At 70.3% G+C, this 115,343-nt stretch carries 90 protein-coding genes and 1 tRNA gene (1 of these 91 running past the window's edge); 58 read left to right on the plus strand and 33 right to left on the minus strand.

The window, feature by feature from the left end:
• Nucleotides 1–116: 116 nt before the first annotated feature.
• Nucleotides 117–782: a DegT/DnrJ/EryC1/StrS family aminotransferase gene (locus tag ACYSUO_RS28045; RefSeq protein WP_461779103.1), complete on the plus strand. Its 666-nt coding sequence runs from the start codon at nt 117–119 to the stop codon at nt 780–782.
• A gap of 85 nt (nt 783–867) precedes the next feature.
• Nucleotides 868–940, plus strand: a tRNA-Thr gene (locus tag ACYSUO_RS28050).
• Between the two features lie 63 nt (nt 941–1,003).
• On the opposite strand, the gene ACYSUO_RS28055 is transcribed toward ACYSUO_RS28050, so the two are convergent.
• Nucleotides 1,004–3,625, minus strand: coding sequence for a SpoIIE family protein phosphatase (locus ACYSUO_RS28055; RefSeq protein ID WP_461779027.1), 2,622 nt, complete (start codon nt 3,623–3,625; stop codon nt 1,004–1,006).
• Nucleotides 3,626–4,004: 379 nt separating this feature from the next.
• Between ACYSUO_RS28055 and ACYSUO_RS28060 the strand changes: the two genes are divergently transcribed.
• The 9 genes from ACYSUO_RS28060 to ACYSUO_RS28100 all read left to right on the plus strand — a co-directional run bounded on the left by ACYSUO_RS28060 (nt 4,005) and on the right by ACYSUO_RS28100 (nt 18,451).
• A complete protein-coding gene (locus ACYSUO_RS28060; RefSeq protein WP_461779028.1) occupies nt 4,005–9,566 on the plus strand; it encodes a HAMP domain-containing protein in 5,562 nt (1,853 codons plus the stop codon).
• 274 nt (nt 9,567–9,840) lie between these two features.
• Entirely contained in the window at nt 9,841–10,521 is a 681-nt protein-coding gene (locus ACYSUO_RS28065) for a response regulator (protein ID WP_326014117.1), read from the plus strand.
• Between the two features lie 156 nt (nt 10,522–10,677).
• A complete protein-coding gene (locus tag ACYSUO_RS28070) occupies nt 10,678–13,449 on the plus strand; it encodes a DNA translocase FtsK (protein ID WP_461779029.1) in 2,772 nt (923 codons plus the stop codon).
• Nucleotides 13,450–13,666: 217 nt separating this feature from the next.
• Complete coding sequence (locus ACYSUO_RS28075; RefSeq protein ID WP_461779030.1) at nt 13,667–14,521, plus strand: helix-turn-helix domain-containing protein; 855 nt, start codon at nt 13,667–13,669, stop codon at nt 14,519–14,521.
• 65 nt (nt 14,522–14,586) lie between these two features.
• Complete coding sequence (gene rimO, locus ACYSUO_RS28080) at nt 14,587–16,047, plus strand: 30S ribosomal protein S12 methylthiotransferase RimO (protein WP_461779031.1); 1,461 nt, start codon at nt 14,587–14,589, stop codon at nt 16,045–16,047.
• On the plus strand, nt 16,044–16,724 hold the full coding sequence (pgsA, locus tag ACYSUO_RS28085; RefSeq protein ID WP_461779032.1) for a CDP-diacylglycerol--glycerol-3-phosphate 3-phosphatidyltransferase: 681 nt from the start codon (nt 16,044–16,046) through the stop codon (nt 16,722–16,724). Before rimO ends, pgsA begins: the two co-directional genes overlap by 4 nt.
• Nucleotides 16,721–17,290, plus strand: coding sequence for a CinA family protein (locus tag ACYSUO_RS28090; RefSeq protein ID WP_461779033.1), 570 nt, complete (start codon nt 16,721–16,723; stop codon nt 17,288–17,290). The genes pgsA and ACYSUO_RS28090 overlap by 4 nt, the downstream gene beginning before the upstream one ends.
• 109 nt (nt 17,291–17,399) lie before the next feature.
• Nucleotides 17,400–17,780 carry a helix-turn-helix domain-containing protein gene (locus ACYSUO_RS28095; RefSeq protein WP_188336490.1) on the plus strand — a complete coding sequence of 127 codons (381 nt, stop codon included), beginning with the start codon at nt 17,400–17,402 and terminating at the stop codon, nt 17,778–17,780.
• A gap of 197 nt (nt 17,781–17,977) precedes the next feature.
• Nucleotides 17,978–18,451, plus strand: coding sequence for a Dps family protein (locus ACYSUO_RS28100; RefSeq protein ID WP_266714908.1), 474 nt, complete (start codon nt 17,978–17,980; stop codon nt 18,449–18,451).
• 415 nt (nt 18,452–18,866) lie between these two features.
• On the opposite strand, the gene ACYSUO_RS28105 is transcribed toward ACYSUO_RS28100, so the two are convergent.
• The 3 genes from ACYSUO_RS28105 to ACYSUO_RS28115 all read right to left on the minus strand — a co-directional run bounded on the left by ACYSUO_RS28105 (nt 18,867) and on the right by ACYSUO_RS28115 (nt 25,515).
• Entirely contained in the window at nt 18,867–19,643 is a 777-nt protein-coding gene (locus ACYSUO_RS28105) for an SDR family NAD(P)-dependent oxidoreductase (RefSeq protein ID WP_461779034.1), read from the minus strand.
• 88 nt (nt 19,644–19,731) lie between these two features.
• On the minus strand, nt 19,732–20,538 hold the full coding sequence (locus tag ACYSUO_RS28110) for an Fpg/Nei family DNA glycosylase (RefSeq protein ID WP_461779035.1): 807 nt from the start codon (nt 20,536–20,538) through the stop codon (nt 19,732–19,734).
• A gap of 144 nt (nt 20,539–20,682) precedes the next feature.
• On the minus strand, nt 20,683–25,515 hold the full coding sequence (locus tag ACYSUO_RS28115; RefSeq protein WP_461779036.1) for an ATP-dependent helicase: 4,833 nt from the start codon (nt 25,513–25,515) through the stop codon (nt 20,683–20,685).
• Nucleotides 25,516–25,624: 109 nt separating this feature from the next.
• On the opposite strand from ACYSUO_RS28115, the gene ACYSUO_RS28120 reads away from it, so the two are divergent.
• From ACYSUO_RS28120 to ACYSUO_RS28130, 3 genes are read left to right on the plus strand one after another with little or no spacing between them, the layout of a single operon-like run.
• Nucleotides 25,625–26,575, plus strand: coding sequence for an AraC family ligand binding domain-containing protein (locus ACYSUO_RS28120; RefSeq protein WP_461779037.1), 951 nt, complete (start codon nt 25,625–25,627; stop codon nt 26,573–26,575).
• Nucleotides 26,524–27,276: an AzlC family ABC transporter permease gene (locus ACYSUO_RS28125; protein WP_461779104.1), complete on the plus strand. Its 753-nt coding sequence runs from the start codon at nt 26,524–26,526 to the stop codon at nt 27,274–27,276. The genes ACYSUO_RS28120 and ACYSUO_RS28125 overlap by 52 nt, the downstream gene beginning before the upstream one ends.
• Nucleotides 27,273–27,581, plus strand: coding sequence for an AzlD domain-containing protein (locus tag ACYSUO_RS28130; RefSeq protein WP_426900125.1), 309 nt, complete (start codon nt 27,273–27,275; stop codon nt 27,579–27,581). Before ACYSUO_RS28125 ends, ACYSUO_RS28130 begins: the two co-directional genes overlap by 4 nt.
• Here the strand turns inward: ACYSUO_RS28130 and ACYSUO_RS28135 are convergent.
• Together ACYSUO_RS28135 and ACYSUO_RS28140 are read right to left on the minus strand one after the other, a co-directional pair.
• Nucleotides 27,571–28,869 (minus strand): MFS transporter, encoded by a 1,299-nt coding sequence (locus tag ACYSUO_RS28135; protein WP_461779038.1) that lies wholly within the window; start codon nt 28,867–28,869, stop codon nt 27,571–27,573. The genes ACYSUO_RS28130 and ACYSUO_RS28135 overlap by 11 nt on opposite strands.
• Entirely contained in the window at nt 28,860–30,263 is a 1,404-nt protein-coding gene (locus ACYSUO_RS28140) for an alkyl sulfatase dimerization domain-containing protein (protein WP_461779039.1), read from the minus strand. Before ACYSUO_RS28140 ends, ACYSUO_RS28135 begins: the two co-directional genes overlap by 10 nt.
• Nucleotides 30,264–30,420: 157 nt before the next feature.
• Here ACYSUO_RS28140 and ACYSUO_RS28145 point away from each other — a divergent pair, with 157 nt between their 5' ends.
• Nucleotides 30,421–31,599 (plus strand): PucR family transcriptional regulator, encoded by a 1,179-nt coding sequence (locus ACYSUO_RS28145; protein WP_461779040.1) that lies wholly within the window; start codon nt 30,421–30,423, stop codon nt 31,597–31,599.
• 58 nt (nt 31,600–31,657) lie between these two features.
• On the opposite strand, the gene ACYSUO_RS28150 is transcribed toward ACYSUO_RS28145, so the two are convergent.
• A complete protein-coding gene (locus tag ACYSUO_RS28150; RefSeq protein ID WP_461779041.1) occupies nt 31,658–32,608 on the minus strand; it encodes a hypothetical protein in 951 nt (316 codons plus the stop codon).
• Between the two features lie 79 nt (nt 32,609–32,687).
• Between ACYSUO_RS28150 and ACYSUO_RS28155 the strand changes: the two genes are divergently transcribed.
• Complete coding sequence (locus tag ACYSUO_RS28155) at nt 32,688–32,882, plus strand: DUF3046 domain-containing protein (RefSeq protein WP_327661199.1); 195 nt, start codon at nt 32,688–32,690, stop codon at nt 32,880–32,882.
• An 87-nt stretch (nt 32,883–32,969) separates the two neighbouring features.
• Entirely contained in the window at nt 32,970–34,169 is a 1,200-nt protein-coding gene (locus tag ACYSUO_RS28160) for an AI-2E family transporter (protein ID WP_461779105.1), read from the plus strand.
• 6 nt (nt 34,170–34,175) lie between these two features.
• On the opposite strand, the gene ACYSUO_RS28165 is transcribed toward ACYSUO_RS28160, so the two are convergent.
• Nucleotides 34,176–35,093, minus strand: coding sequence for an aminoglycoside phosphotransferase family protein (locus tag ACYSUO_RS28165; protein WP_461779042.1), 918 nt, complete (start codon nt 35,091–35,093; stop codon nt 34,176–34,178).
• Between the two features lie 243 nt (nt 35,094–35,336).
• On the opposite strand from ACYSUO_RS28165, the gene recA reads away from it, so the two are divergent.
• Together recA and recX are read left to right on the plus strand one after the other, a co-directional pair.
• Nucleotides 35,337–36,458: a recombinase RecA gene (gene recA / locus ACYSUO_RS28170; RefSeq protein ID WP_461779043.1), complete on the plus strand. Its 1,122-nt coding sequence runs from the start codon at nt 35,337–35,339 to the stop codon at nt 36,456–36,458.
• A gap of 6 nt (nt 36,459–36,464) precedes the next feature.
• Nucleotides 36,465–37,247 (plus strand): recombination regulator RecX, encoded by a 783-nt coding sequence (gene recX / locus ACYSUO_RS28175; protein WP_461779044.1) that lies wholly within the window; start codon nt 36,465–36,467, stop codon nt 37,245–37,247.
• Between the two features lie 130 nt (nt 37,248–37,377).
• Here recX and ACYSUO_RS28180 read toward each other — a convergent pair whose 3' ends face one another.
• From ACYSUO_RS28180 to ACYSUO_RS28215, 8 genes are all read right to left on the minus strand, one after another.
• Nucleotides 37,378–37,776: a rhodanese-like domain-containing protein gene (locus ACYSUO_RS28180; RefSeq protein ID WP_461779045.1), complete on the minus strand. Its 399-nt coding sequence runs from the start codon at nt 37,774–37,776 to the stop codon at nt 37,378–37,380.
• The gene (locus ACYSUO_RS28185; RefSeq protein WP_461779046.1) at nt 37,773–38,339 is read right to left on the minus strand and encodes a cupin domain-containing protein; all 567 of its coding nucleotides are present in this window, start codon (nt 38,337–38,339) and stop codon (nt 37,773–37,775) included. The genes ACYSUO_RS28180 and ACYSUO_RS28185 overlap by 4 nt, the downstream gene beginning before the upstream one ends.
• 81 nt (nt 38,340–38,420) lie before the next feature.
• Nucleotides 38,421–38,510 (minus strand): putative leader peptide, encoded by a 90-nt coding sequence (locus ACYSUO_RS28190; RefSeq protein WP_323187227.1) that lies wholly within the window; start codon nt 38,508–38,510, stop codon nt 38,421–38,423.
• Nucleotides 38,511–38,570: 60 nt separating this feature from the next.
• Nucleotides 38,571–40,256 carry an FAD-dependent monooxygenase gene (locus tag ACYSUO_RS28195; protein WP_461779047.1) on the minus strand — a complete coding sequence of 562 codons (1,686 nt, stop codon included), beginning with the start codon at nt 40,254–40,256 and terminating at the stop codon, nt 38,571–38,573.
• 212 nt (nt 40,257–40,468) lie between these two features.
• Nucleotides 40,469–41,464, minus strand: a complete 996-nt coding sequence (locus tag ACYSUO_RS28200) for an amino acid ABC transporter permease (protein ID WP_461779048.1) — start codon at nt 41,462–41,464, stop codon at nt 40,469–40,471.
• On the minus strand, nt 41,461–42,108 hold the full coding sequence (locus ACYSUO_RS28205; protein WP_426900102.1) for an amino acid ABC transporter permease: 648 nt from the start codon (nt 42,106–42,108) through the stop codon (nt 41,461–41,463). Before ACYSUO_RS28205 ends, ACYSUO_RS28200 begins: the two co-directional genes overlap by 4 nt.
• A 164-nt stretch (nt 42,109–42,272) precedes the next feature.
• On the minus strand, nt 42,273–43,193 hold the full coding sequence (locus ACYSUO_RS28210) for a glutamate ABC transporter substrate-binding protein (protein ID WP_461779049.1): 921 nt from the start codon (nt 43,191–43,193) through the stop codon (nt 42,273–42,275).
• 94 nt (nt 43,194–43,287) lie between these two features.
• Nucleotides 43,288–44,067 carry an amino acid ABC transporter ATP-binding protein gene (locus tag ACYSUO_RS28215; RefSeq protein ID WP_426900098.1) on the minus strand — a complete coding sequence of 260 codons (780 nt, stop codon included), beginning with the start codon at nt 44,065–44,067 and terminating at the stop codon, nt 43,288–43,290.
• Between the two features lie 247 nt (nt 44,068–44,314).
• Here ACYSUO_RS28215 and ACYSUO_RS28220 point away from each other — a divergent pair, with 247 nt between their 5' ends.
• Both ACYSUO_RS28220 and ACYSUO_RS28225 read left to right on the plus strand, forming a co-directional pair.
• A complete protein-coding gene (locus ACYSUO_RS28220) occupies nt 44,315–45,001 on the plus strand; it encodes a response regulator transcription factor (protein WP_461779050.1) in 687 nt (228 codons plus the stop codon).
• 21 nt (nt 45,002–45,022) lie between these two features.
• Complete coding sequence (locus ACYSUO_RS28225) at nt 45,023–46,540, plus strand: sensor histidine kinase (protein ID WP_461779051.1); 1,518 nt, start codon at nt 45,023–45,025, stop codon at nt 46,538–46,540.
• Here ACYSUO_RS28225 and ACYSUO_RS28230 read toward each other — a convergent pair.
• Nucleotides 46,519–47,514 (minus strand): TAXI family TRAP transporter solute-binding subunit, encoded by a 996-nt coding sequence (locus tag ACYSUO_RS28230; protein ID WP_461779052.1) that lies wholly within the window; start codon nt 47,512–47,514, stop codon nt 46,519–46,521. The two genes, ACYSUO_RS28225 and ACYSUO_RS28230, sit on opposite strands and share 22 nt — an antisense overlap.
• Before the next feature lie 145 nt (nt 47,515–47,659).
• Here ACYSUO_RS28230 and miaB point away from each other — a divergent pair, with 145 nt between their 5' ends.
• On the plus strand, nt 47,660–49,192 hold the full coding sequence (miaB, locus tag ACYSUO_RS28235) for a tRNA (N6-isopentenyl adenosine(37)-C2)-methylthiotransferase MiaB (protein ID WP_461779053.1): 1,533 nt from the start codon (nt 47,660–47,662) through the stop codon (nt 49,190–49,192).
• A gap of 90 nt (nt 49,193–49,282) precedes the next feature.
• Nucleotides 49,283–49,999: a class III extradiol dioxygenase subunit B-like domain-containing protein gene (locus tag ACYSUO_RS28240; protein WP_461779054.1), complete on the plus strand. Its 717-nt coding sequence runs from the start codon at nt 49,283–49,285 to the stop codon at nt 49,997–49,999.
• 104 nt (nt 50,000–50,103) lie between these two features.
• Here ACYSUO_RS28240 and ACYSUO_RS28245 read toward each other — a convergent pair whose 3' ends face one another.
• Nucleotides 50,104–50,388: an antitoxin gene (locus ACYSUO_RS28245; RefSeq protein ID WP_461779055.1), complete on the minus strand. Its 285-nt coding sequence runs from the start codon at nt 50,386–50,388 to the stop codon at nt 50,104–50,106.
• A gap of 32 nt (nt 50,389–50,420) precedes the next feature.
• On the minus strand, nt 50,421–50,603 hold the full coding sequence (locus ACYSUO_RS28250; protein ID WP_461779056.1) for a gliding motility protein: 183 nt from the start codon (nt 50,601–50,603) through the stop codon (nt 50,421–50,423).
• Between the two features lie 278 nt (nt 50,604–50,881).
• Here ACYSUO_RS28250 and miaA point away from each other — a divergent pair, with 278 nt between their 5' ends.
• The 6 genes from miaA (at nt 50,882) to hflX (ending at nt 58,813) form a co-directional block, all read left to right on the plus strand.
• Nucleotides 50,882–51,820, plus strand: a complete 939-nt coding sequence (gene miaA / locus ACYSUO_RS28255) for a tRNA (adenosine(37)-N6)-dimethylallyltransferase MiaA (RefSeq protein WP_461779057.1) — start codon at nt 50,882–50,884, stop codon at nt 51,818–51,820.
• A gap of 107 nt (nt 51,821–51,927) precedes the next feature.
• Nucleotides 51,928–52,395 carry a hypothetical protein gene (locus ACYSUO_RS28260; protein WP_426906784.1) on the plus strand — a complete coding sequence of 156 codons (468 nt, stop codon included), beginning with the start codon at nt 51,928–51,930 and terminating at the stop codon, nt 52,393–52,395.
• Between the two features lie 67 nt (nt 52,396–52,462).
• Nucleotides 52,463–53,332, plus strand: a complete 870-nt coding sequence (dapF, locus tag ACYSUO_RS28265) for a diaminopimelate epimerase (protein ID WP_461779058.1) — start codon at nt 52,463–52,465, stop codon at nt 53,330–53,332.
• A 139-nt stretch (nt 53,333–53,471) separates the two neighbouring features.
• Nucleotides 53,472–55,595, plus strand: a complete 2,124-nt coding sequence (locus ACYSUO_RS28270; RefSeq protein ID WP_461779059.1) for a RelA/SpoT family protein — start codon at nt 53,472–53,474, stop codon at nt 55,593–55,595.
• Between the two features lie 78 nt (nt 55,596–55,673).
• Nucleotides 55,674–57,128 (plus strand): M1 family metallopeptidase, encoded by a 1,455-nt coding sequence (locus ACYSUO_RS28275; RefSeq protein WP_461779060.1) that lies wholly within the window; start codon nt 55,674–55,676, stop codon nt 57,126–57,128.
• Between the two features lie 176 nt (nt 57,129–57,304).
• Entirely contained in the window at nt 57,305–58,813 is a 1,509-nt protein-coding gene (hflX, locus tag ACYSUO_RS28280) for a GTPase HflX (RefSeq protein ID WP_461779061.1), read from the plus strand.
• 169 nt (nt 58,814–58,982) lie between these two features.
• Here the strand turns inward: hflX and ACYSUO_RS28285 are convergent, their stop codons facing one another.
• On the minus strand, nt 58,983–60,206 hold the full coding sequence (locus ACYSUO_RS28285) for a trypsin-like serine peptidase (RefSeq protein WP_461779062.1): 1,224 nt from the start codon (nt 60,204–60,206) through the stop codon (nt 58,983–58,985).
• A 461-nt stretch (nt 60,207–60,667) separates the two neighbouring features.
• On the opposite strand from ACYSUO_RS28285, the gene ACYSUO_RS28290 reads away from it, so the two are divergent.
• The 5 genes from ACYSUO_RS28290 to ACYSUO_RS28310 all read left to right on the plus strand — a co-directional run bounded on the left by ACYSUO_RS28290 (nt 60,668) and on the right by ACYSUO_RS28310 (nt 69,084).
• Nucleotides 60,668–62,083 (plus strand): diaminobutyrate--2-oxoglutarate transaminase family protein, encoded by a 1,416-nt coding sequence (locus ACYSUO_RS28290; protein ID WP_461779106.1) that lies wholly within the window; start codon nt 60,668–60,670, stop codon nt 62,081–62,083.
• A 99-nt stretch (nt 62,084–62,182) separates the two neighbouring features.
• Nucleotides 62,183–64,198: an IucA/IucC family protein gene (locus tag ACYSUO_RS28295; RefSeq protein WP_461779063.1), complete on the plus strand. Its 2,016-nt coding sequence runs from the start codon at nt 62,183–62,185 to the stop codon at nt 64,196–64,198.
• A gap of 15 nt (nt 64,199–64,213) precedes the next feature.
• Nucleotides 64,214–65,068: a GNAT family N-acetyltransferase gene (locus ACYSUO_RS28300; RefSeq protein ID WP_461779064.1), complete on the plus strand. Its 855-nt coding sequence runs from the start codon at nt 64,214–64,216 to the stop codon at nt 65,066–65,068.
• 40 nt (nt 65,069–65,108) lie between these two features.
• The gene (locus tag ACYSUO_RS28305) at nt 65,109–67,037 is read left to right on the plus strand and encodes an IucA/IucC family protein (protein ID WP_461779065.1); all 1,929 of its coding nucleotides are present in this window, start codon (nt 65,109–65,111) and stop codon (nt 67,035–67,037) included.
• Nucleotides 67,038–67,077: 40 nt separating this feature from the next.
• Nucleotides 67,078–69,084: an ATP-dependent DNA helicase gene (locus ACYSUO_RS28310; RefSeq protein WP_461779066.1), complete on the plus strand. Its 2,007-nt coding sequence runs from the start codon at nt 67,078–67,080 to the stop codon at nt 69,082–69,084.
• Between the two features lie 102 nt (nt 69,085–69,186).
• Here ACYSUO_RS28310 and lexA read toward each other — a convergent pair whose 3' ends face one another.
• The gene (lexA, locus tag ACYSUO_RS28315; RefSeq protein ID WP_426900062.1) at nt 69,187–69,972 is read right to left on the minus strand and encodes a transcriptional repressor LexA; all 786 of its coding nucleotides are present in this window, start codon (nt 69,970–69,972) and stop codon (nt 69,187–69,189) included.
• Nucleotides 69,973–70,492: 520 nt separating this feature from the next.
• Between lexA and nrdR the strand changes: the two genes are divergently transcribed.
• Nucleotides 70,493–71,038: a transcriptional regulator NrdR gene (gene nrdR, locus ACYSUO_RS28320; RefSeq protein WP_426906782.1), complete on the plus strand. Its 546-nt coding sequence runs from the start codon at nt 70,493–70,495 to the stop codon at nt 71,036–71,038.
• A 139-nt stretch (nt 71,039–71,177) separates the two neighbouring features.
• The gene (locus ACYSUO_RS28325; RefSeq protein WP_461779067.1) at nt 71,178–74,072 is read left to right on the plus strand and encodes a vitamin B12-dependent ribonucleotide reductase; all 2,895 of its coding nucleotides are present in this window, start codon (nt 71,178–71,180) and stop codon (nt 74,070–74,072) included.
• Between the two features lie 116 nt (nt 74,073–74,188).
• Here ACYSUO_RS28325 and ACYSUO_RS28330 read toward each other — a convergent pair whose 3' ends face one another.
• Nucleotides 74,189–74,728, minus strand: coding sequence for a TerD family protein (locus tag ACYSUO_RS28330; protein ID WP_461779068.1), 540 nt, complete (start codon nt 74,726–74,728; stop codon nt 74,189–74,191).
• Between the two features lie 147 nt (nt 74,729–74,875).
• On the opposite strand from ACYSUO_RS28330, the gene ACYSUO_RS28335 reads away from it, so the two are divergent.
• The 3 genes from ACYSUO_RS28335 to ACYSUO_RS28345 all read left to right on the plus strand — a co-directional run bounded on the left by ACYSUO_RS28335 (nt 74,876) and on the right by ACYSUO_RS28345 (nt 77,166).
• On the plus strand, nt 74,876–75,481 hold the full coding sequence (locus ACYSUO_RS28335) for a YdbC family protein (protein ID WP_461779069.1): 606 nt from the start codon (nt 74,876–74,878) through the stop codon (nt 75,479–75,481).
• A gap of 110 nt (nt 75,482–75,591) precedes the next feature.
• The gene (locus ACYSUO_RS28340; protein WP_461779070.1) at nt 75,592–76,251 is read left to right on the plus strand and encodes a histidine phosphatase family protein; all 660 of its coding nucleotides are present in this window, start codon (nt 75,592–75,594) and stop codon (nt 76,249–76,251) included.
• A 12-nt stretch (nt 76,252–76,263) separates the two neighbouring features.
• Nucleotides 76,264–77,166, plus strand: coding sequence for an ADP-ribosylglycohydrolase family protein (locus ACYSUO_RS28345; RefSeq protein WP_461779071.1), 903 nt, complete (start codon nt 76,264–76,266; stop codon nt 77,164–77,166).
• Nucleotides 77,167–77,196: 30 nt separating this feature from the next.
• Here ACYSUO_RS28345 and ACYSUO_RS28350 read toward each other — a convergent pair whose 3' ends face one another.
• The gene (locus ACYSUO_RS28350; RefSeq protein ID WP_461779072.1) at nt 77,197–78,753 is read right to left on the minus strand and encodes an MFS transporter; all 1,557 of its coding nucleotides are present in this window, start codon (nt 78,751–78,753) and stop codon (nt 77,197–77,199) included.
• A gap of 256 nt (nt 78,754–79,009) precedes the next feature.
• Here ACYSUO_RS28350 and ACYSUO_RS28355 point away from each other — a divergent pair, with 256 nt between their 5' ends.
• The 3 genes from ACYSUO_RS28355 to ACYSUO_RS28365 all read left to right on the plus strand — a co-directional run bounded on the left by ACYSUO_RS28355 (nt 79,010) and on the right by ACYSUO_RS28365 (nt 81,094).
• A complete protein-coding gene (locus tag ACYSUO_RS28355; protein ID WP_461779073.1) occupies nt 79,010–79,636 on the plus strand; it encodes a TetR/AcrR family transcriptional regulator in 627 nt (208 codons plus the stop codon).
• A gap of 52 nt (nt 79,637–79,688) precedes the next feature.
• Nucleotides 79,689–80,390, plus strand: coding sequence for a ribonuclease HII (locus ACYSUO_RS28360; RefSeq protein ID WP_426900049.1), 702 nt, complete (start codon nt 79,689–79,691; stop codon nt 80,388–80,390).
• Nucleotides 80,391–80,458: 68 nt separating this feature from the next.
• Nucleotides 80,459–81,094: a hypothetical protein gene (locus ACYSUO_RS28365; RefSeq protein WP_461779074.1), complete on the plus strand. Its 636-nt coding sequence runs from the start codon at nt 80,459–80,461 to the stop codon at nt 81,092–81,094.
• A gap of 81 nt (nt 81,095–81,175) precedes the next feature.
• On the opposite strand, the gene ACYSUO_RS28370 is transcribed toward ACYSUO_RS28365, so the two are convergent.
• Nucleotides 81,176–81,814, minus strand: coding sequence for a hypothetical protein (locus ACYSUO_RS28370; protein WP_461779075.1), 639 nt, complete (start codon nt 81,812–81,814; stop codon nt 81,176–81,178).
• A gap of 223 nt (nt 81,815–82,037) precedes the next feature.
• Nucleotides 82,038–84,200, minus strand: a complete 2,163-nt coding sequence (locus ACYSUO_RS28375; RefSeq protein ID WP_461779076.1) for a RecQ family ATP-dependent DNA helicase — start codon at nt 84,198–84,200, stop codon at nt 82,038–82,040.
• Nucleotides 84,201–84,332: 132 nt separating this feature from the next.
• Here ACYSUO_RS28375 and ACYSUO_RS28380 point away from each other — a divergent pair, with 132 nt between their 5' ends.
• The 7 genes from ACYSUO_RS28380 (at nt 84,333) to ACYSUO_RS28410 (ending at nt 95,358) form a co-directional block, all read left to right on the plus strand.
• Complete coding sequence (locus ACYSUO_RS28380; RefSeq protein ID WP_461779077.1) at nt 84,333–85,835, plus strand: DUF4192 domain-containing protein; 1,503 nt, start codon at nt 84,333–84,335, stop codon at nt 85,833–85,835.
• A gap of 263 nt (nt 85,836–86,098) precedes the next feature.
• Nucleotides 86,099–88,201 (plus strand): glycogen debranching N-terminal domain-containing protein, encoded by a 2,103-nt coding sequence (locus ACYSUO_RS28385; protein WP_461779107.1) that lies wholly within the window; start codon nt 86,099–86,101, stop codon nt 88,199–88,201.
• Between the two features lie 107 nt (nt 88,202–88,308).
• A complete protein-coding gene (locus tag ACYSUO_RS28390) occupies nt 88,309–89,070 on the plus strand; it encodes an NUDIX hydrolase (protein ID WP_266714958.1) in 762 nt (253 codons plus the stop codon).
• Nucleotides 89,071–89,295: 225 nt separating this feature from the next.
• Nucleotides 89,296–91,305 (plus strand): ABC transporter ATP-binding protein, encoded by a 2,010-nt coding sequence (locus ACYSUO_RS28395; RefSeq protein WP_461779078.1) that lies wholly within the window; start codon nt 89,296–89,298, stop codon nt 91,303–91,305.
• A gap of 163 nt (nt 91,306–91,468) precedes the next feature.
• Nucleotides 91,469–92,353 (plus strand): FadR/GntR family transcriptional regulator, encoded by an 885-nt coding sequence (locus tag ACYSUO_RS28400; RefSeq protein ID WP_461779079.1) that lies wholly within the window; start codon nt 91,469–91,471, stop codon nt 92,351–92,353.
• A gap of 464 nt (nt 92,354–92,817) precedes the next feature.
• The gene (locus ACYSUO_RS28405) at nt 92,818–94,362 is read left to right on the plus strand and encodes an RNA polymerase sigma factor (protein ID WP_461779080.1); all 1,545 of its coding nucleotides are present in this window, start codon (nt 92,818–92,820) and stop codon (nt 94,360–94,362) included.
• Nucleotides 94,363–94,524: 162 nt separating this feature from the next.
• Entirely contained in the window at nt 94,525–95,358 is an 834-nt protein-coding gene (locus ACYSUO_RS28410; protein ID WP_461779081.1) for a serine protease, read from the plus strand.
• 102 nt (nt 95,359–95,460) lie between these two features.
• On the opposite strand, the gene ACYSUO_RS28415 is transcribed toward ACYSUO_RS28410, so the two are convergent.
• Nucleotides 95,461–95,691: a DUF7455 domain-containing protein gene (locus ACYSUO_RS28415; RefSeq protein WP_266714963.1), complete on the minus strand. Its 231-nt coding sequence runs from the start codon at nt 95,689–95,691 to the stop codon at nt 95,461–95,463.
• A gap of 440 nt (nt 95,692–96,131) precedes the next feature.
• Here ACYSUO_RS28415 and ACYSUO_RS28420 point away from each other — a divergent pair, with 440 nt between their 5' ends.
• From ACYSUO_RS28420 to ACYSUO_RS28445, 6 genes are all read left to right on the plus strand, one after another.
• The gene (locus tag ACYSUO_RS28420; protein WP_461779082.1) at nt 96,132–98,255 is read left to right on the plus strand and encodes a DNA gyrase/topoisomerase IV subunit B; all 2,124 of its coding nucleotides are present in this window, start codon (nt 96,132–96,134) and stop codon (nt 98,253–98,255) included.
• Nucleotides 98,256–98,439: 184 nt separating this feature from the next.
• The gene (locus tag ACYSUO_RS28425; protein WP_461779083.1) at nt 98,440–98,946 is read left to right on the plus strand and encodes a DUF1453 domain-containing protein; all 507 of its coding nucleotides are present in this window, start codon (nt 98,440–98,442) and stop codon (nt 98,944–98,946) included.
• A complete protein-coding gene (locus tag ACYSUO_RS28430; RefSeq protein ID WP_461779084.1) occupies nt 98,943–100,100 on the plus strand; it encodes a sensor histidine kinase in 1,158 nt (385 codons plus the stop codon). Before ACYSUO_RS28425 ends, ACYSUO_RS28430 begins: the two co-directional genes overlap by 4 nt.
• Entirely contained in the window at nt 100,097–100,804 is a 708-nt protein-coding gene (locus tag ACYSUO_RS28435; RefSeq protein WP_461779085.1) for a response regulator, read from the plus strand. Before ACYSUO_RS28430 ends, ACYSUO_RS28435 begins: the two co-directional genes overlap by 4 nt.
• Nucleotides 100,805–100,897: 93 nt before the next feature.
• Complete coding sequence (locus tag ACYSUO_RS28440) at nt 100,898–101,431, plus strand: DUF485 domain-containing protein (protein WP_461779086.1); 534 nt, start codon at nt 100,898–100,900, stop codon at nt 101,429–101,431.
• Nucleotides 101,428–103,038 carry a solute symporter family protein gene (locus tag ACYSUO_RS28445; RefSeq protein WP_461779087.1) on the plus strand — a complete coding sequence of 537 codons (1,611 nt, stop codon included), beginning with the start codon at nt 101,428–101,430 and terminating at the stop codon, nt 103,036–103,038. The genes ACYSUO_RS28440 and ACYSUO_RS28445 overlap by 4 nt, the downstream gene beginning before the upstream one ends.
• A gap of 43 nt (nt 103,039–103,081) precedes the next feature.
• Here ACYSUO_RS28445 and ACYSUO_RS28450 read toward each other — a convergent pair whose 3' ends face one another.
• The 4 genes from ACYSUO_RS28450 to ACYSUO_RS28465 all read right to left on the minus strand — a co-directional run bounded on the left by ACYSUO_RS28450 (nt 103,082) and on the right by ACYSUO_RS28465 (nt 107,769).
• A complete protein-coding gene (locus tag ACYSUO_RS28450; RefSeq protein ID WP_461779088.1) occupies nt 103,082–103,759 on the minus strand; it encodes a response regulator in 678 nt (225 codons plus the stop codon).
• The gene (locus ACYSUO_RS28455; RefSeq protein WP_461779089.1) at nt 103,756–105,432 is read right to left on the minus strand and encodes a sensor histidine kinase; all 1,677 of its coding nucleotides are present in this window, start codon (nt 105,430–105,432) and stop codon (nt 103,756–103,758) included. The genes ACYSUO_RS28450 and ACYSUO_RS28455 overlap by 4 nt, the downstream gene beginning before the upstream one ends.
• Nucleotides 105,433–105,519: 87 nt before the next feature.
• Entirely contained in the window at nt 105,520–106,476 is a 957-nt protein-coding gene (locus tag ACYSUO_RS28460) for a sucrase ferredoxin (RefSeq protein ID WP_461779090.1), read from the minus strand.
• Nucleotides 106,477–106,500: 24 nt separating this feature from the next.
• Nucleotides 106,501–107,769 (minus strand): citrate synthase family protein, encoded by a 1,269-nt coding sequence (locus tag ACYSUO_RS28465; RefSeq protein ID WP_461779091.1) that lies wholly within the window; start codon nt 107,767–107,769, stop codon nt 106,501–106,503.
• Nucleotides 107,770–107,866: 97 nt separating this feature from the next.
• Between ACYSUO_RS28465 and ACYSUO_RS28470 the strand changes: the two genes are divergently transcribed.
• Complete coding sequence (locus tag ACYSUO_RS28470; protein WP_461779092.1) at nt 107,867–109,036, plus strand: citrate synthase/methylcitrate synthase; 1,170 nt, start codon at nt 107,867–107,869, stop codon at nt 109,034–109,036.
• A 74-nt stretch (nt 109,037–109,110) separates the two neighbouring features.
• On the opposite strand, the gene ACYSUO_RS28475 is transcribed toward ACYSUO_RS28470, so the two are convergent.
• On the minus strand, nt 109,111–109,347 hold the full coding sequence (locus ACYSUO_RS28475) for a hypothetical protein (protein WP_461779093.1): 237 nt from the start codon (nt 109,345–109,347) through the stop codon (nt 109,111–109,113).
• Nucleotides 109,348–109,509: 162 nt separating this feature from the next.
• Complete coding sequence (locus ACYSUO_RS28480) at nt 109,510–110,040, minus strand: DUF6082 family protein (RefSeq protein WP_461779094.1); 531 nt, start codon at nt 110,038–110,040, stop codon at nt 109,510–109,512.
• Between the two features lie 341 nt (nt 110,041–110,381).
• Here ACYSUO_RS28480 and ACYSUO_RS28485 point away from each other — a divergent pair, with 341 nt between their 5' ends.
• Nucleotides 110,382–111,554 (plus strand): CobW family GTP-binding protein, encoded by a 1,173-nt coding sequence (locus tag ACYSUO_RS28485; RefSeq protein ID WP_461779095.1) that lies wholly within the window; start codon nt 110,382–110,384, stop codon nt 111,552–111,554.
• On the opposite strand, the gene ACYSUO_RS28490 is transcribed toward ACYSUO_RS28485, so the two are convergent.
• A complete protein-coding gene (locus tag ACYSUO_RS28490; protein WP_461779096.1) occupies nt 111,551–114,007 on the minus strand; it encodes a DNA gyrase/topoisomerase IV subunit A in 2,457 nt (818 codons plus the stop codon). The two genes, ACYSUO_RS28485 and ACYSUO_RS28490, sit on opposite strands and share 4 nt — an antisense overlap.
• Before the next feature lie 320 nt (nt 114,008–114,327).
• Here ACYSUO_RS28490 and ACYSUO_RS28495 point away from each other — a divergent pair, with 320 nt between their 5' ends.
• Nucleotides 114,328–115,343, plus strand: partial view of a M16 family metallopeptidase gene (locus ACYSUO_RS28495; protein WP_461779108.1) — the 5' portion only. Its footprint extends 328 nt past the window's final position; the window shows 1,016 of its 1,344 coding nt (coding positions 1–1,016); it begins with the start codon at nt 114,328–114,330; its stop codon lies beyond the right edge, outside the window.

The raw sequence follows: 115,343 nt of genomic DNA on the forward strand, positions 1-115,343 counted from the left end.
ATTTTATAAAAGAGCTGGTCCCCGAACCTTTTGGTTCGGGGACTAGCTCTTTTTTGTTGCGCTTCACCCGTCGTTCACGTCGCCTGGGCACGATCCGAGGCATGGGCACAGTTGAAATGCTGCGAGCCGCAGGTGTCGGTACCGGGGACGAAGTCATCGTGCCGGCCTTCGGGAACACCGAGGTGGCGGAGGACGTCGTGCGGGCGGGGGCCGTGCCGGTCTTCGCCGACATTCACCCGGAGACGTACTGCATCGATCCCACCCACGTAGCCGCAGGCGTGAGCGCACGCACCGCCGCGGTCGTCGCCGTGCACCGCTTTGGGCACCGGGCGGATCTCGCCCGGCTGCGGGAGCTGGGCCGGCGGCACGGCCTGCTCGTGCTGGAGGAGCCGGGCGAGTCTGAGAAGTCGTACGACGAGGTGGCTCAACGCCGCGTGCACGCCGCCTATTTGAGCGCGCGGCTCACCGGCGTACGGACGCCTGTCGGGCAGGAAGGGCACACGTATCAGCAGTACGTGGTGCGGGTGCCCGGTAATGGGCGGCCGGATCGGGACGCTTTCGCCCGGGTGTTGCGCGGGAAGGGCGTCGAGTGCCGGGTGCCGGTGAAGACGCCGGTGCACCGACTGCCGGGTTTCCGGTTCGACATCACGCTGCCGGAAACCGAGCTGGCCGCCGACGAGACGCTTGCTCTGCCGGTCGAAGCCACCATGTCCCGGCGGCAGTTGCAGCGGGTCGTGCAGGCCTGCAACGCATTGGGTGGACTGCTGCAGCCGGCGTTCTAGCGACGCCCTGGTGGGTGGTTCAGAGAGGTCTCAACATCAGGTAAGCTTTATGTCGTTGCCGAGCGGGAAACCGCGAAAGCGACAGGCCCCTATAGCTCAGTCGGTAGAGCGTCTCCATGGTAAGGAGAAGGTCAGCGGTTCGATTCCGCTTGGGGGCTCGTTTAATTAAGGCCTCCGCCCAATGGGCGGAGGCCTTTTTCGTTTCCCCCGCCCCGGGGGCCTCAGTCGTGGTGCAGGCCCGGCACGCGCATCGCGAGGATCGCCATGTCGTCCGACGGGGCGTCAGCGGCGAAGCGCTCCACCGCGCGCATGATGCGGGCGGCAACGGCCCCCGCGGTAAGGCCCGTACAGGTGGAGAGGACATCCGCGAGGCCGTCGTCGCCGAGCATGCGGCTGCCCTCGCGGCGCTCCGTGATGCCGTCCGTGACGCAGAGCAGGACGTCGCCCGGGTCGAGCGTCAGCGTCTGCTCGTACAGCTCCAGATCGTCCATGACGCCGAGGAGCGGCTGGGGCTCCGCGTACGGGGCGACGGTGCCGTCCTGGCGCAGGCGGAGAGGGAGGGGGTGGCCCGCGCAGACCATCTTCAGGATTGCCGAGCCGTCCTCCTGCGGCCACAACTCCCCGTAGAGCAGGGTCAGGAAGCGGCTGCGGGCGCCCTCGTCGAGGATCGCCGCGTTCAGGCGCTCCAGGACCGCAGGGCCGCCGAAGCCCTCGCGGGCGAGCAGGCGCAGGGCGTGGCGGGCCAGGCCGGTGACGGCCGCCGCCTCCGGGCCCGTGCCGCAGACGTCGCCGATGGCGAAGCCGTACGCGCCGTCCCGGATGGGGAACAGGTCGTAGAAGTCGCCGCCCACCTCGTTGCCCTCGCCGGCCGCGCGGTAGATGACCTCCACCTCGACGCCGGGGACGTCGGGGAGCTCCGGGGGCAGGAGGCTGCGCTGGAGGGACTGGCTGATCGCCATGCGCTCCGAGTACAGGCGCGCGTTGTCGAGGGCCAGGGCGGCCCTGCGGCTCAAGTCCTCGGCCAGCTCCAGGATTTCCTGGCGGAAGTGTTCGTCCGTCGGCTTGCCGAGGGTCAGCATGCCGATGACGCGGTTGCGTGCCACCAGGGGGAGCACGACGGTCTCGCCGCCGACCGCGGAAGCCGTCTGGAGCGTGGTGCCGATGCCGGAGCTGACGCTGGCCGGTTCGCCGAGTCCCAGGCTTCTCATGGACGTACGGAGAGCCGCCTGGTGGGCCGCTTCGGCGGGGGCCGCCCAGACGCGGGCGCCAGGAGTCGGGACCGGGTCCGGTGGGGCGATCTTCGAGAGGAGCGCCTTCAGACCGTCGATGCGCTCCTCGTCCTCGTGCAGCACATAGGAGAGGTACGGCTCCGAGGCCTGGTCGGCGATCGTGTAGACCGCGCACCACGTGGCGAGGGTCGGGACCGTCATCTGGGCCATGAGCGCCAGGGTTTGGTCCCTGTCGAGCGTGCCCGCCAGGAGGTCGGAGGCTTCGACGAGGAAGCTGAGCGAGCCGCGGCGGAGCTTTTCGAGTTCGCCGAGGCGGGCCGACTCGACGGCCAGCGCGATGCGGTCGGCGGCGAACTGCAGGCGTAGCGCCTCTTCGTTCGAGTAGCGGTCCGGCGCCTCGGCCGCGACGCCCAGGGAGCCCGTGAGGCGGCCCTCGACCTTGAGGGGGACCGTGACGACCGAGCGCATGCCCGTGCCGTTCAAGAGCGGGACCGCGCCGGGGACTTGAGTCAGGTCCTCGTGGACGGCGGGCATACGGGCCGAGCCGTAGCGGTTGGGGCCGACTTCGACGGGCACGCGCGCGAAGCGCTGCCGTGCGGAGGGCAGGCCGGTCGAGGCGCGGACCTCCAGCTCCGTCTCGTCGTCCGTGGCGAGCAGCAGGAACGCGGAGTCGCCGTCGAGCATGTCGCGGGCGCGCTCGACGGTGCGCTGGAGCAGCCCGTCGAGGTCGTCGGGCGCCGGCGAGCCGATGAAGACCTCGAACGGGTCCGAGCCCTGGCTGTCGGAGTGCGTCGCCGAGTCGGGCGAGGGGAGGCGCAGCGGGGTCTGGAGGATGGCCCGCTCGTGATCGCGTACCAGGAGGCACACGGTCGACGGGTCGCCGTCGGTGTCGCGTACGCGCAGATGCGAGGCGTACACGGGCGTCACGCGGCCGTTGACGGTGCGGATGCCGTAGCTGCCCTCCCAGCGGGAGAGTTGCAGCGCGTCGACGATGCCGGTGCTGGTGCCGGGCGTGTGCGGCCATGCCGCGAAGTCCGTGAGGGGCTTGCCGGTGACCTGCTCGGCCGCGTAGCCGAAGAGCTCCTCCGCGTCCTCGTTCCACCCGGTGATCGCGCCGACCCGGTCGATCTGGACGACGGCCACGCGGACCCGCTCGTCCGCGAGGGGGAGGAGGTCGGTGGGGAGGTTGGGGCCCGCGGCGCGGGTGCCCACCGAGCGCTCGGGCAGGTCGAGTTGGAACCAGACCCGCTTGTGGGTGGCCGAATAGTCGACGCCCCAGCGGCCGGCGAGCGCGGCGCAGAGCTGGAGGCCGCGGCCGCCCTCGCGGTCGGGGCTGCCCATGTTCATGGCGGACGACTGCAGCGGAATCTCGCGCTCCGGGTAGCGGTCGGAGACCTCGATCCGGACGTGATCCTCACTCCGTAGACACAGAACCTCCGCGGATGTGCCCGCGTGGACTACGGCATTTGTCACGAGTTCGCTGGTCAGAACGACGGCGTCGTCGATGATGTCGGCATGGCCCCACCCTTGGAGGGTGTCGCGTACGAAGGAGCGGGCGGTCGCGACGGATCGCCCGACCGGTTCGAAAGTGGCAGCCGCGCGCGCGGTGATCACAGAACTCCCTGTACGAGTTGTACTCGTTGTCCGAGTGTCGAGGCCCAGGTCTCCCGTACCCATGTCTCGGCCGCCCCTCCGATGCCCGCTCGTTTTCCGCCACCGCCCAGGCCGGGCAGACCGGGGTGGGTGGACAGCCGCATGCAAGGTTACTTACCTTCGCGGTCCATGCGGATGCCGGTCGTCTGTGTTTCCCGCCCGGAGGGTGTGCGGGCGGTGTGCGAAGCTGCCGAACTGTTATGGCCTGGTTCAGCCATGGTGAAACACTGGGCAAGCTTCCATAGAAGAACGCATTGAAGTGCCGATGCGGCGGTAGAAGCGAATCCGAGAAACCCGAGCTACCCGAGCAGTACAGGTCGACCCCTGCGGGAGGGACACAGTGGAGTCTGGCGCAGCGACGCGGAGCAAGAAGACGCGCGCAGAAGACGGACAGTCCCTGGCAAAACAGCGCAAATCGCGCGGTGGCAGTGGCACGACGACGGTGGATACCGCGGCGCTGAACAGGCTGCTCGCAGGTCTTGTCGCGATGAGAGACGGCAATTTCCGCAAGCGCCTGACCGTCAGCGGCGACGGCGTGATGTCGGAGATCGCGGCGGTCTTCAATGAGGTGGCCGACCGAAATCTGCACCTGACGGGTGAGATGTCGCGCGTGCGCCGCATGGTCGGGCGTGAGGGCAAGCTCACCGAGCGGCTCGAGACGGGCGCCTGCGAGGGCTCTTGGGCCACCGCGATCAATGCGTCCAATGCGCTCGTGGACGACCTCGTACGACCCGTCTCCGAGGTCGGGAGGGTGCTCTCTGCGGTCGCGGACGGCGACCTGTCGCCCCGTATGGAGCTGCGGGCCCAGGTGCCGGAAGGGAAGCCCGAGGGGCACGGGCATCCGCTGCGCGGCGAGTTCCTGAAGGTCGGCCGGACCGTCAACAACCTGGTCGATCAGCTCTCCACGTTCACCGACGAGGTCACGCGCGTGGCCAGTGAGGTGGGCACCGAGGGCAAGCTCGGTGGGCAGGCGCGCGTACGCGGAATGTCCGGTTCGTGGAAGGATCTCACGGATTCGGTCAACACGATGGCGTACCGGCTGACCGCACAGGTACGTGACATTGCTCTCGTCACCACCGCCGTGGCCAAGGGTGACTTGTCCCGGAAGGTCACGGTTCACGTCGCGGGCGAGATGCTCGAGCTCAAGAACACCGTGAACACGATGGTGGACCAGCTGTCGTCGTTCTCCTCCGAGGTCACGCGTGTGGCCCGCGAAGTGGGCACGGAGGGTGAACTCGGCGGCCAGGCGCAGGTGCCCGGTGTGGCCGGAGTGTGGAAGGACCTCACCGATTCGGTGAACCTCATGGCCGGCAACCTGACCGCGCAGGTGCGTGGAATCGCTCAGGTCACGACGGCCGTGGCCAACGGTGATCTGTCGCAGAAGGTCACGGTGTCGGCGCGCGGCGAGGTCGCCCAGCTGGCCGAGACCATCAACCAGATGACGGAGACCCTGCGTACCTTCGCGGACGAGGTCACGCGTGTGGCGAACGAGGTCGGCGCCGAGGGGCAGCTCGGCGGCCAGGCCAATGTGCCGGGAGCCGCGGGCACGTGGAAGGACCTCACCGATTCGGTGAACACGGTTTTCCGGAACCTCACAACTCAGGTGCGGGACATCGCGACCGTCACGACGGCGGTGGCGAACGGTGATCTGTCGCAGAAGGTCACCGTCGACGTCGCGGGCGAGATGCTCGAGCTGAAGAACACCGTGAACACGATGGTGGACCAGCTCTCCGCCTTCGGTTCCGAAGTCACGCGGGTGGCCCGGGAGATCGGTGTCGAGGGTGAGCTCGGCGGCCAGGCCCTCGTGCCGGGCGCGGCCGGTACGTGGAAGGACCTGACCGACTCCGTCAACACCGCGTTCCGGAACCTCACCGGACAGGTGCGCAACATCGCCCAGGTGACGACGGCGGTGGCGAACGGTGATCTGTCGCAGAAGGTCACCGTCGACGTATCCGGCGAGATGCTCCAGCTGAAGAACACCGTGAACACGATGGTGGACCAGCTGTCGAGCTTCGCCGACCAGGTGACGCGGATGGCGCGTGACGTGGGCACGGAGGGCCGCCTCGGCGGTCAGGCCCGCGTGGACGGCGTGAGCGGCACGTGGAAGGAACTGACCGACTCCGTCAACTTCATGGCCGGAAACCTGACTTCACAGGTACGGCAGATCGCTCAGGTCACGACGGCGGTGGCGCGTGGTGACCTGTCGCAGAAGATCGACGTGGACGCGCGCGGCGAGATCCTGGAGCTGAAGAACACCATCAACACGATGGTCGACCAGCTGTCCGCCTTCGCGGACCAGGTGACCCGGGTGGCCCGTGAGGTGGGCACAGAGGGCCGCCTGGGCGGCCAGGCGCAGGTGCCCGGCGTCGCCGGCGTGTGGCGCGATCTGACGGATTCCGTGAACGGCATGGCCGGCAACCTCACGGCCCAGGTGCGCAACATCGCCCAGGTCGCCACGGCGGTGGCGCGTGGTGACCTGTCGCAGAAGATCGACGTGGACGCGCGCGGCGAGATCCTGGAGCTGAAGAACACCCTCAACACGATGGTGGACCAGCTGTCCGCCTTCGCCGAGCAGGTCACGCGGGTCTCCCGCGAGGTGGGTACGGACGGCATCCTCGGCGGCCAGGCCGAGGTGCAGGGTGTGTCGGGTACGTGGAAGGACCTGACGCAGTCCGTGAACGGCATGGCCAACAACCTGACGCTTCAGGTGCGCAACATCGCCGAGGTCACGACGGCCGTGGCGCGCGGCGACCTGTCCAAGAAGATCACCGTCGACGCCAAGGGCGAGATCCTCGAACTCGTCACCACGGTGAACACGATGGTGGACCAGCTGTCGTCGTTCGCGGAGCAGGTGACCCGGGTGGCCCGTGAGGTGGGCACCGAGGGGCAACTGGGCGGTCAGGCAAGGGTTCCGGGTGTCACGGGCATCTGGAAGGACCTGAGCGACAACGTGAACCTGATGGCCAACAACCTGACCATGCAGGTGCGCAACATCTCCCAGGTCGCCAACGCGGTGGCCAACGGTGACCTGACCCGTCAGGTCACCATCGAGGCGCGCGGCGAGGTCGCACAGCTCGCCGACACGTTCAACACGATGGTGCGGACCCTGAGTTCGTTCGCCGACCAGGTCACCAAGGTGGCCCGCGAGGTGGGCACGGACGGCATCCTCGGCGGCCAGGCCCGCGTACCCGGAGTCTCCGGTACGTGGAAGGACCTGACCGAGTCCGTGAACGGCATGGCGTCGAACCTGACCGGACAGGTGCGCAACATCGCGATGGTCACGACCGCCATCGCCAAGGGCGACCTGACCAAGAAGATCGACATCGACGCGCGCGGCGAGATCCTCGAGCTGAAGACCACGATCAACACGATGGTCGACCAGCTGTCGTCGTTCGCCGAGCAGGTGACCAGGGTGGCCCGTGAGGTGGGCACCGAGGGCCAGCTGGGCGGCCAGGCGCGGGTGCGCGACGTGGACGGCACGTGGCGCGATCTGACCGAGTCGGTGAACGAGATGGCCGGGAACCTGACCCGTCAGGTGCGCGCCATCGCGGCCGTCGCCACCGCGGTGACCCGCGGCGACCTCAACCTCAAGATCGATGTCGATGCCGCGGGCGAGATCCAGGTCCTGCAGGACAACATCAACAAGATGATCTCGAACCTGCGCGACACCACGATCGCCAACGAGGAGCAGGACTGGCTCAAGGGCAACCTGGCCCGTATCTCGGGTCTGATGCAGGGCCGCCGCGACCTCGACGACGTGGCCGGGCTCATCATGAGCGAGCTGACGCCGGTGGTGTCGGCGCAGCACGGCGCGTTCTTCCTGGCGCTGCCGCTGGACGACAGCGCCGACGCGGCGGTCGCGGACGAGGACGCGTACGAGCTGCGCATGTGCGGGAGCTACGGCTACTCCATGGGCTCCATGCCGACGGCCTTCCGGCCCGGCGAGACGCTCATCGGGACGGCCGCGCAGGAGCGGCGCACGATCCTTGTGGACAACGCGCCCAGCGGCTACCTGAAGATCGCCTCCGGGCTCGGTGAGGCGCCTCCGGCGCAGGTCATCGTGATCCCCGTGCTGTTCGAGGACACGGTGCTCGGTGTGATCGAGCTGGCGTCGTTCACGCCGTTCACGCAGATCCAGAAGGACTTCCTGAACCAGATCGCCGAGATGATCGCGACGAGCGTCAACACGATCTCCGTCAATACGAAGACGGAGGTCCTGCTGAGGCAGTCGCAGGAGTTGACCGAGCAGCTCCGTGAGCGCTCCGCCGAGCTGGAGAACCGGCAGAAGGCCCTCCAGGCGTCCAACGCCGAGCTGGAGGAGAAGGCCGAACTGCTCGCCCAGCAGAACCGCGACATCGAGGTGAAGAACACCGAGATCGAGGACGCGCGGCAGGTCCTGGAGGAGCGCGCCGAGCAGCTCGCCGTCTCGATGCGCTACAAGAGCGAGTTCCTCGCCAACATGTCGCACGAGCTGCGCACGCCGCTCAACTCGCTGCTCATCCTTGCCAAGTTGCTGGCGGACAACGCCGACGCGAACCTCACCCCGAAGCAGGTCGAGTTCGCCGAGACGATCCACGGAGCGGGCTCCGACCTGCTCCAGCTGATCAACGACATCCTGGACCTGTCGAAGGTCGAGGCGGGCAAGATGGACGTCTCGCCGACACGCATCGCCCTGGTGCAGCTTGTCGACTACGTAGAGGCCACGTTCCGGCCGCTGACCGCGGAGAAGCAACTCGACTTCTCCGTAAGGGTGTCGCCGGAACTGCCCACTACGTTGCACACCGACGAACAGCGGCTCCTTCAGGTGCTGCGCAACCTGCTCTCCAACGCGGTGAAGTTCACCGACTCCGGTGCGGTCGAGCTCGTCATCAGGCCGGCCGGCGCCGACGTCCCGAACGCGATCCGTGAACAGCTGCTGGAAGCGGGCTCGTTGACCGAGGTCGACGGCGATGTGATCGCCTTCTCGGTGACCGACACCGGCATCGGCATCGCGGCCAGCAAGATGCGCGTCATCTTCGAGGCGTTCAAGCAGGCCGACGGCACGACGAGCCGCAAGTACGGCGGTACGGGCCTCGGCCTGTCCATCAGCCGCGAGATCGCCCGCCTCCTGGGCGGCGAGATCCACGCGCAGAGCGAGCCCGGACGCGGCTCGACCTTCACGCTGTACCTGCCGATGCACCCGAGCGAACTGCCGCCCCAGGGGTACGCGCAGCTCGCGCCGACCATCGAACCGGGGGAGCGGCTCGCGCTCGACGCGGCGCCCGAGCCCGCCGAGGTGGAGACCCCGGCCGAGGTGCGGTCCTACCAGGACACCCAGAACGGGCCGGCGGCGCTGTTCCGGCGCCGTCGCAGGTCGACCCCGCCGAACTCGGCGCCGCCCGAGCGGACGGCGTTGCAGGGGCCGCTGCAGGGCCAGCCGCTGCCCGCTCAGGAGCGCGCGGACGAGCACTGGGACGGCGGCGGCACGGCGGGTGCGACGGGCGAGGCAGAGCAGAGTGCGCCCACGCCCCGGCACGGGCTGTTGTTCGGCGGCGAGAAGGTGCTCATCGTCGATGACGACATCCGTAACGTGTTCGCGCTCACCAGCGTCCTGGAGCAGCAGGGCCTCTCGGTCCTGTACGCGGAGAACGGGCGCGAGGGCATCGAAGTCCTCGAACAGCACGACGATGTGACAGTGGTGCTGATGGACATCATGATGCCGGAGATGGACGGCTACGCGACGACGACGGCGATCCGTAGGATGCCGCAGTTCGCCGGGCTGCCGATCATCGCGCTCACCGCGAAGGCGATGAAGGGCGACCGGGAGAAGGCCATCGAGTCGGGCGCTTCCGACTACGTTACGAAGCCGGTCGACCCGGATCATCTGCTCTCTGTGATGGAGCGGTGGATGCATGGTGAGTGACCGGAAACCGGAATGTTCAAGATGAGTTGCTGACTGAGTGTGGTCGAAGCCGTGTAGAGGCGCGGGATTCGGGGAACCTTCTGGTCTCCCACCGCGTTTCTGCTACGTGCACGGTGACATCGCGGTGACAGGGTGTGGCGACAGGCGGGGTGCGGCTACCATGACCGGCACAAGGACGGACGACGCAAGGGAGTCGTCCCCTGGGGTGGCGAAAGGAGCCTCCCCGAGTCCTGCGGACAGGGGCGGCCCCATGCCGGGGCGAGGAGGGCGGGCCATGGTGCAGAAGGCCAAGATCCTCCTGGTCGATGACCGGCCGGAGAATCTGCTGGCGCTGGAGGCCATCCTCTCCGCGCTCGATCAGACACTGGTACGGGCATCGTCCGGGGAGGAAGCGCTGAAGGCGCTGCTCACGGACGATTTCGCGGTCATTCTGCTGGACGTTCAGATGCCAGGAATGGACGGGTTCGAAACCGCGGCGCACATCAAGCGCCGCGAGCGGACACGGGACATCCCGATCATCTTCCTCACCGCGATCAACCACGGACCGCATCACACGTTCCGTGGCTACGCGGCGGGGGCGGTCGACTACATCTCCAAGCCGTTCGACCCCTGGGTGCTGCGCGCCAAGGTCTCGGTGTTCGTCGAGCTGTACATGAAGAACTGCCAGCTCCGGGAGCAGGCGGCGCTGCTGCGCCTCCAGCTGGAGGGCGGCGGCAAGGCCATCGGGGACACCAAGGAGCCGGCGGGCCTGCTCGCCGAGCTGTCGGCGCGGCTCGCCGCGGTCGAGGAGCAGGCCGAGGCGCTGTCGAAGCAGCTGGACGACGAGTCCGCGGACGCGGCGGCGGTGGCCACGGCGGCGCACCTGGAGCGCAAGCTCACGGGCCTGCGCAGGGCGCTCGACGCCCTGGAGCCCGGGACGGGCAGCGGAGCGCCCTCACTGCCGTCCCAGAACTGACGCGGCCGTCCCGGAACCGAGGCGGCCGCCCCGGAATCGGGGGCGGCGCTCGGGCTTTGAGGACACGTCAGTTTTCGCCCCGTCAGTTCGCGACACGATCGGGTGAAGCAGTGGGCACACGTGTCCAAGGTCGGCTCCCCCGGTAACCTCACACCTATGGCCTCACGTCCCGCAGCCAAGAAGTCGCCCGCGAAGAAGACGGCGGCGCCGACCAAGGCTCCGGCGAAGAAGGCCGCTGCCAAAAAAGCCCCCGCGAAGGCCGCGGCCAAGAAGCCGGCGCCCAAGAAGGCACCCGCCAAGAAGGCCGTGGCAAAGAAGCCCGCCCCCAAGGCGGCGCCCAATCCGACCGGGGGCCTGTACAAGCTCGTACGCGCCCTGTGGCTCGGCCTCGCGCACAGCGTGGGGGCGATGTTCCGCGGCATAGGGCGTGGCGCGAAGGGGCTCGACCCGGCACACCGCAAGGACGGGCTCGCTCTGCTGCTGCTCGGGATCGGGCTGATCTGTGCGGCCGGTACCTGGTCCAACCTGCAGGGCCCGGTCGGCGACCTCGTCGACATGCTGGTGACCGGCGCGTTCGGCCGCCTCGACCTGCTGGTGCCGATCCTGCTCGGGGTCATCGCCGTGCGCTTCATCCGGCACCCCGAGAAGCCCGAGGCCAACGGGCGGATCGTGATCGGCCTCTCCGCGCTCGTCATCGGTGTGCTCGGACAGGTCCACATCGCGTGCGGCTCACCCGCGCGCGGGGACGGCATGCGCGCCATAAGGGACGCGGGCGGGCTCATCGGCTGGGCCGCCGCGACGCCGCTGAGCTTCACGATGACCCAGGTGCTCGCGGTTCCGCTGCTCGTTCTGCTGACCGTGTTCGGGCTGCTCGTGGTGACCGCGACGCCCGTCAACGCCATTCCGCAGCGCCTGCACCAGCTCGGCGTGAAGCTCGGCGTCGTGCACGAGGACGCGGCCTATGCCGAGGCGGCGCCGGACGAGTACGACGACGAATGGCGCGAGGCCACGCCCGTGCGCTCGCGCAAGCGCCCCGCGGCCCCGGAGTCGTACGACCCGGACCGGGCCGAGGAGGAGGCGTTCGCCAAGCGGCGCAAGTCGCGGCGGTCCGTGCAGCCCGCGATGGAGCGGCCGATGGACGCGGTCGACGTGGCCGCGGCGGCGGCCGCCGCGCTCGACGGGGCGGTGCTGCACGGCATGCCGCCGTCGCCGCTCGTCGCGGACCTCACGCAGGGCGTCTCCGGTGAGGGCAACGGCGAGAGCAGCGGTGAGACGGCCACAGGAGACCGTTCGGCACCCGTGCCGGGGGCCAGGGTCAAGAAGACCCCGGCAGGCGCTCAGAAGGAGCCTGAGCCGACGCCCACGTCCCTCGGCGTGCCGGACCTCACCAAGGCCGCACCCGAGGCGAGGGGGGACCTGCCGCCGCGCGCCGAGCAGCTCCAGCTCGCCGGCGACATCACGTACGCGCTGCCGTCGCTCGACCTGCTCACCCGCGGTGGACCCGGCAAGTCGCGCAGCGCCGCCAACGACGCGGTCGTCGAGTCGCTGCAGACCGTCTTCACCGAGTTCAAGGTCGACGCGGGTGTCACAGGGTTCACGCGCGGCCCCACGGTCACGCGGTACGAGATCGAGCTCGGCCCCGCCGTGAAGGTCGAGAAGATCACGGCCCTGGCGAAGAACATCGCGTACGCCGTCGCGTCCCCCGACGTCCGGATCATCTCGCCGATCCCCGGCAAGTCCGCGGTCGGCATCGAGATCCCGAACACGGACCGCGAGATGGTCAACGTCGGCGACGTGCTGCGCCTCGCGGACGCGGCCGAGGACGATCACCCCATGCTGGTCGCGCTCGGCAAGGACGTCGAGGGCGGCTACGTGATGGCCAACATGGCGAAGATGCCGCACATCCTGGTCGCCGGTGCGACCGGTTCCGGTAAGTCGTCGTGCATCAACTGCCTGATCACCTCGATCATGATGCGGGCGACGCCCGAGGACGTCCGGATGGTCCTAGTCGACCCCAAGCGCGTGGAGCTGACCGCGTACGAGGGGATCCCGCACCTGATCACGCCGATCATCACCAACCCCAAGAAGGCCGCCGAGGCCCTTCAGTGGGTCGTGCGGGAGATGGATCTGCGCTACGACGACCTCGCGGCCTTCGGCTACCGGCACATCGATGACTTCAACCAGGCGGTCAAGGACGGCAAGCTCACCACGCCCGAGGGCAGTGAGCGGGAACTGAAGGCGTACCCGTATCTGCTGGTGATCGTCGATGAGCTCGCCGATCTGATGATGGTCGCGCCGAGGGACGTCGAGGACTCCATCGTCCGGATCACGCAGCTCGCGCGCGCGGCCGGCATCCACCTGGTCCTCGCCACGCAGCGTCCGTCGGTCGACGTCGTCACCGGCCTCATCAAGGCCAACGTGCCCTCGCGGCTCGCCTTCGCCACGTCCTCGCTCGCCGACAGCCGGGTCATCCTCGACCAGCCGGGCGCCGAGAAGCTCATCGGCAAGGGCGACGGCCTGTTCCTCCCCATGGGGGCGAACAAGCCGACCCGTATGCAGGGCGCTTTCGTCATAGAGGACGAGATCCACGCCATCGTGCAGCACTGCAAGGACCAGATGGCGCCCGTCTTCCGGGACGACGTCACGGTGGGCACCAAGCAGAAGAAGGAGATCGACGAGGACATCGGCGACGACCTGGACCTGCTGTGCGCGGCCGTCGAACTGGTCGTCTCCACGCAGTTCGGCTCGACCTCCATGCTGCAGCGCAAGCTGCGCGTGGGCTTTGCCAAGGCCGGGCGGCTGATGGACTTGATGGAATCGAGGAACATCGTCGGACCCAGTGAAGGTTCGAAGGCTCGAGACGTTCTTGTGAAAGCCGATGAACTAGAGGGAGTGCTCGCGGTGATCCGCGGGGAGGCTCAACCGTAAGGTGATCCCCTCGAACGACGTCACCCGTACGGGCATCGGAGCAACCGTTTCCTCATCGGCTACGTCAAGTTGAGGGGGAGACAGCCGCGTACGTCGCCAGCGGGATGGCAGGCCATTCTGATGGCGTACAAAGTCCGACCGCCCGGTTGCCTCACCCATTCACACCCCCCCTACACTGAACCTCCAGCAGGTGGCTACACGCTCGAAAGGCGCCCCCGTGTCCATCGGCAACTCCCCTGAAGACGACGCCCCTTCGGAAGACCGCATCCCGCACGCGGACGACGACCGGCCGTCGATCGGTCGTGCCCTTCAGCAGGCACGCGTCGACGCGGGTCTGACCGTCGACGAGGTAAGCCAGTCGACCCGGGTGCGCATTCCCATCGTGCAGGCCATCGAGCAGGACGATTTTTCGCGCTGCGGTGGTGACGTGTACGCACGTGGCCACATTCGTACGCTCGCGCGTGCCGTGGGCCTCGACCCCGAGCCGCTGCTCGACCAGTACGGCGACGAGCACGGCGGGCGTCCCGCGCCGACGCCGGCCACGCCGCTGTTCGAAACCGAGCGGATCCGTTCCGAGCCGCGCAGGCCGAACTGGACGGCCGCCATGGTCGCGGCGATCGTCGCGGTCGTCGCCTTCGTCGGCTACACCGCCTTCAGTGGCGGCGACAGCGACGGCGGCCAGCAGCAGGCCGCCGAAGGGTCCACCCCGGCGACCAGCAAGCCCACGACCAAGAAGCCGAGCCCCAGCACCAAGAAGCCCACCGACCCGAAGCCGGATCCGACCGACAGCGCGATCGCCGCGGCCCCCGCGGACAAGGTGACCGTCAAGGTCAGCGCGGCGGACGGGCGCAGCTGGATCTCCGCCAAGGACCACAACGGGCGGATCATGTTCGACGGGCTGCTGCAGGACGGCCAGACGAAGACCTTCCAGGACAACAAGAAGATCGACCTCGTGCTCGGTGACGCGGGCAACATCCAGCTGTATGTGAACGGCAAGCAGATCGAGGACGAGTTCAGGGCCGGGCAGGTCGAGCGGCTTTCGTACACGAAGGGTGACCCCGAGGTCGGCTGAGTCGTCGATCTTGCGGTAACCCCTCGCGGGTAGGGCTGTCAGTGGAACGAAGTAGTCTTGTTTCCATGCCCGAACGCCGTACCGTCGCACTTGTCACCCTTGGCTGCGCCCGTAACGAGGTGGACTCGGAGGAGCTCGCAGGCCGCTTGGAGGCGGACGGCTGGGAGCTCGTCGAGGACGCCGACGCAGCCGATGTCGCCGTCGTGAACACCTGTGGCTTCGTGGAGGCCGCGAAGAAGGACTCCGTCGACGCCCTCCTGGAAGCCAATGACCTCAAGGGTCATGGCAGAACGCGGGCGGTGGTTGCGGTCGGCTGCATGGCCGAGCGCTACGGCAAGGAGCTGGCCGAGGCGCTGCCCGAGGCCGACGGCGTGCTCGGTTTCGACGACTACGAGGACATCTCCGGCCGCCTCCAGACGATCCTGTCCGGGGGCAACGTGGAGGCGCATGCCCCGCGTGACCGCCGCAAGCTGCTGCCGATCAGCCCGGCCGAGCGCCAGGAGGCGGGCTCCGGGATCGCGCTGCCGGGGCACGCTCCGGTCGATCTTCCCGACGGGCTCGCGCCCGCGTCCGGGCCGCGTGCGCCGCTGCGGCGTCGGCTCGACGGCAACCCTGTGGCGTCCGTGAAGCTTGCCTCCGGCTGCGACCGGCGGTGCTCGTTCTGCGCCATCCCGTCGTTCCGCGGTTCGTTCATCTCGCGCCGTCCCAGCGACGTACTGAACGAGACGCGCTGGCTCGCCGAGCAGGGCGTCAAGGAGATCATGCTGGTCTCCGAGAACAACACGTCGTACGGCAAGGACCTGGGCGACATCCGGCTCCTGGAGTCGCTGCTGCCCGAGCTGGCCGGGGTCGACGGGATCGAGCGCGTGCGGGTCAGCTACCTGCAGCCGGCCGAGATGCGGCCGGGCCTGATCGACGTACTGACGGGGACCGAGAAGGTTGCCCCGTACTTCGACCTCTCCTTCCAGCACTCGGCGCCCGGCGTGCTGCGCGCGATGCGGCGCTTCGGTGACACCGACCGGTTCCTGGAGCTCCTCGACACCATTCGGTCCAAGGCACCGCAGGCAGGTGTCCGGTCGAACTTCATCGTGGGCTTCCCCGGCGAGAGCGAGGCCGACTACGCGGAGCTGGAGCGCTTCCTGAACGGCGCACGCCTGGACGCCATCGGTGTCTTCGGCTACTCCGACGAGGAGGGCACGGAAGCGGCGACGTACGAGGACAAGCTCGACGAGGACGTCGTCGCGCAGCGTCTCGCGCGCCTGTCCCGGCTCGCCGAGCAGCTGGTGTCGCAGCGCGCCGAGGAGCGCGTGGGCGAGACCGTGCAGGTGCTCGTCGAGTCCGTCGACGAGGAGGACGGTGTCGTCGGGCGCGGTGCCCACCAGGCACCCGAGACCGACGGGCAGGTGCGCCTCACGAGCGGCGCCGGTCTGACGATCGGCCGTATGGTCGAGGCAAAGGTGGTCGGCACCGAAGGTGTCGATCTCGTGGCCGAGCCGCTGGAGATCGCTGAGGAGGCGGACAGATGACCGGAGTCCCGGCGTCCGCTACGGGCGGGACCGGCAGGCCGTCGCCCGGAGGCAAGCTGGGTACTGCGGCCGTCAAACAGGCGAGCCTGTGGAACATCGCGAACATCCTGACCATGATCCGGCTCCTTCTGGTGCCGGGTTTCGTGGCGCTCATGCTGGCCGACGGCGGGTACGACCCGGCGTGGCGGGCCTGGGCGTGGGCGGCGTTCGCCGTTGCCATGATCACGGATGTCTTTGACGGGCATCTGGCGCGTTCGTACAACTTGGTCACCGATTTCGGAAAGATCGCCGACCCCATCGCCGACAAAGCGATCATGGGCGCCGCGCTGATCTGTCTCTCGTCGCTCGGTGATCTTCCGTGGTGGGTGACCGGTGTCATTCTCGGGCGCGAGCTCGGGATCACGCTGCTGCGATTCATCGTCATTCGCTACGGGGTCATTCCCGCCAGCCGCGGCGGCAAGGTGAAGACGCTCGCGCAGGGCACGGCAGTCGGCATGTACATCCTGGCGCTGACCGGGCCGCTCGCGACGCTGCGCTGGTGGGTGATGGCCGTCGCCGTCGCGCTCACCGTGGTGACCGGGCTCGACTATGTGCGGCAGGCCGTCGTGCTGCGGCGCGCGGGAATCGCCGAGTCGAAGGCCGCGGCGCAGGCGTCCGCGGAGGCTGCCGAGAAGTGACGTACGAGGCGGTCGAGGCGCTGCGCCTGTTGACGGAGCGGGGGGAGACCCTCGCCGTCGCCGAGTCGCTCACCGGCGGCCTGGTGGCCGCGGAGCTCGTGGCGGTGCCGGGGGCCTCCAAGGCCTTCCGCGGCTCCGTCACGGCGTACGCGACCGAGCTCAAGCACCGGCTGCTCGGCGTCGACGCAGGTCTGCTGGCCGCGCACGGGCCCGTGCACCCCGAGGTCGCGCTGGCCATGGCGGCCGGGGTGCGGGAGGCGCTGGGCGCGGACTGGGGCGTCGCCACGACCGGCGTAGCGGGGCCGGAGCCGCAGGGCGGGCAGCCGGTCGGGACCGTGTACGTGGCCGCGGTGGGGCCCGGAGCTGATCGTTCCGAGGGTGCGGCCGATTTCGCTGGTAGCCACAAAGTGGTGGCCCTGCGGTTGAACGGCGATCGGACGGAAATCCGTATGGAGAGTGTACGGAGCGTGCTCGGACTGCTCGTCGAAGAGCTGGTCGGGGCGCATTCCGGCGAACGTTCTGGGAAAGCGCGGGCACAGGATACGGAACAGAACGGGGGGTTTTGATGTTTGCAGCCCTGAGTGAACACGACATCGCTCCCCGCACGGCCGCGGCACGAGGCGGTACGGTGGGGCGTGAAGGATGCGGCTACGCGGTCCGAGGAGGGAGCCACCGATGATTCTGCTCCGTCGCCTGCTGGGTGACGTGCTGCGTCGGCAGCGCCAGCGCCAGGGCCGTACTCTGCGCGAAGTCTCCTCGTCCGCCCGAGTTTCGCTCGGCTATCTCTCCGAGGTGGAGCGGGGGCAGAAGGAGGCTTCCTCCGAGCTGCTCTCCGCGATCTGCGACGCGCTTGACGTACGGATGTCCGAGCTGATGCGGGAGGTGAGCGACGAGCTCGCTCTCGCCGAGCTGGCCGAGTCGGCAGCAGCGGTCCCGTCGGAGCCGGTGCCCGCACCGGTTCGTCCGATGCTCAATTCCGTCTCCGTGGCCGGCGTCCCGCCGGAACGTGTGACGATCAAGGCGCCTGCGGAGGCTGTGGACGTCGTAGCGGCGTAACGCCTGCGCTCAGCGTTCTGAGCCCAGTTTGAATGTGGGAAAGCCCCGGCCGGGAGGATCGGCCGGGGCTTTCTGCTGCGCGTTTTCGGGGTGCGTGGGCTGTGCACGAGCTGTGCGTGGGCGAGGGACCGACCCGATGTGTCCGTAATAGTCCGTGTGTGCCATTGTTGATGGTGGTTTCGATACGGAGGTGACGTATGGACGTCGTGAAGAGCCCGCTGCCCGATGGCGACCTGAAGACCGTCGGCGAGGCGCTGCAGGGTGCGCTCGTGGATCTGGTGGACCTGTCGCTCGTGGCGAAGCAGGTGCACTGGAACGTGGTCGGTCCGCGGTTCCGGTCGGTGCACCTTCAGCTCGACGAGGTCGTGGACACCGCCCGGCAGCACTCCGACACGGTGGCCGAGCGGGCCTCGACGCTGGGTGTCCCGCCGGACGGTCGCGCGAAGACCGTCGCGGACACCAGTGGCGTGGGAGTGGCCCCTGAGGGCTGGGTGAAGGACACGGACGCGGTGGGGACGCTCGTGGACGCGCTCGGCGCGGTCATCGCGCGGATGCGCGCGCGAGTGGACGCGACCGGTGAGGCGGATCCCGTGAGCCAGGACCTCTTCATCGGGATCACGGCCGACCTGGAGAAGCATCACTGGATGTTCCAGGCGGAGAATCGGGGCTGAGAGTCCCGGCACCTCGGCGCCCCGCGAGCCCGGCCTGATCCAAACGACAGGCCCGAGGGGCAGATTGGCTGTGGTCGTGGTCGTGGTCGTGGTCCGTGGTCCCGGAGGTCGTCGGGCGGAGGTGAGCGGTCGGTGGCGTGGGCTGGTTGGCGGATGCTTCGGTGGGCGCCGGCTGTCGTGTGCGGGGCGCTGTGGTGGTGGGGCGCCCTGCGGCTCGCCTTCGCGCCGGGCGCCGGGGCGTTCGAAGGGGCGCTCGTCGCCGGGGGCTGGGGCCTGAGCCTGCTGCCGGTGCATGCGCTGCCGAAGGCGCGCGCGGCCGGCGTGGCCGGGGCGCCCGGGCGACACGGCGCGCGGCGCGTGCGGACACGGGCCGTGCGCGCCGGGCGCGAGGTCGCCGGCGGAGTGTGGCGGCAGGTCACCAGGGCATGGCGACGCCCCCGTTCGGGCGGAGGATCTGGCCGGTCGTGAACGACGCGGCGTCCGAGGCGAGGTGCAGCACCGCGTGCGCGATGTCCTCCGCCTCGCCGACCCGGCCGAGCGGCGCCATGCGCACCATCAGGGCCTCGGTGTGGGCCTGCGCGCTCTCGTCGTGGCGGGACGTCATCGGCGTACGGATCCAGCCCGGCGCCACCGCGTTGACGCGGATGCCGTGCGCGCCGATCTCCGTGGCCAGCGTCTTCGTGAGCTGGACGACGGCGGCCTTCGCCGCGCCGTAGCAGAGCAGCCCCGGGCCGCCGGTGTCGATCGCGCCGGAGGCCATCGTGACGATGCTGCCGCGGGTGCCGGCCGCGATCATGGTGCGGGCCGCTTCCTGGCAGGCGTACAGAACGCCCTTGAAGTTGATGGCGAGCACGCGGTCCAGGTCCTCTTCGCGGGTCTCCAGGACCGTGCTGTTGTGCATGACTCCGGCGATGGCGGCCATGATGTCGAGGCCGCCGGAGGTGGTGTTCGCGCTCGCGACGGCTTCCGCGATCTGGGCGTGGTCGGCCACGTCGACGGTGTGGGTGTGGGCCGTGCCGCCGCTCTCCTTGATGAGGGCCGCGGTCTCGTGCAGGCCCTGTGCGTCGCGGTCGGCGCAGTGGACGGTGGCTCCGGCCTGCGCGAGGAGCGTCGCCGACGCGCGGCCGATGCCGCTCGCCGCGCCGGTGACGAATGCGGTGCGTCCGGTGAGGTCGTACGCAGTGAGGGGCATGCAGGGACCGTACGAGGTCGTCTGACGGGTCGTCAATTGTCGTGCGGTGGGTTCTGTTTGGCGACTGTGAGGGGGCGTCAGAGGTGGGCTACGCCGTGGGGGCCGGGCCCTGTTGGCAGTGGGGGCACCAGTACGTGGGGCGTTCGCGGGAGCCGTCGCCCTGGTTCGCCGTGCGGATGGGGGTGCGGCAGCGCAGGCACGGGCGGTGGGAGCGGCCGTAGACGTAGAGGCGTTCGTCGGGGCGGGGGCGGCCTGTGGTGACGCGGGCCGGGCGGTCGCGGTTGGCCTCGAGCAGTTTCTTCGCGAGGAGGGGGAGCCGGTCGGAGGTCTCGGCGGGCAGCTCGCCGACCGGGAGCCACGGGGTGACGCGCAGGAGGAAGCAGAGCTCGGACTTGTAGATGTTCCCGATGCCCGCGAGGTTGCGCTGGTCGAGGAGGGCCTCGCCGAGGGGGCGGGCGGGGTCGGTGAGGAGGTTGCGCAGCGCGGTGTCCGGGTCCCAGTCCGGGCCGAGGAGGTCCGGGCCCAGGTGGCCGACGGCCTTGGACTCCTCGGTGGTGCGCAGCAGTTCCAGGACCGGGAGCCGGTAGCCGACCGCGGTGCGGGTCTCGGTGCCGAGGATCGCGCGGATCTGGTGGGACGGACCGCCGCGCCAGCGCTCGCCCGGCGCGTAGATCTTCCACGAGCCGTCCATCCGCAGGTGCGAGTGGAGGGTGAGGCCGCCCTCGATCCGGGTCAGCAGATGCTTGCCGCGCGGGGTGACGTCCAGGACTGTGCGCCCGGTGAGGTCTGCTGTGGCGTACCGAGGGACACGCAGGTCGGAGCGGATGAGTACCTGGCCCGCGAGGGCGCTGTGCAGCCGCTTCGCCGCCTGCGCGACCGTGTCTCCTTCGGGCATGGGGTCAGGGTAGGCGGGTGTGGGGCGGAGTGGGCGGGGCGCGGTGCGTAGTGTGCGGTGTGGGGAACGACACGGGGCTCTGCCTCGGACCCCGCTGCTCAATCGCCGCAGGGGCTGTGGGCCAGGCAGGGGCAGGGGTTGGTGTCACGCGCGCAGGCGCAGGCCGCGTGGTGTCGCGTGGAATCCGGCTCCTTCCAGGAGAGGGGCGTACGGGGAGGTGAGCGCGGATTCCGCGTTGACGCGCTCGACCGTGATGGTGCCGAGGGCGCCGGAGCGGGCTGCCTCGGCGAGTGCCTGCGCGGCGGCGGGCACGCGGGGGTCCTCAGCCACCTGGGCGGGGGTGAGGGCGGGGCTCGCGGTGCGCGCTCCGGTCGCGGTGCCGGCCGCTTCGGAAGCCGGGGCGGCGTGGGCCTGGTCGGACGCGGACCAGGCCAGGAGGGTCTTGCCGCCGCGCTCCATGTAGAGCGTCAGCTCGCCGTCGACCAGGACCACCAGGGAGCCCGCCTTGCGCCCCGGCTTGTGCCCGGGCTTCTGGCCCGCGCCGGTGGGCGGATCGGGCCAGGGCAGAGCGGCCCCGTACGCGTTGGCCGGGTCGGCCGCCGCCAGGACGAGGGCGCGGGGCGCGGTGGCCCTGCCCCTGCCGGTGGGGGCGTCCACCGGGGCGTACGGATCCGGGGGCGCGGAGCCGCGCTCCTGCGCGTTCGCCGCCGCGCGCAGGCGGTCCACGGCGCCGTCCATCGCGAACTGCGCCGCGCCGAGACCCTCCACCACGTAGCCACGCCGTGCCTGGCCGCTCTCCTCGAAGACGGACAGGACCCGGTACGTCGCCGAGAAGCCGCCCTCGACGCCTTCGGCGGCCACCGCTCCCCGGGTGACCACTCCGTGGCGGTCGAGGAGCGTGCGGGCCAGTGTGTGGGCGCGCACGGTCGGGTCGGGCTCCGGGGCGGGCAGCAGCGACCAGCGTCCCGCGACCGTGGGCGGACCGGTACGTGACGTGGGCCGGGCGCCCGCCGTGAGGCCTCCGTAGCGGCCGCGCGGCACGGCTCTGCGGGCCCGGTGCGCGGTGGAGCCTGCGGTGCGGCCGGAGCCGAGGACGGCGCGCATCGGGGCCAGTGTGTCGTTCGTGAGGCGGCCCGACCAGGCCAGCTCCCAGAGGGCATCGGCCAGTTGGGGGTCCGTGACCTCGAAGGGAACCCCTCTTTGGCCCTCAAGGCCTTGAGGGAAGGAGGCGGCGCGGACCTGGTTGGCGATCTGGCGGAAGAACAGGCCGTAGCCGCCGGAGAGCGCGTCCAGGACCGCCTGGTGGAGCGGCGTGAGCTCCAAGGGGTGCGGGGGCGGGAGGAGCAGCGGGGCCGTGTCGGCGAGGTAGAGGCTGACCCAGCCGTCCTTGCCGGGCAGCGATCCCGCGCCGGCCCACAGGACCTCGCCGGATGCCGTGAGTTCGTCGAGGAGCGCGGGCGCGTAGCCGGAGACGCGCGAGGGCAGGACGAGCTTCTCCAGGGCGGAGGCGGGTACCGAGGCGCCCTGGAGCTGTTCGACCGCTCGGACCAGGCCGTCGACCCCGCGCAGGCCGTGCCCGCCCACGTGCTGCCACTGGGGCAGGAACTGGGCGAGCGCCGCGGGCGGCACCGGCTCCAGCTCATGGCGCAGTGCGGCCAGCGAGCGGCGGCGCAGCCTGCGCAGGACCGTGGCGTCGCACCACTCCTGGCCGATGCCCGCCGGGTGGAACTCGCCCTGTACGACACGGCCGTTGGCGGCCAGACGCTGGAGCGCGCCCTCCGTGACCGCGGCGCCGAGGCCGAAGCGGGCTGCAGCCTGCGTGGAGGTGAACGGGCCGTGTGTGCGGGCGAAGCGGGCCAGGAGGTCACCGAGCGGGTCCTTGACCGGCTCGGTGAAGGCTTCGGGGACGCCGACCGGAAGCGCCGTGCCCAGGGCGTCGCGCAGGCGGCCCGCGTCCTCGATCGCCGCCCAGTGCTCGGTGCCCGCGATGCGTACGCGGATGGCGCGCCGGGCGCCCGCCAGGCTCTCGGCCCAGCCGGGCTCGGCGCCCCGCTCGGCCAACTCCTCGTCCGTGAGCGGACCGAGCATGCGCAGCAGGTCCGCGACGCCTTCCTCGTCCTTGATGCGACGGTCCTCAGTGCGCCACTGCAGCTCCTGCTCGAGCTCCGCAAGGACCTCCGCGTCGAGCAGCTCGCGCAGCTCGGCCTGGCCGAGGAGCTCGGCGAGCAGGCGGGAGTCCAGGGACAGCGCGGCCGCGCGGCGCTCGGCCAGCGGGGAGTCGCCCTCGTACAGGAACTGCGCCACATAACCGAACAGCAGCGAGCGGGCGAAGGGGGACGCCTCCGGGGTGGTGACCTCGACGAGGCGGACCTTGCGGGACTCGATGTCGCCCATCAGCTCGGCGAGGCCCGGTACGTCGAAGACGTCCTGGAGGCACTCGCGGATCGCTTCCAGGACGATGGGGAACGAGCCGAACTCGCTCGCCACCTGGAGCAGTTGGGACGCGCGCTGGCGCTGCTGCCACAGCGGGGTGCGCTTGCCCGGGTTGCGGCGGGGCAGCAGCAGCGCGCGGGCGGCGCACTCGCGAAAGCGCGAGGCGAACAGGGCGGAGCCGCCCACCTGGTCGGTGACGATCTGGTCCACGTCACCCTTGTCGAAGGCGACGTCGGCCGCTCCGATGGGGGCCTGCTCGTCGTCGTACTCCATGCCGGGCTTGGCGGGTTCCTGGTCGAGGAGGTCCAGGCCCATCAGGTCGGCGTCCGGGAGGCGCAGCACGATGCCGTCGTCGGCGTGCATCACCTGGGCGTCCATGCCGTACTTCTCGCTCAGCCGGGCGCCGAGGGCCAGCGCCCACGGAGCGTGCACCTGGGCGCCGAACGGGGAGTGGACGACGACGCGCCAGTCGCCCAGCTCGTCCCGGAACCGCTCGACCACGATCGTGCGGTCGTCGGGGATGTGGCCGCAGGCCTCGCGCTGCTCGGCGAGGTACGACAGCACGTTGTTCGCCGCCCACTCGTCGAGTCCGGCCTCCGTGAGGCGCACGCGCGCGTCGTCGGGCTTCTGGGAGCCGACCTCGCGCAGGAACGCGCCCAGCGCACGGCCCAGTTCGAGCGGGCGGCCCAGCTGGTCGCCCTTCCAGAACGGGAGCCGGCCGGGGACGCCAGGGGCGGGCGAGACGAGGACGCGGTCGCGCGTGATGTCCTCGATGCGCCAGGAACTGGTGCCGAGCGTGAACACGTCCCCGACCCGGGACTCGTAGACCATCTCCTCGTCGAGCTCGCCGACGCGGCCGCCGCCCTTCTTGGGGTCGGCTCCCGCGAGGAAGACTCCGAAGAGGCCGCGGTCGGGGATCGTACCCCCGGAGGTGACGGCGAGGCGCTGCGCTCCGGGGCGGCCCGTGACGGTGCCGGCGACGCGGTCCCAGACGACGCGCGGCCGCAGCTCGGCGAAGGCGTCGGAGGGGTAGCGGCCCGCCAGCATGTCGAGCACACCCGTGAACGCGGACTCGGGCAGCGAGGCGAAGGGGGCGGCCCGGCGGACCAGCGCCAACAGATCGTCGACCTGCCAGGTGTCCAGGGCCGTCATCGCGACCAACTGCTGGGCGAGCACATCCAGCGGGTTCGCCGGGAGGCGCAACGACTCGATGGCGCCCGAACGCATGCGCTCGGTCACGACCGCCGACTGCACCAGGTCACCGCGGTACTTCGGGAACACGACGCCCGTGGAAACCGCGCCCACCTGGTGGCCCGCACGCCCCACGCGCTGCAGCCCGGACGCGACGGACGGGGGCGACTCCACCTGAACGACGAGGTCGACCGCTCCCATGTCGATGCCCAGCTCCAGGCTCGACGTGGCGACCACGGCGGGCAGCCGGCCCGCCTTCAGGTCCTCCTCGACCAGTGCGCGCTGCTCCTTGGAGACCGAGCCGTGGTGGGCGCGCGCGATGACCGGGGGAGCGCCCTTCGCGGCGCCGGATTCCGCCATCAGCTCGGCCGGGGAGTGGTCCTCGGGAAGGGGCTCGCCCGTGGCGCGCTCGTAGGCGATCTCGTTCAGGCGGTTGCACAAGCGCTCCGCCAGACGGCGGGAGTTGGCGAACACGATCGTCGAGCGGTGGGCCTCGATCAGGTCCGTGATCCGCTCCTCCACGGAGGGCCAGATCGAGGGGCGCTCGGCTCCCTGGTCGGAATCGGCCACCGGGGAGCCGCCGAGCTCGCCGAGATCCTCCACGGGGACGACCACCGACAGGTCGAACTCCTTGCCGGACGGCGGCTGGACGACCTCCACCCGGCGCTGCGGCGAGAGATAGCGCGCCACCTCGTCGACCGGCCGGACCGTCGCGGACAGGCCGATGCGGCGGGCCGGGCGGGGCAGCAGCTCGTCGAGCCGCTCCAGGGAGAGGGCCAGGTGGGCGCCGCGCTTGGTGCCCGCCACTGCGTGCACCTCGTCCAGGATCACCGTGTCGATGCCCGCCAGCGCGTCGCGCGTGGCCGACGTCAGCATCAGGAACAGCGACTCCGGCGTCGTGATGAGGATGTCCGGCGGGCGCGTGGCCAGCGCGCGGCGCTCGGCGGGCGGGGTGTCGCCGGAGCGGATGCCGACCTTCACCTCGGGCTCGGGCAGGCCCAGGCGGACGGCTTCCTGGCGGATACCGGTGAGCGGGCTGCGCAGATTGCGCTCCACGTCCACCGCGAGGGCCTTCAGCGGGGACACGTACAGGACCCGGCAGCGCTTCTTCGGGTCGGCCGGAGGGGGTGTCGAGGCGAGCTGGTCGAGCGCGGCGAGGAACGCGGCGAGCGTCTTGCCCGAGCCGGTGGGCGCGACGACCAGCACGTCCGAACCCTCGCCGATCGCCTTCCACGCACCCGCTTGTGCGGCTGTGGGCGCGGAAAAGGCCCCCGTGAACCAACCGCGGGTCGCTGGGGAGAAGCCACTGAGGGCCTGCGAGGCGTTGTGGGCCCCTTGCCTGGAGCTGACCATGCCCCCATCCTGCACCCCGCCACTGACAATGGCGGTGAGCTGCGGAAACGGGTCGTTCGCCTGGGTGGCCGCGACGCAGACCGAGGTGGTCCTGACGCAGAATGGGGCCATGGCACGGACAGCGGGGAAGGGCGAATGGGCGCGGCACTGGCGCTATGAGCAGCTGCCGGGGCTCGACCTGCTGCGGGCCCGCTACGTCCGGCACACCTTCCCCCGCCACAGCCACGACGGCTTCGTGATCGGCGCGGTCACGCGCGGGGTCGAGGAGGTCGGCCTGGCCGACGGCACCTTGCACGCGGGGCCCGGCAGCGTCGTCCTGCTCAACCCGGAAGTGGCGCACACGGCGCGGTCGGGCGGGCCCGACGGCTGGGCGTACGCCACGCTCTATCCGTCGGCGGACGTCGTCGCCGAGATCGCTGCCGAGACCGGCACGGTGCGCGGCACCGCGGTCTTCGGTGAACCGATCGTCACCGACCCCGGGGCCTCGCAGATGATCAACGAGGTGCACAGGGCGGCGGAGCAGGGCAACGCGCTGGCCGCCGACAGCCTCCTCAGGATCGTGCTCGCCCGGCTGCTCCGGGCCCACGGGGCCTCCCTCGTGCCGCGGCCCCGGCGGTCCGCGGGGTCCACGGTCGCGTCCCGCGCGCGCGAAGTCCTCGAAGAGCGTCTGGCGGACCCGCCGTCCCTGGAGGCACTCGCGGCCGAGCTCGGCACCAGCCCCTTCGCGCTGCTGCGGGCTTTTCGCGACGCGTACGGGATGCCGCCGCACACCTGGCTCACCAACGCGCGGGTGCGCGTGGCACGGCGGCTCCTGGAGGCGGGGACGGCGCCCGCCGATGCCGCCGTGGCCCTCGGCTTCACCGACCAGCCGCACCTGAACCGGCACTTCACCCGGATCGTCGGGGTGCCGCCGGGCGCGTACCAGCGCGAGCGCAAGAACGTACAAGAACCGGACCCGGCCCTCCTCGTACCGTGCGAGGCGTGGCAGACAAGACAACACCCACAGACATACGTACAGCAGCGGCTGACCCTCCCGACCAGGGGCGCACAGGCGCTGTAAGCAAGCCGGACTCCGCCGTCGTCCGTGACGCGCTCGGTGTCGGAGTCGCCGTAGGCCTTTCCGGGTTCGCCTTTGGGGTGACCTCGGCCGGGAGCGGGCTCAGCGTGCTGCAGACCTGCGCGCTCAGCCTCCTGGTCTTCACGGGGGCCTCGCAGTTCGCGCTCGTCGGGGCGCTCGCGGCCGGCGGCAACCCGCTCACCGCCGCCGCGGGAGCGTTCTTCCTGGGCGTGCGCAACGCGTTCTACGGACTGCGCCTGTCCCAGCTGCTCGCCCTTCCGCGCGCGGTGCGGCCGTTCGCCGCGCACTGGATCATCGACGAGACATCGGCCGTCGCGCTGGCACAGCCGACGCGACGCGGCGTGCGGCTCGGTTTCACCGTCACGGGACTGAGCCTGTACGTGCTGTGGAACCTCACCACGCTGGCCGGTGCCCTGGGCGCCGAGGCCATCGGCGACACCGATGCCTGGGGCCTCGACGCGGCCGGGCCCGCGGTGTTCCTTGCGCTGCTCGCGCCGATGCTGAAGTCCACCACGGACCGCGCCGTAGCCGGGCTCGCCGTCGTTCTGATGCTCGGACTGCTGCCCGTGCTGCCGGCCGGAGCGCCGGTGCTGGTTGCCGCGCTCGCTGCCCCGGCCGTGCTCTACGTAGAGGGACGCCGCCGCGCCGCGGCCTCCGACGCACCACAAGGAGAAGACCGTTGAACGTCTGGATCGCCATCGCGGTCACCGCGGTCGGCTGCTACGCCGTGAAACTGATCGGTCTGCTGGTGCCCGCGGGCGCCCTGGAACGGCCCGTGGTGAAGCGCCTTTCAGCGCTGCTCCCGGTCGCCCTGCTGGCCGCCCTCACGGCCCAGCAGACCTTCGCGGACGGACGCGTGCTGGTCCTCGACGCCAGGGCGGCCGGGCTCGCCGCGGCCGCCGTCGCGCTCGTGCTGCGGGCGCCGTTCCTGGTGGTGGTCGCGGTGGCCGTGGCGGTCACCGCGGGGATGCGGGCCCTTACGGGGTGACCTGGTGCGCGGGGAGGGCGGCCGGGGTCTCCGGGACGCCGAGCTGCCCCGCCGTGCGCTCGGGGCGGCAGAAGACGGCCGCGAGGACGCCGCCCGTCACCAAGAGGGCCGCGGTCAGCAGCCAGCCGTGCTCATAGCCCGCCGACACGGTGGCGGCGCCGTCCACCAAGCGCCCCAGGACGAGCGGCGAGACGATGCCCCCGAGGGCGTACACACAGGTCAGTGCGCCGAGGACCGTGCCGCGTTGGACCGGGGGTGCGATACGGGAGCAGGCCGTCGCCGCGACGGTGAGCATCACCATGGCGAGCGCCATCGGCCCCAGCATCATCGGCACCTTCACGACCTGGGAGTCGGACAGGCCGAACAGAGCTGTCGCACAGCCCGAGAGCGCGACAAGGAGGCCCGCACCCGCGCCTACAGGGAAGCGGGGCGGCGTGCCCCTCAGGGCCGAGCGCCGCGCCAGCAGCCCGTGCACCAGGAGGACGGCGCCATGGGCGACGGCACCCGCGCCGACCATGGTGCTCGCCTGGTGCAGATCCCAGCCCATGACGTTCTCCATGTAGTCCGGCGCCCAGGTGAGCGTCGCACTCATCGACCAGTAGGCGGCGAACGAACCGAAGGCCGCGGTGAGGAACGTGGGCGACAACAGGACGCGGCGCAGCGGCACCGTGAAGCTGTTCTGCTGCGCCTGCTCCGCCTCCTTGCCGACGCTCGGGGCCAGGGGGCCCTCCTTGCCCCACAGGAGCCACACCGCCGCCCAGACGAGGCCGACCAGACCCACCGCGCCGAACGACCAGCGCCAGCCCCAGTGGGTGATCACCCAGCTCAGCGCGGGCGCGGCCACCGCGACCCCGGCCGCGGCGCCGACGAGCAGCAGCGCGGTCGGCAGCGCCCGCTCGCGCTGCGGAAACCAGCCGTGCACGTGATGCATCGCGACCGGCGACGCCGGCCCCTCGGCGGCGCCCAGAAGGACGCGGGTGGCCACCAGCGTGCCGAAGCCCGCCGCGCCCCACAGCATCGGCAGCTGCGCCGCCGACCACAGCAGGGCGAGCCCCAGGAGCAACGGCGTCGTGCGGACCCGCTTCGTGAGGGCCGAGACGCCGAGGGCCGCGACCGAGAACAGCGCGAAGAACGCCGACTGCGCGGTGCCGAACTCCTGGCGGCTGATGCCGAAGTCCGCCCGGATCTCGGGACCCGCGAGCCCCAGGACAGCCTTGTCCGCGAAGTTCACCACCATGAAGGCGAGCAGCAGCCATGTGGTGCGCCATGCCCCGCGCATCAGCAGCATCCGTCCTCGTCGCCGACCACGCCGACGCTGATCGCGCCCCCGGCCCGCTTGCGGCCCTCGGGGGAACGCGTCAACTCCGTCGCGACGTCCGTGCCTTCGGCCACCGCGGCGGACTCGGCGGCCGCCCAGGCGTAGACGCCGCGCGCCATGGTCGAGGTCTCCTTGCCCGCCCGCCGCGCGTACACCTCGGCACGCGTGCGTGCCACTTCGGGATCCGTGGGGGCCGCCAGGGCCGCTGTCTCCGCCAGATGCGAGGCGAGCCGTGCGTCGCCCGCGGCTAGCAACTCCCGTGCCCGCTCGGCCAGTGCCGCGGCGCCGCCCGCCGCGCGCGCGTACTCGGCCGCGACGGCTGCCTCCGGGGCGGGCTTGAGGTGGGCCGGGTTCTGGTCGTACCAGCCGCCCCACAGGCGCCACAGGTTCCGGACGACGAACTCCGGCTCGTCATAGGCGGGGTGGAGGTATGGGCGGGACAGAAGTTCTTCGGGGACCTTCACCTCGTGGATGACCGTGTCGAGCCGGTGTCCCGCGTTCATCAGCTCCCGTGTCTGCTCGCAGAGCGACTCCAGGAAGCGCGCGGTGTCGTTCAGGGCGCGGTTCACGCGTTCGACGCCCATGATGGGCACGCCGTGCCCCGGCAGCAGCAGCTCCGCGCCCAGCTCCTGCATGGAGCGCAGGGCCCGCGCCCAGTCCTCGGGGTAGCGCTGCACCTTCTGGGGGTTGCCCGCGTTCGGCGTGTTCCAGATGAACAGATCGCCGGTGCACAGTGTCTTGAGCTCCGGCACCCATACGTAGGTGTGGTCGTCGGTCTCCCCGCGCGCGTGGACGAGTTCGAAGGTGAGCTCGCCGCGGTGGAACGTCAGCCGGTCCCGGTAGACGGTGTCCGGGTAGCGGTACGTGGTGGGCCACTCCAGGGAGGGCACACCGAACTGCCGCCGGTTGATCCACGAGTTGTAGCCGGCCGTCCGGATGTAGCGGTCGAAGCGTGCGGACACGGCTTCGTGAGCCACCACCTCGGGGCGCGCTGTGCCGGTTCGCTCCGCTTCCTTGTCGAAGGGGAACACTCCGAAGACGTGATCCACGTGCCCGTGCGTGTACACCACGGAGTGCACCGGGCCCGCCCCGAACCCCTTGACCGCGGTGTGCAGTTGCGCTGCCGTACGGAAGTCGCCCGAATCGACGAGCACCGCGCCGTCACCGGTGTCAAAGACGGTCACGTTGGCGAAGGCGGGAAAGAACCCCACCCGCGGGCTCAGCCGCACCAGTTCGTCCCCCGTGTAGGCGCCCGAGAGATGCGGCAGCAGCGTCTCCGTCCCCTTCCAGACCCGGTCCGTGTAGGCGGCGTAGTCCACCGGCTTCCGCGCGGCCGCCTCCGGTGCGGTGTTGTGCTCGGTCATGGGCGCGGCTCCTCCGGGTAGGGGTGGCTCTTCGGCGTTCCCCGAGTCAAGGCGCACAGGGAGGCTCGGAACAGCGTTTCGCGTCACATCCGGATCACCCCAGAGCTGTGACGCGTCACAATGGGGCGCCCTGTAGCCGATCTCGGTGGAGGCCACCGTGCCGTTGTCCCCGGAAGCGCGTTCTCTCGCCGCGCGCTGCGAGCCGCGCGTCAACGAACTGGCGCGGCGCATGGCCAGGGAGGCCTTCGAGGAACTCCCCGGCTACGCGGAGCTGCCGGACGACGTGAAGGACCTGGAGATCGCGGCGACCGCGCGGTACGGCGTACGGCTGTTCCTGCGCCACGTGGACGACCCGGACACGCAGCAGCCCGGAAGGCATCGGTTGTTCCGTGAGAGGGCCGCTCAGCGCGCTGAGGAGGGCATGCCGCTGCACCTCCTGCTGCGTACGCACGCGCTCGGCTCCTACGTCCTGTGGCGGGCGCTGCGCGAAGCGGCGGAGCCCGGCGACGAGGCGGCCCTCGTCGAACTCGTCGACCTCCTGTTGCGGGTCCAGCCCGGAGTCGTCGGATCGGTCGCGGAGACGTACCTGGACGAACGGTCCGCCCTTGAGGCCGAACAGCACGCGCAGCGGCGGTCGTTGGTCCGCGGGCTGCTCGACGGGATGGTCCCGCCCGGACACGTGCTCCTCGACCAGCTCCGGCTCACGGGGCCCGCCCACGTGCTCGCACTCGGCACGGACGCGGTTCCGTCGGAGGGGCCCGTCGCGGTGCGCCGCCGGCTGCGTCGGCTGCAGAGCGTCCTGGACCGCACTTTCGGTGCGGCCGTGCTCACGCTCCTGGACGGCGGCGGGGGACGGGTCGTCGTCCCGGAGGACTGCCCGCCGCCCGCCGACCTGCCGCACCACCTGAGCCGGGCGAGCGGCCTACCCGTGCGGGTGGCCGCGGTGCGGGCGGACGGCCCCGAGCTCATACCCGACGCGGCACGCACCGCGACCGAGGTTCTGCGCATCACGCGCGCGTGCGGCCTGCCACCGGGCCTGCACCGCCTCGACGACGTCCTGCTCGAGTACCACCTCTCCCGGCGCAACGAGAGCAGCCACCTCATCGCCGCTCTCCTCGACCCCGTCGCCGAGCGGCCGGAGCTCCTGGAGACGCTTCGCACGCATCTGAGCCACCAACAGGACCGCAGGGCCACCGCCGAAGCGCTCGGGCTGCACCCGAACACGGTCGACAACCGGCTGGCGAAGATCGCCGAGTGGACCGGCATCGAACTGTCCTCACCGCGCGGCACGGCTCTGGCCATCGCGGCGCTGCTCCTGCGCGACGCGGATCACTGAGCGGGAACGCGGTACTCCAGAGGGCCGCGGCACGACAACGGCGGCACTACAAGCAGCCCTACAAGGGGCGTCCGTAGGCGCGCAGCGTACGCAGCGCGTCGATGGTCACCATGGGGCGCGCCTCCATGGCGGTCGTCGGCGCCCACTGTCGCCAATTGATCGGCCACCCGCCGTCCTCCTGCTGCTCGCTCACCAGATGGTCGAGCGAACGGGCCATCTCCTCGTCGGTGAACCAGGACCGGGCCAGCGACTCGGGCGCCTTGGCGAAGTCGTACGGGAAGTGGTGCTCGTCCGGCGCGTAGCCGGGCGCGACCGGGTAGTCCTCCCTGCGCTCCGGATCGAGCACCGCGAGCCGCTGCTCACGCACGAGGCGGCCGAGCCGGTCGGCGGCGACCCGCGCGCGCGGGCGGTCGGGTGCGCTGTCCAGGAAGGCGACCGCGGCCTGGACCTCGTACGGGTGAGATGTCTTCAGGGACTCGACGGCCGACCAACAGAAGTCGGTGGCCCGGAACAGCCAGGCGTGCCACACCTCGTTGCGGTGCAGCAGGCCGACGACGGGCCCGGTGGCCAGCAGCTCGCTCGGCGGGTCGTCCACCACCGGGATGAACGGGGCGCAGGGATAGCCGCGTTGGCTGGGATGCACCGCCGGAAGCGCGCCTTCCGGAGTGGAGACGGCGGTCAGGTAGCGGCACACCCGCTCCACGCGCTGACCCGAGCACCGCCCGATCGAGTCGAGGACGCGCAGCGCGTGCCCGGTGTGCAGGGGCTGGCTGACCGGGCCGCGCAGGTCCGGTTCGAGGGCGTGCCCGTAGCCCTCGTCCTCGTTGCGGTACGCGGCCAGCGCCGTCTCGACGGCGTCGGCCGCCGTGGGTGAGCCGTCCAAAAAGTGATAGGCGAAGCGGCGCTGTTCAAGGACGCGTGCGGTCAGCCAGATGAATGTCTCGGCACGGGAGAGCGGGGAGCGTGCCGGGGGCGACGGGGGGAGTGGGGAAGCTCCGGTTTCGGCCATGCACCGACCGTAGGACGGAAAGCGTTCTCGGTAAGCCTCCCGAGCACGGCTGCACTCTCAGGGGCGGGATACTGGACGCATGCGGTTGACGGTCTTCTGGCAGCGAATGACGGATCATTTCGGATCCGGTTACTCCGACACGTTCGCGCGTGATCATGTGATGGCGGGGCTCGGCGGGCGAACGGTCCACCAGGCGCTCGACGCGGGCTGGGAGGCCAAGGAAGTCTGGCGTGTCGTGTGCACAGCGATGGACGTACCGGACGAGAAGCGCTGAAGAGTGACGGAACGGGGGCGGCCGCCGATTGTCGGCGGCGTGGGCGAGACTGGCAGCGTGCCAGCACCGACAGACGAAACCTTCCAGGTGGCGGACGACGCCGCGCCGCCCGGCACGACGCCGCCCGAGCGGCCGCCGGGTTCGGCGCCGACTCCGCGCGCGAGGATGCCGCGCTGGCTGCCGCGCGCCATGGTGCTCGCCCTGGCCCTCATCGCCTGCTACCAGCTGGGCTATTGGGCCTTCCACCAGCTGATCGGGCTGCTGACCAACGTGTTGATCGCGTTCTTCCTGGCGCTCGCCGTGGAGCCCGCGGTCAGCAGGATGGCGGCGCGCGGGCTGCGCCGGGGTTTCGCCACCTTCCTGGTGTTCCTCGCGGTGACGGCCGTGAGCGCGGGTTTCGTCGTGCTGCTCGGGTCGATGCTCGCGGGCCAGATCGTGGACATGTTCGACGACTTCCCGAAGTACCTCGACCAGCTCATCAGCTGGGTCAACGACACGTTCCACACGGATCTCAACAGGGTCGAGGTGCAGGACAGCCTGCTGCACTCGGACTGGCTCCAGAAGTACGTCCAGAACAGCGCCACCGGTGTCCTGGACGTCTCCACGCAGGTGCTCGGCGGGCTGTTCCAGCTCCTGACGGTTCTGCTGTTCTCGTTCTACTTCGCCGCCGACGGCCCGCGCCTGCGGCGTGCGCTGTGCTCGGTCCTGCCGCCCGCCAAGCAGGCCGAGGTGCTGCGCGCCTGGGAGATCGCCGTCGACAAGACCGGTGGGTACCTCTACTCGCGTGGCCTCATGGCGCTGATCTCCGGGGTCGCGCACTACGTCCTGCTCGCGGCGCTCGGCGTCCCGTACGCGCCGGTGCTCGCCGTGTGGGTGGGGCTCGTCTCGCAGTTCATCCCGACCATCGGCACGTACCTGGCGGGCGCCCTGCCGATGCTGATCGCCTTCACCGTGGACCCCTGGTACGCGCTGTGGGTGTTCGTCTTCGTAGTCGTCTACCAGCAGTTCGAGAACTACGTGCTGCAGCCGAAGCTGACCGCGAAGACGGTGGACATCCACCCGGCGGTCGCCTTCGGTTCGGTCATCGCGGGCACCGCGCTCCTGGGGGCCGTCGGTGCCCTGATCTCGATCCCGGCCGTCGCGACGCTGCAGGCGTTCCTGGGGGCGTACGTGAAGCGCTACGACGTCACCGACGACCCGCGCGTGCACGGGCACCGCAGACGTGGGTCGTCTCTCTGGGTGCGGATGCGGCGCGTCGTGAAGGAACCGGATTCCGGCGACCGGTAGCTCGCCTCAGGCTCGCGCGGCCGACGCGACGAGGCGGCGGAGCGAGGCGTGTCCGGGCGGTCCCCAGGAGGGCTTGCCGCCGGGGCGGCCGTGGTCGCCCGCGTGCCCGATGAGGATGCAGACCAGGGCCTTCATGACGGCCCAGCCGCGGGCGCGGCGCAGGGTGGCGGCGTCGGGGGTCGGCCGGTAGGCGCTGTGGAAGCGTTCGGTGGCGCCGTCCGGCAGCAGCAGCCAGGCGGCGGCGAGGTCCCAGGCCGGATCGCCCACGCAGAGGTCACCGAAGTCGATCACGCCGCAGAATGTGCCGTCCGTGGTGAGGACGTTGGCCGGATGCAGGTCGGCGTGGAGCCACAGCGGCGGCCCCGACCACTCGGGAGCGTCGGCGGCGTCCTCCCAGACCGCGCGGACGGCGTCAGGGTCGGGGATCAGGCCGAGCCCGGTGGCCTCGGAGAGTTGCTGGGCGAATCCCTCGGCATGCTCGGCCGGCGGGCCCCCACGGTCGCGGCCGGTCGGTGCCCCCTCGGGGGCCGGCCGGTGCAGAGCGGTCAGGAAGGCGGCCAGGACGTCGGCCGACCCGGCGGCGGTGGCGGGGACCCGGTCGGCGGGCGAGCCCGGTACCCAGGTGGTGACGATCCAGGGGTGGGGAAACCGCTCGGAGGGCTCACCGAGGTGCTGGGGGACGGGAACGGGCAAGGGGAGATGCGGGGCGAGCGCGGGGAGCCAGGTGTGTTCCTTGCGCAGCAGCGCGTCCGCGGACCCGGTGGCCCAGGGCAGCCGGACGGCGAGGTCGTCGCCGAGGCGCCACAGTTGGTTGTCCCACCCGCGGGCGCCGAGTCTCACGGGGCGATCGGCCAGGTCGGGGTGCTGTTCGTGGAGCAGCTCGTGGACCAGCTCGGCGGTGATCTCGATCGACGTGTGGGTCATGCGGAGCCACGGTAGTCGAGGCGCGCCGACCCGCGTGGTGCGCTTGACACTAAAATCGAACATCCATTCTTATGGAGTGTCCAGGGCTACTTTTCCCAGTGTTTCCAAGGGATTCGGGGAAGGTGGCCGGGCGAGGAGCCTCGAGTTATCCACAGGCGAGACAGGCGTCGAGGCCGATTGTCAGTGGCAGGCGTTAGCGTCTTTGGCGTGAAGCGATCGACTCAAGCAAACCGGGTGGAACCCATGGCAGGAACCGACCGCGAGAAGGCGCTCGACGCCGCGCTCGCACAGATTGAACGGCAGTTCGGCAAGGGCGCAGTGATGCGCATGGGCGAGCGGCCGAATGAGCCCATCGAGGTCATCCCCACCGGGTCGACCGCGCTCGACGTCGCGCTCGGCGTCGGTGGCATTCCGCGTGGCCGTGTGGTGGAGGTGTACGGACCGGAGTCCTCCGGTAAGACGACCCTGACGCTGCACGCCGTGGCCAACGCGCAGAAGGCCGGCGGCCAGGTGGCCTTCGTGGACGCCGAGCACGCGCTCGACCCCGAGTACGCGAAGAAGCTCGGCGTCGACATCGACAACCTGATCCTGTCCCAGCCGGACAACGGCGAGCAGGCTCTCGAGATCGTCGACATGCTGGTCCGTTCCGGCGCCCTCGACCTGATCGTCATCGACTCCGTCGCTGCCCTGGTGCCGCGCGCGGAGATCGAGGGCGAGATGGGCGACTCGCACGTGGGTCTGCAGGCCCGCCTGATGAGCCAGGCGCTCCGAAAGATCACCAGCGCGCTCAACCAGTCCAAGACCACCGCGATTTTCATTAACCAGCTGCGCGAGAAGATCGGCGTGATGTTCGGCTCGCCGGAGACCACGACCGGTGGTCGCGCGCTGAAGTTCTACGCCTCGGTGCGTATCGACATCCGCCGTATCGAGACCCTGAAGGACGGCACGGACGCGGTCGGCAACCGCACCCGCGTCAAGGTCGTCAAGAACAAGGTCGCGCCGCCCTTCAAGCAGGCCGAATTCGACATCCTCTACGGGCAGGGCATCTCCCGCGAGGGCGGCCTGATCGACATGGGCGTGGAGCACGGCTTCGTCCGCAAGGCCGGCGCCTGGTACACGTACGAGGGCGACCAGCTCGGCCAGGGCAAGGAGAACGCGCGCAACTTCCTGAAGGACAACCCCGACCTGGCCAACGAGATCGAGAAGAAGATCAAGGAGAAGCTGGGCGTCGGCGTCCGTCCGGAAGAGCCGAGCACCGAGCCGGCCGCGGACGCGGCGGCGGAGGCCGCTCCTGCCGAGGACGCGGCCAAGACGGTCCCCGCACCCAAGGTGGCCAAGTCCAAGGCCGCGGCGGCCAAGAGCTAGTCCGCCGTGACACGACGAACCGACTGGGCCGATGACGACGTACGCTCCGCCGTTCCCGAGGGCTGGGGGAGCGGGGGTGGCGGGGCGTACGACGACATGGCGTACGGCGAGGCCGGGGATGACGTCGAGGCGGAGAGCGGCGCGGCGGACGGGCCGCGCCGTGGTGGACGCAAGCGGGGCGGAGCCGGGCCGCGTGGGCGTCGGCGCCGGAGCGGATTCGGGGATCCGCCCGGTGCCGGACAGGACGACGGCCCCCCTGACTCGTCGAGGGCCGAGCGGGGGGCGCCGTCAGGAGACCCGGCTGAGCGGGCGCGGAACATCTGTCTGCGTCTGCTCACCGGGACTCCGCGCACGCGCAAGCAGTTGGCCGACGCGCTGCGCAAGCGCGAGATCCCCGACGACGTGGCGGACGAGGTACTCACCCGCTTCGAAGAGGTGGGGCTGATCAACGACAGCGCCTTCGCGGACGCGTGGGTGGAGTCGCGGCACCACGGCCGGGGACTCGCCCGCCGGGCGCTCGCCCGTGAGCTGCGGACCAAGGGCGTGGACTCGACGGTGATCGACGAGGCGGTCGGGCAGCTCGACTCCGAGCGGGAGGAGGAGACCGCGCGCGAACTCGTTGCGCGCAAGCTCCGTTCCACGCGGGGGCTTGAGCGTGACAAGCGGCTGCGCCGGCTCGCGGGGATGCTCGCCCGCAAGGGGTATCCGGAGGGCATGGCGCTGCGGGTGGTGCGGCAGGCGTTGGAGGAAGAGGGGGAGGACACCGAGGACTTGGGGTTCGGGGAGTAAGGACTCCCCGGGAGCCGGGAGCCGGGAGCCGGGAGCCGGGAGCCGGGAGCCGGGAGCCGGGAGCGCCGTGTTCGCGCGCCCCCGGTCCACCGCGGCCTGCCGACGCCCCGGCCCACCACGGCGTACCCCCTCAGGCCCCCGTCACCGGCAGCCCCGCCGCTCGCCACGCCTGGAATCCGCCCACCAGGTCCGTCGCGCGGTGCAGGCCCAGTTGGTGCAGGGAGGCGGCGGCGAGGCTCGACGCGTAGCCCTCATTGCAGACGACCACGACGCGCAGGTCGTGACCGGTGGCCTCCGGAGCGCGGTGGCTGCCTCGGGGATCGAGGCGCCACTCCAGTTCGTTGCGCTCGACCACAAGGGCCCCGGGGATCAGGCCGTCGCGCTCCCGCAGCGCCGCGTACCGGATGTCGACCAGGAGCGCCTCGCCACGGGACGCCGCGTCGCACGCGTCCCGCGCCTCGACCCGGTCGAGACCGGATCGCACCTGCTCGAGAAGCTCGTCGATGCCCACCGGTGATGAAGCGCTCACTGCCAGTCCTCCGGCTGCTCCACCGACTCCAGACGCAGCACCGGGCCGGTGCGGCTGTAGCGCCGGATCCGGGGGAGCGGTGGGTAGTAGGCGTGGACCGAGACGGCGTGCTCGGTGGGCGACTCGTTCAGGACCTCGTGCACGTGGTGGCGGCCGAAGGCGCGTCCCTCACCCACCGTCAAGTGCCGTTCCCTGTCGACGTCTTCGGAGAGTTCCAGGGTCTTCCACCCGTCGGTGGGAAGGCGGGCGGCGAGCGAGTTCTCCGTGAGCGCGCCGCCCGCGGTCAGGAAGGCGCCGACGGACTCGGCATGGTCGTGCCACCCCGTGCCGGTGCCCGGCGGCCAGCCGATGAGCCAGGCCTCGCTGCCGTCCGGGCCTTCGAGCCGCACCCATGTACGGCCCTCCGGATCGAGCGGCAGTGAGTCGATCAGGTCGCGGTCCTGAGCGACGCGACGGACGAATGCGAGGAGGTCGCCCTGCGTGGGCGCGACGGACGGCGCCTGTGAGGGAGCCGTACGGGAATGCGCAGCGGAGTGCGCGAGGGATTGCGTGAAACTGGACACCAGTACCGTCCTGGGAGTTCGCGAGAAGCACGCGCCGCCGGATACGCCGGAGGCAGGCGCGTGTAAGGAAGGGATGCGAATTCAGCAGGAGGGGTGACACACGCAGCCCGCGTAGCGGATGAGGTCCATATGGACCCTCCGCCACAGGCGTACATCGGTGTCGACCGTCACGCTCCGGAGTACACCATGGGGGCAGGAGACGGTCAACTCACCGACAGGTCGGCGAGCGGTTCAGCGGCCGGCGCCGCTCTTCACCGGACCTTTCTCCTCCGCGGGCCTGCCGAGGGCCGAGCGCGCGGCCTCGTAGAGCTCCGCCGGACGTACGCCGCTCAGCGCCGTGACCAGATGGCCGTCGGGCCGGATCAGCAGCACCGTGTGCGCCGCGGCCTGTGGGTAATGCTCCGCGACAAGCAGCTCGGCCTCGTGGGGGAGCGCCGCGACGGCCGCCGCGAGCCGTGGCATCAGACCCGCCGACATCCAGTGCTTGCGCTCCCACACCCCGGTCCCGGGGGCGACGAGGACGACGAGCAGGGGCCCGCGGCCGAGCCGGTCCCGGAGCCGTACGAACGAGCCGTCGGGCGCCGTCACCTCGACGTCGGTGATCGGCGAGCCGGGCGCCGTGCCCACCTCCACCTGCGACTCGGAGCGAGCGGGTGCGAGCGGCGAGTCGGCGTACGCCCCCGGCGCGCCGAGCGGCCCGTGCCCCAAGTGACCGTCCGTGAGCAGCGCGTCGTGCCCGCGCGCGGCGCCGGGGACGTACGCCCGCAGCCCGCCGCCACCGCGCAGTATCGGCAGCGCCTGGTCCGCCGCGCGCAGCCGTCCGGCCACCACGGCACGGCGCTCGGTCTGGTAGCTGTCGAGCAGCGCGTCGGTGGCGGAGTGCGCCCCGTCGTGCCAGGCGAGGGCCAGCTTCCAGGCGAGGTTGTCGGCGTCGCGCAGCCCCTCGTCCAGGCCCTGGGTGCCGAGCGCGCCCAGCAGGTGCGCCGCGTCCCCCGCCAGGAAGACACGGCCCACGCGCCAACGGCGGGCGAGCCGGTGGTGGACCGTATGGACTCCGGTGTCGAGCAGTTCGTACGGCGGGGTGGAGCCTCCGCACCAGCCCGCGAGGGTCTCCCGGATGCGGGTCACGAGGACATCCGGGGTGACCAGGTCGCTGCGGGGCGGCAGCAACCAGTCCAGGCGCCAGACGCCGTCGGCGAGGGGGCGGCCGACGACCTCCGAGCCCGAGCGGCCCGAGGTCCGCCACGGAGGGCTCCGATGGAGCAACGCCTCACCGGGCCACGGAAGTTCCGCGCGCAGTGCGGCGACCGCGTGTCGTTCCACGGCGGTGCGGCCGGGGAAGCGGATGTCGAGGAGCTTGCGGACCGTGGAGCGCGGACCGTCGCAGCCCACGAGATAACTGCCGCGCCACCACGTGCCCTTGGGTCCGCGGGTGTGTGCGGTCAGGCCCGTCTTCTCCTCCTCGAGCGAGTCGAGGCGGCTGTTGACGGCGACCTTGATGAGCCGCTCGGCGTCGACGGCCCTGCGCAGGGCGTCGGTCAGATCGTGCTGGGCGATGTGCAGCGGCGCGGGAAGCGTTTCGCCGGGCGATGCCGGCCCACTGGGTGACCCCGGTCCACCGGATGCTCCGGGCTCACTCTGCGTGTTCTGCTCACCGAAGGTGAGCACACCCATCACTTGCTTGCGGCGCATGGAGCGCCATCCCGTCCAGCGGGCGCCGATGCCCTCGAACGACGTACCGGCGAGCCGCTCGGCCAGCGCCGCGGTGTCCTCGCGCAGCACCACCGTGCGGGCGGGGCGTTGTTCGTCCTTGCCGGGGCCCTCGTCCAGAATCACGGAGGGTACGCCGTTTCGCGCGAGGGCGAGGGACAGCGCGAGCCCGACGGGACCCGCGCCGACAACGATCACCGGGTCCACGGTGCGGCCCCTCCCGCCCCGAGAGACCCGCCGGGAAGTGTCCCGTGCCAGGGCACGGGCGGCGTACTGGACGTGCAAGGACGGGCAGTTGGAGCGGGGTGCGCGTTCACAGAGCGTATGCAACCCATTGCCGGTGCTTGCGTCAAGTGACGGCGGCAGTGGCGATCACGCCACTGCCGCCGTACAGCTTCGGCCCCGCGCCCGGGGTCGGGTCAACTCCTCGGCGAGTCGGGTCCTTCGGATCGGTCATCGGTCGCCGGCCGCTCGACGGCCTCGGCGGCGGCCGAGCCGTGGCCCGCCCCGCCGGGCAGGTCCGCGGCGTCCATCAGACCGCCCTCGGCGACGGGCTCGGCGGCCGCGGCCACCTTGATGCCGGTCTTGGCGCGGCGGCCGCGCCGCTCGATCCAGTTGGCGAGCCCGGACAGGGCCAGACACATCAGGACGTAGATCGTGCCGGTCACGATGAGCACCGGAACGTACGGGTATTCGCCTTCGACCAACGTGTTGTTGGCCAGCTTGCGGGCCGCGTACAGGAGCTCCGCGTACGTGATGATGTAGCCGAGCGAAGTGTCCTTGAGGGTGACCACCAGCTGGCTGATAATCGTCGGCAGCATCGAGCGGATCGCCTGCGGCAGCAGCAGCATGGTCATCACTTGATACTTGCGCAGCCCCAGCGCGTAGGCCGCCTCGACCTGGCCGCGCGGCACGGCCTGGAAGCCGGCCCGCAGCACCTCCGCCTGTACACAGCTGTTGTAGACCGTGAGGCCGATCACCAGCGCCCAGAAGGAGTTGTTCTGGCCGACGACGCCCAGGTCGCTCTTGTAGGTGAGGAAAAGAACCCACAGGGCGTAAATGGTGATCAGCAGCGGGATGGCGCGGAACAGCTCGATGAAGCCCGTGGCGAACCAGCGGATCGGCCGGTGCTCCGAGTAGCGGGCCACCGCCAGGACGACGCCGAACACCAGTGAGAGCGCGCCGGCGGCGGCGAAGACCTTCAGGGTGGTCAGGATGCCGTCACGGATCGCCGCACGAACGTTGGCGTAGTTGAAGATGTCCCACTTGGCCGTGGCGAACTGGTCCTTGGACGCGAGCTGCATGACCACGAAGGCGATGAGACCGACGACCGCGAGCGTACCGACGACGGTGTAGATCCGGTTGCGCGTGCGGGCCTTGGGGCCCGGGGCGTCGTAGAGAACGCTGGCACTCATCGGGCGACCTCCAGGGTCCTCTCGAGCACCCGGAACAAGATGCTGATGGCGAAGGTGATGACCAGGTAGCCGAGTGCCACCCACAGGAAGACCCAGGCGATCGGGTATCCCTGGTCGCTCAACAGCTTCTGCCAGCCGAACAGTTCGGTGACGCTGAAGGCGCCCGCGATGGCCGAGTTCTTGGTCAGCGCGATGAAGATGGAGCTCAGCGGCGGCAGCACGGTGCGCACCGCCTGCGGCAGGATGACCAGGCCGAGCGTCTGGAAGAACGACATGCCGATCGAGCGCGCCGCCTCGGCCTGCCCGAGCGGCACGGTGCTGATGCCGGAGCGCACCGCCTCGCAGACGAACGACGAGGTGTAGCAGCTCAGCACGATCAGGGCCTTGACCCACGGGCTGAAGCCGAAGTCGAGGACCTGGGGCACCGCGAACCAGATGACGAGGAACAGCAGCGTCAGCGGGGTGTTGCGGAACAGCGTGACCCAGGCGGTGCCGAAGTACCGCAGGGGCGGTACGGGCGAGACCCGGAAGCCGGCGAGGATCGTGCCGAGCAGCATCGCGACAAGGCCACTGGCCAGGGTCAGGCCTATGGTGCCGAGGAATCCCTCGCGGAATTCCGAAAGGTGGTCGAGCAGTACATTCACGGGGAGTTCCTCGTGGGGCGGCAGCGGTCGGGCAGGGGGAGCCGCGCCCTGTACGCCGTCACGGACGTCGTGCTCGGTGTGACGGCGTACAGGGGCACGGTCAACTCACTGCCTGCGAGAGACAGGCGGCTGGACGCTCAGGAGCGTGGAACGCTCAGCAGCGCTCAGTAGCGCTCCAGGGCCGGCGGCTCGACGTACTCGGCGCCCGAGAGGCCGAGCGTCGCGTCGTAGGCCTTCTTGTAGTCGCCGTTCTTCTCGTGCGCCTCGATGGCGTCGGAGACCGCGTCGCGCAGGGCCTTGTCGTCCTTGGCCATGCCGACGCCGTAGGGCTCCTCGGTGAAGGGCTTGCCGACGACCTTGAGCTTCTTCGGGTTCTGCGCGGCGTAGCCCTTGAGGATCGCGTCGTCGGTGGTGACGGCGTCGACCTCGTTGTTGAGCAGCTGCTGCACGCACTCCGAGTACTTCGCCAGCTCGACGGTCTCGGCGCCGTACTTGGGCTTCTTGATCTCCTGCAGCGGGGTCGAGCCCTTGATGGAGCAGACCTTCTTGCCCTTCAGGGAGGTCGGGCCCGTGATGCCCTTCTCGTCCTTGCGGACCAGGAGGTCGGCGCCGGCCTGCATGTACGGGCCCGCGAAGCCGACCTGCTTCTTGCGCTCGTCGTTGATCGTGTACGTGCCTACGTAGAGGTCGACATCGCCCTTGGAGATGGTGGTCTCGCGGACACCGGAGTCGATCGTCTTGAACGTGATCTGGTCGGCCTTGAAGCCGAGGTCGGCCGCGACCATCTTGGCGATCTCGATGTCGAAGCCGGAGCGCTTGCCACCGGAGTCCTGGAAGCCCAGGTACGGCTGGTCGTCCTTGGAACCAATGACGATCTTGCCGGCCTTCTGGGCCTTCTTCAGAGTCGCGGAGTCGACCTTCACATCGCTCTTCACCGCGTACGTGGGCAGCTTGGGCTGGTTCTTGCCACCCGAGGCCCCGGCGGGCTTGTCGCCGGCGTTGCCGGACTCGCCGCCACAGGCGGTGGCGGTGAGCGCGAGAGCGGCGACGGCGGCAGCCGCTGCGGCGGACTTACGGAGCTTCATGGTGAACATCCTTCGTGTCGGCAGATTCGGCAGTAGGGAATAAGGCAACACGCGTGCGCGGGGCTTCGGTTGAGGGCCCGCGCGGGGCGCGTGTCTAGTGGTGCAGGATCTTCGACAGGAAGTCCTTGGCCCGGTCGCTGCGCGGATTGCTGAAGAACTGGTCGGGGACGGCCTCCTCGACGATCCGGCCGTCCGCCATGAAGACGACGCGGTTGGCCGCGGAGCGGGCGAAGCCCATCTCGTGCGTGACCACCACCATCGTCATGCCGTCCCGTGCGAGCTGCTGCATCACTTCCAGGACCTCGTTGATCATCTCCGGGTCGAGCGCCGACGTCGGCTCGTCGAAGAGCATCACCTTCGGGTCCATCGCCAACGCCCGTGCGATGGCGACGCGTTGCTGCTGGCCGCCGGAGAGCTGTGCGGGGTACTTGTCGGCCTGTGCGGCGACACCGACCCGGTCGAGGAGCGCACGCGCCTTGTCCTCGGCCGTCTTCTTGTCCGCCTTGCGGACCTTGACCTGCCCCAGCGTCACGTTCTCCAGCACCGTCTTGTGCGCGAAGAGGTTGAAGGACTGGAAGACCATCCCCACATCCGCGCGCAGGCGTGCCAGTTCCTTGCCTTCCTGGGGCAGCGGCTTGCCGTCGATCGCGATGTCGCCGGAATCGACGGTCTCCAGGCGGTTGATCGTGCGGCACAGCGTCGACTTGCCGGAGCCAGACGGGCCGATGACGACGACGACCTCACCTCGCGCGATGGTCAGGTCGATGTCCTGGAGCACGTGCAGCGCGCCGAAGTGCTTGTTGACTCGGCTCAGTGCGACCAGTGCGTCGCCCGCAGGGGGAGTGGCGTCCTTGGTCACCGAAACTTCGGTCATCGGGGTCTTGCTCCGTCCTCCTCGGTTGGGAGGACAGTAGTAACCCCGTACGACCAGCGTCATTACATCTGAGGGGAAATTGAGCATAACGATCCGGCCGCAACCGGACACTATGCGTGAAGGGGGCGCGGGGCGCTCATACCGGCTGGATAACGGAACACGGCCGTAACCGGAAGGCCCTTGACGCCGTCCTTACTTTTCGGAGTGGATGCCTTGATGAACCGCGCGGGAGAGGTGAGGGGGCGTAATGAGACTGCTTCTCGTCGAGGACGACGACCACGTGGCCGGTGCCCTTTCGGCGGTCCTTTCCCGGCACGGCTTCGAGGTCCGGCACGCGCGCAGCGGTGAGGAGGCCCTGCAGGCGCTGGTGCCCGAGGCGGACGCCTTCGGTGTCGTGCTGCTCGATCTGGGCCTGCCCGACCTGGACGGCTACGAGGTGTGCGGCAGGATCCGCAAGCGCACCACGACGCCCGTGATCATGGTGACCGCGCGCGCGGACGTACGGTCGCGCATCCATGGGCTCAACCTCGGCGCGGACGACTACGTAGTGAAGCCGTACGACATAGGAGAGCTGCTCGCCCGCATCCATGCGGTGAGCCGTCGTACGGTGCAGGAGGAACCCGCCGCCACTGTCGACCACGAGGTGCAGTTCGGGGACGTCAGCATCGATCTGCCCACCCGTAAGGTCGTGGTCGCGGGAGAGGTGGTCCAACTCACCCGCAAGGAGTTCGACTTGCTCGCCCTCCTGGCGCAGCGTCCGGGCGTCGTCTTCCGTAGGGAGCAGATCATCAGCGAGGTGTGGCGGACCAGTTGGGAGGGCACGGGGCGCACCCTGGAAGTGCATGTCGCCTCGCTGCGCTCCAAGTTGCGCATGCCCACGCTCATCGAGACCGTGCGGGGAGTCGGTTACCGGCTCGTCGCCCCGGCCGCGTAACAGAAGCCGTAGAGTCCTGGCGTGCGAGCCCGCCTGCTTCCCCTGCTCATCGTCCTCATGGCGGGCGTGCTGCTCGCACTCGGGTTTCCGCTGGCCGTGAGCGTGGCCTCCGCCCAGCAGCAGAAGGTGGTCGTCGACCGCATCGACGACACCGCGCGGTTCGCTTCCCTCGCACAGTTCGTGACCACGCGCCCGGACAAGGCGGGCAAGGGCGAGAAGCTGGTGAGCGACGAGCGGCAGCAGACGCTGCGCACCGAACTCGCCCGCTACCACGATGTGTACGGCATCAAGGCGGGCGTCTTCTACCGGGACGAGCAGCCCATGGGGCGCGCGCCCGACGACTTCCGGATGCCGCCGCCGGGCTCCGACGGTGAGCTGCGCGCCGCGTTCGACGAGGCGCTGTACTCGCGCGGCAGCCACGATCCGCCGCAGGTGTGGCCGTGGCAGCGGGGTGGCCGGCTCGTGGTCGCGTCGCCCGTCATCCGGGACGGTGATGTCGTCGCGGTCGTGGTCACCGAGTCGCCGACCGGCGCGATGCGCAGCAAGACACTGCGCGGCTGGCTGGTCATCGGCGCCGGCGAGGTGGCCGCGATGCTGCTCTCCGTGGGCGCCGCGCTGCGGCTGACCGGCTGGGTGCTGCGGCCCGTACGGGTCCTGGACGCGACGACCCACGACATCGCCACAGGGCGACTGAAGTCGCGGGTCGCGGCGGCCGGTGGTCCGCCGGAACTCCGGCGCCTGGCCCGGTCGTTCAACGAGATGGCGGACAACGTCGAGGACGTGCTCGAGCAGCAGCGCGCCTTCGTCGCCGACGCCTCGCACCAGCTGCGCAACCCGCTCGCGGCTCTGATGCTGCGCATCGACGTACTGGCTCTCGAACTGCCGGAGGGGAACGAGGAGATCGGGTCGGTGAAGGCCGAGGGCAAGCGCCTCGGCCGGGTCCTCGACGACCTGCTCGACCTGGCCCTGGCCGAGCACGCCGCCGCGGATCTTCAGCTCACCGACATCGGCGAGCTGGCCGCCGAGCGGGTGGAGGCCTGGCGCCCCCTGGCGGACGAGAAGGGCGTACGGCTCGTTGCCAACTGCCCCGCGGTGACGGGCTGGGCCGACCCGGTCGCGCTGTCCAGCGCCCTGGACGCGGTGGTCGACAACGCCCTGAAGTTCACGCCCGAAGGTGAGCAGGTGACCGTTACGGCCGAGGCCACCGGAGACGCGACGGTGATCGAGGTCGCGGACGGCGGTCCCGGCCTGAGCGAAGAGGAACTCGCCCGAATCGGCGACCGGTTCTGGCGCAGCGGTCGGCACCAGAACATCAAGGGCTCGGGCCTCGGCCTGTCCATCTCGCGGGCGCTGCTGACGGCGGGCGGCGGCTCCCTCGGGTACGCGCGGCGGGAACCGCACGGCCTGGAGGTGACGCTGCGGGTGCCCAGGACGGCACCTGTGCCGGTCCAGGGGGTCGCGGAGACGGGCGAGGGGCCCGGCCGCGGAGAGAACGGTTCAGGCCGGGAGACGGCCGCTCAGGGCTTGACCGAGCGGTAGTAGCGGCGCGCGCCCTCGTGGAGCGTGAGCGGGTTCGTGTAGACGGCCGTTCTGAGGTCGACGAGCTGGGCCGCGTGCACCTGCGCCCCGATGTGGTCGCGGCTGTCGATGACGGTACGGGTGACCGCCTCGGTCAGTTCCGGATCGACCCGGTCGGTCGTCACCAACAGGTTCGCCACCGCCAACGTGTCGACGGTCTTGCCCTGTTGGGCCGCCGGATACGCATCGGCGGGCATCACGGCGGCCCGGTAGTAGCGCGAGTAGCCGCCCATGGCGTGCAGATCGTCGACCAGCGAGCCGAGTTCGACGAGCCGGATCGGGGCCTTCTTGGACAACTCCCGTACGTGGTTGGTGGGCAGGCCCCCGGACCAGAAGAACGCGTCGATCTCACCCGATTCCAGGGCGCTCGGCATGGCGTCTATGCCGATGCCCACCTCGGTGACGTCCTTGCGGACGTCGAGCCCCGCCGCCTTCAGGATCCGCTCGGCGATCAGCCGCACCCCCGAGCTGCGCCCGCCCACGGCCACCTTCATGCCGCGCAGGTCGGCCACCTTCTGTACGGATGAGTTCCGCTTCACGACGAGCTGCATGTAGTCGTCGTAGAGGCGGGCGCAGCCGCGCAGCCGGTCCGCTCCGGCCCGGCCCTCGGACTGGTACTTGGCGACCGCGTCCGCCGCGGCGATGGTGAAATCCGCCTTGCCGGTGGCCACGCGCTGCACGTTCTCCCAGGAGCCCTCGCTGCCGGTGAGGGTGACGCCCAGGTCGGGCAGGTCGCGGTCCACGGCGCGCTTGAGGAGCTTGCCGTACTTCTCGTAGACGCCCGTGCGCGCGCCGGTACTGAAGGTCACCTGGCCCCGGGGCGACTGCTCACCGAACGGAAGCAGCCACCACAACAGCAGGCCGAACACCACGAGTCCGGCCACGGAACCCATGAGGGCGCTGCGGCGGGTCACGCGGAGGGGCGGCTGCGGCATGGCGTGATCCTGCCAGTTGGGGGCGCGCGGTGGCCAGGTTCGGAACGTCCCCTTGTGGTCACGTTCGGTGACGTTGTTGCCACGGCGTCGGCAGCACGAGGACGGCGCCACAGAACCACTCCGGGAACCCCATACCCTTGTTGTCATGAGCAGCAGCGACCCGCGTCCGGCCGTGGACGACCGTTCACCCGAGCACCCGAAGACCTACGAAGTGCGCACCTACGGGTGCCAGATGAACGTCCACGACTCCGAGCGCTTGTCGGGTCTCCTGGAGGGCGCGGGTTATGTGCGCGCCCCCGAAGGCGCCAACGGCGACGCCGACGTCGTGGTCTTCAACACGTGCGCGGTGCGGGAGAACGCTGACAACAAGCTCTACGGCAACCTCGGCCACCTCGCCCCCATGAAGGCGCAGCGTCCGGGCATGCAGATCGCCGTCGGCGGCTGCCTCGCCCAGAAGGACCGCGACACCATCGTGAAGAAGGCGCCCTGGGTGGACGTCGTCTTCGGCACGCACAACATCGGCAAGCTGCCCGTCCTCCTGGAGCGCGCCCGCGTCCAGGAAGAGGCGCAGGTCGAGATCGCCGAGTCCCTGGAGGCCTTCCCCTCCACGCTGCCCACCCGCCGCGAGAGCGCGTATGCGGCCTGGGTGTCGATCTCGGTCGGCTGCAACAACACCTGCACCTTCTGCATCGTCCCGGCGCTGCGCGGCAAGGAGAAGGACCGCAGGACCGGCGACATCCTCGCGGAGATCGAGGCCCTGGTCGGCGAGGGCGTCTCCGAGATCACGCTGCTCGGCCAGAACGTCAACGCCTATGGGAGCGACATCGGCGACCGTGAGGCCTTCAGCAAGCTGCTGCGCGCCTGTGGCGGCATCGAGGGCCTGGAGCGCGTGCGCTTCACGTCCCCGCACCCGCGCGACTTCACGGACGACGTGATCGCCGCCATGGCCGAGACCCCGAACGTGATGCCGCAGCTTCACATGCCGCTGCAGTCCGGCTCGGACACGGTCCTGAAGGCGATGCGCCGCTCGTACCGCCAGGAGCGGTTCCTGAACATCATCGAGAAGGTCCGCGAGGCCATGCCGCACGCGGCCATCACGACCGACATCATCGTGGGCTTCCCCGGCGAGACCGAGGAGGACTTCGAGCAGACGATGCACGTCGTGCGCGAGGCCCGCTTCGCGCAGGCCTTCACCTTCCAGTACTCCAAGCGCCCGGGAACCCCGGCCGCCACCATGGAGAACCAGATCCCCAAGGAGGTCGTGCAGGCCCGCTACGAGCGCCTCGTCGCCCTCCAGGAGGAGATCTCCTGGGAGGAGAACAAGAAGCAGATCGGCCGCACCGTCGACCTCATGGTCGCCGAGGGCGAGGGCCGCAAGAACGGCGCCACCCACCGCCTCTCCGGCCGCGCCCCCGACAACCGCCTCGTGCACTTCACCAAGCCCGAGGCCGAGGTGCGCCCCGGCGACGTCGTGACCGTCGAGATCACGTACGCCGCCCCGCACCACCTGCTCGCCGAGGGCGACGTCCTGAATGTGCGCCGTACGCGCGCGGGCGACGCGTGGGAAAAGCGCAACCAGGAGGAGCAGGACAAGAAGCAGGGCGTGCTGCTCGGCCTTCCGAAGATCGGCGTTCCCGAGCCGCTGCCCGCGGTGACCGGGGGCTGCGCCGTCGACTGACGGGGCTCGCCTCTTGGAGGAGTGCGGCCACTCCTCGGGGAGTACGGCCGCCTTTCCCGCGCCCGGTGGGCGCGCAGTAGGCTGCCGATCATGCTTGTCGCCGCTGCCGCCTGCCCGTGCCCGCCCCTGCTCGTGCCCGAGGTCGCCGCGGGCGCGGCTCCGGAACTGGACGCCGCGCGCGCGGCCGGCGACGAGGCGATCGCGGCGCTGCTCGCGGCGGAGCCCGACCTGGTGTGGGTCATCGGCGAGGGCCCGCGCCCGGGCATCCACGAGCCGGGTGCCCGCGGCTCCTTCCGCCCCTTCGGCGTCGACCTCGATGTGCACCTGGGGGCGGCGCCGTCCGCCCCTGTCGAGGCGACGCTCCCGCCGTCCCTCTCCGTAGGTGCGTGGCTGCTCGCGCGCGCGGGGTGGACCGGTGCGGTGCGCGGCTACGAGGTGGCGGGCGACGGCTCGTCGTCCGCCCATGCCGACGATGCCTTCCGGCTCGCCGAGGGGCAGGCCGGAGCGGAGCGCGTCGCGTTCCTCGTCATGGGCGACGGCACGGCCTGCCGCACGCTGAAGGCCCCCGGCTACCTGGACGAGCGCGCCGAGGGCGTGGACGCGGCCATCGCCGCGGCACTGCGCGACCTCGACGTCGACGGCACGCTCGCGAACCTCGACGCCGACCTCGCCCGCGAACTGAAGATCTCCGGACGCGCCCCATGGCAGCTCCTCAGCGCCGCCTGGGACAAGCGGGAAGGCACGGGCCGCCTCCTGTACGAGGACGCTCCCTACGGAGTGGGCTACTTCGTCGCGTCCTGGACGTAGCGCGAAACGCCACGTCCTGGATGTAGCGCGAAACGCCCCACAGACGGCGACGGCCGCGAAACCCAAAGGGTTCGCGGCCGTCGCCGTCTGTGGGGCGCGCGGGGTCAGGAAGCCGCGGAAGGCGGCGGCGGCGGGGTGTTCCGGCCGTCGGCGTCCTTGGCGTTCTCGGCGTTCTTGCCCTCTGTCGCGGACATCCGGTCGACAGCGTCCTTGGCCTTGGCCGTGCCCATCTGGATCTTGTCGCTGTACTTGCCCTTGGTCTTCTCGTCGACCATCCTGCCGGCCTTCTCCAAGCCCTGGTCGATCTTGTCCCCGTGCTGCTGCGCGAGGTCGGAGACCTTGCTCTTGGCGGGGCCGAACCTGGCCTTCAACGAGTCGATGATGCCCATCGCTGCACCTTCCGTCGCACCGAACCCTGGAGCTACTTGCGGGCGGCCTCACCGGCCTCGTTGTCAGCGGCCTGCTCCGCGGACTGCTGCTTCGGGATCTCCACGCCCTCCGCCACGGCGGTCTCGGCCGGCTCGCCGTCGGCTGCGGCCTCCGTGGCCTCCTGCTGCCCGCTGGGAGCCGCGGCGGCCTCGGTGGGCTCCTCGGCGTCAGCCACCTCCGGAGCGGCCGTCAGAGTGGCGGCCTGGGGCTCGGCGGTTGACGCCTCCTCCGCAGCATTGGCCTTCCGGCGAAACCTGGCAAAAACGCCCATGTCAACTCCATACGGTACTCGTGTGGGCGAAATCCCGCCCTACCCGGTGCGTCCCATTGCGGCGACCGGGGCGCCGGCTCTCGAAACCGGCGGCTGGAACCTCGCAACAGGCAACGAACCCGAACCTGTGGCGTCACGTCGCTCATTCGTGAACAGGTGCCCGGGTTTGCGAGACTGGGGCGGTGAGTAGCGCACCTCCCGCCCCGCGGGTCATCGCCGTCGTCGGGCCGACCGCGGCAGGAAAGTCAGATCTAGGCGTGTTCCTCGCCAAGGAACTCGGCGGCGAGGTGGTCAACGCCGACTCCATGCAGCTGTACCGGGGGATGGACATCGGTACCGCGAAGCTGACGCCCGAGGAGCGCGACGGGGTGCCGCACCACCTCCTGGACATCTGGGACGTCACGGAGGCCGCCAGCGTCGCCGAGTACCAGCGCCTCGCCCGCGCGGAGATCGACCGGCTGCTCGCGGCGGGCCGCTGGCCCGTCCTCGTCGGCGGATCAGGGCTCTACGTAAGGGGCGCCGTCGACAAGATGGAGTTCCCCGGCACCGACCCCGAGGTCCGCGCCCGCCTGGAGGACGAGCTCCGGCTGCGCGGCTCCGGCGCCCTGCACGCGCGGCTCGCCGCCGCCGACCCAGAGGCCGCCACGGCGATCCTGCCGAGCAACGGCCGACGCATCGTCCGCGCCCTGGAGGTCATCGAGATCACCGGCAAGCCGTTCACCGCCAACCTGCCGGGACACGACTCCGTCTACGACACCGTCCAGATCGGCGTGGACGTGGCGCGTCCCGAACTCGACGAACGCATCGCCACGCGCGTGGACCGTATGTGGGAGGCGGGACTCGTCGACGAGGTACGCGCGCTGGAGGCCCAGGGGCTGCGCGAGGGGCGTACGGCGTCGCGCGCGCTCGGCTACCAGCAGGTGCTCGCGGCGCTCGCGGGCGAGTGCACGCTGGACGAGGCGCGCGCGGAGACCGTCCGCGCCACCAAGCGCTTCGCGCGCCGCCAGGACTCGTGGTTCCGGCGCGACCCGCGGGTGCATTGGCTCAGTGGGGCCGTGGCGGAACGCGGGGAACTCCCGGCTCGCGCAATGTCGTTGGTCGAACGACCGGTTACAGCCTGATCACGTGATGGCATCGGGACGCTCCGCCCGTCATCCCGGCCTCTGTGGGCGTGCCATCATCGACCATCGATCGACCAGTGGAGTCCGGAGTGGGAGGGCGCGTGGCGATGGAGGCCGGCCCTCGTGACACCGCACCAGGCGGAGAGCAGCTCAGTACCGACGGTCCTGAGGCGAGCCCCGACGGCGTGATCGCCGACGGCCCGACCGCGGAGGAACTCGCCGCGCAGGACGAGGGCCAAGAGGTCGAGGTCGAGCTGCGCCCGCAGCGCAGGCTGCGCATCTGGCAGCTGGCACCCATCGTGATGCTGGCCGCGATCGGCTCCCTGATGTTCGCGTTCCCGCTGTTCTTCGAGTTCGGCGACGGCGGCGCGGTCGTGGCGATGCTCGGCCTCCTGATCAGCTCCTGCGCCGCGGGCTGGGGCATGATGGCGGCCCGCAGGGTGGGCTACACGCTGCCGGGACTGCCGCCGCGCGGTTCGGGCCGCTGGCCGGACTGGCGGGTCGTGGGCGCGTACGTCGTCGTGGTCGCGGCCGTCGCGGTGCTCGCCGTGTGGCGCGTGGCACGCCTGCGCTGATGGCGCTCGGCGCCCCTGGCGGCACTCCGCCGACCAGGTTGTCGCACCGATCTCGTACGATCGAGAAATGAGCACTTTCCTCAAGGGCCACGGGACCGAGAACGACTTCGTGATCATCCCGGACCCGGAGAACGCCATCGCGCTCTCGCCGACCGCCGTCGCCGCACTGTGCGACCGTCGGGCCGGCATCGGGGGCGACGGCGTGCTCCATGTCGTGCGCAGCGCCGCGCACCCCGAGGCGCGGCACATGGCCGACGAGGCGGAGTGGTTCATGGACTACCGCAATGGCGACGGCTCGGTGGCCGAGATGTGCGGCAACGGAGTGCGGGTCTTCGCCCGCTACCTCCAGCACGCGGGACACGTCGGCGAGGGAGACCTCGCCGTGGCCACCCGGGGCGGCGTCAAGGCAGTCCACATCGACAAGGAAGGCCTGATCACGGTCGGCATGGGCAGGGCGACGCTCCCCGAGGGCGACGTCACCGTCAGCGTCGACGAGCGGACCTGGCCCGCGACGAACGTGAACATGGGGAACCCGCACGCGGTCGCCTTCGTGGCCGACCTCGCGCACGCGGGCGCGCTGTACGACCCGCCCCCCTTCGCGCCGGCGAACGCTTACCCGCAGGGTGTGAACGTCGAGTTCGTCGTCGACCGGGGCCCGCGGCACGTGGCCATGCGCGTGCACGAGCGGGGCTCCGGCGAGACCCGCTCCTGCGGCACCGGCGCCTGCGCCGTGGCCGTCGCGACCGCCCGCAGGGACGGCCTGGACCCCGCTGTGACCGGGGCTCCTGTCACGTACGAGATCGATTTGCCCGGAGGCAGGCTGACGATCACCGAGCGTGCGGACGGCGAGATCGAGATGACCGGTCCCGCCGTGATCGTCGCGGAAGGTCGGCTCGACACCGACTGGTTCGCGGCAGTCGAAACCGTAAACCAGTGAACCTTCGCTCGAATGGGTGATCCGTTTCACGCTCGGCGAGAGCGGGACTGCGCCACGTGATGGGCTCGGTAGCATCAAGCACCGGTCCGGACGGGTGCCGCCGCCAGCCCGCCGCCGGTCGACAAAGCCGGAGGTGCTCATGAGTGCGGAGGCGACCAACCCCGCGAACCCGGGACCGATCACGCCCGGAGCGCACCGTCGGCGTGGCCGCCCTCGGATCGACCTGCGACGTCTCGGCCGCGCGGCGCTCCTTGGCCCCGCCGTCCGCGGCCGCCTCCCCGACGCGATCGGGCACGTGGCGGAGGCCCACCGGGCCCACTATCCGGACGCCGTCCTGGAGCCCCTGCACCGCGCCTACGTACTGGCCGAGTCCTCGCACCGCGGCCAGATGCGCAAGAGCGGTGAGCCGTACATCACACACCCGCTCGCGGTGACGCTGATCCTCGCTGAGCTGGGCGCGGAGACCACGACGCTGACCGCCTCCTTGCTCCACGACACCGTCGAGGACACCGAGGTCACACTCGACCAGGTGCGCAAGGAGTTCGGCGAGGAGGTCGCCTATCTTGTCGACGGCGTGACCAAGCTGGAGAAGGTCGACTACGGAGCGGCGGCAGAACCCGAGACCTTCCGCAAAATGCTCGTCGCGACCGGGAACGACGTGCGCGTCATGTCGATCAAGCTCGCCGACCGCCTGCACAATATGCGCACCCTCGGCGTCATGCGCCAGGAGAAGCAGGAACGGATCGCCAGAGTCACCCGCGACGTCCTGATCCCGCTCGCCGAGCGGCTGGGTGTGCAGGCACTGAAGACCGAGCTCGAAGACCTCGTGTTCGCGATCCTGCGCCCCGAGGAGTACGGGGAGACCCGCGAACTCATGGCCTCCTACGCGCAGCGCACCGAGGACTCCCTCGCCGGGTTCGCGACCGAGCTGCGCTCAGTGCTGCGCGAGGCGGGCCTGAGCGCCGAAGTCCTCATCAGGCCGCGGCACTTCGTGTCCGTCCACCGGGTGCGCCGCAAGCGCGGCGAGCTGCGCGGGGCCGACTTCGGACGCCTCCTCGTCCTGGTGAACGAGGACGCGGACTGTTACGGCGTCCTCGGCGAGCTGCACACGTGTTTCACGCCGGTGGTCTCGGAGTTCAAGGACTTCATCGCCGTACCGAAGTTCAACTTGTACCAGTCGCTGCACACCGCGGTCGCCCGCGCGGACGGCGAGGTCGCCGAAGTCCTCATCCGTACGCACCAGATGCACAAGGTGGCGGAGGCGGGCGTCGTGGCGCTCGGCAATCCGTACACGCCCTCCGGCGAGGAGCACCTGGACACCGTGGGCGAGCGCTCCGACCCCACGCGCCCCGGCTGGCTGAACCGGCTGCTCGACTGGCAGCAGTCCGCCCCGGACACCGACACCTTCTGGTCGACGCTGCGCGAGGACCTCGCCCAGGACCGCGAGATCACCGTCTTCCGGCCCGACGGAGGCTCCATCGGCCTTCCCGCGGGCGCCAGTTGTGTCGACGCCGCGTACGCGCAGTACGGAGAGGACGCCCACGCCTGCATCGGCGCGCGGGTCAACGGCCGCCTGGCGACGCTCAGTACGGTCCTCGGCGACGGTGACACCGTCCAGCTGCTCATGGCGGGGGTGGAGGGCAGCGCCGCGTCCGAGCCGTCGGTCGACTGGCTCGACCACGCCCGTACGCCCGCTGCCCGCATCGCCATCCGCCGCTGGCTCGCCGCCCACCCGGAGGGGCCGAGCGCACCCCCCTCGGCGCCCCGCGCCCCGTACAGCGGCCCCTCGGCGCGGCCCTCCGCGGCGAACGCCGTGGTCGACCAGCCGGGTGCCACGGTGCGCCTCGCGGGCTGTTGTACGCCCGTGCCGCCCGACGAGGTGACCGGGTTCGCCGTGCGCGGCGGCGTCGTCACCGTGCACCGCGTCTCCTGCTCCGGAGTGGCGCGGATGAAGGAAGCGGGGCGCGCGGAGGTCGGCGTGCGCTGGGCGGACGCGGAGGCGGCGGAGTACCGGGTGACCCTGATCGCCGAGTCGTTCAGCCGCCCCCATCTGCTGGCCGACCTGACCGAGGCCATAGCGCTGGAGGGCGTCGCCATCATCTCGGCGACCGTCGACCCGCCCGACCAGGGCCGCGTCCGGCACACGTACACGCTCCAACTCCCGGACGCCGCGCACCTCCAGGGCCTCATGCGGGCGATGCGGAACGTGCCGGGCGTGTACGACGTGGGGCGCACGCGACACGCGGCGGCAGGCGCCCTGTAGGCCCACCCGGAACCCTCGTTCGGGTGGTGCGGCGCGTGCCGCACCGTGCGCCGAGGCGCGCGCTGATAGCCGTAGTTCATGCTGCTCAGCTCCCGAACGCCCCGCGTCGCCGCACTTCTGGCCGCCGGCGCCTCGCTCGCCCTTGTCGCCGCGGCCGCACCCGCCGAGCCGCTCGGCGTCGGCGACCGGCTCTTCCCGCATCTCGGCAACCCCGGCTACGACGTCACCGACTACGACATCTCCTTCACGTACCACGGTGACAACAACAAGCCCCTCGACGCCGTCACCAAGATCAACGCGCGGGCGACCTCCTGGCTCGACCGGATCAACCTCGACTTCTCGCACGGCACCGTGCGTTCGGTCACGGTCAACGGGGCGCGGGCGGACTACGTCACCAAGGGCGAGGACCTGGTCGTCACACCCACCGCGGCCGTGGCTCCCGGGCAACCCCTGAACATCACCGTGCAACACACCAGCGACCCGAGGCCCGGCAAGAAGGAAATCGGCTGGCTGCGCACCAAGGACGGGCTCGCGATGGCCAACCAGGCCGACGCCGCGCACCGCGTCTTCCCGTCCAACGACCACCCTTCCGACAAGGCCTACTTCACCTTCCGGGTCACCGCACCGAAGGGGTACACGGCGGTCGCCAACGGTCTCCCTGTCGCGAAAACGCGACAAGGAGGAGCCACGAAGTGGGCCTACCGCACCGCCCACCCCATGGCCACGGAGCTGGCCCAGGTCTCCATCGGCCGTTCCGCGGTGCTGCACCAGGAGGGCCCGCACGGACTCCCCGTACGCGATGTCGTGCCCGCCAAGGACGTCAAGAAGCTGAAGCCGTGGCTCAAGAAGACGCCGGGCCAGATCTCCTGGATGGAGGGGAAGGTCGGCCCCTACCCCTTCGAGAACTACGGGCTGCTGATCGCCCACGCGTCCACCGGCTTCGAACTCGAGACACAAACGCTCTCTCTCTTCGAGAGAGACCTGTTCGAGCGCCCCGAGTACCCGAAGTGGTACGTCGAGTCGATCATGGTCCATGAGCTGGCGCACCAGTGGTTCGGCGACAGCGTCAGCCCCCGCTCCTGGTCCGACCTGTGGCTCAACGAGGGACACGCCACCTGGTACGAGTCCCTGTACGCCCAGGAGAAGGCGGACCGGCCCATGGTGAAGCGGATGCGCGCCGCCTACCGCGCGTCCGACGCCATGCGCGCCGACGGCGGGCCGCCTGCCGCGCCCAAGGCGCCCACGAGCGACGGGAAGATCAGCATCTTCCGGCCGGTCGTCTATGACGGCAGCGCCCTGGTCCTCTACGCCCTGCGCCAGGAGATCGGCGCGGACGCCTTCCAGCGCCTGGAGCGCACGTGGGTGGGCACGCACCGTGACTCCACCGCCACGACAGCGGACTTCGTGCGGCTCGCCTCGCAGCTGGCGGGGCGGGACCTGAGCGACTTCTTCGACGCCTGGCTCTACGGGAAGAAGACGCCGCCCATGCCGGGCCACCCGGACTGGAAGTCCGACCCGGTGTCGAAGCCCTGACACGGGGAAACAATCCAGATGACGAGACGGCCCGTACCGTGCGAATATCGTCGACGTCGACGGCGCGGGCCACCGGATCGGCGCTCGCGGGAATCCCCGGGGTAGGCCGAGCGTTGTCACAGATGACGGGTGGGACACCCGTCGCGTATCCCGAATCTCACAGACGTAAGGACCCAATGACCTCCTCTTCTTCCCCTTCCCAGGACGCGCAGAACATGGTGCAGAACCACACCGAGAGCCTTCGGGCCGATGCCCTGATGGAAGAGGACGTCGCCTGGAGCCACGAGATCGACGGAGAGCGGGACGGCCAGCAGTTCGACCGCTCCGAGCGCGCGGCCCTGCGCCGCGTCGCGGGCCTCTCCACCGAGCTCGAGGACGTCACCGAGGTCGAGTACCGACAGCTCCGCCTGGAGCGCGTGGTACTCGTCGGCGTGTGGACGTCGGGAACGGTTCATGACGCGGAGAACTCCCTCGCGGAGCTCGCCGCCCTCGCCGAGACGGCGGGCGCGCTCGTGCTCGACGGCGTCATCCAGCGCCGCGACAAGCCGGACGCGGCGACGTACATCGGCTCGGGCAAGGCCCAGGAGCTGCGCGACGTCGTGCTCGAGACCGGAGCGGACACCGTCGTGTGCGACGGTGAGCTCAGTCCCGGCCAGCTCATCCACCTCGAGGACGTCGTCAAGGTCAAGGTGGTCGACAGGACCGCCCTGATCCTCGACATCTTCGCCCAGCACGCCAAGTCCCGAGAGGGCAAGGCGCAGGTCGCGCTCGCGCAGATGCAGTACATGCTGCCGCGGCTGCGTGGCTGGGGTCAGTCGCTGTCCCGGCAGATGGGTGGCGGTGGCTCCGGTTCCTCGGGCGGCGGTATGGCCACCCGTGGTCCCGGTGAGACCAAGATCGAGACGGACCGGCGTCGGATTCGCGAGAAGATGGCGAAGATGCGCCGTGAGATCGCGGAGATGAAGACCGGCCGCGACATCAAGCGCCAGGAGCGCCGCAGGCACAAGGTGCCCTCGGTGGCCATCGCCGGGTACACCAACGCCGGCAAGTCCTCGCTCCTCAACCGCCTCACGGGCGCGGGCGTCCTGGTGGAGAACTCGCTGTTCGCCACTCTGGACCCGACCGTGCGCCGGGCCGAGACCCCGAGCGGTCGGCTGTACACGCTGGCCGACACGGTCGGTTTCGTACGGCACCTGCCGCACCACCTCGTCGAGGCGTTCCGCTCGACCATGGAGGAGGTCGGCGACTCCGACCTGATCCTGCACGTGGTCGACGGCTCGCACCCGGCGCCGGAGGAGCAGCTCGCCTCCGTGCGTGAGGTCATCCGCGACGTCGGGGCGACGAACGTGCCCGAGATCGTGGTGATCAACAAGGCGGACGCGGCTGACCCGTTGGTGCTGCAGCGGCTGCTGCGCGTGGAGAAGCACGCGATCGCCGTCTCTGCCCGTTCGGGCCAGGGCATGGAGGAGCTGCTCGAGCTCATCGACGCCGAACTGCCGCGCCCCGCGGTCGAGATCGAGGCCCTCGTGCCGTACACGCACGGCCAGCTGGTCGCGCGGGCGCACGCCGACGGCGAGGTGATCTCCGAGGAGCACACCCCGGAGGGCACGCTCCTGAAGGCACGCGTCCACGAGGAACTCGCGGCGGAACTCGCGCCGTACGTTCCGGCGGTGGTCGCGGGCTGACTGCCCGTGCAGGCGTAACGCACATGGCTGAGCCCCTCTCCGGTCGACCGGAGAGGGGCTCAGCCATGAGATTGGTCGGGCGGCGACCGCTCACCGTCTGGTGACGTCCCCGCCGCCCGGCGGCCTTCTTACTGCACGGCGGCCTTCTTACTGCATGGCGGCCTACTTACTACTGCCCGGCGAACTTCCTGCTCACCGAGTCGTAGATCCCCTTGGCCTCCTTGCCGAGCCGCGGGCCCGCGAGCCAACCCGCCGTCACCGGGCCGATCGAGGTGTTGGACACCAGGGCCGGCTTGCCGTCGGCGCCCTGGGCGACCCAGCCGCCGCCGGACGAACCACCCGTCATGGTGCAGCCGATGCGGTACATCGTCGGGTCCGCGTCGCTCAGCGAAAGACGGCCCGGCCTGTCGGCGCACTGGTACAGCTTCTGCCCGTCGAACGGCGCCGCCGCCGGGTAGCCCTTCGCGGTCAGCTGCGAGACCTTCGGCACCGCCGGCGCGTTGAAGTTCACCGGAAGCGCCGAACCCACCGTCTCCTCGAGGGACTTGGTGGTGCCACCCTTCTCAGGCGTCACATGGATCACGGCGAAGTCGTACGAAGCGCCCGCCCCGCCGCTCGGACCGCCCTGCGCGATCCACTGGTCGGACGTCAGCGCCGCGTCGCCCCACCACACGCCGTACGGTGCGACCTCGTTCTTGGGTGCGTTCTGCAGCTCCTGCTCGGACTTGCCGCTGTCGTTGTACGAGGGCACGAACGCGATGTTGCGGTACCAGCCACCGTTCTTGCCCGCGTGCACACAGTGGCCCGCCGTCCAGAGCATGTTGGACCTGCCGGGGTGCGCGGGGTCGGTGACCACGGTCGCCGAGCAGACCATCGAACCCTTGGGGCCGTCGAAGAACAGCTTGCCCGCGTACGGGGCGTTCGCGTGGTACGGAGTAGACACGCCCGCGGCCGCCACCGGCCTCGGCTCCGGGTCCGTCACACCCTGGTCGCCGGAGAGGTCGTTCTCGTCGACCTCGCCACCGGGGTTCTTGTCGGCGTCCCGCATCCGGTCCGAGTCCCACAGACCGGCGATGATCGGGTTGACGAAGTCCTGCGCCTCACGCAGCCACTTGTCCTTGTCCCAGTTCCTCCACTCGCCGTCCTTCCACTTGTCCGGATCGATCCCGTGCTCCTTGAGCCGGTCCGTGAGGTCGTCCGGAATCTTGAACTTGCCATCGCCCGCGGATGCCGAGGCGGTCGGCTTGTCGTTCGCGTTGTTCTCGCTCGGGCCGCATGCCGTCGCGGTCAGAGCGACCACAGCACCGAGCGCGACCGCCGCCGCCACAGGGGACGTTCTGCTTCGCGCGCCTCGAGTGCGGCGCGCGGCGAACTGCGGGCGTATGGGTCGCATGTCGTGAATCCCCCTGGGCTTCGAAAAGGTTGAACTGCCGTGCGTGTGCGGTGGAGTCGAGTCGAAACCTCGCCTCCGAACGGCACACCACCCTATGCCGGTGCCGTCGGGGCCGACCGACGGAACAGCAACGGTTCCGTCACGGAGGGATCTTCCGGCCGGTACCGATCGTTACGGGGCGGCGCGCCTCGGGCCTGCGGTGGGAGAGCGGCGACCGTGGTGGCCCGCCGGCACCGCGGACATCTGGCAAAGGTCTGCTCATGAGTCCCGTACGAGCCGTGTTCCTCCGCCCGTCCCGTCGTTGGTACGTACGGGGGAACCGCAGTCGGTGTTCAGCGCGCGCCGACTCGCCCCGCCGATCGGTGAGTCGAGGGGCCTTTTCGGCCGTATATCCAGCGGGAGGACCAACAGCCGTGGCGGTGACCGATCCTGTGCCTGTGACCGATCCTGAGACCGTGGCGGTGCCGGCCCCGTATGGCGGGGGGACACAACAAACCCCTGCTCGCGACACCGTCGCGCACGAGGGGATCCTGCGCCGTCAGTGCGCGCGGGAGTCCGCGGCGCGCACCTATGCGCGCGCCCTGCCGATCGTGCCGGTACGGGCCCGTGGGCTCACCATCGAGGGCGCCGACGGCCGCCGCTATCTGGACTGCCTGTCCGGCGCGGGCACCCTCGCACTCGGCCACAACCACCCGGTGGTGCTCGAGGCCATCCGCAAGGTGCTCGACTCGGGTGCGCCGCTGCACGTCCTCGACCTGGCCACCCCGGTCAAGGACGCCTTCACCACCGAGCTGTTCCGCACGCTGCCGCCCGGACTGGCCGACCGGGCCCGCATCCAGTTCTGCGGTCCCGCGGGCACCGACGCCGTCGAGGCCGCGCTGAAACTGGTCCGCACCGCCACCGGGCGCTCGGGCCTGCTGTCCTTTGCCGGCGCCTATCACGGCATGACCGCGGGGGCGCTCGAAGCCTCCGGCGGGGCGCAGGACGTCCGCGTCACGCGCCTGCCGTATCCGCAGGACTACCGCTGCCCCTTCGGCATCGGGGGCCCGCGCGGCGCCGAACTCGCCGCCCGCTGGACCGAATCGCTCCTCGACGACACCAAGTCCGGGGTGCCGCAGCCGGCGGGCATGATCCTCGAACCGGTACAGGGGGAGGGCGGAGTCATCCCCGCCCCCGACGCCTGGCTGCGCCGGATGCGAGCCGTCACCGAGCAGCGCTCGATCCCGCTGGTCGTCGACGAGGTGCAGACCGGCGTCGGCCGCACCGGCGCCTTCTGGGCCGTGGAGCACAGCGGTGTCGTGCCCGACGTCATGGTCCTGTCCAAGGCCATCGGAGGCAGCCTGCCGCTCGCCGTGGTCGTCTACCGCGACGACCTCGACGTCTGGCCGCCGGGAGCGCACGCCGGCACGTTCCGCGGCAACCAGCTCGCCATGGCCGCGGGCGCCGCCACCCTCTCGTATGTCCGCGAGAACGCCCTCGCCGAGCGTGCCGCCGCTCTCGGCGCCCGTATGCTCGACCAACTCCGGGGACTGTCCGACGAGTTCGCATGCGTCGGCGAGGTCCGCGGGCGTGGCCTGATGATCGGCGTGGAGCTCGTCGACCCGGAGGGCGCCGTCCCCGCTCCCGGCGCCGAGGAACTCTCCGACGACCCCCTGCTCGCCGGGTCCGCCCCGCTCCCGGCCGCACCCCGACTCGCCGCCGCCGTGCGCGACGCCTGCCTCCACCGCGGCCTGATCGTCGAACTCGGCGGCCGTCATTCCAGCGTCGTACGCCTGCTTCCTCCCCTCACCATCACCGACGAGCAGGCCGCGGCCGTCGTGGACCGGCTCGCCGACGCCCTGGCGTCCGTCGCCCGCACCAGCCGTCACGAGTCGTAGGAGCGCCCGACGACAAGCCACCACCAGCGACGGCAGTGACACGCCGGACCGGCCTGACCACCGCCTCATGGAGCCCACCACCCCACGCAAGGAAGCCAGTTGAACGCCACCCCCGCATCCGACGGCCGTTCCCGTCCCACAGCCGGCGGATCCTGTGACACGCAAGCCCCGCGCGCCCAGGAGCGCGACTCGATCCCGCGGCAGCAGGGCGGCGACCAGGAGACCGATCGTCCCCGCACCACCGTCGTCGATCTCCTGGAACACCCGGACCCCGCGACTGCCGCCCAGGCGGCAGCGGTCGAGAACCTGCTGCGCTGCTGGGTGCGCGAGAACAACATCGCTCCTCCTTCTGTCGGCGCGCTCCGCATCCCGCTGCCCGCGAGCGGCACCGTCCTCCTCGTCCCGGTCCACTACTGGTCGCCCTCCGGCTGGCACCGCTTCGGCCTGCCCTGCCTGGAGGACGCGTCGCCGCACGCCCCCGGCGTGGACGCCGTCGCGCTCGCCGCCCTTCTGAGCAGGGAGTCGGCCCACGGCGCGACCGACGCCCCCGGTGGCCCCGCCCAGGGCACGCCCGCCCCCGGTGGCGACAGCGGTGAACTGGTGGTCCGCGTCGCCGACTCGATGCGCCGCACCGCCGACTTCATCGCGGACCGCCGCCGCCACCCCGCGGACCAGGCCGATCCCTTCCTCGCCGCGGAGCAGGCGCTGCTCCTCGGACACCCGCTGCACCCGACTCCGAAGAGCCGCGAAGGGCTCTCCGACGCCGAAGCGGGCCGCTACTCACCGGAGTTGCGTGGCTCCTTCCCCCTGCACTGGATCGCCGTCGCCCCGGACGTCCTCGCCCACGACTCGGCCTGGACCGAACAAGGCCGCGCCCGCACCGCCGCCGAACTCACCTCCCAACTGGCAGGCCCGGGGCTCCCGCTGCCCGCGGGACACGCCGCGCTGCCCGTGCACCCATGGCAGCTGCGCGAACTGCGTGAACGCCCCGCCACCGCCGCCCTCCTGGATGCCGGCCTGCTGCGCGACCTGGGGCCGCACGGCGAGCCCTGGTTCCCCACCTCCTCCGTCCGCACGCTGTACCGGCCCGGCGCGCCGGCCATGCTCAAGCTCTCCCTGGGCCTGCGCATCACCAACTCCCGCCGGGAGAACCTCCGCAAGGAACTCCACCGGGGCGTCGAGGTCCACCGGCTCCTCGGCACCGGTCTCGCCGCGCAGTGGCAGGCCGCGCATCCCGGGTTCGACGTCGTCCGCGACCCGGCCTGGCTCGCCGTCGACGGCCCGGACGGCGAACCGGTGCCCGGCCTGGACGTGATGATCCGCACCAACCCCTTCCGCTCCCACGACGACGCGGCATGCGTCGCCGGCTTCGTCTCACCCAGGCCGACCGCCGCCCCGGCCGATCGCACCGACCACCTGACTGACCGCCCCGGCACCGCGGCCGGCCGCAGCGGCAACCCAGCCGAGCGCACCGGCAACCCGGCCATGAGCTCCCGCCTCGCCGACACCGTGAACCGGCTCGCGAGCCGCACCGGGCGCCCCCACGGAGCCGTGGCCGCCGAGTGGTTCCTGCGCTATCTGGAACACGTCGTACGCCCCGTGCTCTGGTTCGACGGCGAAGCCGGCATCGCCCTGGAGGCCCACCAGCAGAACACCCTGCTGCTCCTGGACGGCGACGGCTGGCCCGTCGGCGGGCGCTACCGGGACAACCAGGGCTTCTACTTCCGCGAGTCCCGCCGAGCCGAACTCGACCGGCGCCTGCCCGGCATCGGTACGCACAGCGACACCTTCGTCGACGACGACGTCACCGACGAGCGATTCGCCTACTACCTCGCCATCAACAACGTCCTCGGCCTGATCGGAGCCTTCGGTTCCCAACGGCTCGCCGACGAACAGCTGTTGATCGCCGCGTTCCGCCGCTTCCTCGGCGAAGCCGCCACCGGGTCGAACCGACAGCGCAGCACACTGCCGAGCCTGCTGCTCGACTCGCCCACGCTTCGGTGCAAGGCCAACATGCTCACCCGGCTGCACGGCCTCGACGAACTCGTCGGTCCCGTCGACACCCAGTCCGTCTACGTCACCATCGCCAACCCCTTTCATTCCCGTCGTACCTGAGAGAGGAGCGTCGCTGTGCCTCCCACGGATGCGAGCACCGACGCCGACACCACTCCCACCGCCGCCTCCCACGCCCCCGCCCCACCCGTGGAGAACGCGGAGAACGCGGAGGGTGCTGAGGCCGCTGCGAACGCGGAGCACACGCGCAGCGCGGACGGTGCGGACAGCGCCGACTTCCAGGACACCCTGGACCTGCGTCTCCCCGACGAACTGCTCGCGCTCATCGCGGAGCAGGACGGCGGGCACCGACTCGCCCCCGACCCCACGGCCCCGACCGAGCCCGACCTGCTGGACGACGTGGGGGAGTGGGGACCGGTCACCACTCCCTCAGGCGTGTTCCAGCTCGTCCCGGTGCGCGTCGAGCGAGACCTGGCACTCATCAGCCGTTGGATGAACGACCCCGCCGTGGCCGCCTTCTGGGAGCTCGCGGGACCCGACACCGTCACCGCGGACCACCTGAAGCCCCAACTCGCCGGCGACGGACGCAGCGTGCCCTGCCTCGGCGTCCTCGACGGCGCGCCCATGAGTTACTGGGAGATCTACCGCGCCGACCTCGACCCGCTGGCCCGCCACTACCCCGCCCGCCCGCACGACACCGGAATCCACCTCCTCATCGGTGGCGTAGCCGACCGCGGACGAGGACTCGGCACCACGCTGCTCACAGCCGTCGCCGACCTCGTACTCGATCACCGCCCGCGCTGCGCGCGCGTCATCGCGGAACCCGACCTTCGCAACACCCCCTCCGTCTCCGCCTTCCTGGGCGCGGGATTCCGCTTCTTCGCCGAGGTGGACCTCCCCGACAAGCGGGCCGCGCTCATGGTCCGTGACCGCGCCCTGCGCAACGTGCTCCAGGCCAGTCACTCTCTGTAACGAACCTCGACCCGATCCGGTTCCCGTCCGAGGAGTCCCCGTGCCGAATCCGTCCGTCGCCCCGAGTTCCGAAGAGCCGACCGAGCTGTACGACCCGCCCGAGCTGACGTCCGGGAACTGGGCTAGGGCGGGCGCCCGGCTGCTGGCCAAGCTGATCGGCGAATTCGCCTACGAGGACATCCTGCGACCGACGGCTCTCGGCTCGGCCGGCTCCGGATACCGGCCCTACGCCCTGCTTCTCCCTGCCGGTCGGCCCGACGGAGTCGATGAAGCCAGCGGAGCCGGCGGGAAGGAAGCCGTCGCGAAGGAGGCCGGCGGCACCTTCCATTTCCACGCCCGCCGCGGCGCGTACGGCAGTTGGCAGGTCGACCCGGCGAGCATGGAATGGGAACCCGGCCTGCCGGGCAAGGGCGGGCCGGTAGGCCATGCGGAACGCGAGCCCGCCACCGATCCGCTCACCTTCCTCCTCCGCGCCAAGTACGCTCTCGGCCTCGACGGCAGCACCCTCGGCCACCTCATCCGCGAACTCACCGTCACCCTCGCCGCCGACGCCCGCCTCGACCACACCTCGCTCACCGCGTCGCAGCTGGCCGACCTCGGGTACGCCGAACTCGAGGGGCACCAGACCGGCCACCCCTGGCTCGTACTGAACAAGGGGCGTCTCGGGTTCTCCGCGACCGACACCTCACGCTGGGCACCGGAGTCGCGCCGCCCCACCCGCCTCCCGTGGATCGCCGTGCACACCGGCCTCGCCACCTACCGAGGCGTCGCGGCCCTGGAGGATCCCGCCTCCCTCTATGACGGCGAACTCGACGGCCCGACCCGTGAGTTGTTTGCGCAGGCGCTCCGGGCGCGCGGCCTGGACCCGGCGGCGTATCTCTATCTCCCGGTGCATCCCTGGCAGTGGGACGACATCGTGCTGCCGCTCTTCGCGCCGTCCATCGCCACGAACGACATCGTTCCGCTGCCCACGGACGGTGATCTGCGCCTGCCCCAGCAGTCCATCCGTACGTTCCTGAACACGGCGCGTCCCGACCGGCACACAGTGAAGTTGCCGCTCTCCATCTTCAACACCCTTGTATGGCGCGGGCTTCCGACGGAGCGCACCTGGGCCGCGCCTGCCGTCACCACATGGGTGCACGCACTGCGCGACGCCGACCCCTTCTTGAGGGACGAATGCGGTGTCGTCCTGCTGGGCGAGGTCGCATCCGTGACCGTGGAACACCCGCTGTACGACGGACTCGACGAAGTCCCCTACCAGTACAAGGAATTGCTGGGCGCGATCTGGCGCGAGCCCCTCTCCCGGCACCTCGCCCCTGGAGAGCGTGCCCGAACGCTCGCCTCCTTGTTGCACAGCGACACCGAAGGGCGCGCGTTCGTTGCGGAGCTCGTCGCACGCTCGGGCCTGGACCCGAAGACATGGCTACGTAGGCTCTTCGCCGCCCTGCTGCCCCCGCTGCTGCGTTTTCTCTACCGCTACGGAACGGTCTTCTCTCCTCACGGAGAGAACGCCATCGTCGTCTTCGACGACCAGGACGTGCCCGTGCGGCTCGCGGTCAAGGACTTCGTGGACGACGTCAACATCAGTTCGGAGCCGCTGCCCGAGCACGACTCCATGCCCGACGACGTGCGTGAGGTCCTGCTCACCGAGGACCCCGCGTTCCTGACCCAGTTCATCCATTCGGGCCTCTTCGTGGGCGTCTTCCGCTACCTGGCGCCGCTGTACGAGGAGCAACTCGGGCTGCCCGAGGAGGAGTTCTGGGCACTGGTACGCGCCGAGATCCTGCGCCACCACGCGCGCTTCCCGGAGCTCAAGGAGCGGTACGAGATGTTCGACCTGCTCACCCCGGAGATCGAGCGCCTGTGTCTCAACCGCAACCGGCTGCATCTCGACGGCTACCGGGACCGCGCCGACCGCCCGCACGCGGCCGTGCACGGCACCGTCGCCAATCCGCTGCATCAGCCGTGATCGCCGGATTGTCAGTGGGTCCGTTTAGGGTGGTCGAGCTATGACGAAGCCCTCACTCCCCGAGCTCCTGCACGCCGCCGTCACCGCTGTCGGCGGCACGGAGCGCCCTGGCCAGGTCACCATGGCCGAAACCGTCGCCGAGGCGATCGACGACGGTTCCCATCTGCTCGTCCAGGCGGGCACCGGCACAGGTAAGTCCTTGGGCTACCTCGTGCCGGCCCTGGCTCACGGGGAGCGCGTCGTCGTGGCGACCGCCACTTTGGCGCTGCAGCGCCAGCTCGTGGAGCGGGACCTGCCGCGCACGGTGGAGTCGCTGCACCCACTGCTGCGGCGCCGCCCCAATTTCGCGATGCTCAAGGGCCGGTCGAACTATCTGTGCCTGCACCGCCTCCACGAGGGCGTACCGCAGGAAGAGGAAGGCGGCCTCTTCGACCAGTTCGAGGCGGCCGCGCCCACCAGCAAGCTGGGCCAGGACCTGCTGCGCATGCGCGACTGGGCGGACGAGACGGAGACGGGCGACCGGGACGACCTCACGCCCGGTGTCTCGGACAAGGCCTGGGCGCAGGTCTCGGTCTCCTCGCGCGAGTGCCTGGGAGCGTCGAAGTGCGCCTACGGCCAGGAGTGCTTCGCCGAGATGTCGCGTGAGCGGGCCAAGCTCGCCGATGTCATCGTGACCAACCACGCGCTGCTGGCGATCGACGCCATCGAAGGCGCGCCGGTGCTGCCGCAGCACGAGGTGCTGATCGTGGACGAGGCGCACGAACTCGTCTCGCGGGTCACCGGCGTGGCGACGGGGGAGCTGACTCCGGGCCAGGTCAACCGTGCGGTGAAGCGCGCGGCCAAGCTCGTCAACGAGAAGGCGGCGGACCAGCTGCAGACCGCTTCCGAAGGCTTCGAGCGGGTCATGGAGCTGGCCCTGCCCGGCCGCCTCGAGGAAGTCCCCGAGGACCTCGGCTACGCGCTCATGGCCCTGCGTGACGCGGCCCGTACGGTGATCACCGCCATCGGCACCACGCGCGACAAGTCGGTCCAGGACGAGGACGCCGTCCGTAAGCAGGCCCTCGCCGCCGTGGAGAACATCCACGACGTGGCGGAGCGGATCTCTAACGGCTCGGAGTGGGACGTCGTCTGGTACGAGCGCCACGACCGCTTCGGTGCCTCCCTGCGCGTCGCCCCCATGTCGGTGTCCGGCCTCCTGCGGGAGAAGCTCTTCACCGACCGCTCCGTCGTCCTGACCTCGGCGACGCTGAAGCTGGGCGGCGACTTCAACGGGGTGGGCGCCTCCATGGGGCTTGCCCCCGAAGGCACCGAGGGCGAAGGCCTGCCGGTCTGGAAGGGCGTCGACGTCGGATCGCCGTTCGAGTACCGCAAGCAGGGCATCCTCTACGTCGCCAAGCATCTGGCGAAGCCGACGCGTGACGGCACGCGCACGGACATGACCGACGAGCTGACCGAGCTGATCCAGGCCGCCGGCGGCCGTACGCTCGGCCTCTTCTCGTCGATGCGGGCGGCCCAGGCGGCGGCCGAGGAACTGCGTACGCGGATTCCGGAGTTCCCGATCCTGCTGCAGGGCGAGGACACTCTGGGTGAGCTGATCAAGGCCTTCGCGGCGGACCCGGAGACCTGTCTGTTCGGCACCCTGTCGCTGTGGCAGGGCGTGGACGTACCGGGTCCGAACTGCCAGCTGGTCGTGATGGACAAGATCCCGTTCCCGCGGCCGGACGACCCGCTGATGAGCGCGCGCCAGAAGGCGGTCGAGGAAGCGGGTGGCAACGGCTTCATGGCCGTGGCCGCGACACACTCGGCACTGCTGATGGCACAGGGCGCGGGCCGCCTCATCCGGGCGACGGGCGATCGCGGCGTGGTCGCGGTCCTGGACCCCCGCCTGGCGACGGCGCGCTACGGCAGCTATCTGAAGGCCTCGATGCCGGACTTCTGGTTCACGACGGATCGGAACCAGGTGCGGCGTTCACTCTCGTCGATCGACGCGGTGGCGAAGAAGGCGGCTTCGGAGAAGGACGATGCGGAGAAGGCGGACGCGGAGTAGCCCCCGGTTCGCCCGGGTGCTCGTACGCGCGGGCCCGGCGCGGACAGCGCTGGGCCCCGGAACCGGCGCAGTTGGTTCCGGGGCCCGGTCAGGGAGGGAGCGTCACACGCGCCGCAGAACGGCCACCACCTTGCCGAGGATCGTCGCCTCGTCACCGGGGATCGGCTGGTACGCGGAGTTGTGCGGCAGGAGCCAGACATGGCCGTCCTCCCGCTTGAAGCGCTTGACGGTGGCCTCGCCGTCGAGCATCGCGGCGACGATGTCGCCGTTCTCCGCGACGGGCTGGCGGCGGACCGTGACCCAGTCCCCGTCACAGATCGCGGCCTCGATCATCGAGTCGCCGACGACCTTCAGGACGAACAGCTCACCGTCACCGACGAGCTGCCGGGGCAGCGGGAAGACGTCCTCGACCGACTCCTCGGCGAGGATCGGGCCACCGGCGGCGATCCGGCCCACCAGGGGCACATACGAAGCCGCGGGCTTTCCCGCGGTGTCCGTGGGCTGCGCGCTGGGCTGGTCCGAGCCACGGACCTCGTACGCGCGGGGGCGGTGCGGATCCCGGCGCAGGAAGCCCTTGCGCTCGAGCGCCATCAGCTGGTGCGCGACCGACGACGTGCTGGACAGGCCGACCGCCTGGCCGATCTCCCGCATGGACGGCGGGTATCCCCGACGCTGCACCGAGTCCCGGATGACCTCGATCACGCGGCGCTGCCGATCCGTGAGCCCCGAGCTGTCGGCGCGGATGCCTGGGGGCCTGCCGGGCAGGGAGCGCCCCGGCTTGGGGCCCTCCTGGCTCATGGCTGTGTCATTCATGGCATGCACCGGCTCGAGTCGGCCCTGGGCGCGGCCCTGGGCAGTGATGGTGGCACTGTCTGTGGTCGTGGTCACGTCGGTCGGCCCCTCTCGAGAATGTCTCCCTAGCTAGCCAACGGTAGTTCCTTTCGAAAGGTTGCGCCAAACACACGTTCGAGTGAAAAACCGTTGATTGCTTGTCGTGATCATGCACCTGGGTGTATGGCGACCTCGAAGCGGAGTGGCAATTCAGCTCAATCCGGTACGCTTCTGCGCTGGAGTCGAGGTTCGGCCCGTGGGTCCCTCAGTCTGCCACTCGGCTCCCCGTCAATCAGGCACCGCCCTCGTTTTTTCTTGTGTCGTGCCGGTGCGGATTCGGGTGCCACGCGGCCCCGCCGTGCCCCGGGTGCGTTGCGTTCCGCACGTGCGACACGCGCTTGGGCTCAAATTTCGGCTGAACCCCAGATGTAGTGGTTGGATTGGATCCGCAGCCCAGAAGTTGTGGTCCCCGGTCCAACTCGGCCGTGGTCATCGCCTATGCTTGGGGCTGCTGCGAGAGGCGTGAACCAGCCTCTCGGAGCTATCGAGTCGTGCCGTGAAGGAGGGTTGGGAGTTCATGCACTGCCCCTTCTGTAGGCATCCCGACAGCCGTGTCGTCGACAGCCGCACCACCGACGACGGCACGTCGATCCGCCGGCGCCGTCAGTGTCCGGACTGCTCCCGTCGTTTCACGACGGTGGAGACGTGTTCACTGATGGTCGTGAAGCGGAGCGGGGTGACCGAACCCTTCAGCCGCACCAAGGTCATCAATGGCGTACGCAAGGCGTGCCAGGGGCGTCCGGTCACCGAGGACGCCCTCGCCCAGCTCGGCCAGCGGGTCGAGGAGGCGGTGCGCGCCACCGGAAGCGCCGAACTGACGACGCACGACGTGGGCCTGGCCATACTCGGCCCGCTTCAGCAGCTCGACCTCGTCGCCTACCTGCGGTTCGCGTCCGTGTACCGGGCGTTCGACTCGCTGGAGGATTTCGAGTCGGCGATCGCGGAACTGAGGGAGCAAACGCCCGGCGCCGAAACGGGCGGCGCGGGCGAGGAGCGCACACAGAGCGAGTGCGGGCCCGGAGGGACTGTAGAAGTCCCGGTGCCCGCCCACGCCGCCGACTGACGGCCACGGGCCGGGCGGCGGCGACCCCAAGACCTGTTGCGGGCGGCAAGAGCGGCGGCCGCAACACAAGACAGACACCGTGCGCGGGAAGATCCGGGCACTTTAGGGCGTTTTAGCCCGATATATGGGAGGCGGCAGCATGACAGAGACGGCGAGCGGCCCGGCACGAGGCTCCCGAGCCAAGGGAGCCAAGGCCAACAAGGGTCTGCGTGTCGAGCGCGTCCACACCACCCCTGGAGTGCACCCGTACGACGAGGTGGAATGGGCGCATCGTGACGTCGTCATGACCAACTGGCGCGACGGCTCGGTCAACTTTGAGCAGCGTGGCGTCGAGTTCCCCGAGTTCTGGTCGGTGAACGCGGTCAACATCGTCACCAGCAAGTACTTCCGGGGCGCCGTCGGCACCCCGCAGCGCGAGGTGAGCCTCAAGCAGCTCATCGACCGCATCGTGAAGACGTATCGGAAGGCCGGCGAGGACCACAAGTACTTCGCCTCGCCCGCCGACGCCGAGATCTTCGAGCACGAGCTGGCGTACGCCCTCCTGCACCAGATCTTCAGCTTCAACTCGCCGGTGTGGTTCAACGTGGGCACGCCGCAGCCCCAGCAGGTCTCCGCCTGCTTCATCCTGTCCGTCGACGACTCCATGGAGTCGATCCTCGACTGGTACAAGGAAGAGGGCATGATCTTCAAGGGCGGCTCCGGCGCCGGCCTGAACCTCTCCCGCATCCGCTCCTCCAAGGAGCTGCTGTCCTCCGGCGGCAACGCCTCGGGTCCCGTCTCCTTCATGCGCGGTGCCGACGCCTCCGCAGGAACGATCAAGTCGGGTGGCGCCACGCGCCGCGCGGCGAAGATGGTCATCCTCGACGTCGACCACCCCGACATCGAGGGCTTCATCGAGACCAAGGTGAAGGAAGAGGAGAAGATCCGCGCCCTGCGTGACGCGGGCTTCGACATGGACCTGGGCGGCGACGACATCACGTCCGTCCAGTACCAGAACGCCAACAACTCGGTCCGCGTGAACGACGAGTTCATGAAGGCCGTCGAGTCCGGCTCGAAGTTCGGCCTGCGCAGCCGCATGGACGGCGAGGTCATCGAGGAGGTCGAGGCCAAGTCCCTCTTCCGCAAGATGGCCGAGGCCGCCTGGGCCTGTGCCGACCCCGGCATCCAGTACGACGACACCATCAACCACTGGCACACGTGCCCGGAGTCCGGCCGCATCAACGGCTCGAACCCGTGCAGCGAGTACATGCACCTGGACAACACGTCCTGCAACCTCGCCTCGCTGAACCTGATGAAGTTCTTGAAGGACGACGGCAAGGGCAACCAGTCCTTCGACGTCGAGCGCTTCTCGAAGGTCGTCGAGCTGGTCATCACCGCGATGGACATCTCCATCTGCTTCGCGGACTTCCCGACGCAGAAGATCGGCGAGAACACCCGCGCCTTCCGCCAGCTCGGCATCGGCTACGCGAACCTGGGCGCCCTGCTCATGGCGACCGGCCACGCCTACGACTCGGACGGCGGCCGCGCCCTCGCCGGTGCGATCAGCTCGCTGATGACGGGTACGTCCTACAAGCGCTCGGCCGAGCTCGCCGCGATCGTGGGCCCGTACGAGGGTTACGCGAAGAACGCCACGCCGCACCAGCGCGTCATGAAGCAGCACGCCGACGCCAACACGGCGGCCGTCCGCATCGACGACCTGGACACCCCGATCTGGGCCGCCGCCACGGAGGCCTGGCAGGACGTCGTCCGCCTCGGCGAGAAGAACGGTTTCCGCAACGCCCAGGCGTCCGTCATCGCCCCGACCGGCACCATCGGCCTCGCGATGTCCTGCGACACCACCGGCCTTGAGCCCGACCTCGCCCTGGTCAAGTTCAAGAAGCTGGTCGGCGGCGGCTCGATGCAGATCGTCAACGGCACCGTGCCGCAGGCCCTGCGTCGCATGGGCTACCAGGAGGAGCAGATCGAGGCGATCGTCGCCCACATCGCCGAGCACGGCAATGTGATCGACGCCCCGGGCCTCAAGCCCGAGCACTACGAGGTGTTCGACTGCGCCATGGGCGAGCGTTCCATCTCCGCGATGGGCCACGTCCGCATGATGGCGGCCATCCAGCCGTGGATCTCCGGCGCCCTGTCCAAGACGGTCAACCTGCCGGAGACGGCGACCGTCGAGGACGTCGAGGAGGTCTACTTCGAGGCCTGGAAGATGGGCGTCAAGGCGCTCGCCATCTACCGCGACAACTGCAAGGTCGGCCAGCCCCTCTCCGCCAAGAAGAAGGAGCAGGAGAAGACCGAGGTCACCGAGAAGACCGAGGCGACGATCCGCGAGGCCGTCGAGAAGGTCATCGAGTACCGCCCGGTCCGCAAGCGCCTCCCGAAGGGCCGTCCCGGCATCACCACCTCCTTCACGGTGGGCGGCGCCGAGGGCTACATGACCGCCAACTCCTACCCGGACGACGGTCTCGGCGAGGTCTTCCTGAAGATGTCGAAGCAGGGCTCCACCCTCGCGGGCATGATGGACGCCTTCTCCATCGCCGTCTCGGTCGGCCTCCAGTACGGCGTGCCGCTGGAGACCTACGTCTCGAAGTTCACCAACATGCGCTTCGAGCCGGCCGGCATGACGGACGACCCGGACGTGCGGATGGCGCAGTCGATCGTCGACTACATCTTCCGCCGCCTGGCGCTCGACTTCCTGCCCTTCGAGACGCGCTCCGCGCTCGGTATCCACTCCGCCGAGGAGCGTCAGCGTCACCTGGAGACGGGTTCCTACGAGCCGAACGAGGACGAGGTCGACGTCGAGTCCCTGGCTCAGTCGGCGCCCCGCGCCCAGGAGCTGAAGGCCGTCGAGACGCCGCAGGCCGAGGGCGCCACGGCGCAGTCCGTGCCGCAGCAGGCGCACACCAGCGCCGAGCTCGTCGAGATGCAGCTGGGTATCCAGGCCGACGCCCCGCTCTGCTTCTCCTGCGGAACGAAGATGCAGCGGGCCGGCTCCTGCTACATCTGCGAGGGCTGCGGTTCGACCAGCGGCTGCAGCTGATCCGACGGAACGTCCGATCCGGCTGAACGCCTGAACTGAGGGGCGGCGGAACCACCACGGTTCCGCCGCCCTTCGGCGTAGCAACCCGGGTCCCGCCGCAGGCACGCCAGATGTGGCTACAGAGCGCCCATCGCCCCGGCGAACGCGTTCAGATCGCCGTTGTCGAAGCCCCGCACCGCCTCGTGGAACACCCACTCCCCGTCGGTGCCCCGGGTGAACTCCGCGACCGTGGTCGCAGAGGCGCCAGAGACCACCGAGAAGTCGTGCAGCGACAGGTCGGTGTAGCCCTCTCTTATACGTACTGCCGTGTTCGGGATGTCGGCGAAGATCTTGGCGCGGCCGGTCGCCTGCTCGTCCTGCTGGATGGCCACCCCCACGACCACGCGCGCGTACGAGGGCGCGAGTCGCTCAAGTTCGAGCGTCATGACCTCGTCGAAACCGAAACCCTGCCCGGTCCTGCTGTCCCGGTTGAGCGTGATGGTCCCGTCGGGCGAACGGCTGTCGAAATGGACGATGTACGCCGGGCTGCCGTGCGGATCGTCCTCCGTGTACGCCGCGGCGATCAGGTCCAGGTCGTGGGGAGCCGAACCCATCGGGCTCGGGTCCCACTTCAGGCCGATCTCGATCTTCTCGATTCCCTTGCGGAGACTGCTCACCGAACTCCCCCTCCTCGGTGCGATGTTGAGTGCTACGGATACGCTACGTGGTCCCACTGACAACAACACGCCCATCCCCGCAGAGGCCTCTCGACCGTGGGTTCGGGACCACCGCGGCGGATGGCCGGCGCGCCGTACGATGGCGCGGTGCTGGTCAAGTGGATTCGTTGCACTGTGGTGGACCGTCGGGGTTTCGAGCGGGGACAGCGGAAGTGGGCGGGGCTTCTGGGAGAGCCTGGCTTTCGAGGTCAGGGTGGAGGCTGGAGCAGGCAACAGGCCGATGTGGCCCACGTCTTCGGCTTCTGGGAGAGCCGTGCCTTCTACGACTCCTTCATGGCGCGCTCCCACGACCGGCTCGCGGCCGCGCAGTCGGGTACGTACAAGAACATCCAGGTGAAGCTCTTCGACCATCGCTTCGATGTGAAGACCGGGTTCGAGCCGCGGTTCACGGACGCGGACGTGGTGCGGGTGGCGCACTGCACGGTGCACGCCGATCGGGCCGAGCACTACACGTTGATGCAGCAGAAGGTGTGGAACCCGGCGATGGCCGGCTCGCCCGGCATGGTCCGGGGGCTGTTCGGCGACGCCCCGGGGGACGAGTTCCTGGTCCTCTCCATGTGGCGCTCGGCGGCAGAGCACGGCAAGTACCAGGTCGACCGGGTGGAGCGGCTCTCGGTGCGCGCTCAGACGGATGCCGACATCGCGGCCATCACCGGGGACATCGTGGAACTGGAATCGACCTGGACGGTCTGAACGCGTGACCACGCGCGCGTGCGCATCGATCGACCGCTGTGATCCACGCGATCCCCGCCGCGCAGCCCGCACGGGTGCTCGAACCCGCTCGGCGATCTAGGGTCGTGTGCATGGCACGACCGCGGCGCATCGTTCTTGTCCGGCACGGCGAATCCGAAGGCAACGCCGACGACACCATCTACGAGCGCGAGCCCGATCACGCCCTGACGCTCACCGACAAGGGATGGCGCCAGGCCGAGACCACCGGCGAGGACCTCCGGCGGCTCTTCGGACGCGAGCGGGTGAGCGTGTATGTCTCGCCGTACCGGCGCACCCACGAGACCTTCCGCGCCTTCCGGCTCGACCCCGATCTCGTACGCATCCGAGAAGAGCCCCGGCTCAGGGAGCAGGACTGGGGAAACTGGCAGGACCGCGAGGACGTACGGCTGCAGAAGGCCTATCGCGACGCCTACGGGCACTTCTTCTACCGGTTCGCCCAGGGGGAGTCGGGGGCGGACGTGTACGACCGCGTGGGCGCGTTCCTGGAGAGCCTGCACCGCAGCTTCGAGGACCCGGACCATCCGCCGAACGTCCTGCTCGTGACGCACGGGCTGACCATGCGGCTGTTCTGCATGCGCTGGTTCCACTGGTCCGTCGCGGAATTCGAGTCGCTGTCGAACCCCGGGAACGCGGAGATGCGGTTGCTCGTTCTCGGGGAGAACGGAAAGTACAAAATGGACCGCCCCTTTGACCGCTGGTGCGAACCGGAATCGTACGGAGTCACCGGATAGAGTGTCGATGCGATGACCGCTGACTCCACACCCGACGAGCGCTTGAACCGCGCCCTGTCCAGCCTGCGCGGACTCTCCGTGGGAGACGCGCTGGGATCACAATTCTTCGTTCCCGCGAACTATCCGCTGCTCAAGGCCCGCGCGCTGCCGGACGGCACATGGCAGTGGACCGACGACACCGAGATGGCCGCTTCAGTGGTGTCCGTCCTGGCCGCTCACGAGCGTGTCGACCAGGACGAGCTGGCGCGATCGTTCGCGGAGCGCCAGGACGTCGACCGCGGGTACGGCCCTGCCGTGAACCGGCTGCTGCAGCAGGTCCGGGAGGGTGACGACTGGCGGACCCTGGCCTCCGCGCTGTTCAACGGGCGGGGGTCGTGGGGGAACGGCGCGGCGATGCGGATCGCACCGCTTGGCGCCTATTACGCCGACGACCCCGAGCAGGCCACGCATCAGGCCGAGATCTCCGCCTACCCGACGCATCAGCACCGGGAGGCCGTCGTCGGTTCGATGGCAGTGGCGGCCGCTGCCGCTCTGGTGGCCGATCCCGCGGGTCCTCCCACGCCGCAGGACCTGCTGGACGGCGTGATCTCGCTCGTGCCGCGCAGCGCGGTGGGAGCCGGTCTGCGCCGCGCCAAGGACATGCTCGACTACGGGGACGCGTCCACGGTCGCGGCGGTCCTCGGCTGCGGCCGGAGGACGACCGCGCACGACACCGTGCCGTTCGCCGTCTGGTCGGCAGCGCGGCGCCTCGGCGACTTCGAGGGGGCCTTCTGGAGCACGGCCCAGGTCGGCGGCGACATGGACACGACCTGCGCGATCGTGGGCGGCATCGTCGCCTCCGGCGCGGACGGGGCGCCCTCGGCCGAGTGGCTCGGGCGGACCGAGCCACTGCCGGCCTGGGCGCCGACCGCGTAGGGCACAGCACAGATCCGGGGGAATGCCCCCTCAGACCGAGGCCCCGGGCTTCCCGCTCAGCGCCTCCAGGTCGCTCTTGCGCACCTGGATGATGAACAAGGCGATGAGCGCCGCGACGACGGCCAGCGAGGCGGCCGCTATGAAGGCGGTGCTGATGCCGTGGGCGAGCACCGAGTCGTTCCACGGAGCGGGCAGCCGGTGGGTCTTGGCGAACTCGGCCTTCTGTTCGGGAGAGCCTTCGGCGAGGAACTTCGGAATTTGTTTCTTGGCCTCGCTCTCGCTGGCGCTGCTGAAGACCGTGGTGAGGACCGACAGGCCGAGGGCGCCACCGACCTGCTGTGTGGTGTTGAGCATGCCGGACGCCGCACCGGACTCGCTCTCGGCTATGCCGGAGACCGCGGTCAGGGTCAGCGTGACGAAGTTCAGGCCCATGCCGAAGCCGAACAGGAGCATCGGGCCGAGAATGCCGCTGAGGTAGGAGCTGCTGGGGTCGATGAGCGTCAGCCAGCCCATGCCGACGGCGGTCAGCAGGCAGCCCACGGTCATGAAGGGCTTGGGGCCGAGCCGGGGCAGCAGGTTCGTGGCCATCCCCGCGCCGAGCACGATGGCGGCGGTCACCGGGAGAAAGGCGAGACCGGCCTTGACCGGGCTGTAGTGCAGCACGTTCTGCACGAAGAGCACGATGAAGAAGAACATGCCGAACATCGCTGCGGCGAGACTCAGCATCATCGCGTAGGTGCCGGACCTGTTGCGGTCCCTGAACAGCTTCAGGGGCGTGATCGGCTGGCTGGTGCGCCTCTCGATGGCGACGAAGGCGACCAGCAGGACCACGGCCGCGCCGAAGGACGCGATGGCGAGGCTGTCGCTCCAGCCTTCGGAGGCGGCACGGATGAATCCGTACACGAGGGCGGCCATGCCGAGGGTCGAAGTGAAGGCGCCCGGCAGATCGAACCGGCCGGGGTGGCGCTGCGACTCCTTGATGTAGCGAGGGGCGAGGAGCGCGATCAGTACGCCGATGGGTACGTTGACGAAGAGCACCCAACGCCAGTCCAGCCAGTCGGTGAGCATGCCTCCTGCGAGCAGCCCGACGGCGCCGCCACCGGCGGAGACGGAGGCGAAGACCCCGAACGCCCGGTTCCGCTCGGGCCCTTCGGGGAACGTGGTGGCGATGAGGGCCAGCGAGGTGGGCGACGCGATCGCGCCGCCGACGCCCTGAAGCGCGCGGGCCGCGAGCAACTGCCAAGGCTCCTGGGCGAATCCGCCCAAGAGCGATGCGAGGCTGAACAGGGCGATGCCGGTGATGAACATGCGGCGGCGCCCGAGCAGGTCGCCGGCCCGGCCGCCGAGGAGCAGCAGTCCGCCGAAGGTGAGCGCGTAGGCGTTGATCACCCAGGTCAGGTTGTTGGTGGAGAAGCCCAGCTCCGTCTGGATGTGGGGCAGGGCGATGTTCACGATGGTGGCGTCGAGCACGACCATCAGTTGGCATGCGGCGATCACCGTCAGCGCGATGCCTGGTCGGGGTGGGCGCGCGGTGGCGCGGGGCTTACTGGGCGGAGCCGGTTGTGCCTGGATCTGATCCTGTGTCACGAGCGATCCCCCATGGGCATGAATAGGGAACGGTCACGTTCCCTGTGCGGGATCGTAGCGCCCCCGTCATAGTGAACACAAGCGTTCTTTAAGGGAGTTGCGAGTGCGCTGGGACAACATCGCCGTCGACCCATCGAAAGGAAGGGGTGAAGCCTGAGATGCTCGGTGGTGGCTCCCCATCAGCGCACGTGAGTGTGTGCTGAGCCCGCTGCCGCGCGTCCGAACCGCTCTCGGACGGCTCAACGGAGAGATGATGATGGTTAGTTCACGTCGGACGGTCGCCCCCGCTCAGGCGACCTCCGCGCTTCGCAGGCGTGGCCCCGTGCTCGAACGGGCCATTCTGGAAGCCGCGTTGGATCAGCTCAGTACGGTCGGCTGGAACGGCCTCACGATGGAAGGCGTCGCCGCGGGCGCACAGACCGGCAAGGCCGCGGTGTACCGGCGCTGGCCCTCCAAGGAGGATCTCGTCGTCGACGCACTCCAGGCGGGACTGCCCGCGTTGGACTCGGCGCCGGAGTGCGGAAGTGTGCGCGAGGACCTGCTGGAGCTGTGTCGCCGCTTGCGGGCGGCCATGTACTCGCGGCCCGGCTACGCGCTGCGCTCGGTGCTTCACGAATGCGACACCCTCACCGCCGAGCGCTTCCACAGTGTGATCACCGAGGGTGTCATCGAGCCCAGTGTCCAGCTGGTCAAGGAAGTCGTGCGTCGCGGTGTCGAGCGAGGCGAGGTGCGCCCGGACGTCGACGAGGCGAGTGTGTGCGACGTGATTCCGGCGCTGATGATGTATCGCTCGAAGGTTTGCGGAAGTGAATGGGAAGAGGGGGACCTGGTGGAGATGATCGACCACGTGATGGTCCCGTTGTTGCGTCGCCAGGTGCCTTGATGGCGAGCCGGGTGTCGCGACGGTACCCGGGCGGCGTACGCTGTTTGCCGCCATGCCGTACGAAGCACCCACCCACACCGTCGAGCGCTCACTGCGCGCCACTACCGGTGCCAAGATCATTGCCGGTGTCGACGAGGTCGGTCGCGGTGCCTGGGCCGGTCCCGTCACCGTCTGCGCCGCCGTCACCGGGCTGCGCCGTCCGCCGGAGGGCCTCACCGACTCCAAGCTGATCAGCCCCAAGCGCCGCGAGACTCTCGCGGTCGAGCTGGAGAGCTGGGTGTCCGGGCATGCCCTCGGGCACGCTTCACACGAAGAGATCGATGACCTGGGGATGACGGCAGCCCTCCGGCTCGCCGCCGTGCGCGCCCTCGAGGGCCTGCCGGTCCGACCGGACGCGGTCATCCTCGACGGGAAGCACGACTACCTGGGTGCCCCCTGGCAGGTTCGTACGGTGATCAAGGGGGACCGTTCCTGCATCGCCGTCGCCGCGGCGTCGGTGATCGCCAAGGTCCGCCGCGACAAAATGATGGCCGAACTGGGCATCGACCATGCAGACTTCGGGTTTGCGGCGAACGCCGGATACCCGTCGCCGGTGCATCGCGCCGCGTTGGAGGAACGGGGGCCCACCCCGTACCACCGGCTTTCGTGGGCGTATCTTGATGCGCTGCCCCAGTGGCGGCACCTCAAGAAGGCCCGCAGTTGGGCGGACGTCGGCGTTCCGGAGATCGAGGGCCAGCTCGGCTTCGACTTCTGACCGCCACGCTCGCACTGACGTGCCACCCGTTGGCGCGAGCCGCACCTGCGTTTGATAGATATCAGCTCATGCCTCTCAGTCCCGAGGAGCCTCAGATTCCCGAGAGCGTCCAGGGTCCCCGCGCCACGCCCGCCAGCGGCCGTACCGCGTCGACCCCCCGCCCCGTACCCGGCCCGCGTCCCGCGGCGCCACCGCGACCCGGACGTCCGGGTCCCTCCAGGCCCATGCCGCCCGCGCAGCGAACCTCGCGTGAGTCGGCGGGTGCCCACAAGCCGGGGCCCAACGCCCCTGCCGCCACGCCGACTTCGGCCTCGCAGCCGCAGATCCAGCTCATCCCGGCCTCGGCCGAGGGCGCGCTGGACGCTGCGGAGGAGGCCCTCGACATGCTGCTCGACTCGGGCCGCGCGCCCGGCGACGTCCTGGTGGTCACCACCGGTGACCCGCACCCGTGGGCGGCCCACGAGCTGTCCTTCGGTGAGGGCTCCTACTGGGCACAGCACGACGCGCGTGACGACGTCTTCTACGCCGATGCCTCCGCCCTGGGCCGCGCCGCGTCCCGTCCGGTGGTGGTCGTCGCCGTGAACGGCGGAGCCGACGAGGTGGCCACCACAGCGCTGCCGATCGCGCTCGGCCGGGCCGGTGCGCTGCTCATCGTGTGCGGCGACCCGGAGCGCATCAACTCGCTGCTGGGCGCCGGGGTCTGACGCGCCGCTTGCCGGCTGCCCGCACCGCGAAGCGGTGTCCGGGGAGTCCGGCAGGCGGCCGCGCGACGGCCGCAGTGCCGTTCAGCGCGCCGCGGCGCGGCGGAGCACCTCCGTCGCGGCGCCGCCGGTGCGCGGCGCCGACGACTCCTCGGCACCCAGGGCCTCGGCCACGGAGCCCATGCTCGGGCGTCGACCGGCCCTGCCCTCTCCGAGTACCTGCCAGCCGTCCCGCGTCATCGTGATGTACGCGCCGCAGCGCAGGCCGTGGAGCGTGCACGCGTCACGCAGTCCCCACATCCAGGCCCCGTCCTCCTCTGTCCAACGGGTGTCCCCCTCGCGGCAGTACAGCATCACCGCGGTGCGCACCGGCGTACGGCGGCGCAGGTCGTGCGGGATCACCCGGCGCAGCTGGAACAGCAGGGCGTTGCGGAACGTCCAGCCGTCGGTGGTGCTCTCACGGCGCACGAACGAGGCGCTGGCCCGCAGTCGCTCGTCGGGGTCGAGCACGGCTATGACGACGGTCTGCGGTATCGGTCGGTGGCGGGAGTGCAGCCCGCTGACGACCTCGCGCGGGTTGCGCAGCAGCGGGATGCCGGCTGCTGCCCACTCCGCGGGATCGAGCAGCCTTGTTGGTCGGTTGACGGAATCGGCGGACCTCTCGGCGCGCATCAAGGACGCGGACATCGATGCCACCGAGGACGGAGCGAATCCGAAGGTCACGGTCCTCCCTTCGGCTACACGCCCACACTGAGGGCGGGGTCGGACTGGGGAGCGCACCGCGACACAGCTCTACCGTCCACCGGATCACGGGGAACCGCGCGGGGAGCAGCTCCAATTCTTCCCGTCGTAGTGGCAGACGGCAACGAGCAATTGGGACCGCGTTCCTGTATCTGGCGATGCGTCGCCAATATCCCTGCCCAAAGGTTGGATCGCTACGCGTTCCTCAGCCTTGTACCGCCAGGACCAGTGGCAACACACCCTCCGCGCCTGCCCGGCGAAGGAGCCGGGCGGCCATGGCGAGCGTCCAGCCGGTCTCCGTGAAGTCGTCGACGAGCAGAACCGGGCCGCCCGCGCGCGCGAGCGCCTCGGACAGCTCGGGCGGGAGCGTCAACGTGCCGTCGAGGGCGCGCAGCCGCTGTGCACTGTTGCTGCGCGGGATGTGCGCGGTGTCGCTGCCGGGCGCGTACGAGATGCTGCCCAGCAGCGGCATGCGGCCGACCTGCGCGATGCCGGCGCCCAAGGACTGGATGAGCTGTGGACGGGTGTAGGACGCCATCGTCACCACGCCCACGGGGCGCGGCGAGGCATCGGCGGAACCGGACGCCCAGCCGCCCGGCCCCTTGGCCCAGTCGGCAAGCACGTCGACGACGGCTCCCGCCACGTCGTCCGGCACCGGTCCGTCCGGGGCCTGCGGCGCGAACATGGGGCGCAGCCGGTTCCCCCAGCCGATGTCCGACAGGCGACCGAGCGCCCGCCCGGTCCCGGCCTGCTCACCCGCGGGGATGCGGCCCTTGAGGTCGATGCCGACGGCCGCGAGGCCGGTGGGCCACATCTTCCTGGGCTCCACCTCGACGCCGGGGCGCCCGAGTTCACCACGTGCCGAGTTCAGTGCCTCGGGGGAGACGGCGTCGGAGAACCGCGGTGCCGCGCAGTTGTCGCAGCGGCCGCAGGGGGCCGCCTCCTCGTCGTCGAGCTGACGGCGCAGGAACTCCATGCGGCAACCGTCCGTCGTCGCGTAGTCCCGCATCGCCTGCTGCTCGGCCTCGCGCTGCTTGGCCACCCACGCGTAGCGCTCGGTGTCGTAGGCCCAGGGCTGCCCCGTGGCGATCCAGCCGCCCTTCACCCGGTGCACCGCGCCGTCCACGTCGAGGACCTTGAGCATGGTCTCCAGGCGTGACCGGCGCAGCTCCACCAGGGGTTCGAGCGCGGGCAGGGAAAGCGGCCTGTCGGACTGCGCGAGCACGTCCAGAGTGCGCCGCACCTGCTCCTCCGGAGGGAAGGCGAGCGAGGCGAAGTAGCGCCAGATCGCCTCGTCCTCCTTGCCGGGAAGGAGAAGCACCTCCGCGTGGTCGACGCCACGCCCGGCGCGACCCACCTGCTGGTAATAGGCGATCGGTGAGGAGGGGGAGCCCAGGTGGACGACGAACCCGAGGTCCGGCTTGTCGAAGCCCATACCGAGCGCCGACGTGGCGACGAGCGCCTTCACGCGGTTCGCCAGGAGGTCCTCCTCGGCCTGCTGCCGGTCGGCGTTCTCCGTCTTCCCTGTGTACGAGGACACGGTGTGGCCGCACTGACGCAGATAGGCCGTGACCTCCTCCGCCGCGGCGACGGTGAGGGTGTAGATGATCCCGGAGCCCGGAAGGTCGTCCAGATGGTCGGCGAGCCAGGCCAAGCGGTGTGCGGCGTCCGGCAGCCGCAGGACCCCGAGACTGAGGCTCTCGCGGTCGAGCGGGCCGCGCAGCACCAGGGCGTCCGAGCCGGATCCGGTTCCGAGCTGCTCGGCCACGTCCGCCGTCACGCGCGCGTTGGCAGTCGCCGTCGTCGCCAGGACGGGGACGCCCTGCGGAAGGTCGGCCAGCATCGTGCGCAGGCGGCGGTAGTCGGGCCGGAAGTCGTGCCCCCAGTCCGAGATGCAGTGGGCCTCGTCGACGACCAGCAGGCCCGTGGCCGCGGCGAGTTGGGGCAGCACGTTGTCCCGGAAGTCGGGGTTGTTGAGCCGCTCCGGGCTGACCAGGAGCACATCGACCTCGCCGGCCGCCACGTCGGCCCGCACGGTGTCCCACTCCTCGGTGTTCGACGAGTTGATGGTGCGGGCGCGGATGCCCGCACGCTCCGCCGCCTCCACCTGGTTGCGCATGAGCGCGAGCAGCGGGGAGACGATCACGGTCGGGCCGCCGCCGCGGTGGCGGATCAGCGCCGTCGCGACGAAGTACACCGCGGACTTGCCCCAGCCGGTGCGCTGCACGACGAGGGCCCGCCGATGGTCGGCGACCAGGGCCTCGATGGCGCGCCACTGGTCCTCGCGCAGTCTGGCCTTGCCGCTCGGATCGCCGACGAGACGGGCGAGAACGGTATCGGCGGCTGTCCGCAGCTCTTCGTTGCTCATGCCCCCATGCAACCCGATCGCACTGACATCACGCGAACGAGCCCGCCGACTGTGGACAACTCCTGTCGTGTCCCTGATCGGGGTTATCCACAGGCCAAACCGGAGTATCGCGTTCCGGGGCATGGTCGGCGCATGACGAATCACAGCGAGCCGGTCGGCATGACCGGCGAGGCAAAGATCACCCTCCGCACGGCAGGTGAACTCGCGGAAGCGCTCCCGTATTTGCTCGGGTTCAGGCCCGACGACAGCATCGTCCTGGTCGCCCTGCACAAGGGGCGTTTCGGCGGTCGGGTGCGCCTCGGCATTCCCGAGCGCACCGAGGACTGGCAGGCCGTGGCGCGACAGATGGCCCAGTGCCTGATCGGCGAGTGCGAGCGCAGGGACGGCCACCCCGACAGCGTCGTCGCGTTCCTCTGCCAGGACGCGCCGACCCCGGGCCCCGGCGCGGGACGGCGGGTCATGCAGCGGCTCAGGCCGCTGGCCCAGTTGCTGCGCACCGAGTGCGGTGGCCTCGACGTGCCGGTCACGGAAGCGCTGTGCCTCTCGGAAGGCAGGTACTGGTCCTACTGCTGTGCGCGCGCCGAGTGCTGCCCAGCGGACGGAAACGTGATCGCCACCGACGGCACCTCGGTCATGGCCGCCACGGCAGCCTTCGCCGGCATTCAGGTACGGGGGTCGCTGGGGAAGATGAGGGCGCGACTGGCCCCCTGGGAGACAGCGCTCGTCACGGAGCAGACACGCGCTCTCGACGCCGCGGCGATGGAGCTCGTGCCGAGGATCTTCGCCGGGACTCCCCGCAAGGAGGTGGAGACGGCGACGCTGGATCTGGCCCGCCTGGTCATGCGGCGTCTCGCGGACGCGCCGGGAGCGGTCGACGCGCTCGCGGCCGACCTCAAGGACGACGAGTTGGTGGCGCACGACGAGGCCGCGTCGCTGATTCTCGGCCTCCAGGACCGGATGACCAGAGACCGGGCGGCGGAGTGGATGGAGGGCGAGGAGGGCGTCCACGCCCTGCGACTGTGGCGGGCGCTGGCGCGCCGGTGCGTCGGTTCCTACGGGGAGTACGCCGCCGCGCCGCTGGCACTTGTGGGCTGGGTGGCCTGGTCGCTCGGCGACCCCGTCGAGGCGGACCAGGCACTGGAGATGGCCCTCGACGCCGACCCGCGTTACGTGTTCGCCCGCTTGCTCAACGAAGCACGGGCCGACGGGCTCGACCCCGAGCCCGTGCGGCGCATCTTGCGGGCGAAGCGGACGGACCCGGACCGGGACACCGACTTGGGCCTGGACACGGACCTGGGCTTGGACCCGGATCTGGGCTTGGACCCGGATCTGGGCCTGGACACCGACCTGGGCCTGGACCCGGACTCGGCTTCGGTCACACCGGCAGGGGTGGCCGGGGGCGAAGGCACGAGTGCCGGCGGAGTCGACGGACTTCGGCCTGCGGCGGTGGCCGTCCCCGGAGGCGCCGATCCAGGTATGTCCCGTGCCGCCCGTGGCCTGGAGGCCGCCCTGCGTCGGCGGGGCGAGCGGCGACCCGGAGCCGGGACGCGCCCTGCGCGGGCGGGCGCGCGTGCACCCCGGCGGCCGACGGAGTCCCGCCGCCCCAGGCGTCGGCGGAGCAGGGGCGACGGATGAGGACCGGCTGCGCCGCAGGCCCCCTTTCTCGCTTCGCGGCTCTGTGGCGTTACTTGGAGTGGGCGCGCCCCGTTCATCTCGGTGAGCGGTGGCGGCGACAGGGTCGCGCCGCCGAGGCGCAGTGCAGGTCGACGGCGTGCCGTACCCACAGCGGAAGAGGAGCGAAGATGACGTCCGACGCTTCGCCGCAGTACGCATCTACGCAGTACGCACCTACGGTGCGTGACACTGACCCGCCCTCTGGCTTTCTGGCGGCCCGTGAGATGCCGGAGGCGACGATGGCACCTGCCCGGCATCGGACTCCTGATGCCGTGCCGCCCGATCCTGCGCAAGGACGGTCGCGAACGCCGCCGGGCCACCCCGGTCTCCAGGCACCTTCGACGGGACCGGCCCGTGCGCTGCGGCGGAGTGCTGAACTCGCGCCGGTTCACCAGGCGTTGATCTGTGTCGCCCTGCCCGGCCTCGCGATCTCTTCGAGTCAGGGCCAGTTGACGGGGCAAGGGCTCGAGGGCTTCTACCACCGGGGCAGACGCCTGCTGTCGCGCTGTCAGGTTCGAGTGGCGGGGCGTGAACCGCTCGCCGTGCAGGCGCGCATGATCTCCGCGGATCGGGCCTCCTTCACGGCGACCCTGCGGGTGGCTCCGGATGCCGGGCCCGACCCGGACGTCGTCGTCGAGCGGATCCGGCACGCGGAGGGCACGGAGGACATCACGCTGCACAGCTCCGCGCAGCGGACGCTGCGGCTGCCGCTCGAAGTGGCCCTGGGCACCGACCTCGCCGACCTCGGCGCCGTGGCGGCCGGGAGAGGCGGGCGTGAACTGCCCGCCGTGGTCCATGATTCCGGGCTGCGCTGGTCGTCGCCGACGGGCAGCGGGCCGACCGCCCTGGTCACGGTGACGCCTCCGCCGATGGACGCCCTGGCATCCGCCGGCCTGCTGCGCTGGGATTTCGAGCTTCCGCCGGGCGGCAGGCACACGGTGCGGCTGCGCGTACGGGCAACCGGCGAGGGTGTCGGCAGGGCGGCGGGGCACAGTGCGATCCGACCGTTCGCCCCGGCCACGGCGCAGGGGGACGACCCGCGCGTGGGCCCGCTGCTGCGCGCCTGCATCGCCGACCTGCAGGCGCTCTTGGTGCGTGATCCCGCGTATCCGTCGGACGTCTGCGCGGCCGCGGGTGCTCCGTGGCGCTGCGGTCCGGCTCCCGCCGAGGCGTTGGCCGCCGCCCGGATGGCCTTGCCGCTGGGGACGGGGCTCGCCCTCGGCACCCTACGTGCGCTCGCCCGTACGCAGCTGCGCGAGCCCGGAGCGGCGTTCGGAAAACTGCCGGGTCCGCGGCGGCAGGCGGGTGAGCAACTGCCGCCCAGCTGCACGGGGATCGAGGCCACTCTCCTGTTCCCGGTCCTGCTCGCCGAGGCCAGACGTTGGGGTCTGGGCGAGTCCGAGGTGGCGGAGTTGCTGCCGGCTGCCGAGCGCTGTCTGCAGTGGCTGCGGACCACCGCCCGCGCAGGCCCCTACATCCCGGACCCCGGCCCGGGCGGCCCTCAGCGGTGCGAGACCCAGGCGCATGCCCACCGGGCCGCCCTGCTCGGGGCCGACCTGTTGGACGCTCATGGCAGACCCGGCGCCGGTGAACTGCGCCAGTGGGCCGAGGAACTGCGGCGGCGCTTCCAAGAGGACTTCTGGGTCGAGGACCGCGCCGGGGGCCGACCGGCGGCCGCGCGCACGGCGGACGGGCGCAGGTCGGCATGGCTGGGCAGCGGCGCCGCCCACCTTCTGGACACCGGGTTGCTCGGCGCGGGCGAGTGGGCGCCGGGCCTGCTGGACAAGGTCCGGACCGAGCACCTCGCGAGACGGTTCGGCGGGCCGGGGCTCGACTCCGGATGGGGGCTCAGAAGTCTGGGCGTGAAGGAGGCGTCGTACAACCCGTTCGGGCACCGCTCGGGGGCGGTGCGGGTGCACGAGACCGTTGTCGCCGTCGCGGGCCTGTCCGCCGCTGGGTACGAGAAGGAGGCGGCGTCCCTGATCAGAGGCGTCCTCGACGCGGCCGACGCCTTCGACCGCAGACTGCCCGAGATGTATGCGGGGCTGCAGCGGGTCGAGGGAGGCGTTCCGTTGCCACACCCCGCGGCGTGCAGACCCGCTGCCGTGTCGGCCGCGGCCGGAGTGCACCTCCTGGCCACGCTCGCTGGCATCCGCCCCGACGTACCGGCCCGGACGGTGACGCTGTCGCCGATGCGCAGTGCCCCGCTGGGCGAGATCGGGCTGACCGGGCTGCGGGTCGCCGGTCAGGTGTTCTCCGTACGTGTCAGCAGGCTCGGCCTCGCCATGGTGGAGGAGGCCGCGGACGAACTGCAGTTGGGGGTGTGAGGGGCGCGGACCCTGGCGGGACGGGTCCGCTGCGCACCGCCCGAAACAGGGCGGGGCAGGGGAGCGAAGGGAGTGTTTATCGTCAGGCAGACGACTATGATCGTTCCATGTCGCCCTACGACCCGTCGGCCTTTCCGCCCTTCGCAGTCACCGTCGATCTGGTCGTGCTGACCGTGCGTCGTCACGCACTGTGTGCGCTGGCGGTGCGCCGTGGTGAACCGCCGTTTCAAGGGCGTTGGGCCCTGCCTGGCGGGTTCGTACGGGACGACGAGGATCTGACGGCGGCGGCCGCGCGCGAGCTGATCGAGGAGACGGGGCTGTGTGCCCACGACCCGATGGCACCGGCGCAGGACAACGGCGCACACCTGGAGCAGTTGGCCACATACGGCGATCCGAAGAGGGATCCCAGGATGCGTGTGGTCAGCGTCGCGCACCTCGCGCTCGCCCCTGACCTGCCCGCGCCGCGTCCCGGCGGCGACGCGCACAGCGCCCGGTGGGCCCCGGTGGAGGCGCTGCTGAAGCACGGTGGCTACGGGCGCGAGGACGAGCAGGCCGCACCGTTGGCCTTCGACCACGCGCAGATCCTGGCGGACGGTGTGGAGCGGGCGCGCTCCAAGATCGAGTACTCCTCGCTCGCGACGGCGTTCTGCCCGCCCGAGTTCACCGTCGGCGAGCTGCGCCGCGTCTATGAGGCCGTGTGGGGCGTCGCCCTCGACCCGCGCAACTTCCACCGCAAGGTGACGGGCACTCCGGGTTTCCTGGTGCCGACCGGCGGCACCACCACCCGCCAGGGCGGTCGGCCGGCCCAGCTCTTCCGCGCCGGTGGGGCCACGCTCCTCAACCCGCCGATGCTGCGACCGGAAGCCTGATCGATTCCTCGGCGAGGGAGCCGCCTCACGCGCGGTGCGGGCGGCGCCCGGTGGGGCGCGGTGACACCGGAGGAGGCCCGGAATCGTGGGCACTCACGTAAGCGCGATGCCCGAAAAGTGCTAAATATCGCGTTATCTTGCTGAAGTACCCGAGGGGTTTGCCCGTCGCCCTGCCGGCGGGCGGATCCCGGCCGCCGAGCGGTCGCCCATCCTGCGAGAGAAGCGATGATCCAGGCCACCGGACTGACGAGTAACGCACGCAAGGGGAGCCCGCCCGCGGTCGACGACGTGTCCTTCGACGCGCGCGCCGGCCGTGTCACCGCCCTGCTCGGCGCACGGCGGTCGGGCAAGACGACAGCTGTACGCCTGATGCTCGAACTCCAACAAGGCCGCGGCGTCACGTACTTCAGAGGCCGTCCGCTGCACCGCATCGCTCATCCGGCGCGGGAAGTCGGTGTACTGCTCGGTGACGTGCCCGGTCATCCGGCCCGAACCGTGCGTGGACACCTGCGCATGCTCTGCTCCGCGGCCGGTGTACCCGTGGGACGCGCGGACGACGTGCTCGAGGTGGTGGGTCTCGTGAGCCTGCGAGAGGAGCGCCTGGGCACCCTGTCGCGCGGCATGGACCGACGGCTCGGCCTGGCCTGCGCGCTGCTCGCCGACCCGCACACGCTGGTGCTCGACGACCCCGCGGCCGGCCTCTCCGTCCGGGAGAGCAGGTGGCTGCACGGCATCCTGAGGGAGTATGCCGCGCTCGGTGGCACGGTCCTCTTCACCACCGACGACGCCAAGGAGGCGGCCCGGGTCGCCGACCGCGTCGTCACGCTCGACGCGGGCAAGGTGGTGGCGGACCAGGATGTCGCCGACTTCGCCCGGACCCGGCTGCGGCCCCGGGTCGTGGTCCGTAGCCCGCACGCCGCGAGATTCGGCGTTCTCCTGGCGAAGGAGGCGCGCACGGCCAAGCGCTCGGTCGAAGTGGTCACGGAGGACGGCAGCCGACTCTCGGTGTACGGCAGTACCTGCGCGGATGTGGGGGACATCGCGTTCCGGCACGGCATCCTCGTGCACCAACTCGCCGACGAGATCGGCGACGCGGGCCCCTCGGCGGCGGCACCTGTCGTCGCCGAAGACCGGTCGGACAACGGCGGTGGCGGTGCGGAGGCGGGCACCGACGCTCCCCGAACCGGCACCGGGGTCGATGTCCAAACCGGCACCGACGCCCAATCCAGCACCGGGGCCGACAGCCCGGCGCATCCCCCCGCGGCGGCCGCCCCCCTCAAACCGCTCACACCCACCAGCACGTTCGTGCCACTCGTCGACGCGGCGTCGCCCCCGGCGGCGCAGCGCCGAGCCGCCTCGAACGACCGTGCTCCTGAGGCCGAATCCACACGCGAGACGCCCGTATCTGCCCGCGAGACGTCCGTCGCCCTACCGGCGCTGCCGCCACCGATCACCGTGCGCACCGCCCGCGGCCCGCTGCGCCCGGTGCGCTACGAACTGCGGCGCGCGACCGGCATCGCCACCGGCCATGTCACCGTCGCACTCGTTCTCGCCGTCTCCGCGCTCCTTTCCGTGCTGCTCGCACGTGCCGGACACACCCCGCAGCCACGTCTGATCGCCGCCTGGCCGCAGGCACTTCCGCTGCCGCCGGCCGCCCTGGGTGCGGGGCTGCTCGGCGCCTTCGCCTTCGGTGAGGAATTCCGCCACCCCGCACTTGCCGCCGACCGCGGAACTGTCCCCCGCCGCCTGGGACTTCTCGCCGCGAAGCTGCTCGTCGGCGCGGCGGCCGCCCTCCTCCTGGGCGTTCTCACCGTCGTCGGTGATGCCGCGCTGCTCTACCTCGTATACGGATCGGAGCTCACGCAAGTTCCCGCCGAGTGGCTTTCCCTGAGCGCGAGTTGGCTCGCTCTGGTCGTTGGATGTTCCTGGGCGGGTGTCCTCGCGTCCGGTCTGTTCCGGTCGACGGCTGCCGGACTGGCCGCCGTGGTGGCTGTGCCGATCGTCATCGTGCCTCTCGTACAGAAGGCCGTTGAGGGACCATCTGTGCGAACAGCGGCGGGACTTCCGCAACGCCTGCGTGATCTTGCCCTGATGGACTGGCCGTTCGGGATCGAGCGGTTCGCCGCTGCCGGAATGCGGATGATCACTCAACCTGTGGGCGGCGCGCTGATGTTGTCGCTGGGTGCTCTGCTCTGCGCATATCTGTTCACAGCACTGCGTACTCGGGTGCGGTGACGACCGGTCGACGCCTTCCGGTACCTCGCTGAGCGCAACTCCCCGTAGAACGCCCACTTCTTTCCGATAAGGCGTCAAGTGCAGCGAGGAGGGAGATCACCCTTTCGTGTGCTTTTCACCAAAGACCTCAAGGGAGTTGGGGACGGCGCCGACAACAGATTCCGTGAGTACCCTTGCGCACACCATGATGACCGCCGCCCGCTCCGCCGACTCAGGCCTCGCAGGACCGGGCGAACTCGACCGCTACCCCTACATGGAGTCGACCGCCGAGCGCGTCGGCGGCCCCGCATGGGAGAGCCCGGACCCGGATCTCGGCCGGGTGGGCCGACGCGCCGGTGGCAGCCGGGGGCGCGGTCTGCACGGCCAACTCGTCCAGCAACTCGGGCAGATGATCGTCTCCGGCGACCTCGGCGCCGACCGCCCGCTGGTTCCGGAGGAGATCGGCCAGCGATTCGAGGTCTCCCGCACCGTCGTCCGCGAGTCCCTGCGCGTACTGGAGGCCAAGGGCCTGGTCAGTGCCCGGCCGAACGTCGGCACGCGCGTGCGGCCGGTCAGCGACTGGAACCTGCTGGACCCGGACATCATCGAATGGCGCGCCTTCGGGCCGCAGCGCGACAATCAGCGGCGCGAGCTGAGTGAGCTGCGGTGGACGATCGAGCCGCTCGCCGCGCGGCTCGCCGCGGGGCACGGCAGGGAGGACGTTCAGCAGCGCTTGGCCGACATGGTGGAGATCATGCGGCACGCGCTGGGTCAGGGAGACTCGATCACGTTCTCGCGCGCCGACGCGGAATTCCACTCGCTGCTCATCCAGCTCGCGGGCAACAGGATGCTCGAGCACCTCTCCGGCATCGTGTCCGCCGCCCTGCACGTCTCCGGCGGCCCGGTCATCGGCTGCGACCGTCCGAACGAGGCGGTCGTCGCGCACCACGCGCGCATCGTCGACGCGCTCGCCGCGGGCGATGGCGCGGGCGCTGAGGCGGCCATGCGGCAGCTGCTCACCGTCCACCCCGAGGTGGAGCGCGTGGTCCCGGCTCCCCGCGAGCACTGACCGCGCCAGAGGCGCGGCGGGGCGAGGGAGGGCGAACCATGTGTCGCCGGACGGTGCCGCATATGCAACGTGGAGGACGTCGACACGGAGCATGTGTAGAAGGGCGCCATCCGGCGACTCGAGGCGTAGGTGGAAGATTCGTTCTCCCATAGGGGGTCCGTCCCTCGAGGTCGTCAGAAGCGCGGCCGGGTTCAGCCGCATGACCCTTTCTGTCCGTATCGGTCAGTCTTTGACCGATAACGCGGTGTGACTCGGACCACGCAGATTGGGCGTAACGCTCCTCGGGGTAGCGCGATGACCTAAGAGGTGACAGCCGAGGAGGGAATACAGCAGCCGCTTGTGGCGCTGTCCATCTCCCAGGCTCCTGCCCGCGCCGTCGACCCATCCCCAAGTCGGCGGTCGTCGGCTCCGGTCCACACAGGACGGGGCCGGAAGCCGTTTTCCAACGTTCCGAGAGGTTGTTCGTGTCGGCCAGCACATCCCGTACGCTCCCGCCGGAGATCGCCGAATCCGTCTCTGTCATGGCGCTCATTGAGCGGGGAAAGGCTGATGGCCAGATCGCCGGCGACGACGTGCGCCGTGCGTTCGAAGCCGACCAGATTCCGGCCACTCAGTGGAAGAACGTTCTGCGCAGCCTCAACCAGATCCTCGAGGAAGAGGGTGTGACGCTGATGGTCAGTGCCGCTGAGCCCAAGCGTCCCCGAAAGAGCAGCGTCGCAGCCAAGAGTCCGGTCAAGCGCACCGCGACCAAGACCGTCGCGGCCAAGACGGTTACCGCCAAGAAGGTCGCCGCCACCACCACTCCCGAGCCGCCGGCCGTCGAGGCCGTCGACGAGGAGGCCGAGCCGGCCAAGAAGGCCGTGGCGAAGAAGGCTCCGGCCAAGAAGGCTGCTGCCAAGAAGACGGTAGCCAAGAAGACCGCCGCGAAGAAGACCGCCAAGAAGGACGACGACCTTCTTGAGGACGAGGCGACCGAGGAGACCCCCGCCCCCGGCAAGGCCGGCGAGGGTGAGGCGACCGAGGAGAAGGAGGGCCAGGGCTTCGTCCTGTCCGACGACGACGAGGACGACGCGCCGGCCCAGCAGGTCGCCGCCGCCGGCGCCACCGCCGACCCGGTCAAGGACTACCTCAAGCAGATCGGTAAGGTCCCGCTGCTCAACGCCGAGCAGGAGGTCGAGCTCGCCAAGCGCATCGAGGCCGGTCTGTTCGCCGAGGACAAGCTGGCCAACGCCGACAAGCTCGCTCCCAAGCTCAAGCGCGAGCTGGAGATCATCGCCGAGGACGGCCGCCGCGCCAAGAACCACCTCCTGGAGGCCAACCTCCGTCTGGTGGTCTCCCTGGCCAAGCGTTACACCGGCCGCGGCATGCTCTTCCTGGACCTCATCCAGGAGGGCAACCTCGGTCTGATCCGCGCGGTCGAGAAGTTCGACTACACCAAGGGCTACAAGTTCTCGACGTACGCCACCTGGTGGATCCGTCAGGCGATCACCCGCGCGATGGCCGACCAGGCCCGCACCATCCGTATCCCGGTGCACATGGTCGAGGTCATCAACAAGCTCGCGCGCGTGCAGCGTCAGATGCTCCAGGACCTGGGCCGCGAGCCCACCCCGGAGGAGCTGGCCAAGGAACTCGACATGACCCCCGAGAAGGTCATCGAGGTCCAGAAGTACGGCCGTGAGCCCATCTCCCTGCACACCCCGCTGGGCGAGGACGGCGACAGCGAGTTCGGTGACCTCATCGAGGACTCCGAGGCCGTCGTCCCGGCCGACGCCGTCAGCTTCACGCTCCTCCAGGAGCAGCTGCACTCCGTGCTCGACACCCTGTCCGAGCGCGAGGCGGGCGTCGTCTCCATGCGCTTCGGTCTCACCGACGGTCAGCCGAAGACCCTCGACGAGATCGGCAAGGTCTACGGCGTGACGCGTGAGCGCATCCGTCAGATCGAGTCCAAGACGATGTCGAAGCTGCGCCACCCGTCGCGCTCGCAGGTCCTGCGGGACTACCTCGACTAGTCACAGGCGCTGTACGGCCCTCAGAAGGCCCGGCACCTTCCCCGTTCGCGGGAAGGTGCCGGGCCTTCGTCGTCGGCGGTCGTGGGCGGATCCTCGCAGTGCGCGGCGTGTCGTGCTGAATGACTCTGGGTGTGCCGTTGCAACCCTGAGTGAGGAGACCGTATGCGTCGCTCTTTCGCGAGAGTGCTGACCGCTCCACTGGCCGTGCTGGCCGCGGCGGCGGTGCTGCCGTTGGCTTCCCCCCAGTCCGCGGCCGCCGACGAGGGAATCGTCGGGGGCCATCAGGTCGATGCCTCCAACAGCCCCTGGGTGGTGGCGCTCGCGAGCCGTGACCGGTTCGGCGGAGCCCGCGCGGGTCAGTTCTGCGGGGGAGTGGTCGTCGGGCGGTCGACGGTCCTCACCGCGGCGCACTGCCTGAGCGAGGACGTGCTCGGAGTGCCGCGCGATCAGGTGCGGGACCTCAAGGCGATCGTCGGTCGCGGCGATCTCGAGACGTCCGACGGCGCCGAGGTGTCCGTGCGCAGTGAATGGATCAATCCGGCGTACGACGGCCGGACGAACGCCGGTGATGTGGCGGTCCTCACACTCGACACACGGCTACCCGAGGGAGATGTGCTCCCGATCGCGGACGAGGGGGACCCGGCCTATCGGGCCGGCACCGGTGCGTCCGTCTACGGGTGGGGCGACACCACGGGAGCGGGCGACTATGCGCGTACGTTGCACGCCGCGCGGGTGCGGGTGCTTGCCGACGCCGAGTGCAAGCAGGCGTATCCGCCGGGTGGCAACGACGGGACGTACGAGCCCTCGTCGATGCTCTGCGCGGGCGAGTCCGGCGGTGGCAAGGACGCCTGCCAGGGGGACAGCGGGGGTCCGCTGGTCGCCAGGGGCAAGCTGATTGGTCTCGTGTCGTGGGGGAACGGGTGTGGGCGCGCCGGTAGCCCGGGTGTCTACACGCGCGCCTCGGAGGCGCTGCGGGTTCTGCGGGAGCACGCCTGACGCATCGTGCGGATACGAGGACGGGCGGCAGCTCCTGGGGTCAGGAGCAGCCGCCCGATCACCGGCCTGATGCCGGAGCTGGCTCGTCGTGTGTGCGAGGCGTCAGCGTTCCTCGGTCTCGGCGCTTGCCGGATCGGCGGTGAGCCGCTCCGTCTCGTCCTGTATCTCAGCGGCGATCTTCTTGAGTTCCGGCTCGAACTTGCGACCGTGGTGGGCGCAGAAGAGCAGTTCACCACCGCTGATCAGAACGACGCGCAGATATGCCTGGGCGCCGCAACGGTCACAGCGGTCAGCGGCCGTCAGGGGGGTCGCGGGGGTCAGAACAGTAGTCACGTCGCCTCTTCTCTAGCTCGACGAGCTGTCGTACCAGGGTCAACATCCAACCAGGCCGAAAACGTTCCCGCTCGCGGCTTTTCCTCGAAAAATTTCTTCGAGGCCGGCTGTCTGTCGCCGGGTGGCGGCGAATGTGCCGTATTGCGTCTCTAACGTCTTACGGGTTCGCGCGTTCTGTCAGGTCGGTCCTCCCCCGGCTGGTTGCCGGTTTGTTCATGAGGACGTGCCCGGAGCCTAAATGGTTCATGCCTGGAAGGGAACGTGATGTGGGCGTCACTCCATCGAGGGATCGAACATGCATACGATCCTGGACTAGTCTGGGCTGAGGTGAGGGTGGCGTGACAAAGGCTCTACCAGGCCTCGGTACCCTCTGAACGGCGACCGACGCCGGCCCTTCATTCGTGAGGGCCCCATCTGAAATTCAGCGAGGAGCGAACCGCGTGACCGCCGATACGTCCGTGCCGTCCACAGCGCTGCTGACCGGAGCAGACCGGGACGGTTCCAACTACACCGCGCGGCACCTGCTCGTCCTTGAGGGGCTCGAAGCCGTACGCAAACGTCCGGGCATGTACATCGGCTCGACCGACAGTCGCGGCCTGATGCACTGCCTCTGGGAGATCATCGACAACTCCGTCGACGAGGCCCTCGGTGGCTACTGCGACCGCATCGAGGTGATCCTGCACGACGACGCCTCCGTGGAGGTCCGGGACAACGGCCGCGGCATCCCCGTGGACGTCGAGCCCAAGACCGGCCTCTCCGGAGTCGAGGTCGTCATGACCAAGCTCCACGCGGGCGGCAAGTTCGGAGGCGGCGCTTATGCGGCCTCCGGCGGTCTGCACGGCGTGGGCGCCTCCGTGGTGAACGCGCTGTCGGCCCGTCTCGATGTCGAGGTGGACCTGGGCGGGCACACGCACGCCATCAGCTTCCGGCGTGGCGTCCCCGGCGCCTTCGCCAAGCCAGGACCCGACGCGGCGTTCGACCCCTCGGCGCGACTGAGCAAGGTCAAGAAGGTCCCGAAGGCGCGACGGGGCACCCGCGTGCGCTACTGGGCGGACCGCCAGATCTTCCTGAAGGACGCCAAGCTCTCCCTGAGCGAGCTGCACCAGCGCGCGCGGCAGACCGCGTTCCTGGTGCCGGGCCTGACCATCGTCGTCCGTGACGAGTTCGGTCTCGGCGAGGGCGGCAGCAAGGGCGAGGAATCCTTCCGCTTCGACGGCGGCATCAGCGAGTTCTGCGAGTACCTGGCGCAGGACAAGCCGGTCTGCGACGTCCTCCGCTTCACCGGGCAGGGCACCTTCAAGGAGACCGTCCCCGTCCTCGACGAGCACGGCCAGATGACGCCGACCGAGGTCCAGCGCGAGCTCGGTGTCGACATCGCGCTGCGTTGGGGCACCGGGTACGACACGAGCATCAAGTCGTTCGTGAACATCATCGCCACGCCCAAGGGCGGTACTCATGTGGCGGGCTTCGAGCGCTCGCTCACAAAGACGATGAACGAGGTTCTGCGCGCCCAGAAGGTGCTGCGCGTGGCCGAGGACGACGTCGTCAAGGACGACGCACTGGAGGGCCTTACGGCCGTCGTCACGGTGCGTCTGGCGGAGCCGCAGTTCGAGGGCCAGACCAAGGAGGTCCTCGGTACCTCGGCGGCCAACAGGATCGTCGCGAACGTCGTGGCCAAGGAACTCAAGGCGTTCCTGTCGTCCACCAAGCGCGACGCCAAGGCGCAGGCCCGTGCCGTCATGGAGAAGGCCGTCGCCGCGGCCCGAACCCGCATCGCCGCGCGTCAGCACAAGGACGCGCAGCGTCGTAAGACGGCCCTGGAGTCCTCGTCGCTCCCCGCCAAGCTCGCGGACTGCCGCAGTGACGACGTGGAGCGCAGCGAGCTGTTCATCGTCGAGGGCGACTCCGCGCTCGGCACCGCCAAGCTCGCCCGGAACTCCGAGTTCCAGGCCCTGCTGCCGATCCGCGGCAAGATCCTCAACGTTCAGAAGTCGTCCGTGACGGACATGCTGAAGAACGTGGAGTGCGGCGCCATCATCCAGGTCATAGGAGCTGGGTCCGGGCGGACCTTCGACATCGACGCGGCGCGCTACGGCAAGATCATCCTGCTCGTCGACGCCGACGTCGACGGCGCGCACATCCGTACGCTGCTGCTGACGCTGTTCCAGCGCTACATGCGGCCGATGATCGAGGCCGGCCGTGTCTTCGCCGCCGTGCCGCCCCTGCACCGCATCGAGCTGGTCCAGCCGAAGAAGGGCCAGGACAAGTACATCTACACGTACTCGGACCGGGAGCTGCGCGAGACGCTGCTCGAGCTCCAGCGCAAGGGTGTGCGGTACAAGGACTCGATCCAGCGGTACAAGGGGCTCGGCGAGATGGACGCCGACCAGCTCGCGGAGACCACGATGGACCCGCGCCACCGCACGCTGCGCCGGATCAACATCGGCGAGCTGGAGGCGGCGGAGCACGTCTTCGACCTGCTGATGGGCAACGACGTGGCGCCGCGCAAGGAGTTCATCAGCAGCTCCGCGTCGACCCTCGACCGGTCGCGCATCGACATGTAGCGACGAGGGCGGGAGGCAGCGATCGCGCCTCCCGCCACGCAGGTCACCTCATGCGGCTCCACCCACGGGTGGAGCCGCATTTTCCACCCGTGATCCACCCCGGCTCCGATCTCCTGACCTGCTGATTTCCGTAGCGTCGAAGGCGTTGAACCACTTCGCTCCCGACCGCTCCACGGAGGCAGTCATGTCCGGGCTCCCCACCGTCCTGGTGATCGTCGCCGTTGTCGCACTCGTCCTCGTGCGCCAGTTCAAGACCGAGCGCCTGTCCGGCGACCGGAAGTGGTGGCTCCTGCCCGCGATCCTCGCGGTCCTCGCCGTGAAGGACGGCGTGGTGACGGATCCCCACCATGTGACGGGCTCGGTCGTACTGCTTGCCGTCGAGGTGCTGGTGAGCGTGGGCATAGGCATCGGGTGGGCGTTCACGACCCGCGTCTGGACGGACGAGCAGGGCGACGTGTGGACCAAGGGCACCGTCGCGACGGCCGGGGCCTGGCTCGGTGGCGTCGCGGCCCGCGCGTCCGTCGCGGGCGTCGGACTGGCGCTGGGCATCCACCTCGGCAGCTCCAGCCTGATGCTCGGCTTCGCCGTCTCGCTCCTGGTCCGCTCCGGCCTGCTGATGCTGCGGGCCGACCGGGAGCGCCCGGCGTACGTTGGTCCTGTCGCCCGGCCGGCGTGGGAGGACCGTAGGTGATCCGCGGAAACTGGACGGAATGGCCCTCCCGGGAGGCGCTCTCCCGCGAGGGCGTCACCCGCGCCCGGCGGATGCTCGCCCGCACGGTGCGGGTGGTCGTGGTCGCGGTCCTGGTGTGGACCGCCGTGACACAGCGCGATATCAACGACCAGGCGCTGATCCTGGCCCCCGTACTGCTGCTCGCGTGTGTGGCGGCCGCCTGGGCGTTCTTCCGCACCACGCTCGACCATCGGCTGTGGCCCTCTCTCGGGCTGCTGGCGTTCTTGGTGGCGGTCGCCGTACTGGCCCAGTGGGCCGGATTCGTCGGGCCGGCCATCGTGTTGTGGTGCGGCTGCGCGGTCTCCGCGCTGGAGCGACTGCCCCTCGCCGCCTCGGTGCCTGCCACCGCCGTGGCGCTCACGGGGTTCGCGCTGGTCAACGACGACGCCTGGCTGACCACCGCCGTCGTCGCCATCGGGCTCTGCCTTTCCGGGTACGTCCTGCGCCTGGACGCCGAGGCGCGGGGGAGTACGCAGCGGGCCCTGGCGCAGGAGCGCGCCGCGCGTGCCGCCGAGGCCGAGTCGGCGGCGCTCGCCGAGCGGTCGCGGATCGCGCGCGAGATCCACGACGTCCTCGCGCACAGCCTCTCCGCCCAGCTCGTGCATCTCGAGGCCGCCCGGCTCCTCATCGAGCGCGGGGCGGACCGGGACCAGATCCTCGAACGCGTCGTGGCGGCGCGCGGCATGGCCCGGGACGGACTCGACGAGACCCGGCAGGCCCTGTCCGCGCTGCGGGGCGAGATGACACCGCTGGAGGACTTCCTGCGGGAACTGGTCGCGTCCTCGGACGGCGCGACGCTCACGGTGGGCGGTGGGCGTCGCCCCCTGCCCGTCGAGGCGTCCCAGACCGTACGCAGAGTCGCGCAGGAGGCGCTGACGAACGTACGCAAGCACGCGCCGGGCGCGACGACGGACATCCGGCTGGAGTACCGGCCGGGCGAACTGGCCCTGGAAGTACGGGACTCGGGGGCGTCCCGGCCTCACGAGGAGCTCACTGTCAGTGGTGGCGGTTACGGTCTGTTGGGGATGAAGGAGCGCGCCGAATTGTTGGGCGGCACGCTCGAGGTGGGGCCGTACGAGGAGGGTTTCGTGGTCAAGTTGAAGGTTCCCGTATGAGCGGGGCCGAGGCGGGGGCGCGCGCGGGGAAGCCACCGGCCCGCGTGGTGGTGGTCGACGACCAGACGGTGGTGCGCGAAGGCATCGTGATGCTGCTCGGACTGCTGCCCGGGATCGAGGTCGTCGGCTCCGGGGGAGACGGTGAAGAGGCGGTCGCGCTCGTGGCCGAACTGTCCCCGGACGTCGTCCTGATGGACCTTCGCATGCCGCGCTGCGACGGAGCGGAGGCGACCAGACGGATCCGGCAGGAGTACCCGGGCACCCAGGTCGTCATCCTGACCACGTACGCCGACGACGAGTCGCTGTTTCCGGCCCTCAGGGCGGGAGCGCGCGGCTATCTCACGAAGGACGCCGGCGCGGACGAGATCGTCCGGGCGGTGGAGGGCGTGCTGTCCGGTGACGCGGGCCTCTCGCCGAAGATCCAGCGGCGGCTCCTGGAGAGACTGTCGCAGCCCGAGGCCACCGTGCCCGACCCGACAGAGCCACCCGACGGCCTCACGACGCGGGAGGCCGAGGTCCTGGTGCTGATCTCCGACGGCCTGACGAACCAGGAGATCGCCCGGGCGCTGCATGTCTCCACGGCGACGGTGAAGACCCACATCAACAACCTGTTCGCGAAGGCCGGGCTCAAGGACCGCGCCCAGGCCGTCCGTTACGCGTATCGGCACGGACTCGCGAAGCCACCGGGGACGTCCATCACCTAATGGGGTGAAGGGTCTGCGGAGAGCGTCCGGGATCTTCCCGGTCTGTCCATCCTTGGTCCGCGGCCGCAGTGGGCCGCGGACAAGGAGAGTCCGGTGGACAAGCACGACGGGCGCGCGACCGCGCGGCCCAGGGCCGTTGCCACGAGGGGCGGCGGCGATCCCTGGTACGACGAGCCGGACTCGGATTGGGGTGAGTGGCGCGGCCCGGGCGTGCAAGCGGCTGCGGTGCCGGCCCCGGCCGTGCCGTCCGAGCGGAGCGCGGCGGGCGTCTACCTGGAGGTGCAGCGCAGCGCGGCGTTCCAGGAGGTGCGCAGGCGCTACCGGCGGTTCGTCGTCCCGGCGGTCGTGCTCTTCTTCGCCTGGTACGTCGCATACGTCGTGACCGCCACGACGGCGCCCGGACTGATGGCCCAACCGGTCGCGGGCGTCGTGAACGTGGCGATGGTGGCGGGCCTCGGGCAGTTCGCCAGTACGTTCCTGCTGACGTGGCTGTATGTGCGCCATGCGCGGCTGCGTCGCGATCGCGCGGCGCTCGAACTGCGGTGGGAGACACAGGAGATGACGCGCGGACTCGCCGGAAACGCGCGAGTGAACGGTACTGCGCACGGCGAGGGCGGCCAGCGATGACCGGGACGCATCAGACCCTGGCCCTGGTCCTGTTCAGCGTGTTCGTGGCGGTCACGCTCGCCATCACGACCTGGGCGAGCCGCAAACGACACGGTTCGGCGGAGGAGTTCTACGCGGGCGGCCGGCTGTTCTCGCCCATGGAGAACGGATTCGCCATCGCGGGTGACTACATGTCGGCCGCGTCCTTCCTCGGAATCTCCGGGCTGATCGCCCTGTTCGGCTACGACGGACTGCTCTACTCGGTCGGCTTCCTCGTGGCCTGGCTCGTGGTCCTCTTCCTCGTGGCCGAACTGGTGCGCAACTGCGGCCGGTTCACGCTCGCCGACGTCGTCGCCGCCCGGATGCGGGAGCGGCCGGTGCGCATCGCCGCGGGAACTTCCTCGGTGACCGTGTCCGTTCTCTATCTGGTGGCGCAGATGGTGGGCGCGGGAAGCCTGGTCGCGCTGCTGCTGGGGGAGGCGAGTGGCGCCGCGCAGGCCTGGACCGTCGTCGGCGTGGGCGCGCTCATGGTCATCTATGTGTCGATGGGAGGGATGCGGGCCACCACGTGGATCCAGATCGTGAAGGCCGTCCTGCTCATGGGCGGGGCGATCGCCCTGACGGTGCTCGTCCTGGCGCGCTTCCACGGTGACTTCGACCAGCTGCTGCGCACCGCCGCCGCACGCAGCGGGCACGGCTCGGACTTCCTCGTGCCCGGTCTGAAATACGGAGGAAGCTGGACCGCGCGCTTCGACTTCATCAGCCTGGGCCTCGCGCTCGTGCTCGGCACTGCGGGCCTTCCGCACATCCTGTCGCGCTTCTACACCGTGCCGACCGCGCGGGCCGCGCGCCGCTCGGTCGTGTGGTCCATCGGGCTCATCGGCAGCTTCTACCTGATGACGATCGTGCTCGGATTCGGCGCCGCGGCCCTCGTGGGCCCCGATGCCGTACGGGGCTCGAACGCCGCGGGGAACACGGCGGTTCCGCTGCTCGCCCTCGACCTGGGCGGCGGCGAGGACTCCACCGGGGGCACGGTGCTGTTCGCGATCGTCGCCGCGGTCGCCTTCGCCACCATCCTCGCCGTCGTCGCCGGGATCACGCTGGCGTCCTCGGCCTCCGTTGCGCACGATCTGTACGCCTCGCTTCGTAGAGGCGGCCCTGGCGGGAAGCGCGGTGGCAGGCAGTGGAGCGAGGTCGCGGTGGCGCGGGTCGCCGCGGCCGGTGTCGGTGTGCTCGCGATCGGGCTGGGACTGCTGGCGCGGGACCTGAACGTGGCGTTCCTGGTCGGGCTCGCGTTCGCGGTCGCCGCGTCGGCCAATCTGCCCGTGCTGCTCTACTCGCTGTTCTGGCGGGGCTTCACCACGCGGGGCGCCGTGTGGTCGGTGTACGGCGGCCTGGTGCCCGCGCTGGTGCTCGTGGTGCTGTCCCCGGTGGTCTCCGGGAGCCCCACGTCGCTGTTCCCCGGCGTGGACTTCCAGTACTTCCCGCTGGAGAACCCCGGGCTCGTCTCGATCCCGCTCGGCTTCCTCGCGGGCTGGCTGGGCACCGTGACGTCCTCCGAGGAGCCGGACGAGGCCAAGCACGCGGAGACCGAAGTACGGGCGCTGACGGGCGCAGGGGCGGTCTGACACGCCCCTGCGGGGGAGTCGCCGGCGGTCAGCGGGCCGGCAGTCAGCGGCTGGCGGCCCACTCGTAGCGGTGCTCGGGCCGCCCGGTGTCCCCGTACTTCAGGCTCAGCCGCACCCGCCCGGTCCGCTCCAGAAGCTTGAGGTAGCGCTGGGCGGTCTGCCGGCTGAGCCCGGTGACGTCGGCCAACTCCTGTGCCGACAGCGGGCCTTCGGCGGTCATCATCGCCCGGCGGACCAGCTCGGCGGTGGTGGTCGAGTGCCCCTTGGGCAGCTCGGGCGCGGGCCCGGCGGAGAGCGCGCCGAAGATCTGGTCGACCTCCGCCTGCTCCGCCTCGCCCCCGCCGTCGAGGGTGCGCCGCAGCGTCGCGTACGCCTCCAACTTGCCTCGCAGGCCCGCGAACGAGAACGGTTTGACCAGGTACTGCAGCGCCCCGTGGCGCATCGCGGCCTGTACGGTCCCCACGTCGCGCGCCGCGGTCACCATGATCACGTCGATCTGGTGGCCGCGTTCGCGCACCGTCCGGGCGAGCGAAAGACCCGTCCGGTCCGGCAGGTAGTGGTCGAGCAGCACCAGGTCGACGTGGAGCTCCTCGATCCGGTCGAGTGCTTCCGCCGCGTTGTGCGCGGTCGCCGCGACACGGAAGCCAGGAACCTTCGCCACATAGGCGGCGTTGACGTCGGCGACGCGGATGTCGTCGTCCACGACCAGTACGTCGATCATCGGGCCTCCTCGGTCACGTCCGACACGTCCGGTACGTCCACGGTGAGGGCCTCCGGCAGCACGACGACGAACTCGGCGCCCCCGAGGGGCGACCGGGTCACCTCGGCGGTGCCGCCCTGCCGTTCGGCGAACCTGCGCACCAGGGCGAGCCCGATGCCGCGTTTGCCGTGGGCCGGTGGCTCCTTGGTGGACCAGCCTTCCACGAAGACGGTCTCCCGCTGGTCGGCGGGTACGCCCGGCCCGGAATCGCGTACCCGTAGGACCGCACTACGGCCTTCGGCCCGCAGAAGCACCTCCACGCGCGCGTGCTGCCCCGAATCCACGCGCGCGTGCTGCCCCGCACCGGCGGCCGCGTCCAGGGCGTTGTCCACCAGGTTGCCGACGATCGTGACGAGGCCGCGCGGATCGACGAGGCGGTCCGGCAGCCAGGTGTCCCCGGAGATGCCGAACTCCACACCGCGCTCCGCGGCGACGGTCGCCTTGCCCACCATCAGGGCCGACAGCAGCGGGTCCTCGATCCGCTCGGTGATCTGCTCCGCGGTCACCCGGCGGGCCCCCGCCACCTCGCCGACGAAGTCCACGGCCTCCTCGTACATCTCCAGCTCAAGAAGGCCCAACAACGTATGCATGCGGTTCGCGTGTTCGTGGTCCTGCGCGCGCAGGGCGTCGATCAGGCCGCGCGTGGAGTCGAGTTCGCGGCCCAGCTGCTCCAGCTCGGTGCGGTCGCGCAGGGTGGCGACCGCGCCGCCGTCGTCGGTGGGCATCCGGTTCGCGACCAGGACGCGCTGCCCGCGCACCGTGAGCAGGTCGGTCCCGGAGACGTGCCCCGCGAGCACGTCCGTCGTACGCCCCGCCCCGAGTGCCTCGTCCAGCGGCCGTCCGATCACCTTCGCGTCCACGCCGAGCAGCCGCTGCGCCTCGTCGTTGAGCAGGCGTATCCGCCCGCCGCGGTCCAGCGCCACGACGCCCTCGCGGATGCCGTGCAGCATGGCCTCGCGCTCGGCCAGGAGCGCCGAGATGTCCGAGAAAGCCAGGTCACGGGTCTGCCGCTGGACCCGTCTCGAGATCAGATAGGCGGCGAGCGCCCCGACGGCCAGGGCCCCTCCGGCGTACGCGAACAGGCCCGGGATGGCGTGGATGAGGCGCGCGCGGACGCTGTCGTACTCGATGCCGACCGAGACGGCTCCCACGATGGCCCCGTCCGCGGCCCTCAGCGGCACTTTGCCGCGCGCGGAGCGGCCGAGCGTCCCCTCGTCGATCTCCATGACCGCGCGGCCCGCCAGCGCCGCGCTGGGGTCCGTCGACACGACGTGCCCGATCCGGCCGCGATCGGTGTGCGACCAGCGGACGCCTTCACGGTTCATGATCACGACGTACTCGGCGCCGCTGGCCCGGCGGATCCGCTCCGCCGCGGCCTGCACGGGACCGTCCCCGCTCGGCCGTGAGGAACGCAGCTCCTCGGCGATCCGGGGCTCCGCCGCCGTGGTCTGCGCGATGGCCAGAGCCCGCCGCATCGCCTGGTCGTCGAGCTGGTCGCTCAGCGGCGCCAGGAAGAGCCCCGTCGCCAGCACCGCCACTCCCGCGGCGATCGCCACCTGCATCAGCAGGACCTGGGCGAACACCCGTCTAGGGAGGCCGAAGCGCAGGCGGCGGGCAGGGGAAGTGGAGCTCATGGCTCAGAACGGTACGGGCCCGTCGGCGCTGGTCGAAGGCCTTTGTGGCGCGGATCTCCCCGCCGCCTCCGACCGGGAGCGCTCCGGTCAGCCGCGCAGGGCGGAAGCCTCACGCACAGCGACGACATCCATACGGGCCGGCGAGCCGAGCGCGGCGCCACAGCTCTCCGGCCGGGGCGGGAGCGAGGCACCGCGGGCGACCACGACGGTCCAGCGGCGGCCGTCCATGTGGGCGATCGTCACGTCCCAGTACGCGTTGTCCACGAGCGCATCAACAGATGGATCGGTTGGTGGATCCATCGATGCCGTGTGTACGACGCTCAGGACACCGGCACGGTGCTCGCCGGTCGTCCGGCGCACGGCGAGCTCGGCGGCCTGTCCCGGACGGTCCCAGGCGGAATTGCCACGGCAGCCATCGAGCACGATCCGGTCCGAGCGCACCGCATGAAGGACCTCTTTGACGTCGGCGGCCGAGGATCTTCCGTAGGCGTAGCCGTAGGGCAGCACCAGGAGAGTGGGGGAGAAGCGGTGGCCGCCCAGGTGCGTGATTTCCCAGACGCCCTCTCCTCCGGAGGAGGCGAGTTCGGAGGCCAGGGGCCGTCCCAGAAGCGCGCAGCACCGGTCGCGCTTCCCGTTCGTGCAGACGAAGGCGAGGGGCTCGCCTTCGTAAGGGGCGCCGAAGCCGCCGTGCCGCCCCGCCCCCAAGGCGGCGAAGTCGAGCCCCAGAAGCTCTTCGGGAGCCGCGACTGTGGTGCTGCGCAGCCAGGTCTTTCCCGGGACTGTGTGGGCCACGTACACCTGGTGGCGCTGCGAGGCGTGGTGGTCCGCGTGCCGGCCCGGACGGCGCACGAGGGCGACGCGCACTCCCGTGCCGTCCGCTGCAGCCTCCAGGGCGCGGCCCACTTCGGGGTCGAGATGACTGGAGACCAGGGCCTTCGCGCCCCACGGACCCGGCTGCTCGATCAGCAGCCAGGTGCGCGCGGTGGCCGCCGTCCCGGCCAGAGGTTCCTCAAGATCCCGCGAGGCGGTCGTGCACGTATTCACAGCGGCGACCCTAACCCCGCCCGGTCACTCCGCCGCGGAAACCGACGGCAGAGGCTGCGGCGGGCGGGGGCCTACGTAGTGTCCCGTCGGCCGCATACGAAGAGGGCGTTCGTCGTACTCCTCCAGGGCGTGCGCGATCCAGCCCGTCGTGCGTGCGACGGCGAAGATCGTCTCGCCTGCTTCCGCCGCCATCCCGAACGACGCAGTGAAGGCCGCTAGGGCCAGGTCCACATTGGCGTGCAGGTCCGTGTGGCGGGCAGTGGTCGCCACGACGTCGCGGGCTGCCGCCAGGGCGGGACGCGCCTTCGGGAGTTCCTCCAGCGCCGCGAACAGCGCCTGTGCGCGCGGGTCCTCGCCCTGGTAGAGGCGGTGGCCGAGCCCGGGCACGCGGCGGCCCGAACGCAGCTCGTCGGCCACCACGGAGCCCGCGCTGCCCCGGTCGAGGACGTCCAGCAGCATCCGGTGGGCCAGACCGCTCGCCGCCCCGTGCAACGGCCCCTCCAGGACGCCCAGGCCCGCCGAGACGGCGGCGTAGGTGTGCGCCCGCGCGGACGCGGCGACGCGCACCGCGAGCGTCGAGGCCGCAAGGTCGTGATCGACCAACAGGGCAAGAGCCATGTCCAGGACGCGCAGTGACGCCTCGTCGGGCTCCGTGTAGGTCAGCCGCCCCCACAGGCGCTGGGCGATCGGCGCGCCGTCCACGTACGTCGTTCGTACGAGGGGCAGCGCGGCCGCGAGGGTAGGGATGAGGGACCGGGCGGCGCCGAGCACGGAGTCCTCGGACAGGTCGTAGCGCAACGGGTCGGCCGTCGCCGCGGCAACGGCCGCCACCCGCAACCGGTCAATGGGGCTGCTGAGTTCGGGCAGGGCGGCCATGGCCTTGCGGGCCGCGGAGAGCGATTCCTTGGGGGCGGTGAACCGGGCGCCGGGGCGCAGCCTGCCCGTCCACAGCCACTCCGCGACCTCCTCGTACGAGTGGCGGGCCGCGAGCTGTACCGCGTCGACCCCCCGGAAGAAGTACCGGTCGTCGTCGATGAGGGTGATCCGCGTGCGTACCGACAGCTCGCCCGTGCTCGAACCGGCCGTGGTCTCCCGTCTGTTGCGGCGGGCGAGTGCCTCGACCTCGGCGGCGTCGAAGGTGCTGCCGCGTGTGTTCTCCCCGCGCCTGCTGGTGAGCTGCCCGCGGCTCACATACGCGTACACCGTCTCGGGCTTCACGCCGAGAAGCTCGGCGGTCTCCTTGGTGGTCAGGCGGCGGGCCCGCTGCGTCGGTGCAGGTTCTTGATCCCTCATGCGCGTCACCGTATCCGGATCGCCATGCATTGATTCAATCAATATTGACAGTTATTGAGTCAAGCATGGACAGTCGAATCAAGTCCAGGGAGGAAACATGCCGATCAACGGGAGCACGGCCGCCACGGCCGTCGACGTACCACGCGGGCTCGCCGGTGTCGTCGTCACCGACACCGAACTCGGGGACGTCAGGGGGCGAGAGGGCTTTTACCACTACCGCCAGTACTCTGCTGTCGAGCTCGCGGAAACCCGCGGTTTCGAGGACGTGTGGCACTTGATGCTGCATGGCGAACTGCCCGGCGCCGAGCGGTCCGTGGCCTTCGCGCGGGAGACCGCCGCTCAGCGCGGGCTGCCCGAGGACGTGCGGGCCGCGCTGCCGGCGATCGCCCGGGCCGGTGCGGTCTCGGGGCCGCTCGCCGGGCTGCGGACGGCGCTCTCGCTGTTCGGTGCTTCTCGCGGCTTTCGGCCCGTGTACGACATCGACCCGGACCGGCGGCGCGCGGATGCGGTGGCGGCGACGGCTGTGGTCCCCACGATGCTCACCGCACTGCACCGGCTCGGTGAGGGGCTCGAGCCCGTGGAGCCGCGCGAGGACCTCTCGTACGCGGCCAACTACCTGTACATGTTGACGGGTTCGGAGCCCGACCCCGCGCATGCACGAGCCATCGAGCAATACCTGATCTCAACCATTGATCACGGATTCAATGCGTCAACGTTCACGGGGCGTGTCATCGCGTCGACCGGGGCGGATGTCGCGGCCTCTCTGGTCGGGGCGGTCGGAGCGTTGTCCGGGCCGCTGCACGGCGGAGCGCCCAGCCGTGCGCTCGACACCCTGGACGCGATCGGCACACCGGACCGCATCGACTCCTGGATCCGGGAGCGGGTGCTCGCGGGCGAGCGGATCATGGGCTTCGGTCACCCCGTCTACCGCACGGAGGACCCGCGCTCGCGCATGCTGCGCGGAATCGCGGAGCGGTTCGGTGGTCCGCTGGTGGAATTCGCGGTTCAGGTCGAGCGCCAGGTGGAGGCGATCCTCGCGGAGCTGAAGCCGGGGCGCGAGCTGCACACGAACGTGGAGTTCTACGCGGGCGTGGTCATGGAGCTGTGCGGCCTGCCACGCGCCATGTTCACGCCGACGTTCGCGGCGGCCCGGGTCGTCGGCTGGAGCGCCAACATCCTTGAGCAGGCGGAGGATACAAAGATCATCCGACCTGCGGCACGGTACGTGGGGGTGGAGCCGCCGGTGGCGGTGCCGCTCGTCGTCTGACGGGTGCGGTGGAGGCCCGGCGGGAGTTGCTGCCGGGCCTCGGACGCGGTCGTGGCGTATGTCGCCGACGGCTGTCAGTCGTCCGGGATGTCCCCCTTGGCGCGCACCAATGTCTCCCGGTTCACGATGACGATGCGCTCGTAGTCGGCGACCCCGGCGTCCGGGGGGAGTTCGCCTTTGAGGTCCGCGGTGGCCTCCGTGCCGATCACAGCGAAGTTTCCGTCGCTGAGTTCGAAGACATCGGGGCAGGTGGCGCCGGAACTGCTTCCGCGTGCGCTCGGGGGCACCCCGATGCGGCGTACGATCTTCAAGGGAACCGGATTCCTTCTCGGGGCGACGTTACGCCGCTGAATTGGTGCGCCTCATGAGGCGTTGCTTCGCAACACTAGCCCGCCTCATGAGGCGTGAGGATACCGATTCGCCTGTCGCCAGGGGGAGTTGTTGCGCAACTTCACCGCTTCGGGGGAACCCTGTCAGTCTGACGGTGGTTCGCCCACCACCCACCATTCCTCCGTGTCCGCGGCGGCCTCGATCTCGTGGAACAACGCCTCTGCCATGCGGCCGATCTCTGCCTCGCTGGACGAGGGGTCCAGGGAGGCGCGGTGGGCACGGGTGGCCTCCCAGTACTCGCGCATGTACGGGCTCTGGAACAGCTCCCGAAGGATGCCGAACAGTTCGCGCTGGTCGTGCAGGCCGGACTCGTAGTTGTGGAAGGCGTTGACGTACCAGAGGTTGGCGTACATGAACTGGCGCCGCTTCTGCGGGGTGAGTTCCAAGCCGTAGTTGTCGATCACGACCGCCAACGCGGGGTCATCGATCGCCTTGCTCAGCAACTCCCAGTGCATGCGCTGCTGATGCGCTCGAGCCAGGCGGTGGCGCTCCCTCGCGGATCGCTTCGTTTCAGGGCCGAAGCGATGCCACAGATGTGTCGCGGTGCCACCTGCGAGTCCGCCCACGGCAGCGGCGACTACCGTCCGGCATATCCCTTGACTCTGTGTGGTCATGTCAACCCCCGATTCAGGCGACCGTGCGCCGGTCGTCGGATGAGGGGCGACGGGGAAGGAAACCGGCGGCGGTGGGCGGCGCGCTTGCCGACTCCCAGGGTGCCGAGCGGCTCTGATCGGCGGGAGGCGGAGAGGAGGCGCACGGGTGGATGCTCAGTTCGCGAAAACCGGCGCCATGTCCAACGTGTGCCCAGCGGGCGCCGTTAGCAATCGTTCACTTCGCGGCCTTTCCGCCCGCTCGTATCCTGGGGCGGCATTCATTCTTCGTACGAGAGCCGGACCCCGAACCGGCGTGCGCTGCGGCGCACGACGCGGCGCGATCCGGTGTGAGAGAGGTCGCGTTGAGCAAGGCCAGCCCGCAGCAGATCCCCGTCGTCGTCCTCGCCGGCTTTCTGGGTTCGGGGAAGACGACCTTGCTCAATCATCTGCTGCACCGCAGCGGGGGCACCCGGATCGGGGCGATCGTCAACGACTTCGGGTCGATCGAGATCGACGCCATGGCGGTCGCCGGACAACTGGGCGACTCGACGGTCTCGCTCGGCAACGGGTGCCTGTGTTGTGCGGTGGATGCCAGTGAACTTGACGTGTATCTGGATAAGTTGACTCGGCCCGTCAATGACGTGCATGCCATTGACGTCATCGTGATCGAGGCCAGTGGCATCGCTGAGCCTCAAGAACTCGTGCGCATGGTGCTGGCCAGCGACAACCCGCGGATCGTGTACGGAGGGTTGATCGAGGTCGTCGACACCGCCGAGTTCGACGCCACCCGCCAGAAGCACCCCGAGGTGGAGCGGCACCTGGGGATCGCGGACCTCGTCGTGGTGAACAAGGGCGATCGCGTCGGCCCTGACGAGCGCGAGCGGGTCCTGGGTGCCGTGCGGGCCGTAGCCGGGCGGGCCGCCGTCGTGTCCGCGTCGTACGGGCGCATCGACCCGGCGCTGCTCTTCGACTGCCGCCCCACCGAGGAGCGGATCGGGCAGCTGTCCTTCGATGATCTGCACAGGCATGACGGCAATGGCGATGGTGATGGCGACGATGGCGAGGGTGGCGACCAGGGCGGCAGTCACGCCGCGCATGACACACATCTCCACGCCGCCTACGACAGCGTCGCGTTCACCTCCGAAGTGCCCATGGACCCCCGCCGGCTGATCGCGTTCCTCGACAGCAGGCCCGAGGGGCTCTACCGCATCAAGGGATATGTCGACTTCGGCGCGGGCGACACCGGCAACCGGTACGCCGTGCATGCCGTGGGGCGCTTCCTGAGGTTCTACCCGGAGCCGTGGCCGAGCGGCGAGGAGCGCCTCACCCAGCTCGTCCTGATCGGATCCGGCATCGACGCGACCGACCTCGGCAAGCAGCTCGACGCCGCCAAGAGCGACGCCCCACACACCGTGGACGAGCAGGGCATGTGGGGCGTTCTCCGCTACGTGCAGGACAAGGGCGAGGCGGAGGAGGTCGCGGACTACGTCGACCCCGAGGCGGACCTCGCTCCTGCCCCGCTCCCGCGTTCCTAGATCGGGCCGGCCGTCGCCGCCACCGTCTTCGGCAGCGACACGCCCGAACCGTCTCGGCGCGGGTCCATCTCGGGCAGCTCGGCCGGCGTGCCGTTCTTCTGCGCAGCACGCGCGGGTGCCGGGCCGGCCCAGGCCAGGCTCAGGCAGTCCTCACCCTTCAGGAAGCGCTGGCAGCGGACACCGCCCGTGGCACGCCCCTTCCTCGGGTACTGGTCGAACGGCGTCAGCTTGGCCGTCGTCTGCACCGAGTCGTCCAACGTGCCGCGCGAGCCGGCCACGGTGAACACCACCGCGTCGACCGCCGGGTCGATCGTGGTGAACGAGATGACCTTCGCTCCAGTCGCCAGCTTCACGCCGGACATGCCGCCCGCCGCGCGGCCCTGCGGGCGCACGATGGAGGCCTGGAAGCGCAGCAGCTGTGCGTCGTCCGTGATGAAGACCAGGTCTTCCTCACCGGTGCGCAGCTCCGCGGCGCCGACGATGCGGTCACCGTCCTTGAGGGTGATGACCTCCAGCTCCTCCTTGTGGGACGGATAGTCGGGCACCACGCGCTTCACGATGCCCTGTTCGGTGCCGATCGCCAGGCCGGGCGAGGACTCGTCCAGGGTCATGAGACACACGACCGTCTCGTCAGCCCCCAGGGAGGAGAGGAACTCGGAGACCGGGGCGCCTCCCGAGAGGTTCGGTGCGGAGGCCGAGTCCGGGAGCTGTGGCAGGTCGACCACGTTCAGGCGCAGCAGGCGTCCTTCGGACGTGACGACGCCGATCTCGCCGCGTGCCGTGGCGGGGACCGAGGAGACGATCACGTCGTGCTTTGTGCGCTTGGTGCCTTCACCTTCGGTGAAGGGATCGCCGTTCGCCGTACGGGCGAGCAGCCCGGTCGAGGAGAGCAGCACACGGCACGGGTCGTCGGCGACCTGGAGCGGAACCGCCGACACCGGGGCGCCCGCCGACTCCAGGAGCACCGTGCGCCGGTCGTCGCCGAACTTCTTCGCCACGGCGGCCAGTTCGGAGGAGACCAGCTTGCGCAGTTCGGAGTCGGAATCGAGGATGCCGGTCAGCTCGTCGATCTCGCCGTTGAGCTTGTCGCGCTCCGCGTCCAGCTCGATGCGGTCGAACTTGGTGAGGCGGCGCAGCGGCGTGTCCAGGATGTACTGCGTCTGGATCTCGCTCAGCGAGAAGCGCTCGATCAGGCGCTCCTTGGCCTGCGCGCTGTTGTCGCTGGAGCGGATGATGCGGATGACCTCGTCGATGTCCACCAGGGCGACGAGGAGGCCCTCCACCAGGTGGAGCCGGTCCTGCTTCTTGCTGCGGCGGAACTCGCTGCGGCGGCGCACCACGTCGAAGCGGTGGTCCAGGTAGACCTCGAGGAGTTCCTTGAGGCCGAGGGTGAGCGGCTGACCGTCCACCAGCGCCACGTTGTTGATGCCGAAGGACTCCTCCATGGCCGTCAGCTTGTAGAGCTGCTCCAGGACGGCCTCCGGCACGAAGCCGTTCTTGATCTCGATGACCAGGCGCAGGCCGTGCTCGCGGTCCGTGAGGTCCTTGACGTCGGCGATGCCCTGGAGCTTCTTGGAACCGACCAGTTCCTTGATCTTCGAGATGACCTTCTCGGGGCCGACCGCGAAGGGCAGCTCGGTGACGACGAGGCCCTTGCGGCGCGGCGTCACGTTCTCCACGGAGACCGTCGAGCGGATCTTGAACGTGCCGCGGCCCGTCTCGTACGCGTCCCTGACGCCGGACAGGCCGACGATCCGGCCGCCCGTCGGCAGGTCGGGCCCCGGAACGTACTTCATGAGCGTGTCGAGGTCGGCGCCCGGGTGCCGGATCAAGTGCCGCGCGGCGGCGATCACTTCACCCAGGTTGTGCGGCGCCATGTTGGTCGCCATGCCGACCGCGATGCCCGACGCGCCGTTCACCAGCAGGTTCGGGTACGCCGCCGGGAGGACGAGCGGCTCCTGCTCCTGGCCGTCGTAGTTCGCGACGAAGTCGACCGTGTTCTCGTCGATCGACTCCGTCATGAGGGTCGCGGCGGCGTCCGGGCGGCACTCGGTGTAACGCATGGCGGCCGGGCGGTCGTCATTGCCCAGGGAGCCGAAGTTCCCGTGCCCGTCCACCAGCGGGACGCGCATGGAGAACGGCTGGGCGAGGCGCACCAGGGCGTCGTAGATCGACGAGTCGCCATGGGGGTGCAACTTACCCATGACCTCGCCGACCACGCGGGCGCACTTCACGTAGCCGCGCTCGGGGCGCAGGCCCATCTCGTTCATCTGGTAGACGATCCGACGGTGGACGGGCTTCATCCCGTCGCGGGCGTCGGGCAGGGCGCGTGAGTAGATGACCGAGTACGCGTACTCCAGGTAGGAGCCCTGCATTTCGTCGACCACGTCGACGTCGAGGATCTTCTCCTCGAAGTCGTCGGGCGGCGGGGTCTTCGTGCTGCGGCGGGCCATCGCTGCTGCGGCTCCTTCACCTACAAGAACGGTTACATGAACGGGAACTGTCGCGGACCATTGTGGACCGCCGCACTGACAACGCCGCTCGCGGCCCTTCAGTACCGGGTGTCGCGCGGCCCCCAGAGGGCCGCCTGCTCGCTCACGGCGTAGCCCCGGCGGGAACTTCGCCAGGTGCCAGCACGCTTGCATACAGTGGCAGCACTCGCAGCAGTTCAGTGTTCCAGGACTTGGTTCCATGACCTGGTTCCAGGACCTGCCGCAGTCCAGAGCTCACCGCGAATTCGCGTTGCACCGCGATCGAAGGGACGTACATGCCCATGGGTCACACGGCCACCGCCGAGGCCGGCTCCGGCGGCCTGACAGCGACCGAGCACCGGCTGGCCAACGGCCTGCGCGTGGTGCTCTCCGAGGATCACCTGACCCCGGTCGCGGCGGTCTGCCTCTGGTACGACGTCGGCTCGCGCCACGAGGTCAAGGGCCGTACGGGCCTGGCTCACCTCTTCGAGCACCTGATGTTCCAGGGCTCGAAGCAGGTGCACGGCAACGGGCACTTCGAGTTCGTCCAGGGCGCGGGCGGCTCGCTCAACGGTACGACGAGCTTCGAGCGCACCAACTACTTCGAGACCATGCCCGCCCACCAGCTGGAGCTCGCGCTGTGGCTTGAGGCCGACCGCATGGGCTCGCTCCTCACGGCCCTCGACGACGAGTCGATGGAGAACCAGCGGGACGTCGTGAAGAACGAGCGGCGTCAGCGCTACGACAACGTGCCCTACGGCACGGCGTTCGAGAAGCTGACCGCTCTCATGTACCCCGAGGGGCACCCGTACCACCACACGCCCATCGGCTCCATGGCCGACCTGGACGCGGCCACCCTCGAAGACGCGCGGAACTTCTTCCGCACCTACTACGCGCCCAACAATGCGGTGCTGTCGATCGTCGGCGACATCGACCCGGAGCGGACGCTGGCCTGGGTCGAGCGCTACTTCGGCTCCATCCCCGGCCACGACGGCAAGCCCGCCCCGCGCGACGGTGCCCTCCCGGAGGCCATCGGCGAGCAGCAGCGCGAGGTCGTCGAGGAGGAGGTCCCGGCGCGCGCCCTGATGTCGGCCTACCGGCTCCCGCAGGACGGCACGCGCGCGTGCGACGCCGCCGACCTCGCCCTCACCGTCCTTGGCGGCGGCGAGTCCTCGCGCCTGTACAACCGGCTCGTACGCCGTGACCGCACCGCCGTGGCGGCCGGTTTCGGCCTGCTGCGCCTCGCCGGAGCGCCCTCCCTGGGCTGGCTGGACGTGAAGACCTCCGGAGACGTCGAGGTGCCGGTCATCGAGGCCGC

It is taken from the genome of Streptomyces sp. UC4497, assembly GCF_054871485.1.

Bases quoted from the DNA above. Each gene is read 5' to 3' on its own strand.
- ACYSUO_RS28045 (WP_461779103.1), top strand. From the start codon at position 117: ATGCTGCGAGCCGCAGGTGTCGGTACCGGGGACGAAGTCATCGTGCCG.
- ACYSUO_RS28065 (WP_326014117.1), top strand. From the start codon at position 9,841: ATGGTGCAGAAGGCCAAGATCCTCCTGGTCGATGACCGGCCGGAGAAT.
- ACYSUO_RS28070 (WP_461779029.1), top strand. From the start codon at position 10,678: ATGGCCTCACGTCCCGCAGCCAAGAAGTCGCCCGCGAAGAAGACGGCG.
- rimO (WP_461779031.1), top strand. From the start codon at position 14,587: ATGCCCGAACGCCGTACCGTCGCACTTGTCACCCTTGGCTGCGCCCGT.
- pgsA (WP_461779032.1), top strand. From the start codon at position 16,044: ATGACCGGAGTCCCGGCGTCCGCTACGGGCGGGACCGGCAGGCCGTCG.
- ACYSUO_RS28095 (WP_188336490.1), top strand. From the start codon at position 17,400: ATGATTCTGCTCCGTCGCCTGCTGGGTGACGTGCTGCGTCGGCAGCGC.
- ACYSUO_RS28100 (WP_266714908.1), top strand. From the start codon at position 17,978: ATGGACGTCGTGAAGAGCCCGCTGCCCGATGGCGACCTGAAGACCGTC.
- ACYSUO_RS28105 (WP_461779034.1), bottom strand. From the start codon at position 19,643: ATGCCCCTCACTGCGTACGACCTCACCGGACGCACCGCATTCGTCACC.
- ACYSUO_RS28110 (WP_461779035.1), bottom strand. From the start codon at position 20,538: ATGCCCGAAGGAGACACGGTCGCGCAGGCGGCGAAGCGGCTGCACAGC.
- ACYSUO_RS28115 (WP_461779036.1), bottom strand. From the start codon at position 25,515: ATGGTCAGCTCCAGGCAAGGGGCCCACAACGCCTCGCAGGCCCTCAGT.
- ACYSUO_RS28120 (WP_461779037.1), top strand. From the start codon at position 25,625: ATGGCACGGACAGCGGGGAAGGGCGAATGGGCGCGGCACTGGCGCTAT.
- ACYSUO_RS28135 (WP_461779038.1), bottom strand. From the start codon at position 28,869: ATGCTGCTGATGCGCGGGGCATGGCGCACCACATGGCTGCTGCTCGCC.
- ACYSUO_RS28140 (WP_461779039.1), bottom strand. From the start codon at position 30,263: ATGACCGAGCACAACACCGCACCGGAGGCGGCCGCGCGGAAGCCGGTG.
- ACYSUO_RS28150 (WP_461779041.1), bottom strand. From the start codon at position 32,608: ATGGCCGAAACCGGAGCTTCCCCACTCCCCCCGTCGCCCCCGGCACGC.
- ACYSUO_RS28155 (WP_327661199.1), top strand. From the start codon at position 32,688: ATGCGGTTGACGGTCTTCTGGCAGCGAATGACGGATCATTTCGGATCC.
- ACYSUO_RS28165 (WP_461779042.1), bottom strand. From the start codon at position 35,093: ATGACCCACACGTCGATCGAGATCACCGCCGAGCTGGTCCACGAGCTG.
- recA (WP_461779043.1), top strand. From the start codon at position 35,337: ATGGCAGGAACCGACCGCGAGAAGGCGCTCGACGCCGCGCTCGCACAG.
- ACYSUO_RS28200 (WP_461779048.1), bottom strand. From the start codon at position 41,464: ATGAGTGCCAGCGTTCTCTACGACGCCCCGGGCCCCAAGGCCCGCACG.
- ACYSUO_RS28210 (WP_461779049.1), bottom strand. From the start codon at position 43,193: ATGAAGCTCCGTAAGTCCGCCGCAGCGGCTGCCGCCGTCGCCGCTCTC.
- ACYSUO_RS28215 (WP_426900098.1), bottom strand. From the start codon at position 44,067: ATGACCGAAGTTTCGGTGACCAAGGACGCCACTCCCCCTGCGGGCGAC.
- ACYSUO_RS28220 (WP_461779050.1), top strand. From the start codon at position 44,315: ATGAGACTGCTTCTCGTCGAGGACGACGACCACGTGGCCGGTGCCCTT.
- ACYSUO_RS28230 (WP_461779052.1), bottom strand. From the start codon at position 47,514: ATGCCGCAGCCGCCCCTCCGCGTGACCCGCCGCAGCGCCCTCATGGGT.
- miaB (WP_461779053.1), top strand. From the start codon at position 47,660: ATGAGCAGCAGCGACCCGCGTCCGGCCGTGGACGACCGTTCACCCGAG.
- ACYSUO_RS28240 (WP_461779054.1), top strand. From the start codon at position 49,283: ATGCTTGTCGCCGCTGCCGCCTGCCCGTGCCCGCCCCTGCTCGTGCCC.
- ACYSUO_RS28245 (WP_461779055.1), bottom strand. From the start codon at position 50,388: ATGGGCATCATCGACTCGTTGAAGGCCAGGTTCGGCCCCGCCAAGAGC.
- ACYSUO_RS28260 (WP_426906784.1), top strand. From the start codon at position 51,928: ATGGAGGCCGGCCCTCGTGACACCGCACCAGGCGGAGAGCAGCTCAGT.
- dapF (WP_461779058.1), top strand. From the start codon at position 52,463: ATGAGCACTTTCCTCAAGGGCCACGGGACCGAGAACGACTTCGTGATC.
- ACYSUO_RS28270 (WP_461779059.1), top strand. From the start codon at position 53,472: ATGAGTGCGGAGGCGACCAACCCCGCGAACCCGGGACCGATCACGCCC.
- ACYSUO_RS28275 (WP_461779060.1), top strand. From the start codon at position 55,674: ATGCTGCTCAGCTCCCGAACGCCCCGCGTCGCCGCACTTCTGGCCGCC.
- hflX (WP_461779061.1), top strand. From the start codon at position 57,305: ATGACCTCCTCTTCTTCCCCTTCCCAGGACGCGCAGAACATGGTGCAG.
- ACYSUO_RS28285 (WP_461779062.1), bottom strand. From the start codon at position 60,206: ATGCGACCCATACGCCCGCAGTTCGCCGCGCGCCGCACTCGAGGCGCG.
- ACYSUO_RS28310 (WP_461779066.1), top strand. From the start codon at position 67,078: ATGACGAAGCCCTCACTCCCCGAGCTCCTGCACGCCGCCGTCACCGCT.
- nrdR (WP_426906782.1), top strand. From the start codon at position 70,493: ATGCACTGCCCCTTCTGTAGGCATCCCGACAGCCGTGTCGTCGACAGC.
- ACYSUO_RS28325 (WP_461779067.1), top strand. From the start codon at position 71,178: ATGACAGAGACGGCGAGCGGCCCGGCACGAGGCTCCCGAGCCAAGGGA.
- ACYSUO_RS28340 (WP_461779070.1), top strand. From the start codon at position 75,592: ATGGCACGACCGCGGCGCATCGTTCTTGTCCGGCACGGCGAATCCGAA.
- ACYSUO_RS28345 (WP_461779071.1), top strand. From the start codon at position 76,264: ATGACCGCTGACTCCACACCCGACGAGCGCTTGAACCGCGCCCTGTCC.
- ACYSUO_RS28355 (WP_461779073.1), top strand. From the start codon at position 79,010: ATGGTTAGTTCACGTCGGACGGTCGCCCCCGCTCAGGCGACCTCCGCG.
- ACYSUO_RS28360 (WP_426900049.1), top strand. From the start codon at position 79,689: ATGCCGTACGAAGCACCCACCCACACCGTCGAGCGCTCACTGCGCGCC.
- ACYSUO_RS28365 (WP_461779074.1), top strand. From the start codon at position 80,459: ATGCCTCTCAGTCCCGAGGAGCCTCAGATTCCCGAGAGCGTCCAGGGT.
- ACYSUO_RS28375 (WP_461779076.1), bottom strand. From the start codon at position 84,200: ATGAGCAACGAAGAGCTGCGGACAGCCGCCGATACCGTTCTCGCCCGT.
- ACYSUO_RS28380 (WP_461779077.1), top strand. From the start codon at position 84,333: ATGACGAATCACAGCGAGCCGGTCGGCATGACCGGCGAGGCAAAGATC.
- ACYSUO_RS28385 (WP_461779107.1), top strand. From the start codon at position 86,099: ATGCCGGAGGCGACGATGGCACCTGCCCGGCATCGGACTCCTGATGCC.
- ACYSUO_RS28390 (WP_266714958.1), top strand. From the start codon at position 88,309: ATGTCGCCCTACGACCCGTCGGCCTTTCCGCCCTTCGCAGTCACCGTC.
- ACYSUO_RS28395 (WP_461779078.1), top strand. From the start codon at position 89,296: ATGATCCAGGCCACCGGACTGACGAGTAACGCACGCAAGGGGAGCCCG.
- ACYSUO_RS28410 (WP_461779081.1), top strand. From the start codon at position 94,525: ATGCGTCGCTCTTTCGCGAGAGTGCTGACCGCTCCACTGGCCGTGCTG.
- ACYSUO_RS28425 (WP_461779083.1), top strand. From the start codon at position 98,440: ATGTCCGGGCTCCCCACCGTCCTGGTGATCGTCGCCGTTGTCGCACTC.
- ACYSUO_RS28435 (WP_461779085.1), top strand. From the start codon at position 100,097: ATGAGCGGGGCCGAGGCGGGGGCGCGCGCGGGGAAGCCACCGGCCCGC.
- ACYSUO_RS28445 (WP_461779087.1), top strand. From the start codon at position 101,428: ATGACCGGGACGCATCAGACCCTGGCCCTGGTCCTGTTCAGCGTGTTC.
- ACYSUO_RS28450 (WP_461779088.1), bottom strand. From the start codon at position 103,759: ATGATCGACGTACTGGTCGTGGACGACGACATCCGCGTCGCCGACGTC.
- ACYSUO_RS28455 (WP_461779089.1), bottom strand. From the start codon at position 105,432: ATGAGCTCCACTTCCCCTGCCCGCCGCCTGCGCTTCGGCCTCCCTAGA.
- ACYSUO_RS28465 (WP_461779091.1), bottom strand. From the start codon at position 107,769: ATGAGGGATCAAGAACCTGCACCGACGCAGCGGGCCCGCCGCCTGACC.
- ACYSUO_RS28470 (WP_461779092.1), top strand. From the start codon at position 107,867: ATGCCGATCAACGGGAGCACGGCCGCCACGGCCGTCGACGTACCACGC.
- ACYSUO_RS28480 (WP_461779094.1), bottom strand. From the start codon at position 110,040: ATGACCACACAGAGTCAAGGGATATGCCGGACGGTAGTCGCCGCTGCC.
- ACYSUO_RS28490 (WP_461779096.1), bottom strand. From the start codon at position 114,007: ATGGCCCGCCGCAGCACGAAGACCCCGCCGCCCGACGACTTCGAGGAG.